Below are 115343 nucleotides of genomic sequence, written 5' to 3' on the forward strand. Positions count from 1 at the left end.
CCTCGGCGACGAGCCGGAACCCGTCGACTACTCGGCGATGCCGTTCGCGGTGTTCGCGTCGCCGGAAGTCGCCGGTGTCGGTGCGCGCGAGCAGGACCTCCGGGCGGCCGACGCGGAGTACGCCACCCGCACCTACGCGTACGACGAGACCGCCCGCGGGAGCGCGATGCACGCCGACGGCTTCGTGAAGGTCCTCATCGACCTCGACGGAAACATCGAGGGGTGTCACATCATCGGGCCCGAGGCGTCGAACCTGATCGAGGAGGTCGTCGTCGCGATGACCGCCGGCTCGGGGACCGTCGCGGACATCCGCGACGCGGTACACATCCACCCCGCGCTCTGCGAGGTCGTCGATCGGGCCTTCTCGGGCCAGTTCTCTCGCGGTGGTGGTCACGACCACGGGCATCATCATCACGGCTAGGCGTCACAGCTACTCCGCGGCCGAACACGGCGATTTCCGGGTCGGCCGAGCGGTTTTGTCGCTTCCCACCGAACTCCTCTTATGAACGACTGCGGTCACCTCTCTCGGCGTCGACTGTTAGTCGATCTCGGGAGCGGCGGCGTACTGGTGGCGCTGGCCGGCTGCGCCGAGAGCGACACCGGTACCGAAGCCGACACCGACGCCAACGGAACCGAATCGGAACCACCCGCTGCCGACGACCTCGACCTCCGAGAGGCGAACGTCGTCGACGTCGCGTTCGAGGCGACGGACGGCGGCTACGCGTTCGACGTGACGCTCCACCACGACGACGACGGCGAGGAGGGCTACGCGAACTGGTGGCAGGTCGAGCGACTCGACGGGACACGGCTCGGTCGGCGGGAGCTGCTCCACGCTCACTCCGAGCAGCCGTTCACGCGGTCAGAGACGGTCGCGATTCCCGACGACGTCATCCGGGTCGTCGTCCGCGGTCACGACCAGACGCACGGCTACGGCGGGGTGGCGGCCCTCGTTGCCATCGATGACGGGTCGGTACGGTTCGTCGACCAAGGACCCGAGCCGCGGTCGTTCGACGCCGAGGACTTCTCGTAATGCGCTCCGACGAACCTGACACGCTATCGCGTGCCGAGAAGGTATTCCGAACACACACCCGCGGACGGGTTTTGTACGTGTGTGTTTTATAAGCGAACACGATGGCAAAAGCAGCAATCGTGATTCTCGCCGGCAACGAATCGCACTCGGACTACGGTCGCCTCGCGAACGCGCTCGAAGCAGCGAAGGAGTTCGCCGAGAACGACGACGACGAGCTGGAACTGATCTTCGACGGCGCCGGGACCCAGTGGATCCCGGAGTTGGAGGACGAGGAGAGCGATTACCACGAACTCTACCAAGCGGTTCGTGACGACGCCGCGGTCTGTGACTTCTGTTCCGGCGCGTTCGGCGTCGAGGACGCCGTCTCCGACGCCGGCCTCGTCACGCTCGACGACCACGACGGTCACCCGAGCATCCGCTCGCTCGTCGACGACGACTACGAGATCATCACGTTCTAAGCCGCCGAAGGGGCCTCACCGCCTCGCGGACGATCACCGTTTTTTGACATCCGTTTCGAACAGCCACGCATGGACACGTCTACGTTCGTCGATCCGGACGGTCACCCCGTGACGGCGGTCACAGCCGCAGAGATGCGGGCGGTCGACCGCGTTGCAGTCGAGGAGGTCGGTCTTGATTTACCCCGGATGATGGAACACGCCGGTCGAGGGCTCGCTGAGGCCGTTCTTGAGGTCCGATCGAGCAGCCGGAGCGAACTCCCCGTCACGGTCCTCGCCGGCAACGGCGGGAACGGCGGCGGCGGGCTGGCATGTGCTCGCCATCTTGTGAATCGGGACCTCCCCGTCCGAGTTGTTCTCGACCGAGCCCGGGCCGAAGTCGACGGCGTCACCGCGGAACAGCTCTCGATACTGGAAGCGATGGATGTGTCGGTCGAATCGGTCGACGGCGACTCCGACCTCGACATCGACGCGGCGCTCGAGGGTGTCGTCATCGACGCGCTGATCGGCTACGGACTGACGGGCCAGCCCCGCGGCGACACGGCGAAATTGATCGAGGCCAGCGGCGGCGCGTCGGAAGCGACCGTGTCGCTTGATGTCCCCTCAGGCACGAACGCGACGACGGGAGAGAGGCCGGGAGTCGCGGTCGAACCGGACCTCACGGTTACGCTCGCGCTCCCAAAAACCGGGATCGCGACGGTCGGCGGCAAGCTTCGACTCGTCGATCTCTCGATTCCCTCGTCGGTGTACGACCGCCTCGACATCGAGTACAGCAACCCGTTCGGCGACGAGTTCACCGTCCCGCTGTCGACGAGGTGATGCGAGGAGCGTACGGTAGGGACCTATTCGTCCGCCATCTTGTACGCCAGTCGGTGCGGCATCAGCGCCCGCGTTCGGACGATGGCCGCGAGCGCGGCGAAGATCCTGACGAGGACGTGCGCGACGTCGCCGACCTCACCGGGGTCGAGTACGGGGGTGTGGGCGTGGCAGAACGTCGGCGGTGGCCGCGGACCCGACCGAGAGCGCCGGCTCGGCGAAGACCGGCGACTCAGTCGAGCGAGTCGGATCGGTGGAACGCGTCTGGACCGTGGTCGTCCAGCCAGGTGAACGCGTAGAGTCGTCGCGCCGCCACCCGGTCGAGCCGGCGTCCGTCCGCCGCGGCGCCCGTGTGAGGGTTCCACGTCGTCCCGTCGCCGACGACGCCGGCGTCGGTCGTCTCGAAGTCGTGACCGGGGTCCGCGTACGCGTGGATACCGCCGTCCGTCGCGAAGGCGACGACGTCCCGGTGGCCGACCGTCGCCCGCGCGACGCCGCCGGCCTCTCGGGCCCGGGAAAACGCGAAGCCGACCGCGTCCCCGTCGAACTCGACGCCGACAACGACGGTTTTTGGGTCGAGGTCCGCGGGTCCGTGCCACTCCCGAGTGTCGGCCGCGCCGCGGTGCGCCGCGAGACCGAACCCTTCGCTCGAGGCGTACGCCTCGTACGGTAACTCGGCGTAGTCGATCGGGGCGGGCTCGTCGCCGTCGCTCGCGGCCTCGCTCTCTCCTCCCGGCGGGTCGAGGACGACGCCGTCCGGGTACGACTCGCGGGACTCCCGGGCGGATAACACGGCCGCTGGGCGGACAGCGAGCGATTCGCCCTCGAACGCACCGGCGATGCACTCGCCGGTGGACTGCTTCCACTCGCTTCCGGTCTCTCGATCGTACATCACGAGATCGTCGTCCGCGAGCTTCCCGGACACGCCGAACTCGAGCGTCCGCCCCGCGTGGCTCCGGTCGTACACGACCGCGCTTCCGCAGAGCGGACACCACGTGACGGCGATCGGGTCGCCGCCGTCATCGTTGCCGAGGTTGTCGTTCACGATCTCGTGGAACTGGAGGTACCGCACCGGATACGCGCGCGGCGGATCGGCGGCTGTTACGGCCACGACCGCGTCTTCGGGGTCCCCGTCGTACGCGCCGCTAAACCGAGGCTCGTCGACGCTCGGGATCGCGTCTCGGGGTAGGACTCGTCGGACGTTCACGTCGGCGACTGGCGCTCGCCAGACATAACTCGGTCGTCCGCGGGTTGGGACCGCCGCCGCACAGCGCCGCGTCGCTTATTCGACTGGCCGCGCACTGCCGGGTATGAAACGCGTCCGCGTCGACGACGTGGAGAACTCGCTCCAACCGGCCGCGGTGATGCGACCGCTCACCGACGCGCTCGGGCTCACCGACATGGCTGTGAACTACTACGAGCTCGAACCGGGCGACAGCTTCGCGTTCGCCTACCACAGCCACGAGATCCAAGAGGAGGCGTTCTACGTCATCTCCGGCACCGCGACGTTCGAGACCGAGGAGGGGCCGGTCAAGGTGGGAGAAAACGAGATCGTGCGGTTCGGCCGCGACGAGTTCCAGCGCGGCTGGAACCGCGGCGAAGAGCCGGTCCGCGCGCTCACGCTCGGCGCCCCGCTGGAGTACGGGACCCAAGAGAAGCTCCGGTACTGCGCGGCGTGCGACGCCGAGACAGACACCGACCTGCGCACCGCGCCGGACGAGGACGACGCCGTCGTCGCCGAGTGCGTCGAATGCGGGGCCGAGACGGGGCGCTGGTATCGCGGCTCGATGGACGGAGAGGTGCCGTGAGGATCGGCGGCAACGCGCCCGCCCCCTCCCTCACGCCGTCGCGTGATACCGCTACTCTGACGGCCGGGAGACGCCGAGCGGCTTCCGACAGTTCTTACAGAGGAACAGGTCGTGGTTCTCGTAGAGCTGGAACGAACCATCGTCCTCCGGTTCGATCTCGGCGACTTCGCCCTCCGTTTCGAGGTCGTCGGTCGAGTCGATGCTCGCCCCGCACTCCGGACACTCTAGTGTGTCAGTCATACTCACGCATGCACCTCGTCAATACATAAACCTAGCCGGCTACTGCGGCGGTGACACACACGCGGTCCCGGCGCACCGCGCGGGGGCGCCCGAAACGGCGATTCGGTGAGGTCGCGCCGCCGCGAGCGGATCGCCTCTTCAGTCCCGGTACGCACAGTGGAACCCGGCGGCGTGCCGGTAGAACGCCGGGATCACCGTTCCGCGCAAATCGGCGCCGGGTTCGTCCACGAACTCGATACCGACCCAGGCGCGGGCGTCGTCGACGGCGGCCTCGACGTGCGGCGGGAGCTCGTACGCGTCGGTCGCGGTGAGATACGATCGCGTGAACGCGTCCGCGAGACGGTCGAGGAAGCGCTCGGCCGGCTCGAAGCTGTCCCAGCCGTCGGCGACCAGCCGGTAGTAGGTTCGCCGGATCAGTTCTGACCCATCGTCGATGCCGTGGTCGTCGAACGACGCCGTCGTCGTACAGTCGTCGGTTCCGTCGTCTCTATTCGTGTAGTCTGTGCTCTCGTCCATACGAATGAAGACGGGTAGTTACTATAAGTAACCACCATGCGCGTGCGCCTCAGTCGCACACCCGGACTGATCTCATTCCCGGCGCAAGCTGGTCGGTGCTCAAAGAATTGCTAACTTTCGTGTACGAGGCGGCCCTAGCCCGAACGATGAGTGTCCGTGGCCGTCCGATCTCGTTCTGGCTCCTACTTCTGCTGCTTGGACAGCTATCGGTTCGCGCGCTCGCCGGTGGCACAGCGCTACTCGTGGCCCCGTCCGGCGAACTCGTGGGACTGCCGACCGGGCCGCTCGACAACGCACCGATCGAGAACTTCCTCCTTCCCGGTTTCGCGTTGTTTCTGGTGTTCGGTCTGGTGTCATCGATCGTCTGTTACGGCCTCTACACGCGGCGAGCGTGGGCGCGGCCGGGAGCGATCGGTGTCGCGCTGGCGCTCCTCGTCTGGGTGGTCGTGGAGGTCGTCGTCGGGTTCTCCCGGCCGACGCTCTACCTGAACGTCGCGACTGCGATCGGTGTCGCGGGGACCGCTCTGTCCCCGGCGGTACGTACCGACCTACGGGACGAGAGCGCGTAAGCCTCCGGATCCCTTAATTGCCGTCCGGCAATGCCGGTCCGGTGTCTTCCGTGTCCGGCGCTCAGCAACTCAGATCCGAATGAAATGCGGCCGCTGGAACAGTTTACGGGCTAAGACGTTCGGCGGAGACGGAGTGAAACAGGAAGACGCGTCGACGGCCGCCGCGGTCCGGAGGCCGTCGGACCGTCTCAGCGCTCCCCGTCCTCACTCCAGCGCCGCCCGAATCTTGTCGGCGCCCGTGACGCCGACGAACCGCTCAACCTCCTCGCCGCCGCGGTAGATCGCGATCGTGGGGATCGACCGGACGCCCCCCTCGGCAGCGAGTCCGTTGTGCTCGTCGGTGTCGACGCCGAGCACCGGGGCATCGATCGTCCCGGACAACTCCTCGAGGATGGGCGTTTGCTGCTTGCAGGGGCCACACCAATCCGCGAAGTAGTCGACGACGACCTGGTCGTTCTCCGCGATCGTCTCCTCGAAGGACGCCGCGCTTTCTACGTGGATGATTCCGCCCGCCTGTGCGCCGTCGCCGGAAGCCGCGTCGGATGACATACGTGATTGGAGGATTCCCGACGGTATATCGGTTCCCGAACCGCGCGGTAAGCGGGTTACCGACAGGTCACCGACCGCGAGAACCCCCCTCTATCGTGTCGGTTGGTAACACAGATAAATTTCCGCCACGATCTTATCAACTAGATAATCGTTCACCGACCATGCCAGTCGAGTCGAACGCGCCGTCGGTACCGAGCGACAAGGACGCGATCCTCAGCGTGCCGCGCGACGACGGTGCGAACGTCCTCTTGACCGCGAACAGATACGACGATCCCGAGCGCGGCCGCCACGGGGCGATCATCGAGGAGACCGACGCGGGTACGCGGTCCACGCGGAGACGGAGGCCGGCGAGGCTCTGACCGTCGACGGTGACGAGGTCCTCGTGGCGCTGGGACGACGGCCGAACAGCGACGACCTCGGCCTCGACGCGGCGGGCGTCGCGGTCGACGGGAACGGGTTCGTCGAGACCGACGAACGCCTCCGTACGACCGCAGAGAACGTCTGGGCGCAGGGCGACGTCGCCGGCAACGCCCAATTCAAACACTCCGGCGACTACGAGACCGAGTATACAGTCGCGAACGTCGTCCGCGGCGAGGGGCGGTCGGTCGACCTCTCCGCGATGCCGCACGCGATATTCACCGAGCCGCAGGTCACCGGCGTCGGGGCCACCGAGGAGGTGCTCGCGGAGGCGGACGTCGAGTACGCGGTCGGCCGGGCAGCGTACGCCGATTCCGCGATGGGGCGCGCGAAGAAGCTCGACGACGGGTTCGTGAAGGTGCTCGCCGCGCCGGACGGCGAGATTCTCGGTGCGCACGCGCTCGGCTACGAGGCCTCGACGCTGCTCCACGAGGCGGTACTCGCGATGCGTTCGGGGCTCACCGTCGACGAAGTCGCCGGCGCGATCCACGCCCACCCGACGCTGAGCAAGATCGTCGAGGCGGCGTTCCAGAACATTGCGGAGTGAGCGGGACAACCCGCTGGGATTCGTCCGGGTGGGCGTTCGGGAGCGCGGCCCGATCGGTCGAGCGTCGGGCGATCCGGGCGACTGATGCGCATTTCAGCGATCGAGGAGAGGAAACGGTAGACGAGGCAAACGCGAGGGCCGCGTCGAACGGCCGGATTCGCTCCCGCGCGCCGAGAGGACACTAATCCATGTGTGAGGAACCGACGGAGGGACGGGAGGGCACCGCCGAGTCGAGAGTCGACAATCGCCGGTCGTCGGTCGGGGAGCGGTACCGGAAGTTCTTCGAGCACAACAACGATGCCGTCATGATCGTCGACTTCGAGACCAAATCGTTCGTCGACATCAATCCGCGGGCGTGCGAACTGTTGGGTTACTCCCGCGAAGAACTCCTTTCGATAGATCCCGAGGAGATCCATCCGGACGACATCGGCCGGGTTCGCGAGGAGTTTATTTCGCAGGTCAAAACGGAAGGAACCGGCTTCACCGACGACCTGACGTGCCTGACGAAAGACGGAGACGAGGTCCCGACGGAGGTATCCGGAGCGGCGCTGGAGCCGGCAGACGAAGCCGATGCCGCGGCGGACGCCGAACCGAAGCAGATGGTCGCGATGCTCCGGGACGTGTCCGAACGCGTCCGAAACCGCCGGCAGTTAGAGGAGAAGGTCGAACGGCTCGACCGGTTCGCCGCCATCGTCTCGCACGACCTCCGCAACCCTCTCTCAGTGATTCAGGGGCACGCGGAGCTCGCCAGACAGGCCGGTGATTCCAAGCATTTCGACGCGATCGAAGACGCCGCCGACCGCATGGAGGAGATGCTCTCGGAACTTCTTCAACTCACCCGCGAGGGCGAATTGGTTCACGAGCGAACCGAGATCGATTTGGTGGCTATCGCGCGGACCGTCTGGGGCGACTGTGACATGGCGCCGGCGACCCTTGAGGTCGAATCGTCGACGACGCTCCGGGCCGACCGAGACCGACTCCACGAACTGCTCGTGAACCTCTTCGAGAACGCCCGCGACCACGGCGGGTCGTCGGTGACCGTCCGGGTCGGAGCGCTCGACGGAGCGGACCGGAGAGGCTTCTACGTCGCGGACGACGGTGCGGGCATCCCCATGGACGACGGGGACGGCGTCTTCGAGTGGGGTCACACGACGACAGGAGACGGGACCGGGTTCGGGCTGGCCATCGTCGCCGAGATCGTAGAGGCCCACAGTTGGGAGATCGAGGTCGGTGAATCTACAAACGGCGGGGCTCGGTTCGAGGTCACCGGTATCGACCGCTGACGCGGGGCCGTATGTCCCGCTACGAACGGACGGAATACAATGTCGACCATAATAAATTCACGGCGAACGTGCCCGTCTCGTGACTACCCGCGGCATGTATATTGATCTTTAATGAGATACTACAGAATATGGCCACAGACACGACCCAGCCGAATCCGAACCGCGACACCGCTGTCCTCGACTCCTACGCGATCTACGTCGACGATCGAGGCGTCGACATCTGGCAGTATCGCGTCGGCCTCGAGGAACCGGGCGGCGCTTGGCAGTTCGTCGAGACGCACGACGCCGGGGACGACCTCCGAGTGTCGCTCGAACTCGCGGTGTTGACACCCCCGTCCGAGAGCGGATACTGGGTGTACAGCAGGACCTATGACTGCGAAACCGATTGTAAATAGAGCGCGACCGAATCGCTCACGGTTCCAGTTCGAGCGAGTAGATCCGCTTCCGGGCGTCGGCGAACGAGATTCGCGACGAGACCAACGCGGCCTCTTCGAGCTGATCGAGCGCGTAACGGACGGTCCGCGGGGGGAGGAGCGTCGACTCGGCGAGGGCCGACTGCGTGCTCTCGCCCTCATACTCGAGGGTCTTCGCGACCAGTTTGGCGCTGGGCGAGAGGTCGAGAAGTTCCGGGGGTGCCGACCGCGCCGAGATGGTGGTTTCGTCCGGCATTACACGTGGAAATAGCCAGACGAACGTCTTAATCTTCGAGCGTTCGTGTGATAGACACACACAGGCAAAAACCGCGACTGACGCTGGCAGTCTCGGCTAACCACACGGAGGCGAGTCCTCGCCGCCGCGTCGAGACGACGACGGACGCGCAGGTGATCACTCCGTCGACGCCGCCCACTCCAGAAGCGGTTCGAGCCGCGTCCGTAGCTCGTTACCGTCCTCGGTGAGCGCGTACTCCACGCGGGGCGGAACCTCATTATACTGTGTTCGAGAGACGAGTCCAGCCTCCTCGAATTCGTCGAGTCGTTTCGAGATGGTCGAGGTGCTCGCCGTCGGAAGGTGCGCTTCGATCTCCACGAATCGAAGCGAGTCGTGAGCCCCGATGATACTGACGAGCTGCATCGCGTATTTTTGACTCAGTGTGCCAATAACACCCGTGAGCGGACAGTAGCACGTGCCGTCAACATCACAGGCGGGAGCTTCTGAGGTGGTATCTGCCATAGCTTTGTAGCCTCCAACTTACTCCATAGCTTTGGACTTCGAAGTATAAACGCTTCCTGTTGTAAAGTAAGCGTACACGTGACTAGCGACTTCCAATACGACCTCGTGATTCTCGGCGGTGGGGCCGCAGCATTCGCTGCGATCACCGAAGCGAGTCGTCGAGACCTCTCGACGGCGATAGTGAACACCGGCCTGCCGATCGGCGGGACCTGTGTGAACGTCGGCTGTGTCCCGAGTAAGCATCTACTCGCCGTCGCCGAGAACGGTGCTTCGGTGTCGGAGAATCCCTTTGACGCCGTTCGATACCCCGAGGATCCGACCATCGACTGGGCCGACGCCCTCGACGGCACCAACGAGCTCGTCGAACGGTTCCGGCAGGAGAACTACATCGATGTTGCCGAGCACTTCGAGGCCGACGTCTACGAGGGGTACGGCCAGCTGGTCGACGACACGAGCATTGAGGTTGTCGACGGCGCCGACGAGGGCGCACGCATCACTGGAAAAAAGGCGCTCGTCGCGACCGGAAGCTCACCGTGGGCACCGCCCATCGATGGCCTCGACGACGTTGACGAGCTTCGCTCGTCAGCCCATCAGACGCAGTCTGATGACGTCGACTACTACACGAGCGAGACGATCCTCGAAGAGCGCGATCTCCCCGAGAGTATCGTAATGCTTGGCGGCGGGTACATCGCGCTGGAGTGGGGCCAAATCCTCCACCACGTCGGCGTCGACGTGACGATTCTCCAGCGCTCCGATCACGTCCTCTCCGGGATGGAAGGACAACTCGGGCGTGAGATGCAGCGCGCGTTCGAGGAGGAAGGCATCGAAGTAATTACTGGCAACGACTTCCAGCGCGTCCGTACGTCAGCAGCCGACGGTGGAGCCGAAGCGATACAGGCAGGCGTCGCCGTCGAAACGACCGTCGACAGCACCGAACGAACGATCACCGGCGACGCGCTGTTCGTCGCGACCGGCGTCCAGCCCAACAGCGACGGGATCGGTCTTGAATTAGTAGGGGTGGAAACGGACAACAATGGAACGATCCACGTCGACGAGCACTTCCAGACGACGAATTCTCACGTCTACGCGGCGGGCGACGTGATCGGCGAGCCCGAACTCGAGACAGTTGCTGCCAAGGAGGGCAATCACGCCGTCAGGAACGCGTTCAGTGACGAGGGTGTCAGTATCGACTATGACGCAGTCCCCGCAGTTGTTTTCACCAGCCCGGAGGTCGCCGCAGTCGGCACAACCGAGCTGGAGTACACGGATGAGCACGGGACTTGTTCGTGCCGGACTGTTCAGATGGAGGATGTACCACGGGCGAAAACCGTCAAAGACACGGATGGTCTCGTGCAAGTCGTCAAGCACCACAAGACCGACGAGATTGTCGGCGTCCACATGGTCGGCCCCCATGCCGCCGACATGATCATGGAAGCGGTGCTGGCGGTGAAGTTCGGCCTCACCGTCGACGACATCATCGATACCGTTCACCCGTTCCCGACGTTCAGTGAAGCGTTCAAACAGGCTTGTCAAGCGTTCCGTAGGGATACATCGAAGATGAGCTGTTGTATCGAGTAGTGGTCTCCAAAACAAATATCGAACACTCCCGTTCTGAGCTGTTTGTTCTAACAGCCCGAGCGTTCGTGCGAACTCGTTTCACATCCGCGAAGACTGTTTAAGATGACTGCGCTCAGTCTTTACCAAGACCTAATGTTGGAACTCTACCGGCTTCCCGGCTGCCCGTACTGTGCGAAGGTCGAAAACCAGCTCGATGAATTAGATCTGGAATACGAGGCGCATAACGTACTCCCCTTTCGGTTTCTCCGATTCGATGTGAAATCGGTGAGCGGTCAGTCCGGGGTGCCGGTGCTCGTCGACCCTGAACACGGAATCGAGGGGCTGGCAGAGAGCGACGACATCGTCGCCCATCTCGAGAACACGTACGCCTGAGGTGGTTTCAGAAGGCCGTCGGGAATGGTATTCCTCCACACGCCGTTCTTTGACACCACTACAATGAGCGGCTCAATCGTCGGATTCGCTCTGGCAGGTCTTTTGCTCGCCGCGATGGCTTGGGGTCTCCGTCGCCGCCACGTTACTGTGACTGCGTCGGAGATTGCGGCGACACTTCCGTGGTTCGCAGTCATCGGTGTCGCGGTCGCTATCGGACGGTCGGTACCCATGTCGGGCCTAGCCGCTGGATTCTTTCTGAGTCCGACGGTGTACCTCGTGGTCGGGGGGCTCGTCTCAGGGTTGTGGGTGATACTGGATGCCGCCGATATACACGAGATTTCGCAGTGGACGGCCGTCAGCGGTGTCCTCACGGCTAGCGTCGTCGGGGGAGTGAGTCTCTTCACAGCTGATGGGCTCCAGTTGGATGTTTTCGTCTGGAACGCGGCTGCAATCGTGATGGCAATCGGTATCACTAGACTCGTCCTGCGAGCGCTTCAGAATCGACAGCTATCCACTCATGGGTGGCTCGGTAGTGGGGTCCTCTTTGCGCACGTTCTCGACGCGACGACCACGGGAATCGGACTCGAGCGCCTCGGGACGATCGAATGGAACCCGATCTCCGCGGCAATCATTCAGTTTGGAGACGGCGTCGGTCCATCCGGCGCCGTGCTCTTTCTTTTCGTGAAAATAACGGCCGCCATACTCGTCTTAGCCGCTCTCGACACAAACAGCGACCAGCTAGGCCGAGAGTCAGTGAGCCTACATGTCATCGCCGCTGGTGCCGGTCTCGTTCCCGCTGTCCACAATCTCACCCTGTTCGCGCTCACGACCTCCTGAGCGATTCCCTCCACTCCGCGGCAATAGTCGAGACACAACCACGCGCTCCTTCAGCACGGCCGTTGTTGAATCGGAGGCTATCGCCGTTCCTGATGTTCGAACTCGAACTCCTCCGATTGGATCATTTCTACCGTCTCTTCGATAGACGGCCGGTCGCCCCAGAACGTCCCGTAATAGGCGAAGCGAACAGTCCCAGTCGGATCGAGAATAATCGTCGCAGGTCGATTGATATACTCGGCGTGGACGGCGTACGCCATCGGATCGACGCCGTATTTCGCGCCGACAGTCCCTGCTCGATCGAGGAGGTGTGGCCACCAAATCTCCTCGGCGTACGACTCGATGAACGACTCCTCAGCGAACCAGTACTCCGGCTCAAGTTCCCGACCGACCATCACGCGACCGCGATACTGGCCGTGACATTCGATCGTCGCCACGTTGATATCCGCCGCCTGCAGTTCCTCACGAAGCTCGATCAGTTCGTCGAACTCGCGGTGACAAACTGGACACCAGTCAGCGAACACCCAAATCAGGACCGTCCACTCGTCTCCAATCGAGTCCTCCAAGTCCCATGTCCGTCCGTCAGTATCCGGCAGTACGAATGACGGCGCAGCCTCATCGACTGCCAGCTGTTCGAACGTGTCCTCGTCGAGATTTCGATAAGCGGCCTCCAGCTCGGGTTCGGCGACGGCGCCCTTTTCGATGCGGTCGATCGAAAGTTCGGCTTGATGACGGACGTCTTTCGAGTCGTCGTTCGCGTGCCGGTCGCGGAGCAAGTCCAGTGACTGGGTGGCACCGATTTGCCCCAAGGCGACGATCGCCTGCGATCGTGCAAGTGGGTCAGGATCTTCGCGGACCACCCGGTCGAGCGACTCCACCTCGCTCTGGGCTCGCAGAATTCCCAGCGCCGTTGCACAGACGTAGCGTACCTGTACGTTGTCGTCCTCGAGTCCGCCGGCGATTTCAGACGTTTTGGCGTCTCCGAGCCGAACGAGGTCGCGGACGGCGAGCCCGAGACAGCCAGAGAGATGCCGGCGAAACGGGGTTGATCACTCAGTGCAATCAGACGCCGAGCGTCTCAGCCAACTCATAGAAGGTCTCGATGGTGAGATTGGAGTCGGGACCGAAGGGTTCCCAAATACAGGAGGCCGATGCTCCGATCGGTACGGTTCCTACTCTCAGACCTGTATAATACTTGATCTGATTTTTTCCACGGTCTCGTCGTCCAGTTCAAGTTCGGGGTGTGAACTTTTCGCGTGTTCTTCCGCTTGAGCCATGACCTCTTCTTCAGTCTCAGCTTCAATGGTGGCGCTACATCCGTCTACGAGGCACTCGAGTCTCTGCATAGTCCAACTGTAGGACGTGTGTTACCGCATTATTGGTATTAACCCTCTAATGGCATATACGCATGTGCTACCCGACCGACTTCACGACCCCAAGGAGAACGGGCGTGTTCGCCATAGGTCGGCACGTTCAACGAACGGATGGTTCATCCGATTCGGCGGGAAGTAAGCGAAGCCGTCGTGCTGACTTCAGCCGCTGTATCTCGCACGACGGTCTTGGGATAAGACGGGCAGATCCGTTGTTCTACGTCAGTGTGTGAGTCCTCTGTACTAACCCAACGCAATAGAAACGGTCACTTCTGAGGATTCCAACGGAACCAATCTAGTTCAAAAATCACGCCAGTGAGCAGCGCGTCTACCTGCCGCCGGCGTGACTTCGCGACCTGTTTTTCGTGCCCCCAGAGAGGGCGAGGGCTCCTTCGAGAACCCTCAGAGGTGACCTTCAATGAGTCAACAACAGAGTCCCAACAACGTCTCGATCGACGAGATCCCGGTCGATATCGACAACACGCAATCAGCGGAGGTCGATCCCGCCGACGTCCCCGACGAAATCGAATCCATCACCCGTGGGCTCGCCGGTGAGCAGCCGCCGACGAATCCCATAGTGGTTCTCAAGGCGGCCCGGTGGTGGTACATTCACGGCAAGGGCGGCACGGATCCCGCCTTCCAATGGGCCATCGAGTGGGCACGTCACCTTGCGACCGACACCCCCAGTGACGTCGAGCGGTTCGACGAGTTCCTCGAGTACCTCGTCACGGTCGGCTTTGCAGACGAACGCCACGAGCTCCGCTGACCGACAGAGCGGTTTTTTGAACGCCCCTGAGGGGTGCGGCGCGGTCTAAACAGACGCAGTCGCCGTGAACTTGATTCGGTGAACACAATGGCTACGACCAGTGATTCGTCGGTCTCCTTCGACCAGACCGACACGCGATCAGACGAGATGAACAGTACCATCGAACAGTGGATCGACGACCTCGTCGCCGGCGTCGACGACGCGCAGGCCAGCGAAGAGTTCCAGGAGTGGCTTGACGTCCAGAGTCGATTCCACGACTATTCCTACCGGAACACGCTCCTCATCAAGCGGCAGTGTCCCGAGGCGAGCCGGGTGGCGGGCTACCGGACGTGGCAGGAGGAGTTCGACCGCCACGTCACGGAGGGTGAGTCGGCCATCTGGATCTGGGCACCTATCATCTCCAAGCAGTGCCCGGAGTGTGAGAACTCGCCGAGCTATCACGAGGACAGCGACTGTGAGTACGACGAGACGCCGCCGAGGAGTGGTCCGAGGGGCTGGTCGGGTTCAAGCCCGCGCCGGTGTTCGACGTCTCCCAGACCGAAGGCGAGCCGCTTCCCGACCTGGACACGGAAGCGACCGGGCACGCCGGCGACCTCGTCGAACAGTTGACTGGCGCCGCTGACGACCTCGGCGTGACGGTGCGGATCGTTCCCGACGAAGACTGGACCCACGGCGAGGCGAAGGGCATCTGCGAACAGCTGAGCCTCGTCGACGTCCAGCCGCTCGTCGAGGTGCGTGATCGTGAGAACGAGGCCGACCTCGCGCGGACGCTGATTCACGAGTACGCCCACGCTCTGCTCCACTTCGACGTCGACGACACCGAGCGGGCGAAACGCGAAGTGGAGGCCGAAGCCGTCGCGTACGTTGTCGGGCGCTACTGTGGGTTGGACACCAGCGGGTCGGCGTTCCACCTCGCTGCGTGGGAGTCGGACGATCCCGAGGTCGTTCGCGAGCGCCTCGGCCGGATTAGTCGAACGGCAGAAGAACTCATCGACGTTCTCGAGAGCGAATCCTCGTCCTCACTCAGTTAACCAACAGACTGATGAATTCCTTCCGCTCTGTTGGTTAAGTTTTTGCGCTCGGCGGGTAGTGTTCAGATAAGCTGATTCCATGCGAATCTGAACGATCTGAGCCACTCGTAAGCAGTTTCTGATTCAGTGTTGCTGAAAAAATTTGACAAACTGGTAGTCCTATGTTTTATTTTATAAAAGACATGTTCGACGCTGTTCCGATTTCCATGTCGTTCGTATCTGAAATCGAGGCCATATTTGTCACAGGCTCGATGGAGTGGAACCGCACCATCAACGAGAAAGATCGCGTCATCCACGTCGTGTTTGTCGCGGAGTTTTGCGAAAAACTGATCTGCGATCACGTTCGTTCTTGTCGGTTCAAGCTTTGTGGGGAGTAAATCGTTTGAGTCGAGATCGACGGCGGCATACAGCCAATACTGTTCATCGTCCAGTTGAATCACAGTCTCATCAACCGCCACGTGATTGGGGCTTCGGTCAGTTTCCGGCTGTAGATCGGCTTTGTGAACCAGCTGTGAACGGTAGATCGAACCCGATCAACACCAAATACCTCAAGAAACGAAACAGTATTCGAAAGCGATAGTCCGAATAAATGAAGCTGAATACTGAACTTCATCAACAGCCGCGGTGTTGTTTCTCGCTCCACAAACTCTAAGTTGATCTCGTCTAAACAGCCGCTGAGGCAGTCGTTTTCGGGCATAGATCACTTTGAAAACGCACCGCCTCACCTTTCAATCCTTATCTGACCCCCGCCTGAAGTTGTGCGTGGTATCGACTGTTTGGCTCAGTTCCGCATCCTACAGTTCGTCTAGACCCACGGACGCTAACCGCTTGAAGCCGTCGAGGAGGTCAATTGGCTTGTGCGTCGAAGACATCGGCAGACGGGAAGATCGAGCGACAGTCTTCACAGACCATCTGACCCTGGAGCGCGTACTCCCAAAGCTTCCCGTCACACTGCAAGCAATCGAAGTGTGCTTTGACGAATGGGTCTTCATCAGCGTAGGGATTCTCGAACTCTGCCATAGGTGTAACTCACGTCGGAAACCCTAAAAACGTATTGTTCCCCATCTACAAAGCCGGAATCCAGACCGATACTGTCGACCTCATCTGGTTGCTCATCTCGTACTTCCCGAGTCGATGGCAAGCAAAGTTGAACAGTAGAGAACGTAGCGACCTTCGCTCTGCTAGTGTTCCGGGAAGTGCTCATCTATGAGGGCGCTCTGAACAATGGTCCCTGTATCGGTCCGTGGAAGCGGGTCGTTACGAATCGCGTACTCTCGAGGCCGCTTGAAATCCGCTAGTGAGCGAGCTTCCCGGCAGAACACGTCGAGATCATCCGGTGAGAGATCGGCATTCACGACTACGACAGCCGCTACGAGCTGCCCCCACTGGTCGTCGTCAAGGCCGAACACATATGCCTCGTCGACATCGGGATGGCGTTCGAGTGTACGCTCGACTTCGGCCGGATAGACGTTCTCACCGCCGGTGACGATCATGTTGTCGACGCGGTCGAGAATGTAAAGATACCCGTCCTCGTCGATGGTTGCCACGTCCCGAGTACGTAGCCACCCGTCGAAGTACGATTTCGCTTCGGCTGCCGGATTGTCGATGTACCCCTCAGACATTCCAGGACCATGCGCGATAATTTCACCACGATCACCGGCGTCGACGGTCGCTTCGGGATCGGGATCTTCGTCGAGGGGAGCAGTCTCGACGATGCGTACTTCCCACGAAAATGATTCTTTCCCGATAGTGCCTGAATGATCAGCCTGTGCGTTTGGATGCGCAAAGGTCAGATCTGGTCCGGCTTCCGTCATTCCGTAGCTGTTGTACAGGTGTTCGCACAGAACCGATGTCGTCTCTTCGACGACTTCTCCAGTGACTGTCGCACCGGCTGTCCGAATGTACGAGAGCGAGTCAACATTGAACTCGCTCTCCCGTTGAAGGCTATTGAGTTCCTCTAGCTGTGTCGGAACCGCCAATAATCCTGTAACGTCGTGAACTTCGATGAGGTTCAATGCCTCTGCGGGATCAAATGAAGAGTGCAGGACGATAGTTGCCCCGGAGATGAAGTGTGGATAGAGCCAGGCGTCGGTCGTCACCATATGATACCACGGAGTCGTACAGAGTGCGATGTCGGTCTCGTCGATTCCGTGTTCCATCACACCCTGAATCGCCCCGTACCAGAGTTGGTCCTGGTCGAATTTGACTGCTTTGGGCGTACTCGTCGTCCCGCTCGTATAGAAGACTCCAGACTCGTCACCAATAGCTTGTTCTGGCAAAGGGTCAGCCGCCGCTGACGCTAGGACGTCCTCGTAAGACACGACCTCGTCGCAATCGATCTCTCGTTCACCGGCATGGATAGCTACCTCGACCGCATCGCGGTCGAATAAACTCAAAGCTGTGTCGGCATTGGCATCGTCGAATATCAGCACCTGCGCTTCGGCTGTCTGGACCATCTGATCGAGCTCGTTGATGGTGGCACGGTAGGGAAGTTGCACGGTCCCAACGCCACGCTTGTCCCCAGCTATCATCGACTCGACGGCAGGGATCTCATTGAGCGAGAGTACCGCACATCGTTCCGCCCCAACGCGGTCCCGAAGAGCGTTTGCTAGCTGCGTACTTCTATCGTCGAACTCGGCATATGTGGCTGTTTGGCCGTCCTCAGTGATGAGTGCGGGTTTGTTGGGATAACAGCGGACTGTCCTAGCGAAGGACTCTCTCAGATTCATATACCTACCATCATCGGTCGTTACTCGAACTACAGTATTAATAGTTCTGGACGCACGGACGAAGGGTGTCAAGGTTAGTGCGTATCATTGTAAAGAGCAGCGCAGGCTGTAAACCACGATATAGTTGAGCTGGCGGTGCTATGGAAGGGAAATCGATGGTAGAATCGTCTGGTTATATTTGAAGATACCGAACCAGGTTTCGATGAGTGACCGATTCCCCCACGCTTCATGCTCATATTCGCAGTCTAGCAGTTTGAGTGGCCAGTCGTACCACGGGCCGCGATCGACCCGCACCAGCGGGCGATCGCGGCACCGTTCAAGAACCTCTTTCAAAATCAGGGGCGTATCGAGGCTTGTTCTGCCGTGAGAGACCTCAACAGCAATCACTTCGGGTGTGTCACAATCGACTGCCCCCCAGACGTAGTGCTCGTCGCCGTCGATTTCGACTTTTGTCTCATTGACGGCGACTTCTTGCCGATCCCGGTAGTCCGGCTCAAAGAGGTACTTGAGCCGATGAAACCAGTTTCTGATCGCCTCATAGGAGCGATCTACGAACGGTTCGATTCGCCGGTATGAGAGGCCAGCATGATACAAAAACGCCGCGAGGACACACCGACGGAGCGGCGTATCCTCACGGGAAAATACTTCCTGTTGGCGAGCCTTCTCAACCATGCGGTCGACCATTGCTGAAGCACCAATTCACCCTTGCTCGGCCGCTTCCTTCACGCTAAGGTTGAGACCTTGCACTGACAAAAAGACCTCTAACGGAGCCGTACTTGCTAGTCGAGGAGAGAGTGATCGATATCTTACCCGTCTTGCTGCCGTTTGACCATCGCCGTCCCGTCGTAGGAAATGACGAGTTCCCCGTCCTGATTGTGTCCCTCGTGGTATGTCGTCACGTATCCGCGGTTGTCTCGGCTCGTAGAGTCTCGTTTGTCGACGACCTGGGTACGCAGTTGGAGTTCGTCGCCGGGATACAGCGGTCGATGCCACCGGAGATTATCGACGCCGATCCCTGCCTGAGAGGCCATATCCCTGGAGATATCGACATTGAGTCGCATACAGATCGCACCGATCTGCCATCCGGATGCCACCAGCCCGCCGAAGATAGAATCCGCGGCCGCTTGCTCGTCGGTGTGGAACGGCTGTGGGTCGTACTTTTCTCCGAATTCGATGATTTCCTCTCGAGTGATCTCGTATGTGTCGGATTCGCGCACCTCACCGACTTCGATATTGTCGAAACAGCGCATATCGGATTCAGACCGGGTACAGTCAAAAGTCCATCCGTTCGTCAGATCTTTGATCCTGCTGTCCAGTATACTTATATTGGAGTGGTATTAATTCACATTAGACGATGTCCGACCAAGAGCCTCCGGAGCAAGAGCATCAGGACCCGGAAGAACTCCTTGAACTGAGTTCCGAGACACAGCGCATCCTCGATCAGAACAGTCTCCGCCCCCTGTGGGAAGTCGAGAAGGACTTCGGGAACACCATCGACGATCTCGAGGCAGACATCTGGAAGTGGGAGGATATCCAGACTGCCATCGACCGTATCGAGGACGACGTGCCCATCGCTGATCTCCCGCCGGGTTTCCAGCGTCGGGTAGCTGTCCCGATCAACGCCTCGTTCGGAAACGCCATCTCGAACACGATCTACGTCGGGGTCCAAACGGTATCTCCTGGGGAGACAGCGCCGGCACACAGACATGGTGCGAATGCCCTCCGGTTTAGTATCGACGGCCACGAGGACATGAAGACCGTCGTTGCAGGTGAGGAGTTCCCTATGGAGGACAACGACCTCATTACGACGCCGCAGTGGGAGTGGCACGATCACGTCAACGATTCTGACGAGACAGCGACGTGGCTCGACGTGCTCGACCTCCCCTTGGTGCTCGATACGATGAACGCCAGAAACACCTTCGAGAACCACGAGCTCGACCGCCAGCCGGTCACCAAAACGCAGGGGTACTGGGACTCGCAATACGGCCGGGGCCGCCCACAGGACGATTCGACGGCCAACAGTATCCCGGGGCCGTTTGAGGGTATCCACGAGGCGACACCGCCCTATCGCTTCAAGTGGTCGGAGATGGTCGAATCGCTTCGCCAACGCGCCGACAACGACGATCCCGACCCCTACGACGGGTACAGCCTCTCGTATGTCAATCCAGCGACCGGGTCCCCACCGTTGTTTCCGACGATGTCGTTCCGTGCCCAGTTGCTGCAGGAATCGACTGACTCCCACTTCCACAACGCAACCGAGGTGTACTTCGTCATCGAGGGGACGGGCGCGACGCACGTCGGCGACGAGGCACTGGAATGGAGCGAGCGGGACATCTTCGTCGTCCCACCGGACGCGATCCACCATCATGAACCCGACGACGAGGCCATCCTGCTGGGGATGACCGACCGCCCGGTGTACGAGGCGATGAACTTCTACGCCGAAGCCAGCCCATCGTAATACCCGTCGATATAGACTACTGTAGTCCCTTCTCGGATTGCTTCAGCAACGTCAGGCCATAGTAGAATCTGGAAGTCTTTGCAGAGTCTGTTGACGGAGACATGCGCTCTCTATCGCCTTCTTATGGTATGCCGAATGGGGTGAGCAGAAATTTCTGGGAGTTACTATAGTCACAGCCGAGTTTTGGGCTCAAGGCGCTGTTTGCACAAACTTGAACCCACAGAGCGATCCGGTGAGGGAGTAGTTTCATACTTTTCGAGACACCTACTTTTCGTATGGCAAATACCGAGGGCGGTGACAAGGGGCTGAACACGGTCCTAAACGCAATCGAGGTGATCGAAGCGATAGAGGATCTGAACGGAGCTTCATTGACGGAGCTCGCAACTACTCTGGACATGGCAACGAGCACCATTCATGATTATCTCAATACGCTGGAGAACGCAGACTACATAACGAAAAAGGATGGAGAGTATCAGATCGGACTAATATTCTATAAACACGGGATGCGTGCAAAACGGGCAACTGGACTGGTCGACATATCTGTGCCAATACTTGATAATGTAGCCGAGAAATCCGGAGAGAGAGTGTGGTTAGTCGTTGAGGAACACGGAAAATCAGTACTCCTCGAAGGAGCGACTGGGGAGAATGCTGTTCCGATGGAAGCCGATATCGGCGATAGAGTCGACATTCATTCGGTCGCAGGCGGAAAAGCTATACTGGCTCATCAGGACAGAGAATATGTCCAGCAAGTAATCGAACAGCAGGGGTTAACGCAGCGAACAAAGCATACGATTACAGATGAAGAGGAGTTCCTTGAGGAACTCGAAAATGTCCGGGAAAACGGGTTCGCGGTCAATCAAGAAGAGTCTGTCACTGGTCTTCAATCGGTATCCGTACCGATTCAAAGAGATGGCAAAGCGATAGCAGCGATCAGCATCGCAGGACCCGCAAACCGTCTCACCGATGAACGGATTAACAATCAGTATTCTACGTTATTACTGGAGGCAAGTAACGAAATCGAACTCAAGCTGGAGTACACGTGACTCACTTCCGGGCGACAGAAGTTACCGGTTATCGAGTGAGTATTCTTGGCTGCTAGTCAGTATTGAGATCGAACGTCCGGGCCGGGCTGATATCAGTCTGTTTCCGCCGAACAGTGAAGAGCAGGGTTCCAGTCACGACGAGGCCCAGATAGATGAGGAGGGCTGCTGGCGTCTGCTGTGAGACGTACACGAATGAGACGGCGTTGATTACGACTGCGCCGATCGACGCACGCCGGACGATAGTAGGAGTCAGATATCGGGTAGACTGCAACGGTTCCTCCTCAAACAGCTCCGGGAACTGATTCGGAAGCCGAATGCCGATCAGCGGACCGATACTGAACGTCGTTAGGAACGCGAGAACCAGACAGGTCGCGAGGACGTTGAGTGGCAAGTTCAGGAACGTCGTCGACACGGAGATAACGAACAGGATCGCGAGGAAATACTTCGGTTCACCGTGTTTGTTGGTAGTCCCGAGTATCGACGGGATCAGTCCGTCGGACGCCGTCGCCTCGACGTAGCGGTTCATGATCATGATGAACACGATATCGGACGTGACCCCTGCTAAAACTGCACCGAAGCCGACCACGAGCAGGAGCTGTGACGGCAGATACTGGCTGGCGACGAACGCCAGCGTCTTGTCGCCCAATTGTGTGTACGAGACGATCCCGACACTGATGAGTCCGATCAGGACTGCAGCGGATATGTTCGCGAACGCAGCGATCGTGATCGACTTCGAGACCTTCGCTTTGGCATCTTTCACGCCGCCCGAGAAGTCGACGGTATAGAAGGAGGCTGCCGAGATGGAGTAGAGCAAGGCGAACGCCGCAACCAGGCCACCGATTCCCGGAGTCGAGGCCGATGTCAGGTTAGCCGGATCGATCGTTCCGAAGCCGGGCAGAACGATAGCGGCAATCGACGCGAGTAACAGGGTGGACAGGATGATCTCGATCCATCCGACAATCCGGAGCCCGAACCAGACGACGACGAACGAGAACGTCATCATGGCGAGGATCATCTGATGGACGCTCACTATCGGAACGAATCCAGTGATGATCTGCGCACCAGGAATCAGGATGTACTGAATGATCGCAACCGCACCAAGGCTAGTCATAATCCAGACAGCTAACCAGCCGACAAGTTGGCTCGCGGGCTTGTTATCTGGAAACAGGAACCGAGTTGGGTAGAAATAATGGCCGGCCGAAGTCGGCCACGTTTTTAACAGACTGAAATACGATGGGAACGAGAGAAAAAGTGGAATCGCCGTCAGGATTCCGAGAGCCACGACGAATGGACCCGACATAGAGGCGGCTACGACGGGAGTAACCCAGACGCCCCCGCCGATACTGATGCCAATTGCTGCTGCGATGCTTGCGATGTAGCCGATCTTTGTTTCTTCTATTTGCGTCATGCGTACCTGTGTTCCATCTTTCGTGGTGCCTTCTCTTCACCCAGTACGATCAAGACTCTGTGGGACGCTACCTTGGCACTCTGAATCAAAGTTCACCCCTATATTATTTAAATCCTAGTATAACTATTATTATAAATGTCCGATACGGCAGCAGAACGGGCATTTAGGGTCGCCAGAATCGTTGACTAGCGCCGCTCCGCCGCAATAGGGTAGTTGCGACATGTGTCCTCCAATGGCCAAGTGGATCTCTATCGGGTCAGTGTGGCCATAGTTCCGAATATCCCGGAACTAGTAGGGCGTTGGTGAATGACAAATCGCGTTCAAACTCGACTGGGATTACAAGGCTACGAGTGTAATCCTCAAGCGTTCCACTACAATTGCAGATCTACGCATCCAGGATCTGATTCTGGGAAAATAGCATCGAGAACAGATCATACGAAAGTCCCCGAAATAATACAATAAAAGCCTCAGATGGTGTGTGGTCTTGTTCCGAATATTTCGGAATTTGCAAGGCGAGTCAACCCACCACAACCTATATCAGCAGGAGTTACAATACGTTATACCATGCCAGTGGAGTTGCCAGACTTGGCTGCAAACTGCCAGGACCTGTTCATCGACGGGGACTGGTGTCGCTCGGAGACCGGCGAACAGCTCGCGGTATTATCCCCGATAGATCGGTCTGAGATCGCACGCGTCCCGGCGGGTGTAGGCGACGACGTCGACAGCGCTTACCGCGCCGCTGCTGCCGCTCAGGAAGAGTGGAAAGACACGCCGCCAGCAGAACGGAAAGCAGTCCTCGAGCGCGTTTCAGAATGGTTCGCAGAACACAGAGATGCTATCGTCTCGACGCTTGCAGCCGAGGCAGGGAGTACCGAGATCAAGGGAAAAATCGAGGTTGAAAACACCAAGGAATTCGTCGATTACTCTACCACGCTTCCGCTGGAATTCCGCGATAAGACCGGACCATCGCCGGTCCCAGACAAAGAGAACCGAGTACGACGGACGCCGGCAGGCGTCGTCGGTGTGATCTCGCCGTGGAACTTCCCGCTCTCGCTGACGATGCGGGCCGTGGCACCGGCGATCGCACTGGGCAACAGCGTCGTGATCAAACCCTCGAGCGAGTCTCCGCTCACCGGCGGCTTGCTCATCGCCAGATTGTTCGAAATGGCGGGGCTTCCCGACGGCGTACTCAACGTCGTCACTGGACACGGCTCAGACGTTGGTGACGACATGGCCGCCCACCCAGCTGCCGACGTCATCGCGTTTACCGGGTCGACGGGCGTCGGTCGCCGTGTCTCGAAGTTTGCCGCGGAACAGTTGACGGAACAGGCGATGGAACTCGGTGGGAATAACCCCCACGTCGTCCTCGACGATGCGAACGTAGCGGACGCAGTCGACGCGGCGGTCTTCGGAACGTTCCTCCACCAAGGACAGGTCTGTATCTCGATCAACCGCCATCTGGTGCACGAGTCGGTCTACGACGAATACGTCGAAACGCTCACGGCGCGTGTCAATGACCTTCCGGTCGGGGATCCGCGCGACGACGAGACCGTGATCGGGCCGATCATCAACGAGGGTCAGCGGGACGAACTTGCTAACTACGTCTCGCGGACGGCCGACCAGGGTGGCGAGGTCGAAACGGGCGGGGAATTCGAGGATCTGTACTTCGAACCGACCGTCATATCCGGCGTAAGTAACGATATGGCCGCGGCTTGCAACGAGCACTTTGGACCGATCGCGCCCGTGATCCCGTTCGGTTCCGACGAGGAGGCAGTGCGGATCGCGAACGACACCGAACTCGGCTTGGCTGCCTCGGTTTACGGCGGCGACCGGACCAGAGCGGAGGCCGTCGGCGAACAGATCGAGGCCGGAATGGTCCACATCAACGACCAGCCGATCAACAGCAATCCGCGAATCCCGTTTGGTGGCAAGAAGGCCTCCGGAATGGGCCAGTTCAACGGGGACGCGATTGTACGGAAGTTCACCGACCCACAGTGGATCTCGGTGCAAAACGAACCACGGACCTATCCGTTCTGACGATGCGGTGCAAACCGATTCAGACGGCCGAACACGACCGAGCGGATACCAAGACCGACATCTTCCAGATCACGATACAAACCTGACCATGCACGAAATCAATGCGGCAGTCCTGCGCGAACCGGAAAAGCTCTCGTACGAGTCGGTCACTCTCGACGAACCAAAAGAGGAAGAGGTGCTGGTAGACATCCGGGCGACCGGAGTCTGCCACACCGACTACGGCGCATATACGAACGAAGACGCTCAGTGTCCGATAGTGCTCGGCCACGAAGGGGCCGGCGTCGTCGAGGCGGTCGGCGACCAGGTCAGCGGCGTCGAGCCCGGCGACCACGTCGTCCTCTGGGTGTTGCCGTCGTGTGGGGACTGTGAGTACTGTGCATCGGGGCGACCGCACCTCTGTTCTCTGCACGCGGATATTCGAGGCGGGATGCCGGACGGGACGAAGCGACTCCACGACGAAGACGGGCCGATCAATCACTTCTTCGGGCAGTCGTCGTTCGCGTCGAAGGCAGTAGTTCCGGAACGGACAGCGGTGCCGATCCGATCGGACGTTCCCTTCGAGATCGCCGCGCTCCTGGGCTGTGGAGTACCGACCGGTATCGGCGCCGTCCTGAATACAGCCGACGTGCGCCCTGGCGACGATGTCGCCGTCTTCGGCTGTGGTGGCGTCGGTGCCAGTGCGATTATGGGCGCCGATCTCGCCAGTGCGGGAACGATCATCGCCGTCGATATCAATGAACAGAAACTAAAGCAGATGGGCGAACTCGGTGCAACCGACGTCGTGGACGCGTCGTCGACGGATCCAGTCGAAGAAATCCAGCGACTCACCGGCGGAGTCGACTACAGCTTCGAGTGTATTGGGCGGCCCCAAACACTGGAACAGGCGTTCGAGTCGCTGGGTCGTGGTGGGACGGCGGTGGCGACAACGACGAAGGATACGGGGTCGTTTGAGATCGACGGCGGTGCGTTCCCGCGAGGTGTGGGTATCGTCGGGAACATGGTCGGTTCGACGCAACCTCAGGTCGATATCCCGAAACTGGCGGACCTCTACGTCGATGGCCGACTCGACCTTGACGCCCTGCTGACCGATTCGTATCCGCTGTCCGAACTCGACGAGGCGTTCGACGCGCTTCACGGCGGCGATGGGATCCGTAGCGTGATCCGATTTGAAGACTAGTTAGCCGAACTCCGACGAGACCAGTATCCGCTTGGACCTCAACTTATTTATTACTCGACTGGGTACCATTTGGTATGCGTGTAAGCCTCGTAGGGACAGGGAGTCCTATCCCAATCCTGGAGCGAGCTGGAACGTGCCTCGTCGTCGAAACTGGTGACGAGATGTTCATGATTGACTGCGGGCCGAATACAGTCCACCGCCTGATAGAACAGAACATCGACTACGGTGAAATCGAGGACCTGTTCATCACCCACCATCATCTCGACCACAACGCCTCCTTCTACAACTTCGTGTTCACGAGCTGGGCGCAGGGCAAGCGGGAATCGTTGACCGTCTACGGCCCGGACGGAACGGAGACACTCGTCGAGTCGATGTACGATATCTACGAAGACGACCTCCAGTATCGAAAGGACATCTACCCGACGGAGGGGATCACCGACATCGAGATCGAACAGATCACCGAGGGATTCTCGACGACGATCGACGACCACACGATCACGACGCTCCGAGTCAACCACTCCATCGAGACGTACGCGATCAAGGTGACCGATCCCATCAACGAACGAACGTTCGTCTTCTCCTCAGACACGAGCAAGATACCGGAACTCGAGGAATTCGCATGTGATGCCGACGTACTCGTCCAGGACGCCTGTATCGGGCCGTACGACGAGGAAAACGGTATTCCCGAGGAGGGACTCGTATGGGACCAGTACCGAAGCGATACGCCGTACTCCACTGATGCGGTCTACGATAACCACTGCACTGCCGAGGACGCCGGTGAGATAGCGAGTGCAGCCGGCGTCGAGACGCTCGTGATGACGCATCTGATGCCCTACCGCGACACCGACGAGATGCGAGAGCGCGCCGAACAATCGTTCGATGGGACCGTCATGGTGGCCGAGGACGGTCTCGAAATCGAGATATAGATTGTCGTGCAGACAGGTAGGCCACTCCTGGCAGAGTTATGAACGTCAAATACAGTTGGAGCGGCGATGAGTCGACCGTTCTCCTCTCGTGTACGCTCGCGTTCTTCGTCACGGCGTTCGGACGGCTCGCCTTGAGCCCCCTCGTGCCGCAGATCACGTCAACGTTCGGTCTCTCGAACGCAGCGATCGGACTCGCACTAACGGGGATGTGGGCCGCCTACTCGGCCACGCAGTTTCCCAGTGGGCTCCTTGCCGACCGATACGGAGAGCGGGTGATCGTCCTCGTCGCACTCGCTGGAACCGGAATTTCGAGTCTCGGCGTTGCGTTCGCACCGACGTACCCGGTCTTTGTTCTCGGAGCCGTGTTGCTCGGTGCGGTCGGCGGGTTGCATTACAGCGCCGCGACCACGCTGCTCTCCCGGACGTATGAGAATATCGGAATGGCGATCGGCGTCCACAACATCGGGATGCCGGCTGGCGGGGTCGTCGCGCCCGCCATCGCCTCCTGGGTCGGTATCCGATACGGCTGGCGACCGGCCGCTCTCCTGGTGTTCGGTATCGCCGTCCCCGTGCTGGGGCTGTTCGCCCTGACAGTTCATCCACGAGAGCCACCCGTCCCCGGGGAACCCATCCGCAACAGGATCAACGTCGAGCAAATTCGCCCGATCCTGTCGTCCCCGCCGGCCATCTTTACCGTCTGTCTGGGGGTTATCTCCATGTTCGTCGCTATCGGACTGTTCACCTTCATTCCGACCTTTCTCGTCAAGTACAGCGGCTACGGGCCGGGGCTCGCTGGCGGTATCTTCGCGGCCTTCTTCGTGCTGCTGGTCCCGTTACAGGCCGCGATCGGATACGTGTCGGACTGGATCGGCCGTGATCTGACGCTGGCCGGCTGTTTCGTCGCCTGCTGGGGCGGCATCTTGCTCCTGATATTCGAGAGCGGCTCCATCTCGTTGGCCGTGTCGCTGGGTTTCGTCGCGCTGGGGTCCAGCTCTGTCCCCGTCATCGACTCGAGACTCGTCGACCAGTTCTCCGGCAGCGACGTCGGAATGGAGTTCGGACTGCTACGAGCGATCTACGGTCTCGTAGGTGGGTTAGGAGCTGGCGTCGTGGGCGTACTCGCGGACCTGTTTTCCTGGGCAATCTCGTTCGGATTCCTCGCCGGGATCTCACTGCTCACTGCACTCGCTATCTGGTTCAACAGGCGCCTTTCTCTGGGTTACTGAACGAGCAGCGTAGAGAAAATGGTATTGGCGATCAGACTCGTTCAGTGATGATCTTCGGGCCCGTGGGGGTGCTCGAGGAACTCGGTAAAGAGCATGTGATTCTGACGGGCGAGTCCACCGAGCGCCGCGGCGTCGATCTGGATCTGCTCGCGCTTTTTCGGCGCGCGGATCTGGAGCGTGCTTCGTTCCGGAGACCGTAGTCGCCGGACGTGAACCTGTGCGTACTCGTTAGACACTTCGAATCCGGTGTCACTCGTGACGTCGTCAGATTCTTCATCGAGAGGGGCCATGTCGTGCCCGTCGGGGAGGAACCGTTCGAGGACCTCCGTGTCCTGCCACGACAGCGATTCCAGTCCGAGCGCGTCAACCCGAAGCATCTCGTCCCCCGACGGAGACTCGATTTCGACTCGTTCGCCCTTTCTTGTTTCGAGCTTCCGAACGGTCGCCGTCTGCTCGCCGGTCGACACGTCAAATTCGTTGACGAGAGTGACGTACGGTCCGTATGATCCTTCGTTGGTCATAGGAAGGTCGATAGTTTGCTGATACCCAGAACCGTGTGATCGGGGTAGATATTTCGCTCGGCGATCGCGAAGCCGTCCTCCGTTCGCCTGAGCGTGTCCTCACGCCGGACGGAGACCAGCGAGTAGTCCTCGGTATCGTCCTGACTGTAGTAGAGGAGAACGTTGCTTCGCACTGAAAGCTCGTCATCGCTCCACTCCTCGAGGACGACGTTCGTCACGTATCTGCGAGCACGGGCCGGCGGCCGTTCTGCCCAGGCGTAACTGGAGTCGAATCGTTCGACGCGCGCCTTGAGCGAGCCGTAGTCCTCGTTGAAGAAGTACGCCTCGTCGTCGAACTCCGAGGGCTCGTGCTCTTTCATCAGCCGGCGGGGCATCCAGTACCGGATGTCGTCGTCGATCAGTTCGAACCACTTTTCCAGTTCCCGGTTGTCGAGGAGGTCCGCCTCGTGGTTGTAGAAATCGCGAACGTTTCGCTCCAGAACGAGCGCCTGGAGTTCCTCCTCGCTGACGCCGTCGATGGTCTTGCTCATTGGTCGAACTCCTCGCCGTCGACGATCGATTCGTACCACTGTTCGTGGAACTGGCGCATGCCGCCTTCCTGAAGGTTCTCGGTGTAGGCTGTCCCTGGACCGGGCCACTCGTCGTCGATGTCGACATCAGTCATCCATTCCATCCCCATCTGGTAGTTCAGGGCGTAGTTCTCGCTCCCGGCGACCTGTGCCCCTGCCGAGTCCGTGATGCCTTCCCAGAGGTTAACGTCGTCCTGCTCGAAGTTCCCCGACGGGCCGAAACTCGCGGTGTACATCTTGTACATCCGCTCTTTGAACTCTTCGGGCGCCTCCTTCGGAACGAGCGCCCAGCTCCAGATCTGCATCTCGTCCGGCCCGACCGGCTGCCACTTGCGGATCGAAAAGAACGGACAGACTTCCTTGGCGCTATCGTCGGTCGTGTTCCCGAAGTGGATGAATCCGAAGTTCGGGTAGACGGCGCCGACAAACTGCAGTGCCCGCTTCCCGATGTCGTACTGCTCATCGGAGAGGCCGTCCCCGGTAAGCAGGGACCCGATGCTGTCGGGATACGTGAGATGGACCGGTTCGTCGAGCATCCGCGTGCTCAGGGTATGACCGTCGACGTAGACGTGTCGGTCGATGCTCTCCCCGGTTCCGGCGCCGCCGACGGTCTCCTCGCCGCCGAGTTCGAGGTCGAGAATCGAGCCGTGCGCCCACGCTGTGTGATAGCTGTCACCGTTGAAGTTCTCCGCGATCGTTTTCCAGTTTGCGTCGACGGTCCACCGGTGGGGCTCGCCTATGACCTCCATCCCACCGTCGACCAGGTCCAACTGGATATCGAGGTACCACTTGAAGCCGCCCAGATACTCCTCGAGAGATGGGCCGTCCTCGGAAAGTGAGCCGAATACCAGCCCGTTGTACGTTTCCAGCCGCGGAGCGTGGAAGAGTCCATGTTCGTCTCGGTCGAGGTTCTGGAATCCCGAAGACTTCTGCGGGACGCCGATCAGGTCGCCGTCGTTCTTGTACGTCCAGCCGTGATACGGACATCGGAAGTGTGTCGTATTGCCCTGTTCTGCCCGGCAGAGCTGTGCACCGTGGTGCCGGCAGGCATCGAACAGGAGGTTGATCTCTCCGTCTTCGTTCCGGACGAAAATGAACGGGTCGTTACCGAGGTATCGCCGCGCGTAGTCGCCCGGTTCGGGGATTTCGCTCTCGTGACCGACGAAGATCCACTTCTCACCGAAGATGCGATCCAGTTCGAGTTCGTGGACGTCGGGATCGTTGTAGAACTGCAGTGGGAACTTTCCCTGCTTGAGATTCTCTTCGACATCTCGTATGACCTTTTCAGTCACTTCTGACTCTTGGGATTGTGCCATACACTGACAAATTCGAGTCGATCATATATAATACTACTGGACCTGTGTTACCGCTTCTCACTAAAGTAATCTACCGAGGCCAGAGTGGGTGGTAGCTTTCATTCGCTATCGTTCACTGGTCTAGACCGGTGCCGAATGGTTTATAGTGTGTAACCTGTGAACATACACCTGAAGTGCTTAGCCACGATGACCGGGAGCCCTAACACTGTACTTGGTCAGGGGGAAAATTGCGAGGAGAACGTCGCCGACCAGCGGGCGGACTACGAGTTCGTCTCGGAAGACGTGGAGAGGCCAGCGCTCGTGGCCGATCTCCGCGAGCGTGTCGATGGCGACGTCCGGTTCGATTCCTACACGCGTCAGATGTACGCCACGGATGCGAGCGCGTACGAGATGACACCGATCGGTGTCGTTTTTCCCCAGTCGACCGAAGATGTCGCGTCGACAGTCACGTATTGTGCTGAACGAGAGATCCCGGTGTTGCCGCGGGGAGGTGGAACGAGCCTCGCGGGACAGGCGGTCAACGAAGCAGTCGTCCTCGATTTAACCCGCTACATGGACGTAGTCGTGTCCATCGATTCTAGCGAGCGACGAGCCCATGTCGAAGCCGGAGCGGTCCTCGGAGAACTCAACGAGGCGCTCGCACGGTACGATCTGAAGTTCGCTCCCGATCCGGCCGCCGGAGATCGGAGCACGATCGGCGGAGCGATCGGAAACAACTCGACGGGAGCGCATTCGCTCGTCTACGGCAAGACCGACGCCTACGTCGAGGAGTGCAAGGTAGTCCTAGCGGACGGAACAGTTACCACATTCGGAGAGATGTCCGTCGAACGACTCCGTGAACGGGCCAACCCCGACGGTACGCTTCTCGAACGCATATACGCTGAAACCATTCGGATCATAGACGAGGAGCACGAAGCTATCCGAGACAGGTTCCCGAATCTGAAACGCAATGTCTCGGGGTACAACTTCGACATACTCGTCGAAGAGGCCGAGACAGGAACGGTCAACCTCGCACGTTTGCTCGCGGGCAGTGAAGGGACCCTCGCGATTGTCACCGAAGCCAAGGTCTCGTTAGAACCGATTCCGGAGACAAAGGCTGTTTCGCTGCTGTTCTACGAAAGTGTCCTCGAGGCTGTGACCGACGTCCAGCACGTGCTTGAACACGACCCGGCAGCAGTCGAATTGATCGACAACGTGCTTCTCGAATTGGCTAGAGAGACGACCGAGTTCGAGGAGGCAGCGTCGCTCGTTCCACAAGAGGCCAACGCCGGACTGCTCGTCGAGTTCTACGCCGAAGACGACAAAGACGGTCGAAAGCAGACCGCGGCTCTCCTCGCGGACAGAGTTCCCGGAGCCGATACCAACGTGATCCCGCCCGCAGATGGCCCTGTAATCGACGAGTCACGCGCGTTCACGGGACTTGAGGCCCACGACGAGGACCAGCGTGAGATGTTCTGGACGCTCCGGAAGGCCGGACTCCCGATCCTCCTCTCCCGGACCTCAAACGAGAAGCACATCAGTTTCATCGAGGACTGCGCAATCCCACCCGAACACCTCCCTGAGTTCGTCGAGCGCTTCCAGTCGCTCCTCGTCGCAACCGATCGCGACGACGACGCAGCGTTCTACGCCCATGCCGGTCCGGGTGTCATCCACGTCCGCCCGCTCGTTGACACGAAGCGGGCACGGGACCGCGAAGAGATGGTCTCCATTACCGACAAAGTGACAGACATGGTTATCGAATTCGGCGGGAGCGTCTCCGGCGAGCACGGCGATGGTCGCGCCAGAACCCAGTGGAACCGCAAGCTGTACGGCGACGACCTCTGGCAAGCCTTCCGCGATCTGAAGACCGCGTTCGACCCTGACTGGCTGCTCAATCCCGGCAACGTCTGTGGCGACCACGACATGACCGAGCACCTCCGGTACGACGACGAGTACGAGTACGACTCCGAGTTCGAGCCGTCGTTGCGCTGGGACAACGAGAACGGTATGCAGGGAATGGTCGAACTGTGCCACGGGTGCGGTGGCTGCCGCGGATCACAGGACACCACAGGTGATGTCATGTGTCCGACCTACAGGGCTGCCCAAGAGGAGGTTACAGCGACCCGAGGACGTGCCAACCTCCTCCGGCAGTCGATGAGCGGCGACTTGCCGGACGATCCCACCGACGACGAGTTCGCCGAAGAGGTGCTCGACCTCTGTATCGGCTGCAAAGGTTGTAAGCGAGACTGTCCGAGCGGCGTCGACATGGCGAAGCTCAAGACCGAAGTCATGTACGAGCGCCACCAGAAACACGGAGCGAGCCTCCGAGACAAACTCTTCGCCAACTTCGATACGCTCGCCGCGGTCGGAAGTGCGCTGGCACCGGTATCGAATGTCGTGCAGTCGGTACCGGGCGCGGGGACGCTCGCCGAGAAGACGGTGGGTATCGCGAGCGAGCGATCGCTCCCGACGTTCCATCGAGAGACGGTCCAAGACTGGTTCGAGAAGCGAGGGCCCCGCGTATCGGCGGCAGACGCCGACCGGAAAGCCGTCTTCTTCGCAGACACGTATACAAACTATAGCCATCCGTCGGTTGGAAACGCGGCAGTACGCGTGCTCGAGAGCGCAAGTGTACACGTCGACGTCGCCGACCGGACTGACAGTGGCCGACCGGCACTGTCGAAGGGGTTCGTCGATGCCGCTCGTGAAACCGTCGCGGAGAACGTATCGGAACTCGAATCGTACGTCAAAGACGGCTGGGACGTCGTCGTCGCCGAACCATCTGACGCGGTGATGTTCCAGTCCGACGCCCTCGATCTGCTCGAAGGGAGAGCCGTCGAGTTGGTGGCCGAGAACACGTACGGCCTCTGTGAGTACCTCGATACGTTCCGGCTCGACGACAACGTCGAGTGGACAGCGTCCGACGATACGCTCGTCTACCACGGACACTGCCACCAGAAGGCCGAGAAGAAGGACCACCACGCCGTCGGCGTCCTCCGACGAGCCGGGTACGCAGTCGATCCGCTCGACTCGGGCTGTTGCGGTATGGCCGGGACCTTCGGATACGAGGCCGAACACTACTCCCTGAGTCGTTCGATCGGGGACATCCTGTTCGATCAGATCGAATCGAGTGAGGCCGACGTCGTCACTGCCCCGGGAACGTCCTGCCGTACCCAGCTCGGAGAGAGTCGGATCGACCCCGTACCCACGGACAGTTCTCTCGCCGACAGTCCCCTTGATGGCGACGAACCACCGACCCCGACGGAGTTGCTCGCCCACGCGCTCCAGAATTGACTCCGCATCGAGATTACCGACATAACGACCCAAAATTTATCAGAGAGGACTGAGATTTGATACGTATGGGTGTGTCAGACATATTTGAACCGGAGGGTATCGCTGTCATCGGCGCATCGGAGACCCAGGGAAAACTCGGCAACGACGCGATGTCCAATGTCGTGGCCCACGACTCCGAGATCTACCCTGTGAATCCCTCTGGTTCCGGTGAGGTGTTCGGCTACGAGTTCGTCGACTCAGTCCACGAAACCGACGCAGATCTGGCGCTGTGCTGTGTCCCGAATCACCTGCAGCCGGACGTGCTTGAGGAGTGCGGCGAGGCGGGCGTCGGTGCTGCCGTCATCTTCGCTGGCGGATTCACCGAGGCCGGCGAAGAGGGACGGGAACTACAGGAGACGATCGACGGCATCGCCGAGGAGTACGGGATAACCGTGCTCGGACCAAACACGGCCGGTTACGCGATCCCCCATCGGGACCTGTACGGATCGTTCGTACCCCGGATCCGCGATGTCGAGGCCGGGAACGTCGGGATCGTCACTCAGAGTGCTGGCGTCGGTATCACCATGTCCTTCCAGTTGTCGCGTGAGGGATACGGTATCTCGGCGATGTTCGGCCTCGGCAACCGGATGAACACGGAATTCTCCGACGTGATCCCGCTGCTCGACGACGACACACGTACGGACTCGATCGTCCTGCACGTTGAGGGGACCGAGGACGCCGAAGGACTCTTCGAGGCCTGTGAGGCAGCCGACACGCCTATCGCTGCGTTCAAAGTCGGCGAGCACGACCTCGCGGAGTTCAAAAGCGCACACACCGCGGCGCCGGACCAGCCGAACGCGCTCTACGAAGATCGGTTCGACCAACCGGGTCTAGCGACGGTTTCTTCGACGACCGAGCTGCTCGACGCCGGTAGAGTCTTCGCGGACGCCCCGGCGCCCGACGGGTCGAACGTTGGCATCGTGACGGCCCAGGCCGGCCCGGGGATCATCATCACAGACGACCTCCTGGACGCAGGTGCGAACTTCCCGGAGCTGACGGCCGAGACCCACAGCCGCCTCGACGACGTCATCCCCCCGATAACCTACACCGAAAATCCGGTCGACACCGGACGACCAATGCCCGAGTTCGGCGAGGCCGTCGACGCCGTCGCCCGGGACGAAAACGTGGACATCGTTCTCGTCTACGAAATCTACGAGGATTCGCTGGGCTATCCCGTCGACGAACTGGAAACGCTCTCTGAGGACCTCGACAAGCCGATCCTCTTCACGGTCGCTGGCCCGGACCACGCTCTGGACGACGAGCGTCGGCAGATGGAGGCGGTCGGTATCCCGACGTTCGATACGCCGGAACGCGGGGCACAGGCAGTCGCGGCGCTCATCGATTCGATTTCCGGGAACCGGTAAGAACGACGAGCTTCGACCCGTAGTGAGGCTACTGTACGCCGTCACGTGGCCGACCGAAGATCGGGAGGCTCACTTGTACGAGGACATTGATGATATCGTCTCGTCCCTGAACTGTCGAAGCCGTTCGTCGATTCCCTCAAAAGATCGAACGACTCGCAGGTAGGATGAGTCGTCTCGCTCGACCGGCCACAGTGCTCGCGACAACAGATTCAGAAATTGCCCCATTCGATACAGGATTATCGATAACGGGGGAACACACTCACGAGTGATGGTAGACGTAGGTGTGCTCGCCACGCTACTCGTAGCAGCAGCGGCAAGCCTGTTCATGGCGTGGACAGTCGGAGCGGGATCCTCCGGTTCAACGCCGTTCGCACCGGCAGTCGGAGCGAACGCGATCTCAGTGATGCGAGCGGGATTTCTGGTCGGACTCCTCGGATTTTCGGGCGCAGTGCTACAGGGGGCAAACGTCACGAACACGGTCGGGTCAGGATTAGTGGTGTTCAGTGAAGGTGGTGGGTTATCGGCCATCGCAGCTATCGTCGCGCTATTCACAGCGGCCGTGCTGGTCGCAATCGGGATATTCACCGGATATCCGATCGCGACGGCGTTTACTGTCACTGGAGCGATCGTCGGTGTCGGTCTCGCGATGGGCGGGCAACCGGCCGTCTCGAAGTACGTCGAGATCGTGACGCTCTGGGTAACAGTGCCGTTCGTAGGCGGCGGTATCGCCTTCGCCACGACGTGGGTGTTGCACCACGACGAGATGCCAGAAATTCGGTGTATCCTTGCCCTGGCTGGGATCGTCGGCGCGATACTTGCGAACATCGAATTCGTGCTGCTGGCACCGGGCGACGAGCAGGCCTCGGTCGCGTCCGCGATCGCCCAGAGTCTGAACACGCCGACGATGCCGACGGTGGTCGCCGTGACGGTCGTAGCCGGAGCCGTCGCGACGAAACTGGTCGAACGCGACGTTCGGGCCGACCCCGTCGCAGGACAGCGGCACTTCCTGCTCGTTCTCGGTGGACTCGTCGCGTTTTCTGCCGGTGGAAGCCAGGTTGGGCTGGCACTCGGACCGTTACTGCCGCTGCTCAACGAAGGGGGAACGACGGGAGTCTCGTTCACATGGGTCCTGATGTTCGGCGGTGTCGGTTTGCTCATCGGTTCGTGGACCGGTGCACCCCGTATGATCAAGGCGCTCGCGCAAGATTACTCCTCGCTGGGCCCACGCCGGTCGATCGCGGCACTCATTCCAAGTTTCGTACTCGCGCAGACGGCCGTCTTGTTCGGCATTCCCGTCTCGTTCAACGAGATCATCGTCTCGACGATAATCGGCTCTGGTGCGGCCGGTGACGGGAGCGTAAGCCAGGGGAAAATCGGAAAGACGGTCCTGGCCTGGGTCGGTTCGTTGGTCCTGGCGTTCGGTGTGAGCTTCGGCGTTTACAACGCGATCTCGCTCGTTCCGTAGCCGTCTCCGTCACAGACGCGAACTGTCGATCACCGCAGCGCGCAGTCGCTCGTGTCGTCGCCGGCGTTGCGGTCATAGTCGAGGTTCCTTGAGAGCAGACGACCCGCACCAGGAACCTGCGTACTGAGGTTTAGATGGTCGAGGATCTCGTAGGTCGTGGCCGTGGCGGCCGAGAAGACCGGGAGACCGTACCGGTCCCCGGCGGCCTGGATCGACGCCAGTGACGGCATCTGGTTCCAGGACGAGAGCACGAGTGCACCGGCGCTATCTATATCCAGACCATCAGCAATATCGATGAGGTTGCGCTGGTCCAGCTGCGCGACCTCAAGGTTGTCTGGACACTCGAGCGTGCGGTAGTCGACGACGTCGACACCGGTACTCTCGAAGTATTCGATCATCGTCTCGGTGAGTTCCCGCTTGTAGGGTGCGATCAGGGTGGTGTTCTCGGCGTCAAGTCGCTCGATGGCGCGCACGAGCGCACCCGCACTGGTCACGACCGGCGCTTCGGCGTCGTTCTCGATAGTCTGCTGGCGAAGCGTGGCCTCACTCTCTTCGTGATATCCGGGGCCCTGTGACATGATTCCGATGAGACAGGCGTACGCGAGAACGTCGCAATGGGTATCGGATAACAGCGTCGCACACTCCAGCGACTGCTCGTCTATCCGTTCTAACTCCTTCTGGGTGACACTCTACATCCGCATCCTGCTCGAATGGAACGTGAACTGCTCGGCGTAATGCTCCGGCTGGGCCCGGAGCATCGCCGGGACTTCGGTTTCCATCGTAACGATCGAACTAGGGGCTATCATTCCGATCCTGAAGCTATCAACTATGGCGCGGTCACGACTACTTATCGCTCGTAATTGAAATTAGTCATCTAAGTCGTGCGACCGTCGACAGAACTGAGTGCGACGCGAGTAGCTTCGGATCGAGAGGAGGATCAAGTCACCCGTGGGTAACTGCGCAGGCGAATAGCTGGGGCAGCCAAGAATCGTTAGACCAGTCGGCTGCTCGCCAGAACACAGCGACAGCGTCCGGCTCAGTAATTCCCCGTGGAGACGATTGGCGGGGACCCATGGGGACCGTAGGGCGCGTCGTCGAGATATTCGCCAGCAGGCTCGAAGTAGTCGGCCAGTGACGCGGCGGCTTCCTTGCGGAGAACGGTCGCCACGTTGTCGCCCTGCAGGTATTCGAGGGCCTGGCCCGCTGCATCAAGGTTGTACTCCGCCGCTTTCTCCCGGCGAGCGGCGTATAGTTCGACCTCGTCGTGAGCGACGGCGTCCGTCTGTGCGCGGTACGCGACGGCGATCGCGGACGCCGCCTCATCGGCGTCCGCGACACCAGAGTTCATTCCGCGAGCTCCGAACGGTGCCAGCAAGTGTGCTGCTTCCCCTGCGAGGAGAACACGCCGATGTTCGTCGACGAAGGTGTCGGCCATCACCTGCAGGAATTTGTAGGTTGAGACCCAGGAGACATTGTCGGCGTACTGCTCGCCCATCACCGCCGTCACGAACTCCCGCATCTTCTCGTCGGTGACCAGTTCCTCCGGGTCGTCATCCCCGAGACACTGGATGTCCAGCCGCCAGCCGCCAGTGAACGGGACGAGCATCACGTTCCGGCCGTCGGCTTCCGGGGCGTCGTAGTGGAAGAGGCGCTCGCAGGGCCACTGCTCGTTCTCGTCGTCAATCTCGTCCACGTCGGCGATGATGAAGGAGTTCTCCGACTGGTTGCCCTCGAAGTTCGCGCCGATCTCGTCGCGCACGGTCGAACCGCCGCCGTCCGCCCCGACGAGATAGGGCGTCTCCCACTCACGACCGTCCGTCGTCTCGACGCGGACGCCTTCTGGATCGGATTCGACGGTATCGACTTCGGCCTCCCAGTGGATATCGATACCCGCCTCGTCGAGCGCCTCGTGCATGTACGCCTCGGTGCGGACCTGCGGGATGCTGGTGAAATGCGGGAACTTACCCTTCCCACCGGGATTGTCGTAGGTCCGGTTGAACACCTCCTTGCCCCGCCAGCAGGTCCGTCGCGTGGGCCACACCAATCCTTCTTCGACCAGGTGCTCCCCGAGCCCCGGGTGAACGCGCTCGAGCGTGTGGATCGTCGTCCCGTGGACGTAGATCGCCCGACTACCGGCTCGATCACGATCTTTGGACTCCGCTTCGAGGATCGTGGCGGAGATACCACGTGCGTTCAACGCGAGTGCTGTGGTCATCCCGACCGGGCCCGCACCGGCGATGAGCACTGGCTGGGTCGTGCTATTGCTGCTCATGATACGTGTCTGGACAACGTAATCCGATTATAATAATTGTTTGGTTCGAGGCAGCAGAATAGGCGTCAGTCAACCGCTATCGGCCGATTGTGACCACAGCGTAGCAACTCGACTGGTAGTAGACGACGGGTCGTCTAGGCGGTCGTCGGTTATAGATCCAGTTGCGTGGCAACCCAGTGGTCTTGGACGGCGAAGACCATTTCTTCCTCGTCGTCGAAGCGAGTTGTCTCCGAGACGAATTCGTCCCAGGTGCCGTCCGGAACCAGATCAAGTTCGTCCGCGGAGTCTGCGTCTGACGGACTTGCCGCGACCATATCGTCGAACGACTTGAAGTCCGTATATTCCTGTACGAACGACTCGTCAAACAGGTCCCTGATCGGGATCTCCTCGTCTTTGCCGACGACATCTCCTGGGTGGGGCAGGTCGTCTGCCTCGGCAGCAGCTTCTGCCAGATTTGCTTTCTGGTCCATATTTGATGTGACAACCGATGTCAACTAAAGGTTTGTGGTGCCCCAACCATTCCCGTGATCGGTTCCCCGGCAACGGAACTGCGCTCAAGAAAGTCGATAGGCACTATTCGATGGTCCTGCACGGTCGCAGAGGCAGTTAGACTGGTCTCCGGTAATGGCGCCGCACCAAACGTTGATGATGTCTTCGCCGTATGGCCCAGTATGGCGCACGGAAGCCGACAGGCACAGCTGCATGGGAGCTGCGAGAGTACCGACGAGCACAGCCCCGTCGTGAAGACGGCGAAGAAACTGTTCTCGGCCCAGTCCGGTTCTTGGGGTGACTCACCGTGACGATGCTTGAGGGGACGGTCTGTATCGTGGCTGGCGGAGGGAACGGACTCGGGGAAGTGACAGCGCACGAACTCGCAGCTCACGGCGCACATGTCGTCGTGAACGACCTTGGTACGTCCGTTCGGGGTACGGAGAGCGACGCCACCGTACCCGAGCGAGTCGCCGCAGATATCCGCGAAGTGGGTGGCGAAGCGACAGCCCATCACGGCGACGTGAGCGACTTCGACGATGCCCAGCGACTGATCGAGGAGACGGCCACAGAGCACGGACGGATCGATTTCGTGGTCAATTTCGCTGGTATCCTGCGGGACGAATTGAGCTACAAACTCTCTCCCGAAGACTGGCGCGCAGTCATCGAGACCAACCTCACCGGTCAGTTCGCTCCGTTGCGGGCCGCCTGTGCGCACTGGCGCGAGGAGAGCGAGAACGGGTTCGACCGCCAGCGTTCGTATCTCGCAGTTAGCGGCGGAGCCGCACGCGGAGCGGTCGGTCAGGCCAACTACGCGTCTGCGAAGGCCGGCGTCCTTGGTCTTGTACGGTCTGTCTCTACGGAGATGCACCGCTGGGACGTTCAGGTCAATGCGCTGGTTCCGAACGGGTATACGCGGATGACAGAGACAGTACCCGAAGAACACCGTCCCTACACTCGCGAAGAGATGCCCCCGGAACGGGTAGCGCCCCTGGTCGCCTACCTTGCCAGCGACGCGGCGACCGGCCTGACGGGCTGTACGCTGTACGCGGGCGGCAACCGAGTCGGTCTCCTCTCGGACCCAGAAATAAACACTATCGGGGTCAACCCGGACGGATGGACGCTCGATTCGCTAATTGAGCACTTCGAGTCGGATGTGGCTGCGGACGCCGAGTTGACTCGAACGAACAGCTACCTCTGATACTGTCGGCTGTCTGTAAAGGGCATCATTTATTAGGGATTCTTTCGATATCACTACTATGCGATTCGTCCACTACGGCGATGAGCAGCTAGGACTGCTTACAGACGACGGGAGCGGTATCGTCAACCTCACCGGCCGTCTCGGGCTCGACAGCAACGAACCACTCGTGGAGTACATCGATGGAGACTACGACGCCAGCGAGTACACGGACGCTCCGACGGATCATGATGTCGACGACGTGACGATCAAGTCGCCGATAGGGCGGCCGGGAAAAGTCATCGCTGCTCCCTTGAACTACGAGAACCATATCGAGGAAGCGATCTCCGATCGCGACATCACGACCGACGAGTGGTTCTCGATCAAGGACAAGGGCTACTTCCTGAAGGCGCCTTCCAGTGTCGTCGGGCCCGACCACGGTGTGAAACTGCCGTTCATCGATCGAAGGACTGACCACGAGATCGAACTCGCCTTCGTGATGGAAGGCGACGTGAAAGACATCGACGCCGAGGACGCCTGGGACCACATCTTCGGGTACACGATCCTCCTCGACATCTCGCTGCGGGGCGACCAGGACCGCTCGAACCGGAAGTCCTACGATACATTCACCGTGATCGGCCCCTGTGTGACGACGGCAGACGAGATCGAGGACCCCCAGAACCTTCAGATGGAACTTCAGCTCAACGGCGAGCGCCGCCAGTACGAGAACACTGGCGATATGGTATACACCTGCGCCGATGTCGTCCAGTATGCCTCTCTCGGGGCGACACTCGAGACCGGCGACGTCATCACCACGGGTACACCGGAAGGCGTGAGCGAACTCAACGACGGCGACACCATCGACGCCGAGATAGAGTCGATCGGCTCGATGACCGTCGATGTGACGGGTCGCGACGCGAGTTATGCCGAGGCAGACGTGCAGAAAGGCGGCCAAGAGTAGCTCAATCCGCCCCTATCTGCGGTTGGTTCGTTTTTGTTGTTAGTGCCCTATATTGCTAGAGGCCTATGTTTCGATGATAGCCAAAAATGGACGTTCAATCTGGATTCCAAATTCCGATTATCTCGGAACGAGAGTTAGCGCCACGGCCAGGTGAATCCGCTTTGATGGAAAGTGGGATTACAATCGTACTACTGTAAAGCAAGCTTCGCAGTATCATTGTCTGCATCCGAGAAGGGAGTGGATAGGCTCTATGTACCATCGTCTGTTGGTTCCGAATATATCGGAGGCTTCGACCGCCTCTTTGAGCCTCGTGTTCAGATAAGCTGATTCCATGCGAAAGCGAACGATCTCAGCCACTCGTCAGCAGTTTCTGCTTTAGCGTTGCTGAAACAGTTTGAGAAGCTGGTAGTTCTGCGTTTTATCTCACGAAAGACACGTTCGACGCTGTTCCGATTTCCATGTCGTTCGCATCTGAAATCGAGGCCATGGTTCTCACATGCTCGGTGAAGTGGAACCGCACCATCAACGAGAAAGATCGCGTCATCCACGTCGTGTTTTTCGCGGAGTTCCGCGAAAAACTGATCTGCGATAACGTTCGTTCTTGTCGGTTCAAGCTGTGTGTGGAGTAAATCGTTTGAATCTGGATCGACAGCGGCGTACAGCCAATAGTGTTCATCGTCAAGTTGAATCACCGTTTCATCGACCGCAACGTGATTCGGACTCCGACCAGATTCCGACTGTAGATCGGCCTTGTGAACCCAGTTATGAACAGTGGATCGAACCCGATCAACACCGAATATATCAAGAAACGAAACAGTATTCGAAAGCGATAATCCAGCAAGGTGGAGCTGAATACTGAGCTTCATCAACAGCTTCGGTGTTGCCTCTCGCTCCACAAACTCTAATCGATACAACCTCTATCGCCGCAGAGCCGGCGAACGAGAGCATAGACCTCTCGATATTTTGACCGCCTCATCTTTCGACCCTATCTCAACACCGCCGTCATCCAACAAAACACAACATATAAATACGTTTTCGCTATCTGATTACAAATGGGGGGACACAGATCGGACGTTTGTAGGAAGCAGTCCGAACTGTCAGAGGCACACGTCCCCGTCTGTTATTCACTCGATGAGACACATAAACCGTAGGTAGGATTCAGTCACTGCGAAAAGGTCCAGTCAATCGCATCCTCGATCAGAGATAGTCGATACGCTATAAGTGCCGAATGAGCGTCGGAGTCCTCCTCAATCTCCGACTGCAACTCAATAGAATCATCCCGGTCGTTGTTCTCCAGCAGCTCTCGAATTCCCTGCATCCGCGTGTACAGCAGATCCGGCGAATATGTCGGTTTGCTCTCTTTCTCGGATTTCAGAAGCACAGTCACAAGCGTTCGTCTTCGCATGGAATCAGTTTATCTAAACACCGCCGGCCCGATCAGGTCTTTTTTTACTCTTCAATCTGTTCCGGTCGATTATGGATATTGTAGACGTAGCTGGGTATGCGTTATCATCACAAATCGATCCCCACCAAGACCGCTCGTTCCACGGCGGATTTCGTCGGTTACTGAAACGTGACGTCGTTCTTATTGTTATTGAGACTGCAGACGGCACTCGCGGTGTCTCTACGGCCGGTGCAAGCAGCTCGGCCATGACCGAGTATTTCGACGGAGAGTCTCAAGGAACGTTCGCCGATGTCGTCGATGACGCAGTGGCGAACGCGCTTGAGGGCGAGTCGATCGAGGATGTCGTCGATGCTCACACTCTGCTTAGAAACGGCGATATTCCGGAAAGGGACCTGACTGAGGCCGTCTCTGCAGTCGACGTGGCGCTCTATGATATTCAGGGCAGACAACACGGTGCACCTGTGTATCAACTACTCGCGGATCGGTACGAGACAGCTCCCTCAACGAATCTTCCGCTCTATGCCAGCGCGGGTATGTATATGGAACCGGGCGAATACGTCGACCAAGCCAAAGTCGTCGAAGATCTCGGCTTTTTCGGGTATAAATATCGACCCGGAGTTGGCCCAGCGGACGACCGTCGTACAGTCGAACGTCTCGCTGAAACGCTGGACGAGACCGAAATCATGCTGGACGCCCACACGTGGTGGAAACTCCAGGAAGGCTACGACCGAGAAACCGTCCGAGATCTCGTTGAACATGCCGGTGATCAAGACGTCTACTGGGTGGAAGAGCCCGTCAGTCCGGACGAATACGATGAATACACCAAACTCGCCGAAAAGGGAACCCCGCTGGCCGGAGGTGAGAGTGAAAACGGACCCGAAGATCTCCTCGCACTCGGTAAAACGGGAGCAGTCAAATTTTTACAAGGAGATGTCCGTCACCACGAGGGGTTCACCGGTTGTTGGAACGCCGTAGAATTCTGTGTGAACCGAGACGATATCATGTTCGTACCGCATAATTTTGGCACGTGGATCGGATTGGCCGCCAACGCTCACCTTGTTGCGGCCGCCCCAGAAGCTGATCTCGTGGAGTATCCTATTTTCGAGGACGATCCCTTATTCGATACGCCAGTCGATCCCGGCATGTATCCGTTTGATCTGGCGTTTGACCTCATTCAGGGTCAACCGACAATTAACGATGGCACTTTATCTGTCTCAGACGATCCTGGACTGGGTGTCGAAGTGAATCTAGATGTTATTGATGAGTATCCCTTCGTAGAGGGCCCATGGACGGAATTTCATTATGATAAGTAGTGGACCCGCTGAGCCAGATACAGGAAGGTAGTTCGGAACCGTTGAAATGCATTCCATATAGTTGAACGGTTTGAGATGTCTATAAAATTCGACGATCAAGATGGAAAGGTAGTCGAAGATTTGGAAGACGCAGTGCCCACCTACCGGGATATCGAATGAGCCATTCGAATCGGTTTCATCGTGCATAGAGATTTTTAAACGATCTGAGCCGCTGAAATCATCAGGGAGATATCCCTGTCGATAAGCCGTTCAAATGGGAGAGCAATATCAGAGGAGACAGTTCGTGGATTGGTGAGCATAGAGTTCAAAAAGTACGAGAGAGTCCATATTTGTTGAACGAGTGATTCAATATCGTAGTACGGACGATAGCTCACAGATCAAACCCCGAGTACCACACGATCTAGCTATACCAATCGCGTAGCACTAACCGGTAGAGATCTAATCTGGACGCGACTATCATTACAATCGTACGACTGTAACGAATACATGTGTTCTTATCATGCTGTTATTCAATAATATTGGAAAACCGATTTATAAATCGTAGCTGTCGAGCAACAGATTCTGCTGAATTCGACGTTTAAAACGATATTCATCATATCCGTTAGTAAGTAGTATTGGACGCAGGAAAGTTGAGTACCGCCGCGCCTTGGCGTCTGCGTCGTGTAACGGAAGAGTGTCCGTAGAGCAAATTTTATTTGCCAGAGCCGAGTTAGAGAAAACACATGGTTCAACTTTCGCTGATTCTACCGCCAGAGCCTGACGACCGTTGGCAGCTCGCACGGCAGATGGGCGTCACGAGTGCAGTCGTCCACCCGCTCGAAATTGGGGACGACAAAACGAACTGGACGTACGACGAACTCAAAGGGATGACCAACTGGTTCGAAGAGGTCGGTATCGATCTCTCAGTCATCGAAGGGTCGGTACCGCTTACAGACCGCGTCCGCCTCGGTTTAGAGGGTCGTGACGATGACATCGAGGAGTTCAAGCAGTTCCTGCGCGACTGTGGCGCGGTTGGGATTCCGGTGGTGTGTTACGACTGGATGGCTGGTGTCCGGTGGGCACGAACGGAAGTTCATGTCCAAACACGTGGCGGCGCCTACACGACCGGGTACACGGACGAACGCATGACTGGAGGACCAGACATTGATTACGCCAAGGTGACCCGAGACCAGCTCTGGGAGGCGCTTGAGCACTTCCTGGAGGAAGTCGTCCCCGTCGCCGAGGAAGCCGGAGTGAAACTCGGTCTCCACCCGTCTGATCCACCGATCGATTCAGTTCGTGGAATTCCACGACTCGCCAACAGCGTTGAGGGATACGACCGGATCCTCGACATCGTCGATAGCGAACACAACGGCGTGACATTTTGTCAGGGGAATTTCGCCGCGATGGGAGTCGACGTCCCAGACGCTATTCGTCACTTCGGCGACCGGATTAACTTCGTACACTTCCGTGACGTAGAGGGGGAGGCCGATAATTTCGTGGAAACGTGGCACGACGACGGGCCGACCGACATGCTTGCAGCGATGCAGGCTTTCGAAGATGTCGGCTTCGACGGCCCGATGCGTCCGGATCACGTTCCCACAATGGCGGGTGAAGATAATTCCAACCCCGGATACCACACGAAAGGACGTCTCTTCGCTGTCGGATATATGCGTGGGTTGTTGGAGCAGACGACTGCAACAGACGAAGGCGCCAGAGATTGCGAGGCGGCAATCGAGTCGGAAACGACCGCTGATTGATGTCTATCGGCAGCGGGCGATCACAAGCCGTGTCGATTCGGTCACGGTGAGTAACCTCGCCGGGAAAGTAGACGAAAAGATACATGCCGCCGTGCCACCGAGATACGTATGAATTCGACTATGAGTGTACCCAACGAGTTCGAAATCGATGACATGGTGTGCGTTATCACCGGCGGCTCTGGTGTGCTCGGTTCTGAGATGGCACACGCACTCGGTGAGAACGGTGCGACTGTGGTGCCGCTCGCGCGGGGTGAAGAGAAACTTCGTGAGGTCGGCGAGGAGTTGACCGAAGCTGGAATCGATCACCTCACAGTGTCAGCGTCGGTCCTAGACCGCGCGGAACTCGAGGCGGCCGCAGAAACCGTACTCAACGAATATGGCCGGATCGACGTTTTGATCAACGCCGCGGGTGGGAACAGTCCCGACGCGACCACGGGGCCGGACACTTCGTTCTTCGATCTTCCGGTAGAGGGGATCCAACAGGTCCTGAACGTTAACTTCACCGGGACTGTCCTCGCCTCACAAGTCTTCGGCGAATATCTGGTGGAGGAAGGATCCGGGTCTATTTTGAATGTCTCCTCGATGAACGCGTTCACGCCGCTGACTAAAATTCCGGCGTATTCCGGCGCAAAGGCTGCAGTGTCAAACTTCACGGAGTGGCTTGCGGTCCACATGTCGCACAACTATTCGACAGATATCCGTGTGAACGCCATTGCACCGGGCTTCTTCCTCACTGAGCAAAATCGCTACTTGCTTATCGACGAGGAGTCCGGAGAGTACACGGAACGGGGTCAGGCAATCATCGACCACACGCCACAAGACCGCTTTGGCCGTCCGGAAGACCTCTCGACGACCGTGTTATGGCTCATATCACCGGGTGCGGAGTTCGTTCACGGTACGTCGATACCAATCGACGGCGGATTCTCTGCGTTTAGCGGGGTCTGAGATTTCCCGTATTCCAGCCTGTTCAGTGGAGTGCTCACGAGAGTGTGGGATTAGAAGTTCCACAGCTCGGCCGGACGATCGTACGCGACCTGTCTCACGAGGTCTTCGGCCGTGGACATCGGCACCTGTCCGCGCTCGACCAAGTTACCGACCGTATTTGCCAGCGACCGCCGGAACATCTCGAACCGAGAGTCGAACGACAGTAGCTTCCGCGAGTCACTCACCATACCGCCGTAGTTCGCAAGGAGATCGACCGTGCCGACGTACTCCAACTGCGACTGCATCCCGTGAGGACTGTCGTTAAACCACCACGCAGCACCGACACTAACGTTGGGAAACGCGCGGGCAACAGTCGCGATGGTCGGATAGTGGGTCGGGTCGACGACGTACAGAACGATCTCTAGCTCTCCATCGAATCTGTTGAGGAAGTGGCGTAGATTGTCCGCGAGTTCGAGGTCACCCTTGGAGATATCACCCCCTGCGTCCGTTCCGATCTCGTCGTACAGAGAGTCACGGTAGTCACGGACTGGGCCGATATGGAACTGCGTCACCCAGTCAGTCTCGCGATTGAGCTCACCGATCTGGTCGAGAACGAACGACTTGAAATCGGCAACATCGTCGTCAGTCAGCGTCTCACCGGCGTACGCGCGTTCGTAAACGTTCGCAGCACGGCTCCGATCGACCGGCTTCGAGACGACCTCGCTCAGGCCGTGATCACTCGCGCCACACCCGTTGGCCGCAAAGTACTCGTGGCTCGTTCGGAGGGCTGCGAGGAACCCATCGAGGTCTGATGTGTCCGTGCTGGTAGCGGTGCCAAGACGCTCAACGTACTCCTGCCAGCTCGACGCCTCGATCCCCATTGCGGCGTCAGGTCGCCACGTCGGACGCACGGTAATACCGTCGAGTTCGGCGGACAGCGTCTGATGATGTTCCAGATCGGAGGTCGGATCGTCGGTACTGGAAACAACTTGGACATCCATCTCTCTGAGCAGTTGACGTTGGCGCATGTTCGGACCGTCGAGCGCCTCCTTCGTCTCCGCCCAGATCTCGTCGGCGGTGTCAGCCGAGATGGTTTTGTCGATCCCGAATCGACGCTTCAGATCGAGATGGACCCATTCGTAAGTCGGGTTCCCAGCGAGCGTCGGGAACACCGAAGCGAGGGAATCCCACTTCTCTCGGTTCGAGGCGTTGCCTGTTATTTTCCGCTCCGGAACGCCACGCTTCCGCATCAGCTGCCAGATATAGTGGTCCGTCTCCCCCTCAACCTCCCAGATATCATTCCATCCCTCGTTCCGCGCAAGTGCTGCCACGTCAACGTGGCTGTGCGGATCGAGGATCGGGAGGTCACGGATTTCGTCGTACAACTGATGTGCTGACGTCGATTCAAGCAGGTAATCCTCGTCGAGGAATCCCATACTGGTCGATCCGTCTGTAGCTATAATAAACCCATCGCGGTTCCAGTTCCGCTACAAACAGCGCCAAATCGAGATGTGTACATCTATCTGGGCCACCCAAAAGATTATTAAGGATTACTTTGCATCTGAAGATGCGATGCGAGAAAGCCAAGCAGGCGATACCGGAGAGGCATCAGTATCGAATCACGCCGACAGAAGCGGCACGAACCGAACGACGGCGTCACGGCGCGGAATCATGAAACTGATCGGATCCGCGTCGGCGGCCGTAGCTCTGGGTAGCGGCGTCGCAAGCGGGGATGCCGGTGAATCCGATGATCCAGACATCGAAGAGCTGGTCGAACAGATGACCCTCGAAGAGAAAGTCAGCCGAACCTACGCAGCCGATAGGTACATTCAGGGGATCGATCGATTGGGTGTGCCCGGTATTAGAAACGTCAACGGGCCGGCGGGCGCCTCGTTGGCGGACTTCATCGACGGTGCAGAAACCACGGAGTTCCCGCACACAATAGCCGCCGCCGCGACGTTCAATCCGGAACTCATCAGCGAACAGGGACGGGCAATCGCTCGCGAAGCGAAAGACGGTGGGGCGTCTGGACTGTTCGGCCAATCGATCGACATCACGCGAATCCCGTTACATAGCCGAAGCGGCGAGTCTTTCGGAGAGGATCCGTACCTCGCATCGGCTTTAACGAAGAGTATCACCGACGGACTCCAATCGGAAGGGGTGATCGCTACCCTGAAACACTACTGCGCGTACAATCAAACCCGAACCACCGGAGACGTCGAAGACTACTATTCGATCTCGGAACACAACGTCGTGGTGAGCGAACGGGCACTCCGAGAGATCTACCTTCCGCCGTTCAGAGCGGGGGTCGTTGAGGGAGGTGCGGGCGCGATAATGACCGCGTACAATCGGATCAACGGCACGTATGCCGCTGAACACGAGGATCTCCTCGACGACATCTTGAAAGGCGAATGGGGATTCGACGGATACGTGATCTCAGATTACGGCGGGACCCACAGCAGCGTGCGATCAGCGGTCAACGGGCTCGACGTCGAGCTCGTCGGAGACAAGCCTGAGTACCTGGGCCAGAATCTGCAGGAAGCGGTGGAGAACGATGAGTTAAGAGAGGGTGTCGTCGATGAGATGGTTGCGAGGACGCTTCACTCACAAAAAGAGATTGGAGCACTCTCGGGTGACCGGATTGGAAGTGAGCCGGCTCGAAACACGGATGACCACTTTGCCGTCGCGGAACAGATGGCCAGAGAGGGAACAGTACTCCTGAAGAATGATGGCCTGTTACCGGTCGATACCGACGAAATAGACGAGATCGTGCTCGTCGGACCAACTCCGACGGAATTCAAAGAAGACATCGGCGGGAGTGACGGGATTAACGAGAGTCGGCGGATCTCACCGATCGAGGGACTCGAAGCCGTCACAGACGACGGCACTTCGGTCACCACGGTATCGTCAGACCGCACCGAACCGATGATCGCTGATGATGGGTTCAGCTACCAGATCTACGACGAAGCCGACTTCGGCGGAGAGCCGACCGAGACAGGTACGGTCTCTGAAATCGATTACGAGGGAGATGCAACCTCGATTACATGGACGGGTGAGATCACGCCAGATACCACTGGAACGTACGGAATCTCACTCACAAGCGTAGGCTCCGGGCGTGTCTCCGTTGACGGAGAGCGCGTCGTCTACACGGAAGGGGGAGGATTTGCTGGTCCTGATACCGAGGTGGCCGCGGTGTCGTTGGCAGCCGGGGAATCATACGAAGTCACTGTCGAAGTGAGCGGTGGGGGTCCCGTCAGTCTGGAGTGGAATCCGCCCGTTGGGATCCGGGAGGCCGCCGACGCGGCGGCGAACGCCGACATCGCTCTCGTATTGGCCCGAACGTACACCGACTACGGTGACGACCGCAAACAGTTCGGGCTACCGGGCAACCAGGATGCGCTCATCAAAAGCGTCATCGAGGCGAACAAGGACACTGCAGTCTTAGTGAATGCGACCTCCGCCGTGGCAATGCCGTGGGTCGATGACGTCCCGGCGATCATGCAGTTGTGGTTCCCCGGACAGGAGGGGGGTCGCGCTCTCGGAGATCTCCTCGTCGGAAACGCGAATCCGTCGGGGAAAGCGCCTGTGACATTCGCCGAATCGATCGAGGACTACCTCCCGCAGGAGGTCGAGACGCTCCCCGACAGCGCCCGTGGCTATCCGGGTGTGGAGGGCAACGTGTACTACGACGAAGACGTCTTCGTCGGCTACCGTCACTTCGACGAGGCAGGTATCGAGCCGGTGTTCCCGTTCGGACACGGGGAGTCATACACCACCTTCGAATACGGCCGCGTCAAGCTCTCGAAGGCTTCGACGACACCCGATGAGAGTGTGACGGTGAGTGTTGAGGTGACGAATACAGGCGAGATGGACGGTTCGGAAGCCGTGCAGGTGTACCTCAGTGACGTTGACCCAGCAATTGAACGGCCGCCCAAGGAGCTAGCAGGCGTCGAAAAGCTCGATATACCCGCAGGTGAGACGAAGACTGCTACGATCGACCTCGGAGAAGAGAGCTTCAGATACTGGAGTCCCGACGAGAGAGACTGGGCCGTGACGGGCGGTGAATACGTCGTGCAGGTGGGGAGTTCTTCCCGTGACATTCGAGGAAAACGGACGCTTCGGCTGCGGGAAGAGCCGCCGCGTGGTAACCGAAGCGGATCCGACAGAGCCTGATACGGCGACGCGAGACCGGGTATCAGCCCTAGCTGAATATTTTTTCTGCACCGATCGAGGCAGAGCAGTTCCGTCTCTCACACACTGCCACCCGTTTGCAAGGAAAGTGCTGTCGAGAGGTTCAGTCCCTCATGAAATAACCCGCACTAAAATATGTTATATTAAAATTTATAATGGGGGAGGATCACTTCCATGATGGATCATGACGTCCGACAAGAGCTCCGTCCCAAGACGGAGGTATATCCAACTGATCGGTGGCACCGGAGCTGCTACTGCCCTCGCCGGTTGTAGCAGTAGTAGTGACAGCAATAGCGGAGACGGCGGCGACGGAAGCGACGGTAGCGACGGAGAAGACGGCGGCAGCTCGAACGGAGACGGATACAACACCCTGGAACTTCAGCACTGGTGGACAGCCGGTGGCGACGGCGAAGCGATGCAGGCACTTCTCGATATCTTCCAAGAGGAGCATCCGGACATCACAATCCAAGAGAATCCCGTTTCTGGAGCCGGTGGGGGGAACCTCCACGCAGTCGTTCAGAATCGAATTCTCAACAACGATCCGCCGAGCACGTGGCAGGACTGGCCCGGGGCGAACCTTGAACCGTACGTCGAGGCCGACAAGCTGAACGATATCGGTGACGAAGTGTGGACGGATGACCTCCGAGAAGCGTATCTCGACGGACCGAAGCTGCAGGCCCGCGCGGGCGATTCAGACAATCCGTTCGTCTCAGTTCCTCTCAACATCCACCGCATTAACAACCTCTTCTATAACGTCGAGGTCGTTGAGGAGGCCGGTGTGGATCCGGCATCGTTGAGTAGTCCGCAAGAGCTCATCGACGCGATGGAAACGATCGAGTCGGAGACCGATGCCGTGGGGATGGGTCAGGAGACGAGTTCTGCACAGGGAACAGTTCAGCTGTGGGCAGTCACGTTCCTCGCCGAGGCCGGCGCCGATGCCTACATGGACTTCATCAACGGAAACACCGACGGACACGAGGAAGCCGTCCGCGGCGCGCTGGAAACGGTCGCGGAGTATGCCAACCACTACACCAGCGACGCGGGGTCGATCAATCAGGACGAGGCCGGATACAAAGTCGCTAACGGCGAAGCCGCCTTTATGAACCAGGGTGACTGGCAGGCCGGGAACTTCCAAACCATCGAGGGCGTTGATTACGAGTCCGGCTGGGATCACGTCCCATGGCCGGGAACGGAAGGCTACTACCAGCTCAACATGGACGGGTTCGCCTTCCCGAAAAACAATCCGTCACCCGATGCGACGCTAGAGTTCCTGAAATTCCTCGGAACCGTTGAGGCTCAGGAAACGTTTAATCCGCTCAAAGGGTCGATCCCGCCACGTTCAGACGTTCCGACCGACGAGTTCCCGCCGTTCCAGCAGAAGGAGATGGAACAGTTCGCGAACTCCGAAGCCCAACCGCCGTCCATCGCCCACGGACTGGCAGTGTCGCCCGAGGTCCTCAACTCCATTACCGAGGTGATAGCAAACTTCATCTCCGGGTACGACGTCGACAGTGCCCAGCAGGGCCTCTTGGACGCGGTCAGCAACTAACCCGGTAGCAAAGTAATGAACCGTATCGCTCCCAATTTTTGTGCGTTCTGTACGCCACGATGGGTAGTGAGACGTAATCACAGGTCACAACCACGGGTGATCTGTGGCTCTAGCATGTCGATACTGCACGTGTCTATCCATTCGTCCACGGACGGTCTAACTGACCGAGGGTGGTTTGGCGCTACTATTGTCCAGAACCAGATGCTAAAAAGAAAATATTTGTCCGAACTCCGTTCGAGTACCAACCACGGAATCCGACCGACAGATGTAGCCCGTAGAGATCTGCGCGGGGGGATCTGCTCACCATCCAGGAGGTGTATGTATGGAGGATAACGCGGCAGTCCTCACTCGGATCCGCCGAAGCGATTTCCTTCGATCGTTGCCGTTCTGGGGTATCCCCACGGTTCTGTTAGGGCTGTTCGTGTACGGGGGAATTTTCTGGAATTTCATCTTATCCCTGACGGATTTCAGTGGGTTCACTCTACCCACGTACGAGGTCGCCAATTTCGACTTCGAGATGTACACCGAGCTGCTGTCAGATCCCACGTTCTGGACGGCCACTCGAAACACCGTCGTCCTACTGGTCGTCTTCACCGCTGTCACGTTGTTCGTAGGGTTACTCCTAGCAATACTATTGGATCAAAAAATCCGTTTCAGAGGCGTTTTCCGGACGATCTACTTGCTGCCGTTCAGCCTCTCGTTCGTCGTGACGGGCGTCCTATGGCTGTGGATGTTCAACTTCAACACCGGAGTCATCAACTCGGTAGTTCGCGGTGTCGGCTTAGGAATTCTGGCCCAACATTGGCTGTCGAATCCGAATCTACAGCTCGCCTCCGTTATCGTCGCACTCGTGTGGCAGTACAGTGGGTATGCGATGGTGATCTATTTGGCGAACCTGCAGCGGATCCCGACTGAACACTACGAGGCGGCCAAGATCGATGGGGCGTCGTGGTTCAGTACCTATCGCGAGGTTATCGTTCCGCAGCTCAGCTCAGCGGCCGTGAGCATCGCCGTTGTGGTGATGGTGTTCGCGCTCAAAGCGTTCAGCTGGTTATACGTCGTCTTCGGAGATAATCCCGGTCCAGCCGCGGATATCCTCGCGACGATGATGTACCGTGAAGCCTTCGTTGCGAATCAGTGGGCATACGGTGCCGCGATCGGGACCCTGTTGTTTGTCATCTCGATCGCAATCGTCGGGCCCTACCTGTACTGGCAGTATCGGAGAGGTGAGCTTTGACGATGCCCGAACCGAGAACCGAGCCTGACAAAGAGAGGACCGTCCAGCAAGCGATCTATCCGTGAGGTAACCAAAATGCAACTAATAGCGACAATACAAGAAACAACACACGAAGTGAGACAGTCGATCCAGGGGACAGCGAGGGAGATACAGAGCCGTGAGGGGGGTTTCACGGTTGTCGTTCAGATACTCGCCGTGCTGGGAGCACTCGTGTTCCTCCTCCCACTTCACGCCGGGCTGATGACGTCTATCAAGACCATCTCTGCGTTTGCCCAGTCACTCCCGATGGCTCCACCGGAGCCGGGGGGATTCACGCTCAGTCCGTGGCTGGCGGCGATAGACATACTTGGTCCCTCGATGATCAACAGCTTCGCATTCACAATTCCCGCGATGGTTTTTTCGGCAGTTCTGGGAAGCTTGGCCGCGTACGGTCTGACGATGGTCGATTGGCGGGGACAGGTCGGACTCATGGCTATTTTTGTCGCCGCCACGTTCCTCCCGAAGCAGGCGATCGTCGTTCCGCTCTCTCGATTTTGGAGCATCGTCGATATTCACGCGATCCTGGCAAACCTCGGACCGGTCAATCTCTGGGCGCTCCCGTTCATACAGGATTACCACGCGACAATCATCGAGTTGATAATCACCCATAGCGCGTACGGGATCAGCATCTGTACGCTCCTCTTCAGAGGATACTATCTGACGATCGATCAGGAACTGATGGAGGCCGCTCGGCTCGATGGCGCGAGTATCTTCCAAATATACCGGGAGATCATCGTCCCGCTCTCGTATCCGATGTTCGCAGTCGTGCTCATCTTCCAGTTCACGACGATTTGGAACGAGTTCTTTTACGGGCTCATCATTTCGGCCGGGAGCCAGGCGGCTCCCGTGACGGTCGCACTAAACGATCTTAATAGCGGATACGCACAGCTGTACAACCGACAGACGGCAGGCGCGTTTATCGTCGCGCTGCCGACGCTCATCGTGTATCTCCTGTTCGGCGATAAGTTCGCTGAGGGAGTCAAGTAACCCGATTCACAACAATGTCCGACCTATCATTCAATAACGTGACGAAACGGTACGGAGACGTGGTCGCAGTACAGGACCTCGATATCGACGTCGATGATGGCGAGTTTATCGTCATCGTCGGACCGTCCGGCTGTGGGAAAACCACGACCCTCCGGATGGTCGCCGGATTCGAAGAGATATCTGAAGGAGAGATCTCTATCAAAAACGAGGTCATCAACGACCAGCGTCCGCAGGAACGGGATATCGCGATGGTGTTCCAGTCGTACGCGCTGTACCCGCACATGACCGTCAAGGAGAACATCGGTTTCGGTCTCAAGCATTCAACAGACCTCTCTGGGGACGCAATTGAAACGAAAGTCGAGGAGACTGCGGAGATGCTCGGAATCGGTGAGCTCCTCGACCGTAAGCCGGAAGATCTCTCTGGTGGACAGCAACAACGCGTCGCTCTCGGACGAGCAATTGTCCGGGATCCGGACGTGTTCCTGATGGACGAGCCGTTATCAAACCTCGACGCGAAGCTCCGGGCACAGATGCGGACGGAACTACAACACATCCAAGGACAGCTGGATGTCACGACGCTGTACGTCACCCATAACCAGACCGAAGCGATGACTATGGGTGACCGGATCATCATCCTCGACGGGGGTGAACTTCAGCAGTTCGGGACGCCGATGGAGTGCTATCACAAACCGAACAACCAGTTCGTCGCTGGATTCATCGGTGAACCATCGATGAATTTCGTCGCGCTCAGTCAGGAAAGCGGAGCGCTTGCGCGCGAGAATTTCAGGTACGAACCGACGAATGAGATGGGTGAGAGCATCAGTGCGACACCGGAGGTAACGCTGGGTATTCGTCCCGAAAATGTCGATGTGCTTCCTGAGCCGGATGAACAGAACGACTTCCTCGCGACGATCGATGTCGTCGAGCCGTTCGGGAAGGAGCATAACCTCTATTTGGATCCTGTTGATGCCGACTTCAGCCAATCGATCATCGCGACGATTACCGGTCGCCAGCGGTTCGAAGAGGGCGACCGCGTCGGCGTCCGGTTCCCAACTGACGACGTCCACCTGTTCGACGGCCAGACCGGAAACGCGGTCTGGAATCCCTCTGATAACGAAGAATCAGTCCCGTCGTCGAAGGTATAGCGCCTGAGACGACGTCCGCGGTAGACCCTTCGTTTCAATTTTCCCATCCGAAGATCAGAGTGTGATTATTAGGCCGTCCGCTCCGGGGACGCGGTCGAGACGGTGGTGATAGTATCCGATGGTTCGACAACGTGCAAAATGCTTTTACACGCAGTGCGCCTCCGTTTTACTGATGCACCTGTTAGCCCACCCTAGAGAGACGAGGTCGCTCAACGGGACGTGGCAGGCGATCCCTGACCAGTACGAGAACTTCGAGGGATACTTCGAGGACTTCTTCGACGACGAGGACGACAACCCCGCCGGATTCGAGGTGAAGTCCATCTACGAACCCGGGGCGTCGGAGGAGAACGACCCGTGCGACTTCAACATACACGACGGTCGCTCAGTGACGATCCCTTCGAGTTTGGGCGAAGAGATCCCCGAGTTCCGCCACTACGAGGGATGGGTCTGGTACGCGCGCACCTTCGACTGGGACGCCGAGACCGACCGAGACCGAGCCTTCCTCCGGTTCGGGGCGGTCAACTACAAGACGAAGGTCTGGCTGAACGGCGAGCTTCTGGGCTCTCACGAAGGCGGGTACACCCCCTTCAGCTTCGAAGCGACCGACGCCCTCGAGGACGGTGAAAACGTGCTCGTCGTCCAGGTTGACAACCAGCGGTACGAGGACGGCATCCCCAACGAGGGAACCGACTGGTTCAACTTCGGCGGGATCAATCGCTCCGTCGATCTCGTCGAGGTTCCGGACACCTACGTGCGCAACTTCAAGCTCGAATCCACGCTCGCCGACGGGACCGTCGACGTTAGCGTCGCCGCGTGGATCGACGGCGCGGGCGGCCACGACCCCGGAGTCTCGGTCGCATTTCCTGAGCTGGACCGCGATGCGACGCTCGAACCCGCCGGCGACGGGGAGTTTACCGCATCCCTACAGTTCTCGGAGGAGGAGGTGTCGCTGTGGAGCACCGAGGACCCTCACCTCTACACGGTCCGGGTCGAGGCGGGCCATGACACCATCGAGGACCGCGTCGGACTCCGAGACCTCCGCGTCCGCGACGGCGACGTCCTGCTCAACGACGAACCCCTCTGGCTACGCGGTATCGCGCTGCACGAGGAATCGGCGGGGAAGGGTCGCGCGCTCGGGTCCGAAGATATCGAAGAGCGGTTCCAGTGGATCAACGAGCTCGGGTGTAACTACGCCCGACTGGCCCACTACCCACACACGGAAGAGATGGCTCGGAAGGCCGACGAAGAGGGCGTTCTCCTGTGGGAGGAAGTCCCCGCGTACTGGGACATCAACTTCGGTGACGAGGAAGTCCAAGAGCTGTACCGGCAGCAGCTTCGCGAACTGGTTCAACGCGACTGGAACCGCGCGTCCGTCGCGATGTGGTCGATCGCGAACGAGACGGACCACACCGACGACACCAGAAACAAGGTCCTCCCAGAGATGGCCGACTACGTCCGCAGCCTCGACGACACGCGGCTGGTGACCGCGGCCTGCTTCGTCGACGAGACCGACGACGGCCTCGAGATCCGTGACCCGCTGAAAGATCACTTAGACGTCATCGGTATCAACGAATACCACGGGTGGTACTACGGAGACGCCGACGACATGCAGCAGTTCCAGGAAGATCCAGAGGGGACACCCGTCGTCATTTCGGAGACCGGCGGTGGCGCCAAATGGGGCCACCACGGGGATGCAGACGATCGGTGGACCGAGGAGTTCCAAGCGGAGATCTACCGGGGACAGTCGGAAGCGGCCGCAGAGAATGACCAGATCGTCGGGTTCTCACCGTGGATCCTCTTCGACTTCCGGGCGCCGATGCGGCAAAACGAGTTCCAGCGAGGATACAACCGGAAAGGCGTCGTCGACCAGCATGGTCGAAAGAAGCAGGCATTCCATGTGCTGCGGGAGTTCTACCAGACGCACCGCTGATCCCACGATCGATCTCACCGAAGTCGGTGTAGCCCGGACACCTGCCGTCGACGCGTAAGTAGAAAGCGACGGCGCGTTTCTTTTCGTCTCGGCACTTGACGAGCGTCAGGACCGCTCCGGCTGCCACTGCAGACAGACGGGCTCCGAGATCGACAGCGAATCGCCCGCCGGACAGAGGCCGCCAGTGTCGGTATTGACGGCAAACGCGACGATGTCGTCAGTGTGGCGGTTCTCTACGAACAGATGTTCCCCATCCGGAGCGATCGCGAAGTGACGCGGCCACTCGCCGGCGGTCGGCGTCTGGTCAACCCGTTCGATCCCCTCTCCGTCGACAGCGAACGTGACGATCGTGTCTAGGCCACGGTTCGATCCGTACACAAACGCTCCCGACGGATGGACGGCGATCTCGGCCGTCTTGTTGTCTCCGTCGAACTCCGGGGGGAGCGTGGAGACGGTCTCGCACTCGGTCAGCATCCCGTCTGACTCCCGGTCGAGGACGGTTACGGTCGAGTCAAGCTCGTTGATCAGGTACGTCCGCTTGCCGTTCGGGGCAAACGAGAGGTGCCGTGGACCTGAGCCGGGAGCGAGGTCGACGACGTCGACATGCGACAGCGAGGCTTCGTCACGGTCTACCACATACACATGCACCTGGTCGGTACCGAGGTCAGGGATGTACGCGAACTGGTCCTCCGGCCCGAGCGTGATCGAGTGAGGATGTGGCGCACGCTGGCGCTCCGGGTCGACGCTCGAACCGTGATGCTCGATCACGTCAGCCGGCGGGTCGATTCCCCCGTCAGGAGCGAGCGGAAGCATCGAAACGGCGCCGCCGGTGTAATGGGCTACAAGCAGGAACGCTCCCGTCTCATCGACAGTGCAGTAACAGGGTGCCGCGGCCCCGCTCCGGGCGCTGTCCCTTTCGGTCAGTTCGCCGGTGGTGCGGTCGACCGCGTACGACCGGATGACCCCCTCTCCGTCCTCGCGAACTGCGGCGTAGAGGTACTCGCCCGACGGACCGAACGTCACAAACGTCGGGTCCGGTCCAGCCGCTACCGCATCGAGTCGCCGCATCGAACCCGTTTCGAGGTCGACCGCGATCGTGTGAACGCTCTCGTCTGTCGCCGCGCTGTACGTTCCGACGGCCGCGATATGTTCTGCTGTGGTCATGGTAGATCGGTACTCGTGGAAATACTGTGTTCTATGAGTCGTGCGTTCATGTTCTCACGCGGAGTCATCAACCTCGACTGGCGGTCCGTCCCACTCCTCGCCGTTGTCGTCTGGATCGTATCCGAGGCGTTCTCGCGCCTTCCGGATTGAGAACCAACGCCGGTCGTTATCACTGACGCCGTTGAAGATGTCGAACGTCACGCTTCGGTCGGCGAGACAGCACTCGATCAAGTGAGCGAAGTCGCGACGCGAGTGCCACGTCGCCTTCGTCCGGGCGACCGATCGCTCGTAGGCCTCGCTACCGTGCTCGATCTCTCCGTGTTCGACGCGGCGCTCGGCCCGGCCGTACGGGTGATCGATCCCGTGGGGGAGAACCGAGCAGATCCTGAGCCCGTAGAACCGTTGAGGGTACGTGTATCGTTCCGTGCAGTATCGGCCTAGATCCTCGCCGAATGACTTCGTCGTCCCGTACCACGAATCCGGGCGGACGGGATCGGTCGTATCGAGCTGTAGGTCATAACCCGGATCGTACAGATCCGGAGCGTGTTCCTTCTCATACATTCCCATCACGTGGTTCGTCGAGGCGAACACGAACGAATCCACCTCGGCGTCCCTTGCAGCCTCAAGCGCGTTGTAGGTTCCGACGATGTTGGGCTCGAACACGTCTTCCCACGTCCCGTCGGTGTACGGGTAGGCCGCGAGGTGAACGACGGCGTCCTGACCCTCAAACGCGGGCCGGATCGCCTCGTAGTCCGTGATATCCGCAACGTGTGTGTCGAATCCGCCGTAGCGATGATCGGACGGACGGTCGGACCGGTTCAGGTAGGTGAAATCGTATCTGGGATCGTCGTCGAGGTGATCGATGATCGCAGTCCCGCACCTGCCGTATGACCCGGTTACGAGGACGTTCATACAGATTGGTTAGCGGGTCCGTGAACGACCCGACAGGTGTTTGGGCTCACTGTCCCTCGCCGTCAGTGGATGACAGCATGCCGTTCAAGTAGGCGACCGCGTGAGCACGGGACCGGTGGCCCCACTCCGTGTCTCCGACGACGTCGGGGACGTGGTCCGGGACGACGACGCCGCTGAATCCCACCTCGCGGAGCCGTTCGATGGCCACCACCGGATCGTAGTTACTCTGGTCGTCATCGAGGAACGTCTCGGTGAAACGCGGCCAGGTGCCCACGACGTCGCGGAAATGGACGAACACGATGTCGTCGTCCTCGCCGAAGTGCATGATTACCTCCTCGACGTCGGCGTCTGGCATCTCCGAGAAGCAACCCAGACAGAGCTTCAGTCCGTGGTTGTCGCTCGGCACCGTCTCCATCGCCCGCCGGAACGCTTCGAAGTTCCGGAAGAGGCGCGGGATTCCGCCGAGCTGCTCGACAGTCGGCGGATCCGCCGGGTGGAGAGCCAGCTGCACACCCGCTTCCTCCGCGACGGGAAGCACCTCCTCAAGGAAGGCCTCGTAGTTGTCCCACAGCTCTTCTTCGGTGTACTCCCGCTCCAGGTCGTCGACGGGCTCGTACGGAGCCTCGAGGTCGTCGATGTCGAATTCCCGGCCCCGCGCCCCGCCGCGCAGTCGCACCGTCTGGGAGGTCCGCATCGGAACGACCCCACGGGGATTCCACTGGTAGCCGAGGATCGGAATACCCGCGCTCCCGAGGTTCCGGATGAGCCGTTTGATTGTGTCGAGCTGGCTCTCCTTTCCCTCCTTGCCGAGCATTATCTTCCCGTAGACGTTGTAGCTCAGCGATTGGATCCCCATCAGTCGGAGCCCGGCGTCCTCCGCGCGCCGGCGCGCCTGAACCAGTTCCGAAACGCTCGGAACGACCCCGTCGTCGATTACTATCGTCTCGTCGTCCTGGCTCCCCTCGTCCTCGAAGACGTCGCCGCGCGGGGACCGGTGGTCGAGGAAGACGTCCTCGACGCCGATCTGGCGACAGAACGCGAGGCGGTCGTCCGAGAGGGTCCGCGTGCGAAGACCGGCTCGAAGCGGCAATTGGCCTGCGTCGGTGGTCGGTCGGTTCTCGTTCATGATATCGTGATCTTGTGGCATAGTTTCGCGTAGGTTCGGTTTGTGTCCGTTCTCGTTGGTTTCGGTATGTCCTTCGGCGGTTCAACGGCGAGACGTCCGTACTCCTGCGGTCAGTCGTCCCGTCGAAGCAGTGTCGGCGCGGTGGGGCCGATCGCTCATTCGATAAGCCGATCAATACCGTCGTCCAGTTCGCCGTAAACCGCTTCGACCCGGTCGGCCTCATCAGGCGTGAGCGGGCGGATCGGTTCCCGGACGTTGCCGCCGTGGAGCCCGGCAAGTTCAAGCCCCTTCTTGACGACTGGGACGCTGATCGCTCCCGCGAGCGCATTGTTCTGGCCCGTCTCATCCCTGAGCCGCTGGTACGGGAGACAGACGTCCCTGAGCGCGCGGGCACGCTCCCAGTCACCCTCCGAGAGCGCGTTGAACAGCTCCCGACCGACCTCCGGTCGGAAGTTGCTCACGCCGGCGGTGAATCCCTCAACGCCTTCCGCCCAGTACGACACCGCGTACGGCTCCGCGAGCCCGTTGACCCAGACGACGTCGTCGTCGCCGGCGCGGATCGCCTCCCCCAGTTTCACCGGATCCTTCAGTGCGTACTTGACTCCGACGACGCCGTCGATACGGGTGAGGTCGGCGAGGTACTCCGCCGACGGATCGAACCCTCGAACGTACGGGACGAGTGGGGTCTCGGTAACCGCCGACAGCTCGCGATAGTACTCCAGTAACCCCCGCTCGTGGAGGTAGGTGTGATCCGGCGGCATGATCATCATCGCGTCAGCGCCGGCATCGTCATACGCCTGGATCAAGGCCGACGCGTCGGCAGTACTCCCGCCGACGCCGGCGAGGACGCATGCGTCCGAGGGGAGCGCCTCAACGACCGTTCTGACACTCTCGATCCGCTCTTGCTGTGAGAGTGCGTGGTACTCGCTGATATTCGCAGCCGCCAAGAAGGTCCGCATTCCCTCATCGTAAAGCGACTGCGCGTTCTCCTCGATCTTGCGGTACTCGATCTCCCGCTGCTCGTCGAAAGGTGTGAGCAGTCCGACAGCAACGTCTCGCAGCTGCTGTTTAACCTGCGCTGCCGTTATTGGCATCATCTACCACGATACGGCCGTGGACCGTAAATCCATCGTTGCTGGGTCACAACTGCCGCATTCCCTTTCCGGCGAGTGACGCGCAGGCGAACAGCCACACGACCGATCGAATGGGAGACAGCGTCACAGCATGGCACGCCACGGCCTCCAAACGCGCTTGGCCAGCGAGATCAGTAGTTCCGGTACACCGTCTTCGTCGACGTGAAGAAGTCGAGACCGGCATCGCCCTGCTCACGGTACGTATTCGTCGACGAGTTCTTGTACCCGCCGAACGGGACGTGGAGTTCGAGACCGGTCGTCTTCTCGTTGACCTTCGCGACGCCCGCCTCAATTCGGTCGACGAACTCGTCGGCCTCGGTGAGGTCCTGCGTGACGATGCTCGCCGATAATCCGTACTCCACGTCGTTGGCGACCTCCAACGCCTCCTCGAAATCGGTTACTTCGATGACCGACAGAACCGGCCCGAAGATCTCCTCCTGGGCGATCCGCATGTCGTTGCGGACGTCCGAGAACACCACCGGGTCGACGTAGTAGCCGTCGCCGTACTCGCCACCGGAGAGACGATCGCCGCCGGTTTCGAGCGTCGCCCCTTCCTCTTGGCCGATTTCAACGTAGTCGAGCGTCGACTCGAGTTCGCTCTCCGAGACGTGCGGGCCCATATCGGGATCGTCGAGCCCGGGCCCGATCGCGATGTCGGCGGCGTACTCGATCATGGCGTCGACGAACTCGTCGTACACGTCTTCGTGGACGATCGCGCGGGAGGCCGCCGTACACGACTGTCCCGTCGTCCCAAAGGACCCAACGCCGAGAATCTCCACGGCTTCCTCGACGTCGGCACTCGGCATCACGACGGTCGGATTCTTGCCGCCCATCTCGCACTGGACGCGCTTGAGGTCGTCCGCGGCACTCTGAGCGACGCTCGTCCCCACAGCGGTGCTCCCGGTGAACGATACGCCGTCGACATCGTCGTGTTCGGCGAGGGGTGTTCCAACGTCACTGCCGGAGCCGGTCACCATGTTCGCGACACCGTTTGGTAGCCCGGCCTCGTCGAGACACTCGAAGAGAACCGCCGTCATGCCCGGCGCGGCGGAAGCGGGCTTGATGACGGCCGTGTTCCCGGCAGCCAACGCCGGGGCGAGCTTCCACGCGGGAATGGCGATCGGGTAGTTCCACGGCGTGATCAGCGCGACGGTTCCGAGCGGTTCGCGTTTGGTGTACAGCTCCGTGTTTCTCCCGCTCGCCGACTTGCTAATCCCGCCGAGGTCGAGGCACTTCTGGGCGTAGTAGGCGAAGATGTCGATCGAACGCTGGACTTCGCCGGCCGCTTCGGAGCGCGTCTTCCCCTCCTCGCGAACGAGGGTCTCGGTCACCGACTCCTTTCGCTCCTCGAGGAGTTCGCTTGCCCGTTTGAGAACGTCGCCACGGTCCGGACCTGGCGTGTTGGCCCAGGCGTCTTGGGCGGCGACAGCGGACTCGATCGCGGATTCGACGTCACCGACCGTAGAGGCCTGAAACCGACCGGCGATCGAAGACGGCTCGGCCGGATTCCGGACATCGAACGTCTCACCCGTCTCAGAGACGGTCCACTCTCCATCGACGTAGTTCTCGTATACTGTTGGCATTCGGCTTGGAATCGCCGCTGCTGATACAAAGGCCTTGAGATTGCGGTCAGTCCGATCACATTCGCGACCTGATCGCATTCGTCTATGGCAACTCCGGAATCAGCCTCGGATCTCCCACGCCGAAAATCGCTTGCGGAAACGTACGTCCCCTTCTGAGACCTTAGTCAGTTTTCGCTCGAGACGACCGACGAAGCGCGGAGCGGCGACGCCGCATGCGTGCGATGCGACCTGTCATTCCGCGGGCGACCAACCAGAGAGTTCACCGCTCGCGCTCGGCGTCGCGCAGTCAGTGGTGTCACCGTCGTCAATCGCCGTGGACGAAGGTTACTGGACAGGGCGCCTCGATGAGCAGCGTCTGTGACAGGCTCCCAAACACGGCCTTGTCGGTCGGGGTCCGACGGCTGCCCCCGATAACGAGTCGGTCGGCGCCGACGTCTCCGGCGAGTTCGAGAATTGCCTCGCTCGGGTCGCCGACCGCGCCCCGTACTTCGTACTCGAGGCCGGCGTCGCCGAGGCGGTCCGTCACCGACTGGACCGTCTCGTGTTCGGCGACGATGTCGTCGACGGAGTGTTCGTTATCGGAATACCGATCGAGCAGATCGTCGTACTCGGGCCGGGAGAGCACCTGTGGGTAGTTACCCCCGCTTAGCGCCGGTATCGTGGTCATGAAGCCGTCGTCGCTTTCCGGAATAGCGTGAGCCACTACGACGGTTGCACCGGTCGGAGCAGCGATATCCAAGGCCGCATCGACGAGTCGATTGAGCCGGTTTTCGTCCGAGTCGCTGACTGGCAGCAACACTGTCTCGATGGTCACGTGAGCATCTAAAATCACCAGATATAAGTAAATTTGTATTTTCATATCTCGTAATCTGTAACAAATGGGCACCTGCGGAGAGTCCTTCCGCCTGAACGGTAGGCGACGACGTGGGTGACCGGTTAGCGCCGGTCACGTAGACGGTCGTGACCGCAGATCAGTCGTCAGAGATCGACCTGCCCGGCGTCGGCGATGTACGGGATCGACTGACGAACCAGGACGTCATGAGTGCTCCCGCAACGATGAGCAGTAGAAAGCCGACGGTTCGAAGCATCCCGACGCGCCCGAATGCGTCGACCAGCGGCATCGGAGCAAACGGTGAGAGGGCGAACCCACCGTACATCATCATGGTCACGCCGCTGAGTGCCCGTCCTCGAACCTCCTCCTGAACGATCGACGCGATCCAGTCGTTCACCGTTGGCAAGAGGAGCCCGAACCCCATCCCGCCGGCGACGATGATACCGAAGAGCACTATCGGGAATATCTCCACGGAGGTAAACAGCAGGAAGCCCGCTGCTGAGAAGGTGAACCCGGCCGTGAGGAGCGTGACGTGCCGGAAGTGCTGTTTGATGCGACCGTACATCGAGGCTATGACCACGCCCACGATCATGACGCTTGAAATAATCAGACCGATCTGGGAGTCGCTCACGCCGAGCGATCCCTGGAGGTAGTACGGAACCTCGATCATGATGAGGTTGTTCGTCAGCATGCCGAACAACACGAGGAAGTAGATCCCGGCGATGACCTTCGCGGGCGACTCCCGCACGATCTTCGCCACGGCCTCGAGCCGACCGATCTCGTCGTCTCGCTGGGATTCCTTGACGTCTGGCTCGGGCAGCAGCCGAAGGATCGGTGGGACGAACAGTAACGCCCCGCCGAAAACGAGGAAGATGTACCGCCAGCCGAGGGTTCCTGCGATGTAGCCGCCGAGGATAGCCGCGACCGCGCCACCGCCCGCCTGTACGGCACCGTAGTACCCCATAACTGACTCGCGGCGGCCGCCCGAGTAGTAGTCGGCGATGAGCGTCGGGACAGTCACCATGAGCGCGCCGACGGCGATACCGTCGAGAATGCGGGTCGCGAGGATCAGGTATATCGAATCGAGAAAGAACGCGATGCTCGTGCCGACCCCGTAAATGATGACTGCGGCGATCAGAATCGGCTTGCGGGCGTACTTGTCAAGCAGATATCCAGTAAGGGGCGCGACGACGATTACGATCCACGCCGACGTCGTGCTGACCAGCTGTGCCAGCGTCTCGGAGTTTGGCACGTGCGAGAAGGTCTGCTGAATCGCGGGGATGGTCGGGTTGATCAATGCCCCGGAGAACGAGGGAATGATCCCGATCAACACCAGCGTCAGGAGCTGCGACCATTTGAAGGACTCAGAGTAGCTTTCAGACATGATCACTCACCACGATTTGTCTCGATCCATAGATTGGGTGTAGTCTGTAGTCTACCGCCTATGGCAGGGTGTTGCATACACAGTCAAATGTATACAAACATTATAAATATCTTTCTAAGTGTGGAATGTAGACCCTTCGAACAACTGCCGGTCCTGCACCTCCATCGGACGGAGTCAAGCGACATCTCCGAACGGTCGCTTCCCACCGCCCCTTGCTGTCCGCCGCAACTCGGGCGAGTACATCGCTCGGGGCTCTCGGGGTGGGAATTCCGTCCTATAATATTGAACGCTAGGTGTTCGAAAGAATAAAGAATTGTTAATTGTTAGCATACGCAAACGAAGGCTATGGACAAAAGCACAAATCAATCGGACGGACACAACCGCATTAGCTCTGTGGACAACGTGTTCAACATCATCGAGACAGTTCAAGAGCTGGAACAGTGCGGGGTATCCGAACTCGCAGACCGAATTGATGTCCCCAAAAGCACTGCTCATGTCTATCTCAAAACACTCGAAGATCTGGGATACGTGATCAACGAAGATGGACAGTATCGACTGAGCCTGCGGTTTCTTCAGCTCGGGGGGCTTGTCCGGCACAACCGCACCGGCTATCAGACGGCGAGATCAGAGATCGGGACAGTCTCCCAAGAGACGGGCGAAGTCGGGACGATCGGCTACGAGGAAAATGGACTTCGTGTACTCGTCTATCGGTCGGAACCCGGCGAAGGGGTTTCAGATAACGCCCCGACTGGGGAGTTCACTAAAATGCATTGGACGGCCGTTGGCAAGGCGCTTCTTGCCCAACACACGGACGACGAGATCCGGGACATCGTGGAGAAACACGAGCTTCCCGCCGCCACAGAGAACACGATCACCGACCTCAACGCTCTCCTCGATGAGATCAACGAAATCCGCGAACGCGGGTATTCAATCGAAGACGAAGAGCGCGTTAGCGGTGTCAAGTCGATCGCTGTCCCGATAACTAGTGAAAACCCGAACTCAGAGAATATCGCGATCTCGATCGCTGGCCCGAAACACCGATTCAATACCGAACGCATCGAAAACGAGTTACTTCCCAAACTTCAGAATGCCGCAAACGTGATCGAACTCCAGTCCCGGCACTACTAGTTCGAAATACCCATTACATCTGTACTGTTGTAATTGTAAACTTACTGAATTCAATATGAATGGACGGAGTACAACACGCTCTAGTTGGGTTCGGCCGCAACCTAACCGTCGTTCATGCACAGATCAACAGCATACTGAATTAAATGACACACAGTCAAAAATGGGGAGCCGCATCGATAGCAAAAATTTGCGCAATCAGATCACCATCGAGTACATCCTGGAAGGCGATACGATCTCTCGGTAACCATCTTATAATGAGACTTGGAGCCAGTTGGCCTCACGCTGATCTTGTCCACAGAATCAGTGGCCGCCGGAAACAAGATGAAGTCCAACGATTCCGAAGACGATCACCGAAATGAATATTAGGCGAGACGTCGTCGCTGGCTCGTCGAACAAGACGATTCCGAGCGACGCGGTTCCAACAGCTCCGATTCCCGTCCACACGGCGTAGGCAGTACCAATTGGGAGGTCTTGTACAGCTTTCCCGAGCAACACCAGACTTATGACGAGAGCAATAACGGTGCCTGCCGTCGGTATGGGCTCCGAGAAACCGTCAGAATATTCGAGTCCAAGCGCCCAAACAATCTCAAACAAGCCAGCAATTGCGAGGACGAACCAAGACATTATCTCGGGTTGATTCTACTTTTAGACATGAGTTTCGATGTGTCCACCGCCACCGCACAACAAGTAAAACCAAATATATGATAAGGTGAAAAAATGTTAGAACGGTACACTCAATAATCTGGCGGTTATAGCGAGACATAATGAGTCAAGGCTTGGTTACGGTGTTGTTCGGCGATCCGTTTGCCGTTATGAACACGATTGGACTCGTCGCATTCGCGCTCGTCGGATCGTCAAAGGCAATCCGGGAGGAGTTTGATCTATTCGGGATCGTTATTGTTGGACTTGCGATGGCGTTTGTTGGCGGTGTAACTCGTGATCTCCTTGTAGCTCGTGTCCCGTTAGCCCTCCAGTCCCCGATCGAAATCGGACTCGGACTCTTCGGTGTCTGTTTGGCGGTTTCACTTAATTTTGTGTTGTCGTCTCCGGAGACACATCCAGTCACAATCGTATCGGACGCAATCGGACTCGCAGCCTTCGCGACAGCCGGTGCAATCGTCGCAACCGAGGTGGACGTGTCGGTGTTTGGTGTCGTTGCAATCGCGACGATCAACGCGGTCGGTGGTGGCGCATTTGCTGACATTCTCCTTGATCGGGCCCCATTTATCCTCTTTGAGGATTTCTACGCGAGTTGTACGGTCCTCGGCGGGAGCGCATACTGGGTTGCGGGAACTGTAGGCGCAACTGGAGGGACTGCCGCCGCGGTGTGTGCGGCCGTAACCGTAGGCAGCCGGTTGGCCGCAGTCACGTACGGCTGGCGTCTTCCGACGGTACAGAACTGGAAAATGCAACAAGAATAACTCACTCAAAGACGGATTTTACCCGTTCAGACGGGAGACTGTCAGTATACACGACGCCACACACTAATTGCTAGTTGGACGGTAGTTTGCAGATAAACTGATTCCATGCGAAAGCGGACGATCTCAGCCGTTCGTCAGCAGTATCTGCTTCGGCGTTGCTAAAACAGTTTGAGAAATAGGTAGTTCCGTGTTTTGTTTGGCAAAATATACGTTCTGGCAGTTCCGATTTCCATGTCGTTCGTATCTAAAATCGAGGTCCTGCTTACGACATGCTCGCTGAAGTGGAGCTGCGCCATCAACGAGAAAGATCGCGACATCCACATCGTGTTTTTCGCGGAGATTTGCAAAAATAGTCAATTATTACGGTTAATCTTGTCGGATCAAGCATTGTATGGAGTAAATGGTTTGAGTCAGGAACAGTGGAGTACAGCCAATATTGCTCATCATTAAGTTGAATCACGATTTCAGCTATCGTAATGTGATTCGGGGTCCGACCAAAGTCCGGCTTTAGATCGGTCTTGCAAACCTAGTTATGAACGGTGGATCTAACCCGATCAACACAGAATATCTCAAGAAATAAAACAGTGTTCGAAAGAGATAATTCAGACAAATTGGGCTGAATACTGAGCATCATCAACAGCTGTGTGTTGCCTCTCGCTCCACAAAGTCTAAGCTGATATCGTCTAAACAGCTGCTGAGGCGGTCATTATAGGGTAGGAATCACTTTGAAAACGCACCACCTATCCTTTCAATCCTTATCTGAACACTGCCGGATATTCACGGAATGTGCCGAAAAGGGCGAGTCAACGCGATCCAAAGCACTTGACGGGTCTGGTCAGTCGATCTGCTCGATGTACGCGTACTCGTCGGAGAGCGCGGCGGCGTCTTCGGGAAGTAGGGCGGCGACGAGGAAGTCGGCGTGGTCGCGGAAGTAGTCGACTACGCGCGCGATGCGGTCCGAGTCGATGGCCTCCAGCGAGTCGAGGATGATGAACGGCACCGTCTCGTAGACATCGTGCACGAGGTACCCCGCGAGCGCGAACACGAGTCCGGTCACTTCCCGCTCGCTCTCCGAGAGGTGGTCGACCGTGTCCTCGTAGGCCGTCCCGTCGGGCGACGAGCGGACGATGTGCAGGTCGAACCGGGTCCGGGTGACCTTGCGGCGCCCCTCGCGGACCTCGGTCTCACGGCGCTCGATCCAGATCCGGTCCAGGTTCTCGTACTCTAAGATGTCGAGGACCGTCTCCATGTGCTCGTTGAACTTCTCAACAGCAGTCTCCTCAATACGGTCAACGCGCGTTCGCAGCTCGGTCAGTCGTTCGGTGAGTTCCTCGCGTTCTGTTATCAAATCCTCGCGCCGCGCAATGGCTTCTTCTCGCTCGCTGATCTCCTCGTCTATTTCGGAGATCTCATCTTCGAGCCGCTCGATTCGGAGCTCGATCCCGTTCGCCTCGCGGTGGAGCTCTAACGCCTCGTCGTACCCGCCTGCGTCGATCGATTCTGTCTCTTCTTCTAGTTCCTCGATCTTTTCTTGCTTCGACTCTTTTCGCTTCTCGAGGTCGGCGATCCGTGACCCGACTGTCGGTATCTTCGACTCGACCGTCTCAAGTCGCTCCTCGGCGCGCTCAACCTCGCGCTGCGCCTCGCGGAGCGTAGACTGTTTGTCAGTGAGTTCCCGAATCTCGGTGCGAAGATCGTTTCGCTCGTCAAGCTTGTCCGACCGGAGCTCACGGAGCCGGTCAAGCGTCGCCTCGATCTGGTCAGTTTCGACTTCAGAACCGCACGTCCAGCAAACAGTCTGGTCACTCCCAGTCAGTGCGTCGGTGGGGTCACCGATCTCTTCACCGTCTATATTTGGCGCCGATCCTTCCAGCATATCCTCGTTGAAGCTGATGACGCTCCCGAGCTCGTTGATTGTGTCATCGAGCGCACGCTGTCGACTACGCAGCTCATCGATACGGCCGGCGAGCCGGTCTGGGCTCTCATCTAGTTCATCTGCTGATTCGATTGTCTCTTGCAGGTCTTGTCGTTCTGCCTCAAGCTCAGCAATCGTCGACCGTTCAGTTTCGAGATCGAACTCAAGATCATCGAGATCAGATCGGGCCTCACGAACCTGCTGGAACGCTTCCTCTATCTTTTGTTTTTGGGTACGGCTCTCTTGTACTCCAGCGTCGAGTTCGTCTAGCTGCTCCTGAACTTCCTCCAACTCTTTTTTAGCCTCTTCGAGCTCATCTTGCTTCTTTCGCCGCTTGGTCTCAAGGCCAGGTAGCTCTTCTTCGAGATTGTCGAGTTGGTTGATTTCGGACTCTAGATCGGTCCGCTCTTGTTTGCACTTCTGTATCTCAGCATCGATCGAATCGGTGTCGATCGGCCGCATGATGATTTCCCGGAGGTCATCATCACGAGCAACCGCTCGCCGAGCCTCATTATTCTCTAATAAGAAGGCAAACAGATCAGCAAGTTCCGGATCGTCAAGATAGGGGTCGCCACCAAACGCAATCGAGTCGCCACGTCTCGTTAACGTTCGGGAATAGCTTTCATTACCAATTTCAAGCGCCACTGATCCCTCTTGAGCATCCCCTTTTAGCGAACTTCGCCGACTACCGAGACCGGCCATCAACGCCTGAAGAAACGACGTCCGGTTTGTCGCGTTCCGTCCAGCCAGAATCGACACGCCTTTAGAAAGAGTAACAGATGCTTCGTCGATTCCACCGATGTTTCGAACATCAATATGAACGGCTGATTGAGAGGTTTGGTGCATGAATTACCCTAAGACAGGGGGTCAAGACATTAAAACTGTCTTTCTACCGACCAAAGCAGTCAAAATTCAAAAATATATTCAACATAGTTACGATCACGCTGGTCCGGAGTATTGACAAGTCACTATTAACCAACAAAACTATTGACTTACGTCTGTTGTTGGTTAATATAGGTAATCGATGTCCAACAAGCCACCAACCCCACCTGCAAGCCTCCCAACGGAGATTGTCAACACGTTAAACGAATTGACTCCGAAGCGGCTCCGGGACGTTGCCACATACGCCGAAGCGCTAGCTGAGCACAAGAACCGTGAGGCTCGTCTCGAGAAGGAGGGGGACGACGACATCGAGGGACGACCCGAAGATACTCCGGAAGATGTCCCTACAAAAGCGACGATCACGATCAAGGAGATTAACGACAATCGCTACTACTACTGGCAGTGGCGGGAAGGTGAATCGGTGAAGTCTAAATATAAAGGGCCGGTCAACCCGGACGAATAACCCCGGACATTCATCAGTGATGACGATCGCTATTTGTCGGCGAAAAGCCGATTATGCCCGTCGAAGTTGAGTGTGATTTCTATCGTGGGACAGTTTCAAGACCGCCATCGGTAGTCGAGCGTGCGGAGCACCACTTCAGTGATAAGACGATACACTCGTGATCAGGGGTCTAGTAAGCAGACGAGCCGGAAGCTGGCACTACCAAACGGGCGTACACTTCGATAGAGGGGTCTACCTAGTCGATTCCCTCCAAACACTTCGATAGAGGGGTGTCTATTAGAGAGGTGCCTCGGTGCAGATGAAATCAGAGTCGAGGATAGCCAGCTGTCCCCATCAACAGGCTATCCACACAATTCAGGCTCTCAAACCTCCAAACAAGATATTACACATCGATAGAGGTGTGTCCGGAACGATGGATTGAAGCAGACAGATACAGCGAATAACCTTAGATCAGCATCAATTGTGATTTGCTACCAGGCAGTGTGTACACATCGATAGAGGGGTGTCTCCAACGACGGTGACATACAGATACCCGGGAGCTCCCTACGTTTGATTCCGAATTTGTGCTTTGACGACAGAATCCACTTCGCTCTCAGAAACCATCTCGATACGCGAGTCCTCACGCAGTGTCTCAAGAATTGTTTCCGGCCGTTCGCCGAATTGGAATTCGAGAAACATTCCTGAGCTCGGTCCGTGACTCCGCCGTTCGAAGTCGACAAGCGAGTACGTTGTGAGTTCTTTCATTTTGTTCACATATGTTTCTTGATGGTACTGATCAGCGTCGATCGCCTCAGTCAGATACTGGTACACGCGGTATCCTGTCGTGCTCCGTGCCGTCCCATCAGCTGATTGTGACGCCACAGCGGCCGTCGCATACAGACAGAGTTTCTTTTGAGTACTGATTCCACGGACAACCTCCAGCACACGGTTCTTTTCGACCTTTGCCTGAGCGGCACGAACGTGTTCTTCACGAACACGCCCATCACCCTCCCGTTCGGCGAGCTCGCCGGCGACGCGCATCAAATCAATCGCTTTGCGCGCGTCGCCGTGCGTTTGCGCCGCAAAGGCAGCTGCGAGTGGAATCACGTCGTCGTCGACAACATCATCGTGAAACGCATCTTGACGTCGTCGCAGAATTGCCTTGAGCTGGTCCGCGTCGTAATCGTCGAAATGGACGTCTTCTGGGGTGAACGAACTGACTGCCCGACTCCCCACAGCTTCCATCATTTTCGTATCGTTTGAGATGGCAACAACCGAGATGTACGCGTCGAGGTCATCGTTCGCACCGGCTCGGGAGAGCTGATACAGCAGCCTTGAGAACGCAGGATCCTGTTTATCACGTCGACCGACGAGCATATCCAGTTCGTCGAGAACGAACACCACTGAGTCGAAGTTCTCATTGACGATCCGATACAGCTCGTCCCATTTTTCTTTCGTCGCCACGCCATGTTTCGGGACTCGGACCTCGACGCCCGCCTCGTCCGCGGCCTGTTGGGCGAGTTCGTACACAGCGACCCCAAGTGTATCCAGATCTTGGCAGTTTACCTCGATTGTTCCAAATCGGATGTTTCGAGACTCACAGATGCGGCTGATGTTATTACAGACGGCTTTTGTGATGAGCGACTTCCCTGTCCCCGATGGACCATACAGAAACAAGTTCGGTGGACGGTTGTCGCCGAGTGCGACCCGGAGCATCTTCGTAACCTCTTGGAGCTGTTCGTCACGGCCGACGATACGGTCCTCCTCGACAACGAAATTGGGGTCGAGTAGTGATCGGTCGCGGATGAGACCCTGCTGTTCGTCGAACTCCAGCAGCATGTCCTCGATCGATTGTTGCGACGCTTCCGCTGATTCGGTTGACGACTGGTCGGTGTCGGTCCGAGCAGAGGACTGTGATGTCGACTCCGCCCCTGCAGCACCCGCTAAATCGGTTTGTGCCGGAGTCTCGTCCTCTAGTGATCCCGAATCCTCGGAGGGATCATCAGAGTCGTCAATGTCCATAGCCGGGATGACACCGGCCCGTATCAAAAAGGTTCGCACCTCTATCGAAGTGTGATTAGCCGTTTTAGATTATACTCAGGTCTAATCCCGTCGGTAGAGCCAATCTAACGCCAGTTATTTCTAAGCCAGTGACGATGTGTTTGAGAGAGATCCTGTGGGGACACACACCCCTCTATCGATGTGTTCGAGGTCTTCATGGGGCGGGGGTAAGATGGGAAACTCGAGTTGAGTGTTTGCCGTTTGCTGACGTTCCGCCGATGAATATACAGGATATCTCATATTAGCCGCCCTCTCTCCGTGAGTGAAAATCGTCTGTCTCTTCTTTTCTTTTCTTTCTATAAACAAACAACACACACACCCCTCTATCGATGTGTTCGATGTGTTTTGTGTTTAGAGATCTCTGGTTCTACAGACGACACTATACGTCTCTCCATCCAGTCTAAACCCATTCAAACAGTCGTTTACTGCCTGAATTCGAGAAATAATCGCTATATTCATCTCACGTGGTGAGGAAATCACTTCGGAGTTTCACGCAGAAACACATCGATAGAGGGGTGTGTGTCTCTCAGCGAACAACAAGCGGCCAGTCACGTTCGTGAGGTAGGACCGATATCACCAGGTACGTTTTGGGAGCAACGTGGAACGGTTGACACTTCCTGCTGATCTCGCGGCTACCTCAACTGATTGTGAACACATCGATAGAGGGGTGTCTCCTCGTCCACAAATTCAACACAAGCGGAACAAAGTGTGTCAATTCGTGCTTGCTAGCGGTTGCATTTAACCAACAAGACTCTTTCAGATATCGTTATGTTGGTTAGGAACGAGTCGCGTTCGTGAACGCCGTCAACTCTGGAATCCGTGTCTCGGCGAGCTCTTGACGGATCTTTGAGCGATCCCAGCCCATCGGGGCAGCAGACTTTCGACAGCTCTGACGAGTTCCGTTTCATAGTACGACGGATCGTACGACTCGATCGCCTCGTGAACCAACGCGACCCGTTCTCGCGAGGTCTTCTCGTCGTCGACGACTACATATTCGATGTCCTGTCCCGGGTGGATAGCGAGGTCCTGTTCTCGAGCCCGCTTCAGCGCCGCCACGTTCTGAGTGGTCTGCGTGTACCCTTCCAGCGGCTTGGAGACACGATTCCGCTCGACGAGCTGCTCGACTGGCACCGTTCCAGCGTGGAGGCGTTTGATCGCATCCTGAAGACAGTCGAGTACGGCGTCCGGTGACCGCGTGGCATCGAGCCGGTCGAGACAGTCCCGCTGGACGTCCTCGATGAACGACGGGGTTGAGCGCTGCCGGGCTTCGATACCGCGTATCTTGAAGTCGTCGTCGCCGGCGACCTTCCCGAAGTACTTGGTCAACGCGCCGGCGTCGCTCTCGCGCTGCGGCACGAACGCCACCCAGTCGTAATGGGCCTCGTGTTCGAGCCGGATTTCGACGCGTTCCGTGATCTCCGTCGCGAGCGTCTCGAGGTCCTCGCGGTCCTCGTCGTTGACGTCGGGGTCCGGCGTCACCCAGATGGAGTCGACGATGCCGTGGACGACCCGCCAGCCGCCCGCTTCCAGCCGCTGTTTCGCCGTCAGCAGAATCTCGCGAGCGAACGCGTTAATCGCCTCGTGGCACTCGATGCGGCCGAACTTCGCGTTGCTGAACCCCTGATAGCCGAAGCAGGCGACGAGTATCCACTTCAGTGCTCCGGACCGTCCATCGAGCTCCGCCAGGCGGTCCTCGTCGGGGTCGTCCCGTTCCTTCTCGCGACGGATGGCTGCCTTGATCTCGTCGCGAGCGTCGATGATCGGCTGCAGCACGTCGACGAGGTAGCCCCGATCGTCGCAGATCGAGTACCCGAGACCGGGGACGTCGTCGCGGTCGCTGTGGCAGTCACACCGGATGACGTCCGGTGAGACGTTCCGGGTACAGATGATGTTCGGATACAGGCTCGAGAAGTCGAGTTCGTGGACGTTCTCGTGGAGGCCGACCTCGGGCGCGAAGATGAAGCCGCCACGGTCGGCGTCGTGGAGCGTCCCCATCGGCTTGTAGAACTCGTGGCGCCAGGAGTTCCACGGGACGAGGACGCCGCGGTCCTGGGCCTCACAGATCTGAATCGCCGTGAGGACGTTCCCGATCGATGCCCACGCGAGCTCCTGGACGGGCTTGTTCGAGCGCGACACGAGGTCGAGGACGCCGTCGAGGTTCGTCTTCCCGTAGAAGAACGTGTTCGACTCGTCGATAATCGCCCGGCCGGGGACGTTGTACCGGGCCGGGGAGTGGCCGACGCGGCCGTAGCTCGAGTACGTCGACCGGCTCGCGAGCTGCTGGTAGTCGACGTCCGGCCACCGACTCAGCGAGGAGTCGTCGACGCCGGCAGCCGTCGCCATCTCGTACAGCGTCGGGACGATCTCGCTGGTTGAGCAGACCAGGACGTCCGGATCGTGTGCTTCGAGCGCCCCCTGGACGGCGGTCAGGATATCCGTCGGCGAGCCGGTGACGGTGTCGCCGGCGATGGACAGTTTCCCATAGACGTCGTTGCTCGTTTCGGTCACCGGAACGCTAAGGCGGAGCGTCGACAGGTCGCTCGTCGGGGTCGGATCGGCGCCGGTCTCCAGACAGTACCGGAACTCTCGCGAGAAGTCGACGTTGAAACAGGCGAGATCCCCGACTGGATACTCCGACAGCTGGCGTGCCTGCCGGGCGAGTGGGGTGACGCGGTCGATCTGGGCGACGTCGACCGCGAGAACGGTATCCTCGTCCCGTCGAAAGCCGGGGCGTCGCGCAACCGTCTCGGTCGCGACGACGTCCGGGTGCTGGTCGTACACCGACTGGAGTGTCGTGAGGTCGAGGTCGGCACCAGGGTCGCGAGCGGCGACGTAGAAGCGTGGGGTGTAGTCATTGCGCTCGGTCGCGACGGCGCCGTCGGCGGTTGCCTCCCACTCCAGGACCCGACCGTCGTCGAAAAAGTCGATACTGAACGGCATCGTCACGGGTTCGAGTCCGGTGGAGCGGCCTCTTGGTCATCGTTCGCTGTGACTGCGGCTTCGAGCTCCTCGAGGCGTTCCTCCTGGTCGTCGAGGCGGGCCTCCTGTTCGAGATCGATGCTGAGCAGCGCCGGCAGCAGCGGGTTCTGGTGGTTCAACAGCCCGCTTGCGTCGGCGTGCTCGCGGGCGTACTCGAACAGCCGGTCGAAGCGCGGCTGGTCGCGACGCCGCAGTGCCCGCCGGAACTCCGCCCAGCGCTCTTCGATGGCCCGCAGCGCATCACGGTAGGTTGGGTTCGTCCGCCCCATCGCTATCGCCCTCCTGTACCGCTCGCCGTCCACGCATCGAGCAGGGGATCCGCGGTGGCCGCGACCGTCTCACCGTTAGCTGTGACACCCGTCCCGACACGCTCCGGGGTCGGCGTCGACGGCGCCGGCGACGCCGGATCCACGCCGACCTGCATGGCGCGTGCCGCGAGCAGCTGCCGCCAGTATGCGAACGTCGTCTGGTAGTACGCACCGTCGTCGACGGGATAGACGAGTGTCTCGAAGTCCTCACCGACGACCCGTGGCCCCATCCGAGTTTGCTCGCACTCGAGATGGTGGTCCGCGACCGTCGCGATTGACTCGGTGAATTCGTTTCGTTCGTTTCGCGTAACGAGCACCGGGATGTCGTACCCCTCGGCGTAGGTCGCCAACCGGGCGAGAGTTCGAGCCTGAAGGGTTCCCGCGTGGCTTTCGCCGAGGGTATCGTCGGCGCGGTACTGGGCGTCGACGGCCGGCGCAACGATGAGGGCGGGGGTGTGGGGCGACGTGTCTTCGTCACGACCTGGCGCCCCTCGACTGGCCGCCCCAGCGTCGGTGGTGGACATCTGGATCGACTTGTTCACCGCTGACGGGAGATCACAGACGGCGCCGTAGTGCTGGTAGGCGGTGAATCCGCGTGCCACGTGGATTCAGTTGAGCAACCGTTGACTGGGGGCTATCCTCGTCAGCGTGGCCGTCGTCGCATGGCCGTTTGCGTCAATCCAGAAAGCGGGCCCGTCGTGCAAGAGGAGATGATCGAGTACCAATGACTGAAGGATCGGAACACCCCGATCACCTTCGACATCGAGGAGCGTAATACCGTCCTTAAGGGAGGGAAGCAGCATTCCGTCCGTCGCGGGATCGGCTTGATTAGCCAGATTCTGGTTGCGGTCAGCGCTCCGTGTTGGCTGGTCTACCGCCAATCGGTTCGACGTTGAGTTTTCTCCCATACTCGACTAGAGGTCTACGTTCCCGATAAGCCGCGGCGTGTCGCTTCCACGTTTCAGGGACTCGACTTGACCCCCTCCAATCCCGGTACAGTCCCGAGTAGTCTCCATTTGGATCTGTTTCCGAGAATAGTTCCTGAATCCAGCGTTCTCCGTGTTAACCAACATCTGCCCGTATTGACGCCGGTGTGTTGGTTAAACCTTCACAGCTGCAGTCTCGAGCCTGACTGCTCGGAATGTTAATGCTCAACGCCACGTAGGTCGGCATCGACAGCGCGCCGTCGACTGTCGCCACTCGCCTGTCGGTTGACCCGTCACCCGGCAACGTCCCGGGCGTCCGAACCGTCACTCTAGTAGCGTCTCGAGCGTCCGAGTGAGTGCGCCGGTGGCCGCCTCGACATCGCTCACCGGCACGTACTCTCGTTCTGAGTGGGCGATGGGTTCGTCGCCGTCGCTGATGCGGCCCGGCCCGAAGACGACGACGGGGGCGTGGGGCGCGAAGAACGCAGCCTCGGTCGCGGCGTCGAACGGGCGGACTGTCGGCGTTCGACCAGTCACCTCGCGAACCGACTCACCGAGTATTCTGACGACCGTCGCGTCTTCGTCGGTCCGGAACGACTCGAGCGCGGAACCGCCCACGTAGCGCGTGATTTCGAACTCGCAGTCGATTCCCTCCAGCGCCCGTTCAAGTGTCGCGACTGCGTCTTTCCGCGACTCGTCGGGGAGCGTCCGGTAGTCGACGACCAGCGAGACGTGTTCAGGCACCTGATTCGGTCTGTTCCCGCCGCGTATCATCGTCGGCGTCTGGCTGTTCGACCCGAGGCGGTCATCGTGGCGTTGTTCGATGGCCTCGATGCGCTGGACGGCCGCCGCGGCACACAAAGTGGCGTTGAGCCCGCTCTCCGGGGTCGCGCCGTGGGCCGACCTGCCGTGAAAGCAGATCTCGAAGTCATAGTGTCCCCGCGCGGCGGGACAAAGGTCGAGACCGGTGGGCTCCCCGACAATGGCGACGTCCGCGTCTACGCCGTCCGAGAGGTACTCCTTCAGCCCCTGTTGGGTCGTCTCCTCGTCCGGCGAAACGAGCAGGGACACCGAGCCGGCGGACGGCATCACCTTCGTGAAGGCTGCCGCCATCGCCGCGAGACTGCCCTTCGCGTCACAGGCGCCGCGCCCCCGGATTACGTCGCCGTCCCGCTCGAACGGAAGGTACGGTGAAACGACGTCCATATGGGTGTTCAGGACGATGGCCGGACCGTCGTCAGCACCGTCTTTTCGCGTGTGAACGCAACCAGTTGCGTCGTCCACTTGTGCGCCCGGGAGCGTGTCTAGGAGGAACGAACGTATCTCGTCGACGGACTCGTGGCTCTCGATTCGCATTAAGTCCTCCAGGTACGCCACCGGTTCCATACTCCGCGTGTTGTTATCTGTCATACTTATCTGTTCGCCCGGCGACGCCGGGGTGGACGGCTAGAGTCCGAGAACGCATCTGACCCGCGTCTCGGCCGTTCTGTCGCCCGGGGGTACGTTTATTAAAGATAGTTGAAAACACTCTCGCTGGGTTGTGATAACGTATGTCAGGAGATTCGCCGGACGAGTCACCGAACCGTTCCCCGGGAGATCCCCCGGAGGACGATGGGGTACTGGAAGAAGAACCGCCAGTTGAAGAACCCGAAGAGGGGGACCGGTGGGAACCCATTCGGACGTCGGGTCGATGGCTGCTCCACGCCAAGGCCCACCTTACGGTCCTAGCCATCGTCGCTGTGACGGAACTCGTCGGCACCCAGACGTTCCCGCTGGGACCGGGGCAGGTCGTCCTGCTACCGATGCTGTTCGCAGTCGTCATCGGGATTCTCATCAGCTACAGCATGCTCGGACAGTACTTCGAGCCGCTCAGGAACGTCGTCTCAAAGGGCGTCAGCGAGATCAGTTCGCCGCTGCTAATCATCTCGCTGATGCCCCTAGCAGTGAAGTACGGCACCCTCGTCGGCCCCGGGTTCGAACAGCTCATCGACGCGGGGCCGGCGTTCCTCCTACAGGAACTCGGCAACCTCGGCACCATCTTCCTGTCGCTACCCATCGCGCTCCTCCTCGGCCTCAAGCGCGAGGCTGTCGGTGGCGCCGTGAGCATCGCCCGAGAGCCAACGCTCGGCATCATCACCGACAAATACGGCATCGACTCCCCAGAGGGACGTGGCGTACTCGGCACCTACCTCACCGGGACTGTGCTCGGGACCATCTTCTTCGGCCTGCTCGGCGGATTTGCCCCTGCCACCGGCCTGCACCCACTCTCGCTCTCGATGGCCTGCGGGATGGGAAGCGCGAGCATGATGACCGCGTGCTCGGGGGCGCTCGCCGAAGTCGTCACGACCGTTCCGGAGGACCGCGTCCTCTCGTTCGCCGCGACGAGTAACCTCCTCACCGGCGTGACCGGGCTCTACGTCGTGCTGTTCGTCGGGCTCCCGCTCATCAACAAACTGTACGCGGTCCTAGAACCGGCCATCGGCCGGGGAGGTGACTGACCATGGCGCTCGACGACGTCACGTTCACGCGGAACGCCCTGCTGATGCTGCTGATCGTCGCAGCCATCACGCTCGTCGGGAATTTCCTCGGATACGGCCAGAACATCGTCGCCGCCTTTCCCGGGATACTCCTCATGGTCGCCATCGGCCTCGTCTCGCTACTGCTCGGCCGGTTCCTCCCGCTAGAACTCCCGTCGTTCGCGTACGCGATGGTCATCGCGTTCCTCCTAGCGCTCCCGTACTCGCCGGTCCAAGAGACGTTCCTCGGCTACACCGAGCAGATCAACTTCCTGGCAACGACGACGCCCATCCTCGCGTACGCCGGGCTCTCCATCGGCCTCCAAACCACTCGGATGAAGGAAGTGAGCTGGAAGCTCGTTCTGGTCGCGGTGTTCGTCTTCTTCGGGACGTTCTTCGGTTCCGCCATCGTCGCACAGATCATCCTGTCAATACAGGGAATCATCTAACGATGCCTGACACAACTGCACTGAAATCCGACGTTCGCGACGCAGTCGAAGCGCACAGTGAGGACATCGTCGCGCTGGCGAAAGACATCCAGTCGGAACCCGAACTGGGGTACAAAGAAACCCAGACCACGAGGAAAGTCGTCGACGTCTTCGAGGACCTCGGCCTGGACGTCGAGACGGAACTCGCCATCACGGGCGCTCGTGCCCGCATCGGGTCCGGCGACCCAGTCGTCGCCGTGCTTGGGGAACTCGACGCGCTAGTGAACCCGAAGCACCCGAAGGCGGACCCGGAGACGGGGGCCTGCCACGCCTGCGGACACAACGCCCAGATCGCCAATCTCGTGGGCTCGGCGTACGCGTTCGCCACCACCGGCGTCGTCGACGAACTGGCCGGGTCCGTCGAACTCATCGCCGTGCCCGCCGAGGAGTACCTCGACCTCGAGTACCGCAAGACGCTCCTTGACGCGGGCGACATCGAGTTCTTCGGCGGGAAACAGGAGCTAATTCGCCGCGGCTACTTCGAGGACGTGGACATGGCGATGATGATGCACGCGGCCGACGACACGCCCGAACGCGAAATCACGTCCGCGTTCTCGACGAACGGCTTCGTCGGGAAATTCGTCACCTTCCACGGAGAGGAATCCCACGCGGGCGCGGCACCGGAGGAGGGCGTCAACGCGCTCAACGCCGCGACGCTGGCGATGAACGGTATCCACGCCGCCAGAGAGCGGTTCGCCGACGAGGACGCTATCCGCGTCCACCCGATACTCACGTCCGGCGGGTCCGGCGTCAACGTCGTTCCGAGCGAAGCGACGATGGAGTCCTACACGCGGGGGAAGACGGTGGACGCGATCACAGACGCGAACGACGATGTCAACCGGGCGCTAGAGGCAGGCGCGATGTCCGTCGGCGCGAGCATCGAAATCGAGGACTACCCCGGGTATATGCCACTCCGATCCGACGAGACGATGGTCGACGCCTACGACGCGAACGTGGTCGACGAACTCGATGCGGACGTCCTCGCCGGGGGACACCCGCACCTCGCCGGCTCAACGGACATGGGCGACGTCACCCGGATCGTCCCCGGCATCCACCCGTGGATCGGCGGCTTCGAGGGGAACATCCACTCCCGAGAGTTCCAAGTCGTCGACGAGGAAATGGCGTACGTCATCCCCGCGAAACTAACTGCCACGACCATCGTCGACCTGCTCGCCGACCCAGAAAAAGTCGCCGCCATCAAGGAAGCGAAGTCCACGAAGCAGTCCAGAGAGGCGTACCTCTCGGACGTCCGCCGGATGCGCGAAACCGTCATCAGCGACTACCTCGACCACGACTAACCCCTCCACCCCTGCAACTAGCCCTCCCGCCCTGCGGCTGACCTACTCAATTTCTGCAGCTGCCCCACCCAACCCCTGTAACTCCCGCATTCAGGCCCAGTAACCGACCCACCCAGGATCAACGGTCGGCCCCCTCACGGGCGCTCTCGGAGCCCGATGTCGGCACACAGCGCTTCGACATCGGCGCGAATCGCGGTCAGTTCGCCCTCGCCACCCGCGGCGTCGAGTGCCGAGGCCACGAAGTCGCCGACCGACTCCATCTCCGCCGCCTCAAACCCGCGAGACGTAAGCGGTGGCGTTCCGAGCCGGACACCACTCGATCCCTCCGGGTACCGTTCATCTCCGGGAACCGACGCCGCAGTGACAATAACACCGGCACGCTCAAGTGCCGCTTCGGCCTCGCCGCCGGTAAGCCCCGGATGCGAGTCGCGAAGGTCAACAAGAACAATGTGCGTGTCCGTCCCACCGGAAACGACATCGAGGCCATGGCTCTCAAGTCGGGACGCAAGACGCCGGGCGTTCGTGACAAGCTGGGCGGCGTAGGTGTCGAACTCAGGTGCGAGCGCCTCCCGGAACCCCACAGCCTTCCCTGCGATATTCGGCATCGACGCGCCACCCTGAAGCCCAGGGAAGTTCGCAGCGTCGACGGCGTCGGCGTACTCCCCATCGCACATGATGATGCCGCCGCGACCCGCACGGATGGTCTTGTACGTCGACGCGGTCGCGAAGTCCGCCACGCCGACCGGCGATGTGAGTTCGCCGGCCGCGACGAGACCGGAGAGGTGGGCGATATCCGCAAGGTGATACGCGTCGACAGCGTCGGCGGCCGCCTGTACCCGCTCCCAATCGACCGAACGGGGGTACGCGGAGAATCCCGAAACCACGAGGTCTGGGTCGAACTCGACAGCTCGCTCGTGGATGTCCTCGTAATCCAGCCGACCAGTCTCCGGGTCGACCCGGTAATGCGCTACCTCGTAGAGATCGCCGCTGACGTGCGCGTCGGCGCCGTGCGTGACGTGCCCACCGTCCCGAGGGTCCAGCGAGAGGATACGGTCTCCGGGGTCGAGCACTGCGAGGTAGACCGCGAGGTTCGCGAGCGACCCGCTATGTGGCTGGACGTTCACGTGGTCGGCACCCCACAGTTCCTCCGCGGCCTCCACGGCGACTTCCTCCACATCGTCAATGTTCTCCGAGCCCGGATAGAGCCTGTCGTCCGGATAGCCGAGTGCGTTCCGATTTGTCAGGACACTCCCCTGGGCCGCCATCGTCGCCCCGCTCGCAAAGTTCTCGGAGGCAATCATCAACAGCTGGTTTCGCTGGAGTTGTGCCTCAGCCTCGATAGCTTCGGCAACCCGCGGCGAGACCTCTCGAATCGAATCTACGCTGTCCATATCCACACAGCGTCGGGCGGCGAGAAAAGCATTAGGTGGGGAGCGCTGCCGCTGTGGCTTCGCGATTGCTTCCTTCCCGTACCGCTCACAGCCATTGCTAGAACTCACACCGTTGCAGGCCGCCACCCCTCGTTGATGGCTTCGCTCGCGATGTTCCGACCGCGGGTCTTCATCCACACCTCTCCGCGCTTGCGAACCTCCTCAAGGACGTCGACCTCGAAGAGGCGTTCGAGGATGGTCTCGACTTTGCCGACGTCCATCCCCAGAAAGTCGGATATCTCGAACGACAACACACCCGAATACAGCGCCATCAGCACGTGCTTGTCCTTCTCCGAGAGGTCCACGGACCCCCCGGGTCCTTCCGCGCCTCCCCGCGGCCTGCTGCCCACTGACAAGCAGGAGAACTGGGACAGCCTCGTTGAGCGCGCCAAACAACGCCCGTACGCCGGCCACGCCCGGCTCGCCAGCGTCGATGACCCGAAGTGCCAATCGTCTTCACCATGCTCGTCAGTCAGCAGGCCGAAATTGGCTGCCTCCGCGAGGAACTCCACGATCTCCGATCTGAGCAAGCAGAACAGTAGATTGGTATAGCCGTGTTCGTCCTCGATTCGGTCAACGATTCTTCTCGATTTTCGTCCTCAACGGGACACACAGGTTTGCTAAGTACAGACGTTGTACTTGCGGATAATCCCCAAATCAACCGTCAAACGAGGGAGCAACAGAACCAGCTTTCACATTTCCAGATACGTTGAAGACTCTCCCGGTCGGACCCGGATGTATGTGTGGCCGAAACTCGCTCTTCATCGACCAGGCTGACCTCGAAACTCGCTTCGACGCCGAGGTCGTGAGGACTGGGAAAGTATAACTGACCCCTGTCCAGAGTGTGGTGGGTGTGAATTTAACCACGTCACCACATCCGGTGGACATTATGGATCAAGTGATTCTGCTGTTATACTACGCTCTGACTTTTGGGATGTTGACCAACCGCTATTCACACGTTGCCGGGACTGCCGAGAGATCCTCTACAAGCATCCAGCATTCGATCTTCTCTTCAGCTTAAATGATGATGCCGAAACCTCCCTAAACTTCTAATCCTCACTCTCGACCGCCTTCGACATCGCTGTACATCCAGCCGAACATCGCCAGCCCCGACTGGAACTGGGCGTAGTTCTCGCGTATGTACTCGATCGTCTCGGTTCTCGGGATGACCGGGTACCTCGACGTGCTCGATGTCGAGTGACGAGCGTGGCTCAAGGACGATCTGCAGGGGTCTGTCCAGCTCGTCTTGAGGCTGTCGCTCGAATGCGGTGGGGAGATCGAACGACTCGAAAAATGTCTCCCAAGCGTCGACGTCCTGCTCACGAACCGCGAGGAACAGTGGATAGTCGTCGGGTTCCCGACCGACCTGGTAGCCGCCCTGTGTCCACACGTAGACGGCGTCTATCCGCGTGAACGCGAACGGCTAGTCACCGAACTGTGGGATGACGTAGGCCTCTTCGATGGAGGGCGGACTGACGCCGGCGCTGGCAGCGACGAACTCGCGATCTGCGTCGCGTACGCGCTCGTCGACGACAGTGAGGCCGTCGTCATAGGTAACGTAGCCTGCGTCTTCCAGCCGATTGACGGCCTGTTTCACTGTCTTGTAAGGCGTGTGGAGGTGTTTGGCGGTACGGCGGATGGAGTCACCACTCTCGATGGCGAGGATAGTCTTTGCCGCCGTGTCGTCGAGCACCTCATACATCTGGTGGTTACCAATAATCCGGTAACAGTTGGAAGTCTTACCCGACTGCCCATGAAGTGCGATCTCTCTTCATCTCGAAGGTAGTCCAGATTCTCGCTGAAAACACGCGGAACGACTATAACGAATTCAACGAGCAAAACGAATAGAACGAGAAAAATGAATGGATTGAACGCATTCTGGAGAACGAACTGGTTGGGGATGGGCTGGCTGCCCTGTACTCGATGAACAAAACGAAAGAAACGAACGTAACGAATAGAACGAATACGTTGATGGCAACGAGTGTGTTTGCTTCAACGAGCGTAACGAACACTTGGTTTTAACATCGTAGTATTCCTCTCACCGAGTGAAACACCCTCACCGAATCAAACGAGAAGAACGAGCAAAACGAACGAAACGAATACAACGAGGGAAACGAAAAAAATGACCGACACCAACACCGCACGAATCACCGTGGCGAATCAGAAGGGAGGCGCCGGGAAGACGACTGACGTCATTCACACAGGCGGGGCGCTAGCTGCCCGGGGCTACGACGTCCTCCTAGTCGACATCGACTATCACGGGGGACTCACATGCTCGCTTGGCTACAACGATCTGTACTACGACACCGACCGCACAACGCTGTTCGACGTCCTCGACTTCGACCAGATGGAGTCGGTGAACAACATCATCGTCGAGCACGAGGAATTCGACATCCTCCCCGCCAGCGAGAAGCTCGCGAACAACAAGAACATCCAGACGTTGCTTGAGGCGCCGAAGAGTCGAGAACGACTGGAGATGACTCTCGATGAACTCGATAGGGACTACGACTACATCATCGTCGACACGCCCCCATCCCTGAACGTTCTCACCGACAACGCCCTCGTCGCAACCGGCAACGTCGTCATCCCCGTCATTCCCGAGAAGCTCAACGCCAACAGCCTCCAGATTTTCGCAAAGCAGCTGAGTTCCCTCGAACAGGCGTACGGAGACATCAATCGGCTCGCGATTGTCTGTAACCGTGTCGAGCAGAACAGCGAGCACCGCGATACGATCGAGGAGATCAAATCGGCGTACTCGCTCCCCCTCTTCGAAATTCCAAAGCGAACCGACCTCTCCCAGTCGATTGGCGAGGGGGTGTCCGTCTTCGGCTTCGGTAAGGAGAACCAGCGCGTCGAGGATGCACGCAACCTGTTCAACGAGATCGCCGACCTGTTCGACGAGACGTTCGAGAAGACCGCGCCTGAGGAGGTGAAAGCATGAGTGACGGCTGGGGGGATGCTTCCGGCATCGAAGGCAATTACGACGAGGACGATGAGGTCGATTCCGGCGAAACGAGTGAGGTGAGTGAAACGGTAGAAACCAGTTCATCGACCGAAACGACCGAATCGACTTCAACGAGTGAAACGAACGAAACGAGCAAAACGAAGACGAACATCAAAGACGAGTGGAACGGGCGGACGATCTACATTCCCGACGATGTCCTCGACGAGATGGAGGATACCTACCTCGAGTCCCAGCTAAAGCTCCGCAAGGCGGGCCAGGACGAGTTCAAGAAGAACCGCCACTTCTACCCCCTACTCGTTCAGTTCGGTGCTGAGGCCCTCTCTGAGGCGGATGCCGAGGAAATCCAGGCTCGGCTTTCGGAACTCGCTGACGGGTGACCTCGACGAAACGTGGCTTGAAATCCCGTATAGCGATATGCAGTATATAATTTCCTATAGTGGGAAATTCAGGTTCTAGGAGACTCCAGACCCACGAATTCTACCGATGAGCCGAATATAGAGAGTGGTCGTGATTATGCCCGTTAATCACGACCACTTTGAAGTACCCCGCCGCCGTCGGTGAAGCACGAATGCTGCAACCGCCTCACGACGGCGTTTCCCCCTGGGTAGAGGCACTGAAACCGGGCCCGCAGGACGGTGGAGGGCCGATGGATGCCTGACCGCAAGGTTTCGACGCCGCTCGACGACAGCTTCGAGCGCTACCTCCAGGACAAGGGCAAAGGCCGCGGCGGCGACGGAGGGAACTACCGACGTAACGCTGCACGCGAGCTCGAGCGGTTCGCCGAGTGGGCCGCCGGCGACCGCGGCGCCGACGACTGGACCGGGATCGTCCCCGACGACGTCGACCGGGAGCCGACCTTCGACGATCTCGACGAACGCGTGTTCCGGGAGTACGCCCGACATCTCGGTGGAGATCGGGGACTCAAGCAGAACACGGTACAAACCTATTACCGCTATATCTCTGCGTGGTGTGGCTGGTGCGTCAACGAGGGATATCTCGAGGCGCATTATGCGCAGCGGGCCAGTGCGATGGCGCCGCTGCCCGAGGACGACGGCCGCAAGCCCGGTGACCAACAGGCCTGGACGTCCGAACAGCGCCACGCCCTCACCCGCCACGCCGACGAACGGGCCCGCGACGCCGTCGAGGCATTCACGACACTCCCGGAGGATACTGACTCTCTCGACAAGCAGCGAGCACGCTACGCGGCGCTGAAGGCGGCTCGTGACCGGGCACTGGTGTTCGTCCTCGCGTACACTGCCGTTCGGGTCGGGGAGCTACTCCGGGATCCCAACGACCCACGCCGGCGCGGCGTCCGCTGGGAGGATCTCTCCCTCGACGACGGGAGTATGGACGTCTACCGGAAGAAACAGCAGTGGGACGCCGCCAGTCTCCCCGATCCGGTGATCTCGCCGCTGCGGAGCTATCGCCAGCTGATGGACCCACCCACGGAGCGCTGGCCGGTGTTTCCGACGTTCGATCAACGGACGCTCGCGGAGCTCGTTCGGGAAGAGCTAGCCGAACGAGGGGAACGCCCAGAAGCAATTACTGAACACCGTGAAGAATATACTCGCGACCTGCTGCTGGCGCTTGATGAGAATATTCAGCCGCCGTCGATCACGACTGACGGCGCTAGGTCGATTCTCCAGCGGCTCTCGGAAGCTGCAGAAATTGACATCGACCATCCGAAACACGACTATCTCGCTCCGCACGGTGGTCGACGCGGGATGGGTGAGGTCCTCGTCCGTGCGTTCGGGTACACGGTGGCGGCCCGGTATCTCGATAACTCCGAAGAGATGGTACGAGAGCGCTACTCACACATCGAAGCAGGCGAACTCGGTGACGCTGCAACCGAAGCTCTGAATCAGATCGACGGATAAGCGGCCGTCCAACGCCTGAGAATGCCATCTCAGGAGTATCTGGTGGGAACGAGGGATGAAACATATTGTTGCGGTCTCTCCTTGGTTTGGCTTTGCAGAAATGGATTCGATACCATCGAAACCACTCGCCGAACTGAGGGTGTTCATCGTCAAAACGCGTCAAACGGTCGTCGACTTCGAAACCGATCGCGGGAAGGTTGCGAAATTCGGCGATTAAGAGCGTAGACATCTTTTCTATCAAGAATGGGCCTACGAGTGCGAATACCGTTGTACGTCCGGAACTATCTGGTTAAGAATCCAACATTCGAAAATCTATCAGCGCGATGTCACCACGGCAGGATGATGATGGTCTCGGAGGGGACGTACATTGATGCGTCGCTGAGGTGTCAAACTAGGATGGGTAGATTTCATAGCGGGACGCACGACTGCATCGTATAATTGTGAGATAAACTATGTTGGAATTAAAATAGTTGCCGTCTAGATATCGGTGACACGCTGGTAGTGGTCCTCGAGCACCGCTGCGTCCTCGGGGAGGAGGGCGACAAGGAGGTACTCACAGTAGTCGTCTAGGTAGTCGATGAGCATCGCGATACGGTTTGAATCGATGGCTTCTAAAGAGTCCAAGAGCATAAAAGGAACCACTTCGTAAACCTCGTGCACGAGATAGCCTGTGAGTGCAAACACCAGTCCCGTCACATTTCGCTCGCTCTCACTGAGGTGATCGATAGTGTCCTCATAAGTAGTCCCGGAACTCGTAGATCGGATCACGTGTAGGTCAAACACCGATCTCGTCGTCTTCTGCCGTCCCTCTCGAACGTTCCGTTCGGTACGTTCGAGCCAAATCCGATCAATGTTCTCGTATCCTAGTCGGTCCAGCACACCATCCATGTGCGTGTTGAACGCATCGACGGCGTCCCGCTCCAGCTGGGAAATTTTCGTGCGTTCCTCCTTCAGGTCTGCCCGCACCGCTTCGAGACGATCTTTTATTTTGTCCTCATCGGCGAGACGATCCTCAATATCCTTAATTTTCTCTTCTATGCGTTCAATCTCACTTTCTTTTCGACCAATATCGTGCTCCAGCTGGTTAGCCTCCTTGTGCAGGTCGAGTACCTCACTGTACGCCTCGTCGTCCTGGGCTTCGACCTCGTCCTCCAGTGCTTCGATCTCCGCTATCACCGTCTGCCGGCGGTTGGTCAACTCTTCGATAGTGTCCGTCGTCCGTTCGAGTTCGTCGATCGTCTCGTTGAGGTTTCGTTCGAGCGACTTCCGTCGCTGCTGTTTGCGCTTCTCCTCCCGCTTTTCCGCTTTCACGTCTTCAAGTTTGCTCTCTAACTCTCGAACGTCTGAGAGCTTCTCCTGCATCAACTCCCGCAGTCGCTCGACCGTCGCTTCGATCTGATCCGTCTCAACCATACTCCCACACGTCCAGCACTCGATCTCCCGGTCAGCGGCGAGTTGGTCCGTTACAGACTCGCTGTCGTTCAGCGCGGTGAACTCATTGTCCGTGGCGGCGTCGAGCTGATCTTCGTTGAACGAGACGATACTCTGCAGTTCGTCCACGTCGGCCTCGAGTGACTGCTTCCGGGAGCGGAAACGTTCGATGGTCTCCTCGAGTTTCTGCGGATCGGCCGCTGACGTTTCCGTGAAGTCTTTGAGTTCTTCTTCTATTTCCTGTTTCTCGGTACGCAGATCCTCGTGGCTCTCCTTCTCAGTCTCAATTTCGTATCGGATCTCTTCGAGCGCTTTCCGCTTCTCTCGGAGGTCACTCAGCCGATCCTCAAATTCTTGTTTTTCGGCGCGTTGCGCTTTAATATCCGCGTCCTGAACTTCAAGTTCGGTCTCGACACGTTCTAGTTCTGTGCGCTTCTCCTCGATTTCGTTCGCGAGTCGCGTTCGGTCCTCTTCGAGTTCGGGGAGATCGGCCTTCAGCGAGTCGAGTTCGTCGAGATCGTCTTGTAGTTGTTTCCGGTTGCTGGTGAGGCGTTCGATTTCTTCTTCGATTTCGTTGGTATCGACGGGAGACATGATAAGATCGCGGAGTTCGTCCCTGCGCGCGACCGCCTGGCGCGCGTCGTTCGATTCGAGGAGGAACGCGAAAAGGTCGGCGACCGTCGGATCGTGGAGGTAGGAATTGCCGCTTGTGATAACTTGTCCGTTCTTTCGGGTGAGCTCGCGTGTGTACGTCTCGTCGTCTATGGTGAGTTCGACCCGCCCCTCATCCGCGTCACCTTTTAATGACGCGTCCTCGCTGCCGAGTGCGGCCTGAATTGCGCGGAGGAACGATGTACGGTTCGTTGCGTTCCGTCCTGCAAGAACCGTGACGCCAGGGGTGAGCGTTATGGATGTCTCGGCTATTCCACCGATATTTTCGACCGTCACAGCTGCTGTCCCCGGGACTTGGTTCGAATTCATATGTAGTAACGTATCTTCACCGCTAGGTACAATAAACTATGCCGTTCGAACCCAAGAAAATAACAACGGTACTATTGTTATTCACAATCGCAACTGCCGCGGTCGAGGAGTTCGCCAACCTCAAACCGTGCACCGCAGTCTTCGCACACGACCCGCACGGTAACTAGCGTGCGGAACTCCCCGAGAGTAACCTCCCCATCTGCTAGGCCGTCGAGCTTGCTCTCCGTCACCGACTGCAAACGCCCTTGAAGCTGCTGAATCGTGCGGCGTCGGTCCGCGACTGAGGGGGCCGTTGGCGAGTACTGCACGCCGCGTTCGGTCGTCAGGTACGAACGTATTGCCTGATATGTTACAAACGACGACTTCAGTTCGTCCACGTCCACGTCCTCGCGTTCGAGCTGGCGGCGCGCCCGCGTCCTGCTCGCGCTGCGAACGTCGTCGTCGGTCAGTATTCGATACGTGTTCTCAACCTCACCGTCAAGGATCTGTGCGTCCGTGTCCGCGAGCACCGCTGCCAACAGCTCCCGGTTGAAATAGTCTGCAAGGTCCCGCAAGCTCATCCGTCGGTCGTTCCCCCCTGTCCATCTGCTCTCCAGTTCGGGGCCTATTCCCGTCATGTCATGCTCATTGATGAGGCGTGCGACTTTCCCTGGTGATCGGCTCCTGTCGTCCATATCAGTCATATATATCTCTTGCTCCTCCCTCCGTATTACACTTGCCTCAGTGACTCCTGTGTGTTCCGTGATACCGAACGATTATGAGTGGGCGATATTGAGTTCGAGCTCGTTCGCAGCCCCTAACAGGAGCGTCGGGAGCTCGTGCTCAAAGAGCTCGCCAGTGAACCGATGGCTTGGACCTGAAACACTCAGACCACCGATAACGCCGCTATTGGGGTCCTTAACGGGTACGCCGACCGCGTGTAGACCATCAAGATTCTCCTCCCGATTGAACGCGTATCCACGTTCTCGAATTTCGGCAAGCTCTTGCTGCAGTTCCTCCACATCTGTAATGGTCTCATCTGTCACCTCCACGAAATTCGTCTGTTCGATAATACGGGATACTCTTTCCGTAGGCATTGCCGCCAGCATCGCCTTCCCGGACGCTGTCGCGTGCAGCGGGATGCGTTTCCCGATCCCTGGGTCGGTCCGCACAGCGCGACTCCCCAACGCGCGGTGAATGTACACTGCCTCCGCGTGCTCCTCCACGAGGAACTGCGCACGCTCCGCTGTCTCATGTGCGAGTTCTTCGACCTTTTCTTTCGCGAGTTGGTACCCGCGACGCCGGTTTCGCGCATCCTCGCCGAGTTCGAGAAAGCGAAGCCCGACGTAGTAGCCGTCGTCGTTCACGATATACCCCTGCTGTTCGAGGGTCACAAGGTGTCTATGTACCGTACTCTTCGCATAGTCCAGCTCGGCTGCGATAGCGGAGATCGTGTCACCATCCGCTTGGTGGATGTGTTCTATAATATCGAACAGTGTCTCGACAGACCCGACTGAATCCATTCGATTTAATGCGTCGTTTTCAACCATACTTGCTAGTTCATCATCCAGATACTTAATGTTCGGTATGATCGAACACATCCGTGTGGTGAATATTTATTATGTTTAGCGCTCGACTCACACTCATGCCAACTCCCGAGAGGACGCTTAGCGAGTTCGTCACCGGCCTTAATTACGACGACATCCCGGCCAGCGCCCGCGAAACCGTCGAACGTGCTTTCCTTGACACTGTCGGCGTTACGCTTGCCGGCGCGTACGCTGACGCCGGCGAGACCATTTTCCGAACCGACGACATCACCCCCGACGACGCCCCCACTATACTCGGTCTCGACAATGATCGACCAGCAACGCAGCGCGCCCTCCACACCGGCACCGCAAGCCACGCGCTTGACTACGATGATCTCGCGTGGGCGATGGACGGTCACCCCAGCGCTACACTGGTCCCCCCAATTCTCGCGCTCGCCGCTGAAGCCGACGCGACAGGACGCGATCTCGTTACCGCCTTCACTGCCGGCTTCGAACTCGAATGCACGTTAGCCGCACCTATCAGCCCTGACCACTACGAGGACGGCTGGCACCCAACCGCCACGTTCGGCACGTTCGGCGCGACCGCCGCCGCCGCCTCTCTCCTCGATCTCACACCAAAAGAAACTGTGCACGCGCTCAACATTGCCGCGTCGATGCCTGCTGGCCTCAAACGCAACTTTGGATCGATGACGAAACCCCTCCACGCCGGTCTCTGCTCGCGTTCAGGGGTCACCGCCGCTCGCCTCGCCTATGAGGGTTTCACCGCCGACTCGACCGCTGTCAGCGGCGATCGTGGGTTCTGGGACCTCTACGGCCCCGAAGTCCGCCACGATTTCACGTTCGATCTCGAGGTCTGGGCACTCCAAGAGCACGGTATTCACGTTAAGTTCTATCCTTGTTGTTACTTTACGCACACTAGCATCGCCGGTACCGCCGCGCTTGTCGACGAGCACGACGTCGACCCCCAAGACATCGAGCGAATTCAGGTCCAAGTCGCCCAGGGTGCGGCCGACGCACTTCACCACGCCGACCCAGAAACCGGCCTCGAAGCGAAGTTCTCCATGGAGTACACGGTCGCGAGCGCCGCCGTCCGCGACCGCGTCGGCCTTACCGCCTTTGACGACGACGCCATCGACGATCCCGTCGTCCAACAGGTTCGTAAACGCGTCACGTTTGAAGTCGACGATGAGCTCCACTATGACTCACATGAAGCCTACGTCCACATCGACACGGCCACCGATAGTTACGAGCGCCTGCAAGAGAACCCGCCCGGAACTCACGACAATCCTCTTACGGACGCCCAGCTTCGTGCGAAGTTCGACGAGTGCGCGCGCCGTGCCGTCACGGAGGAGACTGCGGACGCGCTCGCAGCGATCTTCACTGATCTCTCGGACTGCGACGATATCGCCACGGCAGTCCGTGATGTGGCTCATCCATAGGTTTAAGCAGGTTCCATAATTAGCGGCACACATTCAATGGTAAACAGAGACACGGTCCAGCTGACCGACCAGCAACGACTAGTCCGTGACTCCATCCGCGACATCTGCGGGGATTACGACCAATCCTACTGGCGCCAGCGGGATAAACAGGGCGAGTACCCTCATGAGTTCGTGAACGAACTTGCCGACGGCGGATGGTTTGGTGCGCTCCTCCCCGAGGAGTACGGTGGCGCTGGGATGGGGACTGAGGAGGTCGTGGTGATGATGGAGGAAATAGCTGCGTCCGGCGGCGGGTTCAGCGCAGCCCAAGCGGTCCACGGCGCCATCTACAACTCCGTTCCACTTGTGAAATACGGGAGCGAGGAAATAAAAGACGACCTCCTCCCGCGCGTCGCAACCGGCGAAACGTCAATTCAGGCGTTCGGGCTCACGGAACCGAACGCCGGCTCCGACTCCACGTCCATCGAAACCCGTGCCGTGCGCGAGGGTGACGAGTACGTCATCAACGGTCAGAAGATCTGGATCTCCCGTGTCGACCAGAGCGACTACCTCGTCCTCATGGCCCGCACCACCCCGAAATCCGAGGTGGAGAAGCGGACGCAGGGACTGACGATGTTCCTCGTGCCCTTGGAAGAGGCGTACGAACAGGGAGGTCTCGAAATCGAACAGATTGACAAGACGGCGAGCAACTTCGTGCATTCCTATGAGCTGTTCTTTGAGGACCTCCGCCTCCCCGCCAAGAACGTTATCGGTCAGGAAGGAAATGGTTTTTACCACATGCTCGACGGCTTGAACGAGGAACGCCTCGCCATCGCCGCTGAATGTATCGGATTGGGTGAGGCTGCTATTGAGGCAGGCGTCTCATACGCGAACGAGCGTGAGGTGTTCGGAGCCCCTATCGGCTCGAACCAGGCGATCCAGCACCCGCTCGCTGAGGCACACTCGCGTGTCCAGGCCGCGAAGGGAATGGTGTACCGCGCCGCGAGCGAAGTCAAAGATGGCAGTCAGAAGGATGTCGGTGCGCGGGCGAATATGTCGAAGTTCCTCGCCGCAGATGCCGCGTTCGATGCCGCGGATGCCGCCGTTCAGACTCATGGCGGGTTCGGAATCGCCCGAGAGTACGACGTAGAGCGGTACTATCGCGAGGCACGGCTGACCCGCCTTGTTCCCATCACCCAGCAGCTCGCGTTGAACTACATTGGCGAGAACGTTCTCGGCCTCCCCCGCTCCTACTAATGTCCGATACACACATCAAATCCGGCTGGCAGGGACGGTTTTACGAAGACTTCACGGTGGGCGACGTGTACAAACATCCGTACGGCCGTACAGTCACCGAGACCGACAACGTGTGGTTCACGAACGTGACAATGAACGCGAATCCGATGCACTTCAACGAGGCGTACGCTGCCGAGACCGAATTCGGCGAACGCCTCGTCAACGGCACGTTCGTCATCGCGCTGGCGGTCGGAATGAGCGTTATGGACGTGTCGATGAACGCCACCGCGAACCTCGGCTACGACGACATCCGGCATCACGGCCCGGTTTTCCACGGGGACACCATCTTTGCCGAATCCGAAGTCGTCTCGAAACGCGAGTCGGAGAGTCGCGATCACGTCGGCATGGTCACCACGGAGCTCCGCGCGTACAACCAGAACGACGATCTCGTGCTCTCGTTGGAGCGCACGCCGATGGTACTCAAGCGTGAGCACGCGGACGTCTCGTCGGAACGACCGCCGGGATGGCCAGAGGGCGTCGGCACGCAGCCAGAGGACGCCGATGGCTGACCGCTTGGTTGGCGACCTGCCTATCCGAGACGCCGAATCGGTCGCCGCAGACGTTCCGGCGGACGCTGAGATCGTCGTGAGCGGATTCGGAAGTGTCGGCTACCCGAAAGCTGTCCCGTTGGCGCTCGCCGACTCAGAGCGCGATCTCGAGCTCACCGTAGTGAGCGGGGGGAGCGTCGGCGCGGAAATCGACGTGGACCTCGTTGAGGCGAGCGCTATCGCCCGCCGGTTCCCCTACCAGGCTCGCCCACCGGCCCGAAAAGCCGTTAACGACGGTGATATCGAATTTCACGACCGTAACATCAGTACGCTCGGCGACGAAGTCGAGTTCGGCCACCTCGTTGACGCGGATATCGCCATCGTCGAAGCGCTCTCCGTCGGCCCGAACTGGCTGATTCCCACGTCGAGCATCGGCCAGACACCGGCGTTCGTCGCTGGCGCGGACGAAATCGTCGTCGAACTCAACCGCTCCGTCCCCGAATCGGTGCGGGAGTTCCACGATGTCTATCGCGTGGGGCTACCGCCGGACCGAGAGCCTATCCCGCTCACTGACCCCGGCGGCCGCATCGGCGACAATCGTATCACGTTCGGCCCGGAGAAACTTACCGCGGTCGTCGAGACGGAACGTCGCGACCAACCCTATGAATTTCGCGATCCGACACCGGAGGACCGTGACATCGCGGCGAATCTCGGCGACTTTCTTGAAACCGAAGTTGAGTACTCCCTGCTGTTCGAAGACTCTCTCCGCATCCAGTTCGGCGTTGGCAGTCTCGGGAACGCCCTCATGAGCGCGCTCGGCGACGCCGACTTCGGCGACCGCGACCTCATTTATTTCGGCGAAGTCATTCAAGACGGCCTGCTCGACCTGCTCGACGACGGTGAGCTCGACTCCGCGAGCGCCACCTCGCTCGCACTCTCCCGCGACGGCCAGGACCGCCTCTACGAGCACGCGGACCGCTACGCCGAGGACATCGTTCTCCGGCCCGCCGACGTGTCGAACAACCCCGCACTCATCGATCGATTCGGCGTCGTCGGTGTGAACAGCGCTCTTGAAGTTGACCTGTTTGGGCACGTGAACTCTACTCACGTTAACGGCAACCACGCCATGAACGGCATCGGCGGGAGCGGGGATTTCAACCGGAACTCCGCCATCGCCGTACTTGCACTGCCCTCCACGGCCGCAAGCGGCGATATCTCACGTGTTGTCCCGATGGTCCCTCACGTCGACCACACCGAACACGACATCGATATCGTCGTCACCGAGCAAGGCGTCGCCGATCTCCGCGGGAACTCACCCCGCGAGACCGCTAAATCGCTCATCCAGAACTGCGCCCATCCCGACTTCCGGGACGGCCTTCGCGAGTATCTCGATCACGGCCTAGACCGCGGCGGTCACATCCCTCACCATCTTGAAACCGCGTTCGACTGGCACATCGGTCGATAAAAACACCCGGAGACGGCCCCTCGTCACTCGGGCGGGGCGTCCCACTCCGCCCCGTTGTCCCGCGGTTCGTACCCCAGAACATCACGAGTGTGTGAGTGGTCGACCCAGGTCCCGTCGTTACCGCTGACGCCCCAGAAGACGTCGAACCCCGGCTTGTCGTGTCCGAGCAGCCGATCGACGAGCTGACCGAGGTCACGGTGCGAGAGCCACGTACACTTCAGCCGGTCCGCCATGTAGTCGTACTCCTCGCTGTCGCGCTCCCACCACCCCTCGTCGACGCCCATCTCTCCGAGCCCGTAAGGGTGGTCGTACTCCTCGCCGAGGACGGTCTTGATGCGGAGCGCGTAGAAACTCGTCGGGTACTCTCGCGTGTTCGTCACGTACGTCGGGTGGAAGTCGCCGAGCGGGTTCTCCTGACTCTCGACGAACAGCCGTCCAACGCCCTCTCCGAACACTTTCGAAAGGCCGTAGAAGGAGTCGGGACGTACCGGATCCTCGTGCGTGACGGCGAGGTCGTAGTCGGGGTCGTATATTTCCGGCGAGAGTTCGATCTCGTACATCCCCACCGTATGGATAGATGACGCGAAGACGAACTTTTCCACCTCGGCTTCCGCGGCCGCCTGCAGGACATTATACGTTCCGACGATGTTGTTCTGGAGAATTTTCTCCCACGATCCGCTGAGGTCGACGACGGCAGCGAGGTGGATGACGGCGTCGACATCATCAAAGTGGCCGCGGAGTTCGTCCAGGTTCGTGATGTCCGCGACGACCGTCTCTCGATCGGGATGATCCTCAACGTCGAGGCACGTGAACTCGTATTCATCCGTATCCCCGAGTTGGTCGATGATCGCACTCCCGACCGTGCCGTTCGCTCCCGTAATGAGGACGTGCATACGGGAAAAGGAGGGAAAACCAGCATTAAATACCTTTGGGCGTTGGTAACATCCTCCTTTCGGCTAATCGCGTGTCGGCGTTCCCACCGCCGGCGAGACGACTCGCTCTGGACGGATATGCATGAGTACTCGCTCTGCGTCCCGCGCGTGCGGATACTCGTCAACGCTCCAGACCGCTGAGCCTGCCGGTCACTGAACGCGAGGGCTCCATCTGTCGGCATCTTCTTCAGGTCCCCCCGCACCTCCACGTACCGATATATGTCGCCCGGGTCGATAATCGTCACCGTCACCCGAGGGTCGTGTTCGACGTTTTTGTACTTCCGCGTCTCCGTCCGCGTGACGACGAGCACGTGCGTACCGTCGTAGTCGACCCACACGGGCGTGACGTGCGGACGCCCGCTGGGGGGCGTGGACGCGAATATGGCTATCGCGGGCTTCTCGAAGAGATTGTGTTTGTCGCCTGGAATCGTTTTCATACGGCAAAAACGGCCGACAGCGGAGTAAAACTACGCCTTCGAGAGAACGCTTCTCAGACTAGACACCGAGGGATCGTTGCTGAAACCCTCGTCTTAACTGTCGTACGGTACCGCGACGACTGATTCAATGGGTCACGTCGTTCGAGTGCGTCCCGCCGTACCCCGCTGTCGGTTCTGCCCTGCGGAAACGAACTGCTCAGCACGTCGCGGGCCACGGCGGTCACGTGATCGATGCGAAGGACCGTCTAGTTATTTTTTCTGGTGGCAAAGGCGCACGAGCATCGACGACGCCGGACAAAAGCGGTCCGCGTTAGCCGAGCGTGAACGGGTCCTCCACCTCGCCGGCGAGGTCGACCCAGACGCTCTTCGTCTGCATGTATTCCTCCAATCCCTCGTGTCCGTTCTCGCGGCCGAGACCGCTGTCCTTGTACCCGCCGAACGGGGAGTTGTAGGTGAGTGTCCGGTACTCGTTGATCCAGATGGTTCCCGCTTCGAGGGCATCGGCGATGCGTTGGGCTTTCCGGAAGTCCTCGGTCCAGATGCCCGCGGCAAGCCCGAAGTCGGTGTCGTTCGCGCGTTCGAGGAGGTCGCCCTCGTCGCTGAACGTGAGAATACTCGCGACGGGGCCGAATATTTCTTCTTGAGCGACTGTCATATCGTTCTCCACGTCGGTGAGGATGGTCGGTTCGAGGAAGCACTCGCCAGGGAGGTCGTCGGGCTGATCACCGCCGAACCGGAGAGTCGCGCCCTCTTCAAGCGCGGTCTTGATGTACTCCCGATCGGTCTCCCACTGTCCGCGAAACGCGACCGGTCCCATCTCTGTCTCGGGATCACGTGGATCGCCGAGGCCGATATCGGCGGCGCGCTCAGCGATCCTGTCGACGAACTCGTCGGCGATGTCCTCGTGGAGGAACACGCGCGAACCCGCGAGGCAGGTCTGCCCCGTCGCAGCGAAGATACCCTTGATCACGCCGTTGATCGCGTTGTCGAGGTCGGCGTCGTCGAAGACGATGTTCGGGCTCTTCCCGCCGAGCTCGAGGGAGGCCGGGATGAGATTCTCGCCCGCAGTTTTTCCGATGTGGCGGCCGACGCTTGTGCTCCCGGTGAAAGATACCTTGTCTACGTCATCGTGATCGACGAGCGTGTCGCCGACGGTGCTGCCGCTACCGGTGACAACGTTGTAGACGCCAGCAGGGAGGCCGGCTTCTTCGTAGAGGAGTTCGGCGAGACGGAGCGCGCTCACGGGCGTCTGCGTGCTGGGTTTGTGCACGAATGTGCAGCCGGCAGCGAGTGCGGGCGCTAATTTGAACGTCGTGAGGAGAAGCGGGGAATTCCAAGGAGTGATGGCGCCAACGACGCCGTAGGGTTCCCTAACAACGTAATTAAACATCTCGCCGTCCTTGCTTTCGACGGGAATGGTGTCTCCCTCACGGGTCTCACATTGACTGGCATAGTAGCGGAACCAGTCGCCGAGCGAGTTCATTTGTCCGCTCATCTCGCGGATGAGTTTTCCGTTCTGTCGGGTTTCGAGTTCTGCAAGTTCGTCCGCGTACTCGTCGATAACCGCGGCGACCTCACGGAGCAGGCTGGCGCGTTCGCTCGGCTGGAGGCCGGCCCAGTCGTCGCGTTCGAAGGCATCCCTAGCGGCGGCGACAGCGTGGTCGACATCCCCTGGGGTTCCAAGGGGTACGGTCGCCCAGGGCTCGCCGTCGTACGGGAATTCGACTTCGGCGCGGTCGTCGCTCTCTGAGGAGACGAACTCGCCGTCGATGAACTGGTCGTAGCTCTTGATGTCGGCCATACTGATGTGTGAAAACAGGTCACAATAACTCTTTCTGCGACGGGACTGCGCGTGAACTTCATCGACGGCGGGCGAGCGAACGGCTTCGAATCACCGACCACAAATATCTAGGTATAGGTACAACACCTCTTCCTGAATTCCCGTGTGCGAATGACCTCGTACCGGGAGACGGCATCCTAATCAACGACCCGTATAAGCGAATCGGCACCTTCCGGACGTGAGGGGATAATACTGATGTTCCGTGAACGCTACCTATGCAGTCTTTAGCGAACCGCTGCTACGTGAGAATATCTCCAAAAGTGACGTGTTTAGAGGCTCTAATTTCTGCGGTTTAGGAGCTTAGCGTGGCTTCGCTGTTTCTGATGGCGGCTTTGAACGTGAGTTCTCGGAACTGTCCAAATCTGGTTTGCGCTCGGAGCTGATGGCTAGTGATGGGGAGTTGGAGTCGCTGTTTTTGAGTATGTTCGACAAGGAAGGGGTGTGAGCGGGTGGGTTTATTTGGCAACGGGGCGTTCGCCAGCATATCATGGATCTGGTCTGTCACAACTGTGAGAGCCGCTTTACATCCACTAACCGCAAGCGATGTGCATGCGGCGAGCCCTTGTGGTTCGACATCGATTCGACGCAGTTCGACTGGGCGGAACTCCCGCGAACCAGCGGTATCTGGCGGTACGCGGATGTCCTCCCAGCCGATCCAGCAGAAGACGTTACCGCGGGCGCGGGCGGGACACCGCTCGTACGCGCTGAACGACTCGACGAGTACGCCGGCTGCAGGCTCTACGTGAAAGACGAGGGACAGAATCCGACTGGCTCGTTCAAAGACCGTGGAAGCAGCGTTGGCGTGACCTATGCAGACGATGCCGGACGCGATTGGGTCGGAACCGTCTCGCATGGAAACATGGCGATGAGTATGGCTGCTGTAGCGACGAGCAAGGGAGTCAATTGTGCGGTGCTCGTCCCGGCGCGGATTCCCGAGACACGCCTCGGTCTCATCGCTCAGTACGACCCCGAAATTCTCACGGTCACCGGAGACTACGGTCAGCTGTACTACGACACGCTCGATGCTGACGGCGCGATCAAGTTCGTCAATTCCGACACCCCGCTCCGAGTTGCCGGGCAAAAGACCGTCGCCTACGAGATACTTGAGTCGTTTGCGCCGGAGACACCGGACGCTATCGTACTCCCCGTCAGCAGCGGCGGACACGCCAGTGCGGTCTGGAAGGCGCTGCGCGAACTACGAGATGCTGCACTGATCGAGAAACTACCATGCCTTCACCTAGTCCAAGCCGCTGCTGTCGATCCGATAGCGCAAGCGTTTCGAACGGGTGCCGATAGTGTCGAGTTCATCACGCCGAACGATACGGTTGCGTTTTCTATCTCTAACGGATCTCCGCCGAGCGGCAACCGCGCACTACGGGCCGCTCGCGGGACGAACGGCACGGTGACATCTGTCTCGGAAGCAGCGATCAAAGAAGCGACCCGGCGTCTCGCTTCGGATGTCGGAATCAGTGCCGAACCGTCGAGCGCGGTGACGCTTGCCGGGCTTAACAAGCTCTCTGAAGCAGGTGAGATCACCCACAACGACGAGGTCGTCGCGATCGTCACCGGTACCGGATTCAAGGAATCCGAGGTCGATATCGACGTGTCAACGACCGATATTGACCTTGCAGATCTCAATAAAAGTCTTGAGGAGATTGCTGTCTGAGACCGGTTACTACAACGTTTACTCCGCGATTCTGTGTGTACTCACAAATGTCCCAGCGACCGCACCGATTACACATACAATCGCGATCAGTCCGAACGCGCTCGCGTAACTCCCAGTCGTGTCACGGATGGCTCCCGTTATGGTCGGGAACACGAGACCGGCGAAGTTACCCATTGCGATGACAATCGCAAGCGCAGCCCCGCTCTTTTCGTCCGCAGCGATATCGGACGTCACATTGAACACTGCACCAAACGGACTGGATATCGCCACCATCGCTACCAACGGGAGAACAATAAGCGCCGGTCCAGAAAGAATCGCGAGACCGACGAACGCTACGCTTGCAGTTCCCATCGAGACGACGATCATTCTTTCGTCAGTTGTACTGAACGCCTCCGCAACAATACCTCCACCGACACGGCCAACACTCGCCATAAACAGTACGACAGCGTCAAGATTCCCGGTGATACCGAGGTCGGCAAAGAGCGACGAAATAAACGTTGACAGTGAAATGTAACCCCCGATAATAGCGACGTAACAGACACCGGCGAGCCAGATCGCAGGCTCTGGTATCGGTGGACGAGAAAATAGTTCCCGGACTGGACGCCGTTCGCCGTGCCCCGCCGCGAGTTCTCGAGCGTATTCATTTCGGCTTCCGTGAAGGGTAAGCAGGATCGCTGCACCAGCAATCAACGCCCCAATTGCGTGCAGTCCGACCCATCCCGTTATCGCGACTACCTCCGGGACAACGAGCAGCGCGATCGTGCCACCTGCCGTGAGCATCCCGCCGAAGATTCCCTGTTGTCTGGTAGCCGCTCGACCATCGTAGAGCCGCGCTAAGTGCGTCGCACCGGTGAGGAGAATGAGCCCGCTGGCCAGACCCCACAGCATACGGAGAGCGATGAGCACGGCAAACGATGGTGCGAAATCGAGCGTTATCGCAAGAATTCCGTGAACGGCGGACACCCACACCAGCCCCTCGATCGTCGAGATCCGATCGAGCAATCGTCCGCCGGGAATCTGGATGAGTCCAATACCTAGGAGTACGACGCTCATGAGCAGGCCGATAGCCACGAATGAGACCCCGTACCGCTCCTGAACGACAGTCGGGACGGAGGTGTACGCGAACGTTACGTAACCGACGCTCAGCGTCGCAACGTGTGGTGCGACGGCGAGCGATCGTGGGATATCGGACATCAGTGTCGTGAAACGGCAGTGTCAGGCCGGAATCAAAATCCAGCCAAGTGTCGATCGAGTTCGAACAACCCTTCGATTGTATCGACGCCCCATGGGAGAATCCGACCCCAGAGAGCCGCGAGGGCTAGTATTCGACGTCCTCTTTGAGATACGCCTCGCGGATTTCGGGACGGTCGAGGATCGTGTCCGCCGGTCCGTTGAATTTCGTTTGACCGTCCTCCAGTAGGTAAGCGTGGTCGGAGTACTTGATCCCTGTTTTGATGTTCTGTTCGATCATCAGAATAGTCACGCCAAGGTCATTGATTTCCTGAACCTTTTCGAACACGTCGTCAATGATCTTCGGAGCGAGTCCGGCCGTTGGCTCGTCAAGCAGGAGGATGTCCGGCTCCAGCATTAGTCCCCGCGCGAACTCTACCATCTGCTGTTGGCCTCCGGAAAGCTCGCCAGCGTCTTGGCCGATCTTCTCCTCGATTATCGGGAAGATCTCACACATCTCGTCGATTTTCGCATCGACGTCGAAGTCATTCGGCGCGGTGAATGCCCCCATCTCGAGGTTCTCCCGGACGGTCATGTCTGGGAAGACGGCGTGTCGCTGGAGAATGTAGGCCATCCCGTGTTTGAGTAACTCCCGCTGGGGAAGTCCGACGATGTTTTCGCCTTTGAATCGGATGTCTCCTTGAGACGGGTTCAGAAGACCAAAAATCGACTTGAACAACGTCGATTTTCCCGCCCCGTTGGGGCCGATAATACAGACGATCTGTCCCTCTTCGATGGCGACGTCAACGCCTTTCAAGACGAGGAAATCGCCATATCCTGCGTGTAAGTCGTTTACTTCGAGTATCGTCATATCAGTTCACTCTCCAAAGTATGCTTTTAGCACACGTTCGTCTTGCAGCACTTCTGTGGGTTTGCCGTCGACGAGGTTTGTTCCGTTCGCGAATACGTACGAGTAGTCCGCGATCTTCCGCACGACGTCCATGTCGTGCTCGACCACGAAGAACGTACTCCCTCGTTCGTTCAGATCCAGGATCGCGTCTGTGATATCGTTGATGAGACCGGGGTTGACACCGGCAGTCGGTTCGTCGAGGAGCACCACGTCCGGGTCGCGAAGCAAGGTGCTCGCGATATTGAGCAGCTTCTTTTGCCCGGTCGAGAGGTTCCCCGCTGGCTCGTCGATGAGGTGATCGATGTCGAGGAACTCCACGAGCTCTTCCATTCGAGCCATCGTCTCGTCGTCGGTCGAGGACACGACCGTCTTGACGAGACTTTCGTCGTGGTGAGCTTGGTTCGCGACCATGTTCTCCCGAACTGTAAGCTGTGGGAACGTCCGAGCCTGTTGGAACGTACGTGAGAGTCCGCTCTGGACGATCGCGGAGGTGTACTTGTCGGTAAGCTCCTCGTCACGAAGCGTCACTGAGCCCGATGTGACGGGGTAGAGACCCATGATACAGTTGAACAGCGTTGACTTCCCGGCCCCGTTGGGACCGATGAGGGTCACGATCTCACCATCGAGGACGTCGACTGTCGCACCATCGAGCGCCACGACGCCGCCGAAGCGCTTCTCGAGGTCACGGACTGAGAGCAGTCCCTCGACGCCACGTGGTTCGGCTAATGTATTGTTGCCCGTACTGGGCGGACTACGTTGTTCCGTCATTAGTCTCCCCCCCGTCCGGTAAACTTATTCAGGAGTCCGCCCGGACGATATAGCGAGATGAGCAGGAGTACTAGCCCGAACACAACCCATCCTAGTCCGGTGGCCGTCCCCGAGAGGTACGTCCGCGTGATCTCGCGAACCGGAATAAAAATCAACGCCCCGGCCACCGGGCCTAAAACGGTTCCGACGCCGCCGATGATTGCGACCATGATGATGTCAATATTTCTCAATACACGGAGCGTCGAGAGCGGGTCGATGTACAGAATGTATTGGGCGTACATCGCTCCGGCAAGTCCTGTAATGAAGGAGCTGATGCCCATCGCGTACATCTTGTACCACCAGGCCTTCAGACCGGCGTTTTCAGCGAGCTCTTGATCCATGTTGACCGCTTTTAGGTACGTTCCCAACTTGGAGCGATCCAGTTGGTAAATGAACAGCGTCGTGCCCAACGCGAGCAGGCCAGTCAGGTAGAAGTACGGTGCTTTGTCGGCGAACGTCAACGACCAGAATGACCCGATTTCGGCAAGCGGATATTCAATCCCGCTCGCACCGTTCACATAGTCCCAGCGGGTGACGACGGTCTTGGCTATCAGTGCTGCCGCCAGCGTCGCCATCGCGAAGTAGTGATACCGGAGACTGAACGTGACTGCCCCGAGACCGAGACCAACGGCTGTCGCGACGATCGCAGCGATGACTATACCGACGAACGGCGTGACTCCGTAAAAGGCAAAGAGTACAGCCGTTGTGTACGCACCGGTCCCGAACATTACTGCGTGGCCGAGCGAAATCTGACCGGCGTACCCGCCGACCACGTTCCACCCGTGTCCCATCATCATGAACAGGAACACGTAGATGAAAGTGTTCATTACGAACAGCGAATTGCTTGGAATGAACACCGACACGAACATCGGTATCAACGCTACCGCCACAACGACTGCAGTCCACAGCAGCCACTTCTGCGTGGTTTTTAGTCCTGCGTAACGGTTTTTAACCGATTCCAGTGCGCCAGTTTCCGTTTCGGCTTCACTCATGTTAATCACCTCCCAGATATCCTTCACTCCGCAGTAGCAACGCGACGATGAACACGACGAACACGTACAGTTCCTTGTACGACGGGTTCAGCAGAACCGTCCCGAGCTTTTCAACAAGAGCGATTCCGATCCCGCCGAACGCTGCACCGAGTACGCTACCGAATCCGCCGAGTGCGACGGAGGCGAACGCAATTAGGGTCCACGTGACCGGTGTCAATTCTGCTTGAACCGGGAAAAACGTAGATACCATCGTGCCGGCGATTCCGGTCATGGCGAGGCCAACCCCCCAGGTGATAGCGTTCACGCGATCGGGATCGATTCCCATCACGCGGGCTGCCTCCCAGTCTTGGGAGGTTGCGCGAATGGCCTTCCCCGTTTTTGTCCGGTTCATAAATACAAACAGCACCCCAAGTGAGAGGACGGAGATAACTGCCGTCGCCAATGCTGAGTGTCCAATGATGAGACTGAGCGCTCCGAAGGTATCCCCGGCGAAGAGGACCGAGCTGCCGCTGAACATGAATTGCTCAACGGTCTTGGTCTCTGATCCCATCAAGAACAGCATCCCATATCGTATGATCAATACCAGACCGAACGTGGCGAAGATCTGGGCTAGCATTGGTGCGTCCATCACCTTCGCGATAATGAACTTGTACGTTAGATAGCCGAGAACGAACAGGAACACAATGTTAACCGGGAGGGCAAACAGGGGGTCGAATCCGAGCGTGTTTGTCATGTAGATTGTGACAAACATCGCGATCATCATGTACTCCCCGTGAGCGAAATTGACGATGTCAACGACGCCCCAAATTAGGGCCAGACCGGCCGCGACGAGCGCATAGGACATCCCGGTCAGTAGGGCCTCAACAACCGCTTGAGGCACCAATGGCAGTCTGTCAATAACTAACGGTAATGTCAAAAATACTTCTTGAGGCATGGTGGCTTCTGTTAAATATTATTTTTTATATTTGATTTGTAGACGACTATCGGTCTCCCCACTGGGGGGCCGGGAACTCGAGAGTGTCGTCCTGAGCGAGATTGAACGGCCAGACCATCAGAGCTTCTCCGTCGTGGTATTGATTCAGCACGCCGGTTGCGAGCGAGTTCTGTCCGTTGTCTGCAAATTCGATCCCGAACGGCAGCCCGGTCTTCAGCTGTTCGACCTCCATATTGTTCAGTCCCGATCGAATGTCTTCCGGGTTCGTACTACCGCCGTTGTTGATTCCGGCCAACAGCGTGATGAGGCCCCCGAAAGATCGAATGTACACGCCGTTCATCGAGACGTCGGACACGTCCTGCATCCAATCGGCGTAATTTCCGACTTCCGGGACCGACTCAGTCAAGTCGTCGGCGAAGGTCGACCGAGAACAGAAGTAATTCGATAGCTCCGTCTGTGACACGAAGCTCGACTCAGAGTGGCCCGAGTCCTGTGCCATTACCATCGGAGGCATGTAGTCGAGAGACTGCATATCCTCTGTCATCAGGATTGCGTCACTCACGTAGGACGTCGGGAGGAGAACGTCTGGGTCAGCCTGCTGGATTCGCTGGAGTTGACTAGTAAACGATGTGACCGACTCGGCGGTGTATGAGATAGGGCCGGCCACGATATCGTACCCGTGCTCCTCTGCGAGATTCTCCTGAACCTCTGCAGACGTGGAACCGTACTCCGTGTCCTCGTGAATGATTGCGACCGACTCGATCGGGGTCCCGTCCTGACGTTCATTGAACCCGTCGAAGAACTGGAACATGTTCTCGGTAAACGTCTGGTCGTGGGGACCGCTCCGCCAGAACCAGTTCAGTCCACGTTCTGTCAGCTCCGGACTGGACGATTCCCCGGTAAGCATGGGAATCCCTTCGCGCTCACACACGGCAGACACAGTCTTGGTCACCGAGGAGTTGTAACATCCGTAGATGGCGTGAACGCCCTCGGATTGAATCAGGCGCTCGGCCTCCGAACGACCTTGCCCCGGGTCGGCACGGTGGTCGGCAAAGATGAGTTCTACCTCTCGATTGTTGAGGTTCGGAAGACCTTCTTCTCCGGAGAGAAGGAGGTTGTCGAGACCGCTATCGGTTCCGTTTATGATCTGCTCCACGGCCGGTTCGAGGAATGCCTGAATGTTCTGTCCAACCTCACCGAGATTCCCTGTGAGCGGGTAGATAACGCCGATTTTGACGGTGTTTTCTCCACTCCCGCCGTCGCTGCCGTCGCCGCCGTCGCCGCCGTCGTCGCTGCCGTCGCTGCCGTCGCTGCCGTCGCCGCCGTCGCCGCTGTTCCCTGAACAGCCGGCCAGTCCGACTGCGCCCGCAGAACCCGCCACTTTCAGGAACCGGCGTCGATTGGCATTACTTGACCTATCGTTCTCCTCTAATGTGTCATTCGGACTCATACTACAATCCACCCAACCGACCCACATCATTTAAATCCTTTGGGGATTCAGAAGTGAATTTCCTTACACAAGTTTTACTCCCAAAGATCCAATCATATCAATGATTGCAGATATAATGACTATAGATTGTTATATTGGTCTGGATGGCTATAAAATTAACAATATCGGTGTCTTAGTGTCTACGTTGTTAATAATCTAACCATGTGACTTCTCGGATCGTTTTCTTTGTTCACCCCGATGACAGCATCGGGGTCACTGTTTGAGCGCTTATTCGAGGATGTAGGCTTCGGCGGTCACCACGAGTTCGCGGAATTCGCGGTACCATGCGTGAGGATGGACAGCGAGGCCGAACCGATTGATTGTCGAAAATGCGATCTCGGTCATCCAGCGCTGACCGTATAACTCGCTATCCAACCGTAGTTTTGTGCGTGATCGTAGGCAGCAAACAGCCGGAGACGCAGCAAGGGCCGGACGCCCGCTGAACTGAGGGCGTCCCGGAGTGATTGATCGTCATAGCCTTTCTCGCTGGCGAGAATCTCGATTTTTCGGTGTTTCGTACAGTGCATTGACGGCCAGTTTGCGTCTCGTGTGGCCAGTGTGCCGAGCATTGAATAGCGAGACGGCATACGAGTCTGTATCGACGAGCGCCGTCTTTTTGAGGACGTATGTGGCGATCCGAGCGGTGTTGGTTGTGCCTCGATGCCGTTTCGTGGTCGAAGAACGTGGCATTGATGACAGCATACGAGCCCGGATCGCAGATCGTCGCAGGCCCTCGAAGGAAGTCGATCACACCGACATGGGAACCCTCCCGAAAAACTGCTACAGCGTTGAGAATCGCCGTGGATCCAGAGATCCGCACACGAGATGCGTGTATCAAGCTGCCTCGTGTCAAACAGTTTGTATCGAGATAGCCATTGATTTAGCTACGATCAATCATATTCTGCGACGAGGACAGACGAATGTGTCGCAGTCGAACCCATTGGCTGTTCAAGACTTTATCCAGCGCTCCAGTCGATCGAAAGCCTCGTTGAGTCGGTCAGTCGAGTTGGAGTATGCGATCCTGACACGTCCACGACCCGTGTCACCGAAGACCCGACCCGGAACGGTCGCGACACCGACCTCTCGCAGCAATGACCAGGAGAATGACTGGTCGTCTTCGAAGCCATGGGGGATCGTTGGGAACGCGTAGAACGCACCACCCGGTTCGGGCATCGTCATCCCTGGAATGTCGTCAACCCGATCGACGACGAGCTCTTGCCGTTCGGCGAACGCATCTACCATCGGCTTGTGGAGGCTACTTCCGATCGCGCGAACTGCGGCGTGCTGCGAGATTGAGGGGGCACATGCAGTGGTGTACTGCCGCAGGCGAATGATCGGATCAATTAGTGACGCCGGCGCTCCCAGATAGCCGAGTCGCCAGCCAGTCATCGAATACGCTTTCGAACATCCGTTGATAGTCACGGTCCGTTCGTGCATCCCATCCAATGCTGCCAAACTGTGGTGTTCCCCACTGTAGAGGATCTTCTCATAAATCTCGTCGGAGATGACTGTGAGATCGTTCTCGATCGCTATTTCGGCGATTCCCTCCGCGTGCGCTCGATCTAAGACGCTACCGGTCGGGTTATGTGGACTGTTGACAACCAGAAGTGACGTTGCGTCGGTTACTGAGTCCCGAATCGAATCGAGGTCCGGCTGGAAGCCGTCCTGCGGATCGAGGGTGTAACTGACTGGGGTCGATCCGGCCGCCCGCACACTAGGGGGGTACGTCCAGCAGGGATCCGGGAGTAACACCTCGTCTCCCGCATCAGCAAGCGCCAGGATCGACACGAATACCGCTTCGCTCGCACCTGCCGTTACGATGACCTCTTCGTCGGGATCGTAATCGAGGTCGTTCTCCTCCGAGAATTTCGTCGAGAGCGCTTCCCGAAGCGGTTCGATACCGTAATTGGATGTGTAGTGGACATGGCCTGCCTCGATGGCGTCAATTCCCGCCTCCTTGATTGGTCGTGGGGTGTCGAAATCCGGTCTCCCAATCTCTAGATGGACGACATCGGTACCTTGCTGTTCGAGTCTGCCACACTCCTCGAAAATATCTCGAATGCCCGAAAACGGAATGTGTTCCATGCGGTCAGCTGGCATACCTCTTTTGAGTGATTCACCTCGTATAAAGATAGGCCTCTTCGGTTTCAGACACTCCCAACGAACGATCGAATTTTCGCCGTGGCTGTAGGGGTATACCAGTAACGATCGGCTGCGAGCCGAAAGGTGACATCATTAGGGCATGATTCTCGTCGAGTGTGGCCCTCACTGCTATTACTCGACAAACGCGTAACAGTAACAAAAACTCTTGGGTCCGCGGACGAATCCGGGTAAGACGACTCACAGCCAGCTTCCCAGAGAGTCGATCCGCAATCGCACGACGTGAGCGGACGACCGCCCGAAGTACTTACTCTACGGCCGGAGCGTCGAGGTCGACGGACAGCGTCCGCGCCAGTGCGTCCAGGTCCGGTTCGACGTGTGGTATCTCGCCGACAGCCTCGGTCAGCGCCTCCGGCCACTTCACGCCAGCTCCCGTCGCCATGCAGACCACCGTGTCACCGGGAGTTACGACCCCGTCGTCGACCGCCAGTTCGATAGCGGCGACGGTGAGGGCGCTCGCGGGTTCAAGGACGATCCCCTCTCGGCCGGCAGCGCGCATCCCCCCACGCACGTCCTCTCGCTCGACGCTGAAGGCGGCGCCGTCGGATTCGCGGACCGCCCGGAGTGCGTGGTCGCCGGCCGTGTCGCCGCTCGTCGAAGTTGTGATGGGAATCGGGCCAGAGGCGGTGCCAACCGAGTCACTGCCGTTGTCGACCGCCTGGGCGAGCGACGGGCGTTCTGCTGGCTGGACTCCTACCATCCGCGGGGTTCGGTCTATTACTCCGAGTTCCCGGAGTTCCCGGAATCCCTTCCAAATACCGTAGAGACCGTCTCCCGCGCCGACTGCGGCGAGGACGATGTCCGGAGGGGTCGCTAGCTGCTCCACGAGTTCAAACGCGACGGTCTTGTACCCCTCGTAGCCGTACGGTTGACTGACATACTCTTTGGAGACGCTGACCGTGGGGAACCACCCACGTTCCGTCAGCGATGCCAGCAGCGCTCGACGGGCCTCATAGTCGGTCACGGCCACCTTCGCCCCGTACGCACGGATCTGTGCTCGGAGGGGATGCTCCGTCTCGGGCGGGACGAGGACGACCACTTCGTCGGCTCCCGCCCGTCGGGCATACGCCGCGGTGCTGGCGCCGTGGTTTCCGGTGCTCGACGTCGCGATGTGCTTCTCGCCCAGGCTCGCCACCGCGTTCGAGAGTAGAAGACTGTTCAGTCGGTCCTTGAACGACCAGGTGGGGTTGACCGTCTCATTCTTGAGGTAGACGTCCGCAGTCGCCGATATGTCGCTTGTCTCGTGCAACGGCGTCCATCCCTCTCCCATCGTTACCGGGTCGTCCGGCAACAGCGGGAGGAGTTCCCGGTAGCGCCACATATTCATCCGGCGTTCATCGTCGTCTTCAAACGGTAACGCAGACAAATCGACGCTCCCGAAGTCGGGGACCACCTCGAGGCGGCCCGCTGCCCCCAATTCGAGACAATCCTGGCAACCCATGGGATAGGTTCCCGGTTCGTATGTTTTCCCACATCGCTGGCATTCGAGTCGGTGCTCCATACCGGATACAGTACCCCTAGTGACATATGTTTGCAGGTAACACTCGACGATAGCGATGGTGATCTTTCCATGATGTGTGAGGGTCCTCCGTATCACCGAGTCGGTTGCTGATCATCTGGTATATTCCAGAAAATCTGCAGCCGATCCGGCTACTCGGTAGCAGCTTCCACTTCAGCGGCTAAATTGACGCTGTGATATCGGTCGAGATGGGAAGAGAGGGGATACTACAGCGAGATGATGACGGAGCCGTAGTCCGAGATTTCTGCAGTCGTTTCGGGCGGGATGATCGAGGTGGATCCGTTCTCTTCGAGGATCGCAGGACCGGCGACGGTCTCGCCCGGACCCAACGCGTTCCGGTTGTAGATCGCGGTTTCAAGATATCCCTTGTCACCGAAGTAGACCTCACGTTCCCCGCGTTCGGCGTCCAAATTGGAGGTTGCGAGTTTGTCCTCGAGTTTCGTGGTCGTGACCGTCCCGTCGGTACGGAGCGTGACCGCTTCGAGCGGCTCGTCACGCATTGCGTGGCCGTAGAGGCGGGCATGCTCCTCGTGGAACCGATTGGCCGCAGTTTCCACGGCGGCTTCGTCGAACTCGCCGTTAGGGACGTTGACTGTGATCTCGTACGCCTGTCCCTTATACCGCATGTCGATCGATCGGCTGATTTCAGGCTCCTCAGCGTTGAATCCCATGGCGCCGAAGCGCTTCCGCAAGTTCTCTCCGAGTTCGTTGAACTGTGCGTCGATCTCGTCGGCATCGATCTCCTCACTCCGGTAGGCGTGGGACTCGTCGACCCGGACGTCGGCGATCAGTAGCCCGCGTGCGGAGAAGACGCCGGGGTTCCGCGGGATGATGACAGTTTCCATGTCCATCTCTGCGGCGGCCGCGGGTGCCTGGAGCGGGCCGGCACCGCCGAAAGCGGTGAGCGCGAAGTTAGCCGGATCGTTGCCCCGCTCGACAGTCACACGTCGGATCTCGCGGGCGAGGCTGGCGTTCGCCACTTCAACCACGGCGAGGGCCGCCTCCTCAAGCGAGAGATCGAGGGGTTCCGCGATCTTGTCGCGGAAGATCTCCTCAGTTCGTTGGACCGCCAGTTCCATCTCTCCGTCGAGGAAGTTGTCGGGATCGAGCCGTCCGAGTATGAGGTTCGCGTCGGTCAGGGTAGGTTCTTCGCCACCGTGGCCGTAACAGATCGGCCCAGGGTCAGCCCCTGACGACTTGGGACCGACGCGGAGCGCACCCCCCTCGTCGATCCACGCGATTGATCCCCCGCCTGCACCAACCGTGTTGATGTCGATCATCGGCGTGTTGACGGGTAAATTGTTGATTTCACCCTCCGTAGAGCGGACGAGTTCTCCGTCTCGGATAAGTGAGACGTCAGCGCTCGTGCCGCCCATATCCATCCCGATCGCGTTTTTGTGTCCTTCCTGGTCGGCCACGTTTTGTGTGGCGACTGCGCCCGCGGCCGGTCCGGAGAGTACCGTCCGGATGGCGCGGTCGGTCGCCTGCCCGGTCGAAAAGATGCCACCGCCTGAGTGCATCACGTTGAGCGGGACGCCGATATTACGAGTTTCGACGCCCTCGTCCAGTCGGGAGAAGTAGTCCTGGACGGTGGTCTTGATTGCCTCGTTGAGCACCGTAGTGATTGTTCGGTCGTACTCCCGGATCTCCGGGTGAATCTCGGAGGAAAGCGCGTAGTTCATCTCCGGATCGACCGCTTCGATGATGTCCCCGATCGCCTGCTCGTGTGAATCGTTCAGATAGGAGAATAACATCGAAACGACGATTGCATCGACATTCTCGTCCACCAGCTCTTCGGTGACTTCACGTGCGACGGCTTCGTCGAGTTCGTCGATGACGTTGCCTCGCGAGTCAAGCCGCGCCGGGACCTCCTTTCGGAGCCGCCTCGGGATGAGGTGGGGCGGCTTGTCCGTCTGGAGGTTATACAGTTCGGGGCGGGTCTGATCGCCGATTTCGAGTACATCGCGCAGACCCTGATTAGTGATGAGCCCGAGATCAGGGATCTCGTTCTCCAAGACCGCATTCGTCCCGACTGTGGTCCCGTGGCTGAGGAACTCGATCGACTCTCCCGTCGCGTCGGTTTGTTCAAGGATCTTGTCGATTCCGTTGAGGACACCCCGGTCGAAGTCCGGGGGCGTCGACGGGGTTTTGGTAATGCGGATCTCACCTGATTCGTCGTCGTAGATAACTACGTCCGTGAACGTCCCGCCGGTGTCGACGCCGATACGGTGGTCTGTCATCGGTCGTCACCTCCATCGGTCGAGACAGTGTCCGGACGTTCCGCGGTCGCCTCCTGATCGAGTTCTCCGTCCTCGATAACGACGCCGTACTCCTTGCGGGCCGATTCGACGGACACCTTCTCGTTTTTGACGTCCTCGAGCACCTTCTCAGCCGATCGTTCGGACGGATCTCCGTATCCGCCGCCGCCCGGTGTTTGAACGCTTGCAACGTCGTTCTCTTCGAGCTCCGTCGTGGATTTCGAACTCACTCTGGTCGGATTCTCTGAATCTGGATTGATCATATAGTGGGCTTTTCGACCGCTCTTCCCCCCGAATAGTCCCCAGGGTTCGGACTTCGCGCGTTCGGTGAGCAGAGAGAACGAGGCCTCGTGGTCGTAGAACTCCATGTCGCGACGAACGCCGAGTCCGCCACGGGTCCGCCCCGCACCGGCAGAGTCCTGAATCAGCTCGTACTTGCGCACGTACAGCGGGATCTCGGACTCCAACTCCTCGATCGGACTGTTCGCCGTATTCTGGAAGTGCGTCTGAACTGCTTCCATCCCGTCTTTCGTGGCCCTGCCACCGTAGCCACCTGCCACCGTCTCGTAGTAGACGTACTTGTCGTCGTCACGC

99 protein-coding genes and 9 pseudogenes (1 of these 108 cut by a window edge) are annotated in these 115343 nt (G+C 59.1%); 51 read left to right on the plus strand and 57 right to left on the minus strand.

Going from position 1 to position 115343, the window contains the following annotated elements; translation table 11 throughout:
* From B4V04_RS18720 to B4V04_RS18735, 4 genes are all read left to right on the plus strand, one after another.
* Nucleotides 1–421 (plus strand): oxidoreductase dimerization domain-containing protein (locus B4V04_RS18720; protein WP_498233152.1); only part of this gene is annotated, 421 nt, incomplete at its 5' end.
* An 81-nt stretch (nt 422–502) separates the two neighbouring features.
* Nucleotides 503–1030, plus strand: a complete 528-nt coding sequence (locus B4V04_RS18725) for a hypothetical protein (protein WP_498233153.1) — start codon at nt 503–505, stop codon at nt 1028–1030.
* 101 nt (nt 1031–1131) lie between these two features.
* Nucleotides 1132–1488 (plus strand): DsrE family protein, encoded by a 357-nt coding sequence (locus B4V04_RS18730; protein WP_498233154.1) that lies wholly within the window; start codon nt 1132–1134, stop codon nt 1486–1488.
* 69 nt (nt 1489–1557) lie between these two features.
* Nucleotides 1558–2304, plus strand: a complete 747-nt coding sequence (locus B4V04_RS18735; RefSeq protein ID WP_498233155.1) for an NAD(P)H-hydrate epimerase — start codon at nt 1558–1560, stop codon at nt 2302–2304.
* A gap of 229 nt (nt 2305–2533) precedes the next feature.
* Here B4V04_RS18735 and B4V04_RS18740 read toward each other — a convergent pair whose 3' ends face one another.
* Complete coding sequence (locus B4V04_RS18740) at nt 2534–3508, minus strand: DUF3179 domain-containing protein (protein ID WP_498233156.1); 975 nt, start codon at nt 3506–3508, stop codon at nt 2534–2536.
* Between the two features lie 103 nt (nt 3509–3611).
* Here B4V04_RS18740 and B4V04_RS18745 point away from each other — a divergent pair, with 103 nt between their 5' ends.
* Nucleotides 3612–4109 (plus strand): cupin domain-containing protein, encoded by a 498-nt coding sequence (locus B4V04_RS18745; RefSeq protein ID WP_498233157.1) that lies wholly within the window; start codon nt 3612–3614, stop codon nt 4107–4109.
* A 51-nt stretch (nt 4110–4160) separates the two neighbouring features.
* Here the strand turns inward: B4V04_RS18745 and B4V04_RS18750 are convergent, their stop codons facing one another.
* Nucleotides 4161–4349 (minus strand): hypothetical protein, encoded by a 189-nt coding sequence (locus tag B4V04_RS18750; RefSeq protein WP_498233158.1) that lies wholly within the window; start codon nt 4347–4349, stop codon nt 4161–4163.
* Between the two features lie 138 nt (nt 4350–4487).
* Nucleotides 4488–4865 carry a hypothetical protein gene (locus tag B4V04_RS18755; protein ID WP_498233159.1) on the minus strand — a complete coding sequence of 126 codons (378 nt, stop codon included), beginning with the start codon at nt 4863–4865 and terminating at the stop codon, nt 4488–4490.
* 119 nt (nt 4866–4984) lie between these two features.
* Between B4V04_RS18755 and B4V04_RS18760 the strand changes: the two genes are divergently transcribed.
* A complete protein-coding gene (locus tag B4V04_RS18760; RefSeq protein WP_498233160.1) occupies nt 4985–5434 on the plus strand; it encodes a DUF2127 domain-containing protein in 450 nt (149 codons plus the stop codon).
* Between the two features lie 204 nt (nt 5435–5638).
* On the opposite strand, the gene B4V04_RS18765 is transcribed toward B4V04_RS18760, so the two are convergent.
* Entirely contained in the window at nt 5639–5983 is a 345-nt protein-coding gene (locus B4V04_RS18765; protein WP_498233161.1) for a thioredoxin family protein, read from the minus strand.
* A gap of 161 nt (nt 5984–6144) precedes the next feature.
* On the opposite strand from B4V04_RS18765, the gene B4V04_RS18770 reads away from it, so the two are divergent.
* The 4 genes from B4V04_RS18770 to B4V04_RS18785 all read left to right on the plus strand — a co-directional run bounded on the left by B4V04_RS18770 (nt 6145) and on the right by B4V04_RS18785 (nt 8625).
* Nucleotides 6145–6342, plus strand: coding sequence for a hypothetical protein (locus tag B4V04_RS18770; RefSeq protein WP_498233162.1), 198 nt, complete (start codon nt 6145–6147; stop codon nt 6340–6342).
* Nucleotides 6343–6365: 23 nt separating this feature from the next.
* The gene (locus B4V04_RS18775) at nt 6366–6947 is read left to right on the plus strand and encodes an oxidoreductase dimerization domain-containing protein (protein WP_498233163.1); all 582 of its coding nucleotides are present in this window, start codon (nt 6366–6368) and stop codon (nt 6945–6947) included.
* A gap of 188 nt (nt 6948–7135) precedes the next feature.
* On the plus strand, nt 7136–8230 hold the full coding sequence (locus tag B4V04_RS18780) for an ATP-binding protein (protein ID WP_498233164.1): 1095 nt from the start codon (nt 7136–7138) through the stop codon (nt 8228–8230).
* Nucleotides 8231–8358: 128 nt separating this feature from the next.
* Nucleotides 8359–8625: a hypothetical protein gene (locus B4V04_RS18785; RefSeq protein WP_498233165.1), complete on the plus strand. Its 267-nt coding sequence runs from the start codon at nt 8359–8361 to the stop codon at nt 8623–8625.
* Between the two features lie 16 nt (nt 8626–8641).
* Here B4V04_RS18785 and B4V04_RS18790 read toward each other — a convergent pair whose 3' ends face one another.
* Complete coding sequence (locus B4V04_RS18790; RefSeq protein WP_498233166.1) at nt 8642–8899, minus strand: winged helix DNA-binding protein; 258 nt, start codon at nt 8897–8899, stop codon at nt 8642–8644.
* A gap of 156 nt (nt 8900–9055) precedes the next feature.
* Nucleotides 9056–9400, minus strand: a complete 345-nt coding sequence (locus B4V04_RS18795) for a winged helix-turn-helix transcriptional regulator (protein WP_498233167.1) — start codon at nt 9398–9400, stop codon at nt 9056–9058.
* A 78-nt stretch (nt 9401–9478) separates the two neighbouring features.
* On the opposite strand from B4V04_RS18795, the gene merA reads away from it, so the two are divergent.
* From merA to B4V04_RS18810, 3 genes are all read left to right on the plus strand, one after another.
* Entirely contained in the window at nt 9479–10978 is a 1500-nt protein-coding gene (gene merA / locus B4V04_RS18800; protein WP_498233168.1) for a mercury(II) reductase, read from the plus strand.
* Between the two features lie 132 nt (nt 10979–11110).
* Complete coding sequence (locus tag B4V04_RS18805) at nt 11111–11350, plus strand: glutathione S-transferase N-terminal domain-containing protein (protein ID WP_498233376.1); 240 nt, start codon at nt 11111–11113, stop codon at nt 11348–11350.
* Between the two features lie 24 nt (nt 11351–11374).
* Nucleotides 11375–12187 (plus strand): DUF63 family protein, encoded by an 813-nt coding sequence (locus B4V04_RS18810; RefSeq protein ID WP_498233169.1) that lies wholly within the window; start codon nt 11375–11377, stop codon nt 12185–12187.
* A 77-nt stretch (nt 12188–12264) separates the two neighbouring features.
* Here B4V04_RS18810 and B4V04_RS18815 read toward each other — a convergent pair whose 3' ends face one another.
* A complete protein-coding gene (locus B4V04_RS18815) occupies nt 12265–13146 on the minus strand; it encodes a redoxin domain-containing protein (protein WP_498233377.1) in 882 nt (293 codons plus the stop codon).
* Nucleotides 13147–13362: 216 nt separating this feature from the next.
* Nucleotides 13363–13530, minus strand: a complete 168-nt coding sequence (locus B4V04_RS18820) for a DUF1059 domain-containing protein (RefSeq protein ID WP_008006094.1) — start codon at nt 13528–13530, stop codon at nt 13363–13365.
* 442 nt (nt 13531–13972) lie between these two features.
* On the opposite strand from B4V04_RS18820, the gene B4V04_RS18825 reads away from it, so the two are divergent.
* Complete coding sequence (locus B4V04_RS18825) at nt 13973–14320, plus strand: DUF8013 domain-containing protein (RefSeq protein WP_498233170.1); 348 nt, start codon at nt 13973–13975, stop codon at nt 14318–14320.
* A gap of 87 nt (nt 14321–14407) precedes the next feature.
* A pseudogene (locus B4V04_RS18830) lies at nt 14408–15351 on the plus strand (ArdC-like ssDNA-binding domain-containing protein).
* A gap of 62 nt (nt 15352–15413) precedes the next feature.
* On the opposite strand, the pseudogene B4V04_RS18835 reads toward B4V04_RS18830, so the two are convergent.
* From B4V04_RS18835 to B4V04_RS18855, 5 genes and pseudogenes are all read right to left on the minus strand, one after another.
* Nucleotides 15414–16048 (minus strand): annotated as a pseudogene (locus tag B4V04_RS18835) (IS6 family transposase).
* A 149-nt stretch (nt 16049–16197) separates the two neighbouring features.
* The gene (locus tag B4V04_RS18840) at nt 16198–16371 is read right to left on the minus strand and encodes a hypothetical protein (RefSeq protein ID WP_498233171.1); all 174 of its coding nucleotides are present in this window, start codon (nt 16369–16371) and stop codon (nt 16198–16200) included.
* Nucleotides 16372–16532: 161 nt separating this feature from the next.
* Nucleotides 16533–18080, minus strand: coding sequence for a class I adenylate-forming enzyme family protein (locus B4V04_RS18845; RefSeq protein WP_498233172.1), 1548 nt, complete (start codon nt 18078–18080; stop codon nt 16533–16535).
* A 138-nt stretch (nt 18081–18218) separates the two neighbouring features.
* A complete protein-coding gene (locus tag B4V04_RS18850) occupies nt 18219–18764 on the minus strand; it encodes a transposase family protein (protein WP_498233173.1) in 546 nt (181 codons plus the stop codon).
* A gap of 122 nt (nt 18765–18886) precedes the next feature.
* Nucleotides 18887–19330 carry a MaoC family dehydratase gene (locus B4V04_RS18855; protein WP_498233174.1) on the minus strand — a complete coding sequence of 148 codons (444 nt, stop codon included), beginning with the start codon at nt 19328–19330 and terminating at the stop codon, nt 18887–18889.
* 104 nt (nt 19331–19434) lie between these two features.
* On the opposite strand from B4V04_RS18855, the gene B4V04_RS18860 reads away from it, so the two are divergent.
* Nucleotides 19435–20538, plus strand: coding sequence for a cupin domain-containing protein (locus B4V04_RS18860; RefSeq protein ID WP_498233175.1), 1104 nt, complete (start codon nt 19435–19437; stop codon nt 20536–20538).
* A 275-nt stretch (nt 20539–20813) separates the two neighbouring features.
* On the plus strand, nt 20814–21581 hold the full coding sequence (locus tag B4V04_RS18865; RefSeq protein ID WP_498233176.1) for an IclR family transcriptional regulator: 768 nt from the start codon (nt 20814–20816) through the stop codon (nt 21579–21581).
* 52 nt (nt 21582–21633) lie between these two features.
* Here the strand turns inward: B4V04_RS18865 and B4V04_RS18870 are convergent, their stop codons facing one another.
* Entirely contained in the window at nt 21634–22989 is a 1356-nt protein-coding gene (locus B4V04_RS18870) for an APC family permease (RefSeq protein ID WP_498233177.1), read from the minus strand.
* A 564-nt stretch (nt 22990–23553) separates the two neighbouring features.
* On the opposite strand from B4V04_RS18870, the gene B4V04_RS18875 reads away from it, so the two are divergent.
* From B4V04_RS18875 to B4V04_RS18890, 4 genes are all read left to right on the plus strand, one after another.
* Nucleotides 23554–25026 (plus strand): aldehyde dehydrogenase family protein, encoded by a 1473-nt coding sequence (locus tag B4V04_RS18875; RefSeq protein ID WP_498233178.1) that lies wholly within the window; start codon nt 23554–23556, stop codon nt 25024–25026.
* On the plus strand, nt 24959–26203 hold the full coding sequence (locus B4V04_RS18880; protein ID WP_498233179.1) for an alcohol dehydrogenase catalytic domain-containing protein: 1245 nt from the start codon (nt 24959–24961) through the stop codon (nt 26201–26203). The genes B4V04_RS18875 and B4V04_RS18880 overlap by 68 nt, the downstream gene beginning before the upstream one ends.
* Nucleotides 26204–26277: 74 nt before the next feature.
* On the plus strand, nt 26278–27129 hold the full coding sequence (locus tag B4V04_RS18885) for an MBL fold metallo-hydrolase (protein ID WP_498233180.1): 852 nt from the start codon (nt 26278–26280) through the stop codon (nt 27127–27129).
* Between the two features lie 38 nt (nt 27130–27167).
* Nucleotides 27168–28355, plus strand: a complete 1188-nt coding sequence (locus B4V04_RS18890) for an MFS transporter (RefSeq protein WP_498233181.1) — start codon at nt 27168–27170, stop codon at nt 28353–28355.
* A 41-nt stretch (nt 28356–28396) separates the two neighbouring features.
* Here B4V04_RS18890 and B4V04_RS18895 read toward each other — a convergent pair whose 3' ends face one another.
* Genes B4V04_RS18895 through B4V04_RS18905 form a run of 3 tightly spaced genes read right to left on the minus strand, consistent with a single transcriptional unit; the run spans nt 28397 to nt 30761 of the window.
* Nucleotides 28397–28876 (minus strand): hypothetical protein, encoded by a 480-nt coding sequence (locus B4V04_RS18895; protein WP_498233182.1) that lies wholly within the window; start codon nt 28874–28876, stop codon nt 28397–28399.
* Nucleotides 28873–29406: an aromatic-ring-hydroxylating dioxygenase subunit beta gene (locus B4V04_RS18900; protein ID WP_498233183.1), complete on the minus strand. Its 534-nt coding sequence runs from the start codon at nt 29404–29406 to the stop codon at nt 28873–28875. The genes B4V04_RS18895 and B4V04_RS18900 overlap by 4 nt, the downstream gene beginning before the upstream one ends.
* Complete coding sequence (locus B4V04_RS18905) at nt 29403–30761, minus strand: aromatic ring-hydroxylating oxygenase subunit alpha (RefSeq protein ID WP_498233184.1); 1359 nt, start codon at nt 30759–30761, stop codon at nt 29403–29405. Before B4V04_RS18905 ends, B4V04_RS18900 begins: the two co-directional genes overlap by 4 nt.
* A 186-nt stretch (nt 30762–30947) precedes the next feature.
* On the opposite strand from B4V04_RS18905, the gene B4V04_RS18910 reads away from it, so the two are divergent.
* From B4V04_RS18910 to B4V04_RS18920, 3 genes are all read left to right on the plus strand, one after another.
* Entirely contained in the window at nt 30948–34034 is a 3087-nt protein-coding gene (locus B4V04_RS18910) for an FAD-binding and (Fe-S)-binding domain-containing protein (protein WP_498233378.1), read from the plus strand.
* Between the two features lie 65 nt (nt 34035–34099).
* On the plus strand, nt 34100–35437 hold the full coding sequence (locus tag B4V04_RS18915; RefSeq protein WP_498233185.1) for a CoA-binding protein: 1338 nt from the start codon (nt 34100–34102) through the stop codon (nt 35435–35437).
* Between the two features lie 268 nt (nt 35438–35705).
* The gene (locus B4V04_RS18920) at nt 35706–36902 is read left to right on the plus strand and encodes an inorganic phosphate transporter (RefSeq protein WP_498233186.1); all 1197 of its coding nucleotides are present in this window, start codon (nt 35706–35708) and stop codon (nt 36900–36902) included.
* Between the two features lie 29 nt (nt 36903–36931).
* Here the strand turns inward: B4V04_RS18920 and B4V04_RS18925 are convergent, their stop codons facing one another.
* The 3 genes from B4V04_RS18925 to B4V04_RS18935 all read right to left on the minus strand — a co-directional run bounded on the left by B4V04_RS18925 (nt 36932) and on the right by B4V04_RS18935 (nt 39644).
* Nucleotides 36932–37480, minus strand: coding sequence for a maleate cis-trans isomerase family protein (locus B4V04_RS18925; protein ID WP_498233188.1), 549 nt, complete (start codon nt 37478–37480; stop codon nt 36932–36934).
* Nucleotides 37481–37938: 458 nt separating this feature from the next.
* On the minus strand, nt 37939–39174 hold the full coding sequence (locus tag B4V04_RS18930) for an FAD-dependent monooxygenase (protein WP_498233189.1): 1236 nt from the start codon (nt 39172–39174) through the stop codon (nt 37939–37941).
* Between the two features lie 149 nt (nt 39175–39323).
* Nucleotides 39324–39644, minus strand: coding sequence for a hypothetical protein (locus B4V04_RS18935; RefSeq protein WP_498233190.1), 321 nt, complete (start codon nt 39642–39644; stop codon nt 39324–39326).
* A gap of 201 nt (nt 39645–39845) precedes the next feature.
* Between B4V04_RS18935 and B4V04_RS18940 the strand changes: the two genes are divergently transcribed.
* Genes B4V04_RS18940 through B4V04_RS18950 form a run of 3 tightly spaced genes read left to right on the plus strand, consistent with a single transcriptional unit; the run spans nt 39846 to nt 41801 of the window.
* Nucleotides 39846–39974, plus strand: coding sequence for a hypothetical protein (locus B4V04_RS18940; protein WP_498233192.1), 129 nt, complete (start codon nt 39846–39848; stop codon nt 39972–39974).
* Between the two features lie 2 nt (nt 39975–39976).
* Nucleotides 39977–40864 carry an SDR family oxidoreductase gene (locus tag B4V04_RS18945; RefSeq protein ID WP_498233379.1) on the plus strand — a complete coding sequence of 296 codons (888 nt, stop codon included), beginning with the start codon at nt 39977–39979 and terminating at the stop codon, nt 40862–40864.
* A 58-nt stretch (nt 40865–40922) separates the two neighbouring features.
* Nucleotides 40923–41801 (plus strand): fumarylacetoacetate hydrolase family protein, encoded by an 879-nt coding sequence (locus tag B4V04_RS18950; protein ID WP_498233193.1) that lies wholly within the window; start codon nt 40923–40925, stop codon nt 41799–41801.
* Nucleotides 41802–42115: 314 nt separating this feature from the next.
* Here the strand turns inward: B4V04_RS18950 and B4V04_RS18955 are convergent, their stop codons facing one another.
* Together B4V04_RS18955 and B4V04_RS18960 are read right to left on the minus strand one after the other, a co-directional pair.
* Entirely contained in the window at nt 42116–42715 is a 600-nt protein-coding gene (locus B4V04_RS18955; protein WP_498233194.1) for an IS6 family transposase, read from the minus strand.
* Between the two features lie 248 nt (nt 42716–42963).
* A complete protein-coding gene (locus tag B4V04_RS18960; RefSeq protein WP_498233195.1) occupies nt 42964–43182 on the minus strand; it encodes a hypothetical protein in 219 nt (72 codons plus the stop codon).
* A 95-nt stretch (nt 43183–43277) separates the two neighbouring features.
* On the opposite strand from B4V04_RS18960, the gene B4V04_RS18965 reads away from it, so the two are divergent.
* From B4V04_RS18965 to B4V04_RS18975, 3 genes are all read left to right on the plus strand, one after another.
* Nucleotides 43278–44519: a mandelate racemase/muconate lactonizing enzyme family protein gene (locus tag B4V04_RS18965; protein WP_498233196.1), complete on the plus strand. Its 1242-nt coding sequence runs from the start codon at nt 43278–43280 to the stop codon at nt 44517–44519.
* Between the two features lie 722 nt (nt 44520–45241).
* A complete protein-coding gene (locus B4V04_RS18970) occupies nt 45242–46258 on the plus strand; it encodes a mannonate dehydratase (RefSeq protein WP_498233197.1) in 1017 nt (338 codons plus the stop codon).
* A 120-nt stretch (nt 46259–46378) separates the two neighbouring features.
* Nucleotides 46379–47203 carry an SDR family oxidoreductase gene (locus B4V04_RS18975; RefSeq protein WP_498233381.1) on the plus strand — a complete coding sequence of 275 codons (825 nt, stop codon included), beginning with the start codon at nt 46379–46381 and terminating at the stop codon, nt 47201–47203.
* A 50-nt stretch (nt 47204–47253) separates the two neighbouring features.
* On the opposite strand, the gene uxaC is transcribed toward B4V04_RS18975, so the two are convergent.
* A complete protein-coding gene (gene uxaC / locus B4V04_RS18980) occupies nt 47254–48618 on the minus strand; it encodes a glucuronate isomerase (RefSeq protein WP_498233198.1) in 1365 nt (454 codons plus the stop codon).
* A gap of 235 nt (nt 48619–48853) precedes the next feature.
* On the opposite strand from uxaC, the gene B4V04_RS18985 reads away from it, so the two are divergent.
* The 6 genes from B4V04_RS18985 (at nt 48854) to B4V04_RS19010 (ending at nt 58260) form a co-directional block, all read left to right on the plus strand.
* Complete coding sequence (locus B4V04_RS18985) at nt 48854–51355, plus strand: glycoside hydrolase family 3 protein (RefSeq protein ID WP_498233199.1); 2502 nt, start codon at nt 48854–48856, stop codon at nt 51353–51355.
* A gap of 202 nt (nt 51356–51557) precedes the next feature.
* Nucleotides 51558–52922, plus strand: a complete 1365-nt coding sequence (locus tag B4V04_RS18990; protein ID WP_498233200.1) for an ABC transporter substrate-binding protein — start codon at nt 51558–51560, stop codon at nt 52920–52922.
* Nucleotides 52923–53244: 322 nt separating this feature from the next.
* Complete coding sequence (locus B4V04_RS18995; protein WP_498233202.1) at nt 53245–54159, plus strand: carbohydrate ABC transporter permease; 915 nt, start codon at nt 53245–53247, stop codon at nt 54157–54159.
* Nucleotides 54160–54234: 75 nt separating this feature from the next.
* The gene (locus B4V04_RS19000; RefSeq protein ID WP_498233203.1) at nt 54235–55185 is read left to right on the plus strand and encodes a carbohydrate ABC transporter permease; all 951 of its coding nucleotides are present in this window, start codon (nt 54235–54237) and stop codon (nt 55183–55185) included.
* Between the two features lie 14 nt (nt 55186–55199).
* Nucleotides 55200–56330 (plus strand): ABC transporter ATP-binding protein, encoded by a 1131-nt coding sequence (locus B4V04_RS19005; protein ID WP_498233204.1) that lies wholly within the window; start codon nt 55200–55202, stop codon nt 56328–56330.
* A gap of 172 nt (nt 56331–56502) precedes the next feature.
* Nucleotides 56503–58260, plus strand: a complete 1758-nt coding sequence (locus B4V04_RS19010; RefSeq protein ID WP_498233205.1) for a glycoside hydrolase family 2 protein — start codon at nt 56503–56505, stop codon at nt 58258–58260.
* Between the two features lie 105 nt (nt 58261–58365).
* Here the strand turns inward: B4V04_RS19010 and B4V04_RS19015 are convergent, their stop codons facing one another.
* The 7 genes from B4V04_RS19015 to B4V04_RS19045 all read right to left on the minus strand — a co-directional run bounded on the left by B4V04_RS19015 (nt 58366) and on the right by B4V04_RS19045 (nt 66394).
* Nucleotides 58366–59424, minus strand: a complete 1059-nt coding sequence (locus tag B4V04_RS19015) for a lactonase family protein (protein WP_498233206.1) — start codon at nt 59422–59424, stop codon at nt 58366–58368.
* 54 nt (nt 59425–59478) lie between these two features.
* Entirely contained in the window at nt 59479–60336 is an 858-nt protein-coding gene (locus B4V04_RS19020; RefSeq protein ID WP_498233207.1) for an NAD-dependent epimerase/dehydratase family protein, read from the minus strand.
* A 46-nt stretch (nt 60337–60382) separates the two neighbouring features.
* Nucleotides 60383–61462, minus strand: a complete 1080-nt coding sequence (locus B4V04_RS19025) for a mannonate dehydratase (RefSeq protein WP_498233208.1) — start codon at nt 61460–61462, stop codon at nt 60383–60385.
* Between the two features lie 155 nt (nt 61463–61617).
* Nucleotides 61618–62556, minus strand: coding sequence for a dihydrodipicolinate synthase family protein (locus tag B4V04_RS19030; protein WP_498233382.1), 939 nt, complete (start codon nt 62554–62556; stop codon nt 61618–61620).
* Nucleotides 62557–62726: 170 nt separating this feature from the next.
* Nucleotides 62727–64178, minus strand: a complete 1452-nt coding sequence (xacF, locus tag B4V04_RS19035; RefSeq protein WP_498233209.1) for a 2,5-dioxovalerate dehydrogenase — start codon at nt 64176–64178, stop codon at nt 62727–62729.
* A 304-nt stretch (nt 64179–64482) separates the two neighbouring features.
* Nucleotides 64483–64992 carry a universal stress protein gene (locus B4V04_RS19040; protein WP_498233210.1) on the minus strand — a complete coding sequence of 170 codons (510 nt, stop codon included), beginning with the start codon at nt 64990–64992 and terminating at the stop codon, nt 64483–64485.
* Between the two features lie 157 nt (nt 64993–65149).
* Complete coding sequence (locus tag B4V04_RS19045; protein WP_498233211.1) at nt 65150–66394, minus strand: MFS transporter; 1245 nt, start codon at nt 66392–66394, stop codon at nt 65150–65152.
* A gap of 345 nt (nt 66395–66739) precedes the next feature.
* On the opposite strand from B4V04_RS19045, the gene B4V04_RS19050 reads away from it, so the two are divergent.
* Nucleotides 66740–67522, plus strand: coding sequence for an IclR family transcriptional regulator (locus tag B4V04_RS19050; RefSeq protein WP_498233212.1), 783 nt, complete (start codon nt 66740–66742; stop codon nt 67520–67522).
* A 300-nt stretch (nt 67523–67822) separates the two neighbouring features.
* Here the strand turns inward: B4V04_RS19050 and sugE are convergent, their stop codons facing one another.
* A complete protein-coding gene (gene sugE / locus B4V04_RS19055; RefSeq protein ID WP_498233214.1) occupies nt 67823–68146 on the minus strand; it encodes a quaternary ammonium compound efflux SMR transporter SugE in 324 nt (107 codons plus the stop codon).
* A gap of 140 nt (nt 68147–68286) precedes the next feature.
* Between sugE and B4V04_RS19060 the strand changes: the two genes are divergently transcribed.
* Nucleotides 68287–68943, plus strand: coding sequence for a trimeric intracellular cation channel family protein (locus B4V04_RS19060; protein WP_498233215.1), 657 nt, complete (start codon nt 68287–68289; stop codon nt 68941–68943).
* Between the two features lie 70 nt (nt 68944–69013).
* On the opposite strand, the pseudogene B4V04_RS19065 reads toward B4V04_RS19060, so the two are convergent.
* A pseudogene (locus tag B4V04_RS19065) lies at nt 69014–69621 on the minus strand (transposase domain-containing protein).
* Nucleotides 69622–69778: 157 nt separating this feature from the next.
* The gene (locus B4V04_RS19070; protein WP_498233216.1) at nt 69779–71704 is read right to left on the minus strand and encodes an archaea-specific SMC-related protein; all 1926 of its coding nucleotides are present in this window, start codon (nt 71702–71704) and stop codon (nt 69779–69781) included.
* Nucleotides 71705–71882: 178 nt separating this feature from the next.
* Here B4V04_RS19070 and B4V04_RS19075 point away from each other — a divergent pair, with 178 nt between their 5' ends.
* Entirely contained in the window at nt 71883–72203 is a 321-nt protein-coding gene (locus B4V04_RS19075; protein ID WP_498233217.1) for a DUF6788 family protein, read from the plus strand.
* A gap of 543 nt (nt 72204–72746) precedes the next feature.
* Here B4V04_RS19075 and B4V04_RS19080 read toward each other — a convergent pair.
* The 5 genes and pseudogenes from B4V04_RS19080 to B4V04_RS19100 all read right to left on the minus strand — a co-directional run bounded on the left by B4V04_RS19080 (nt 72747) and on the right by B4V04_RS19100 (nt 79842).
* Nucleotides 72747–74204 (minus strand): orc1/cdc6 family replication initiation protein, encoded by a 1458-nt coding sequence (locus B4V04_RS19080; RefSeq protein ID WP_498233218.1) that lies wholly within the window; start codon nt 74202–74204, stop codon nt 72747–72749.
* 814 nt (nt 74205–75018) lie between these two features.
* Nucleotides 75019–77183: pseudogene (locus B4V04_RS19085) on the minus strand (type B DNA-directed DNA polymerase).
* A gap of 2 nt (nt 77184–77185) precedes the next feature.
* Nucleotides 77186–77491: a DUF8156 family protein gene (locus tag B4V04_RS19090; protein ID WP_498233219.1), complete on the minus strand. Its 306-nt coding sequence runs from the start codon at nt 77489–77491 to the stop codon at nt 77186–77188.
* A 2-nt stretch (nt 77492–77493) separates the two neighbouring features.
* Nucleotides 77494–78333, minus strand: a pseudogene (locus B4V04_RS19095) (hypothetical protein).
* Nucleotides 78334–78780: 447 nt separating this feature from the next.
* Nucleotides 78781–79842, minus strand: a complete 1062-nt coding sequence (locus B4V04_RS19100) for a M20 family metallopeptidase (RefSeq protein ID WP_498233220.1) — start codon at nt 79840–79842, stop codon at nt 78781–78783.
* Between the two features lie 164 nt (nt 79843–80006).
* Here B4V04_RS19100 and B4V04_RS19105 point away from each other — a divergent pair, with 164 nt between their 5' ends.
* The 3 genes from B4V04_RS19105 to B4V04_RS19115 are packed head-to-tail and all read left to right on the plus strand — an operon-like array spanning nt 80007 to nt 82758.
* Nucleotides 80007–80954, plus strand: coding sequence for a DUF3100 domain-containing protein (locus tag B4V04_RS19105; protein ID WP_498233221.1), 948 nt, complete (start codon nt 80007–80009; stop codon nt 80952–80954).
* 2 nt (nt 80955–80956) lie between these two features.
* Nucleotides 80957–81421: a hypothetical protein gene (locus tag B4V04_RS19110; RefSeq protein ID WP_498233222.1), complete on the plus strand. Its 465-nt coding sequence runs from the start codon at nt 80957–80959 to the stop codon at nt 81419–81421.
* 2 nt (nt 81422–81423) lie between these two features.
* Nucleotides 81424–82758, plus strand: coding sequence for an amidohydrolase (locus tag B4V04_RS19115; protein ID WP_498233223.1), 1335 nt, complete (start codon nt 81424–81426; stop codon nt 82756–82758).
* A gap of 134 nt (nt 82759–82892) precedes the next feature.
* Here the strand turns inward: B4V04_RS19115 and glyA are convergent, their stop codons facing one another.
* Entirely contained in the window at nt 82893–84149 is a 1257-nt protein-coding gene (gene glyA / locus B4V04_RS19120; protein ID WP_498233225.1) for a serine hydroxymethyltransferase, read from the minus strand.
* A gap of 104 nt (nt 84150–84253) precedes the next feature.
* A pseudogene (locus tag B4V04_RS19125) lies at nt 84254–84523 on the minus strand (DUF8579 domain-containing protein); the annotation flags it as partial.
* Between the two features lie 404 nt (nt 84524–84927).
* Between B4V04_RS19125 and B4V04_RS19130 the strand changes: the two are divergent.
* A pseudogene (locus B4V04_RS19130) lies at nt 84928–85005 on the plus strand (SOS response-associated peptidase); the annotation flags it as partial.
* A 239-nt stretch (nt 85006–85244) separates the two neighbouring features.
* Here the strand turns inward: B4V04_RS19130 and B4V04_RS19135 are convergent.
* Nucleotides 85245–85890: pseudogene (locus tag B4V04_RS19135) on the minus strand (RNA polymerase subunit sigma-70).
* Between the two features lie 420 nt (nt 85891–86310).
* Here B4V04_RS19135 and B4V04_RS19140 point away from each other — a divergent pair.
* The 3 genes from B4V04_RS19140 (at nt 86311) to B4V04_RS19150 (ending at nt 89030) form a co-directional block, all read left to right on the plus strand.
* A complete protein-coding gene (locus B4V04_RS19140) occupies nt 86311–87129 on the plus strand; it encodes a ParA family protein (RefSeq protein WP_498233226.1) in 819 nt (272 codons plus the stop codon).
* Complete coding sequence (locus B4V04_RS19145; protein ID WP_498233228.1) at nt 87126–87530, plus strand: DUF8160 family protein; 405 nt, start codon at nt 87126–87128, stop codon at nt 87528–87530. The genes B4V04_RS19140 and B4V04_RS19145 overlap by 4 nt, the downstream gene beginning before the upstream one ends.
* A gap of 273 nt (nt 87531–87803) precedes the next feature.
* Nucleotides 87804–89030, plus strand: a complete 1227-nt coding sequence (locus B4V04_RS19150; protein WP_498233229.1) for a site-specific integrase — start codon at nt 87804–87806, stop codon at nt 89028–89030.
* 477 nt (nt 89031–89507) lie between these two features.
* Here the strand turns inward: B4V04_RS19150 and B4V04_RS19155 are convergent, their stop codons facing one another.
* The 3 genes from B4V04_RS19155 to B4V04_RS19165 all read right to left on the minus strand — a co-directional run bounded on the left by B4V04_RS19155 (nt 89508) and on the right by B4V04_RS19165 (nt 92971).
* Nucleotides 89508–91442 carry an archaea-specific SMC-related protein gene (locus tag B4V04_RS19155; protein ID WP_498233231.1) on the minus strand — a complete coding sequence of 645 codons (1935 nt, stop codon included), beginning with the start codon at nt 91440–91442 and terminating at the stop codon, nt 89508–89510.
* A gap of 77 nt (nt 91443–91519) precedes the next feature.
* Entirely contained in the window at nt 91520–92125 is a 606-nt protein-coding gene (rdfA, locus tag B4V04_RS19160; protein ID WP_498233232.1) for a rod-determining factor RdfA, read from the minus strand.
* Nucleotides 92126–92197: 72 nt separating this feature from the next.
* The gene (locus tag B4V04_RS19165) at nt 92198–92971 is read right to left on the minus strand and encodes an IclR family transcriptional regulator (protein WP_498233233.1); all 774 of its coding nucleotides are present in this window, start codon (nt 92969–92971) and stop codon (nt 92198–92200) included.
* Nucleotides 92972–93066: 95 nt separating this feature from the next.
* Between B4V04_RS19165 and B4V04_RS19170 the strand changes: the two genes are divergently transcribed.
* The 4 genes from B4V04_RS19170 to scpC are packed head-to-tail and all read left to right on the plus strand — an operon-like array spanning nt 93067 to nt 97635.
* Nucleotides 93067–94407 (plus strand): MmgE/PrpD family protein, encoded by a 1341-nt coding sequence (locus B4V04_RS19170; RefSeq protein ID WP_498233235.1) that lies wholly within the window; start codon nt 93067–93069, stop codon nt 94405–94407.
* Nucleotides 94408–94443: 36 nt separating this feature from the next.
* The gene (locus B4V04_RS19175) at nt 94444–95643 is read left to right on the plus strand and encodes an acyl-CoA dehydrogenase family protein (RefSeq protein WP_498233236.1); all 1200 of its coding nucleotides are present in this window, start codon (nt 94444–94446) and stop codon (nt 95641–95643) included.
* A complete protein-coding gene (locus B4V04_RS19180) occupies nt 95643–96191 on the plus strand; it encodes a MaoC family dehydratase (RefSeq protein WP_498233238.1) in 549 nt (182 codons plus the stop codon). The genes B4V04_RS19175 and B4V04_RS19180 overlap by 1 nt, the downstream gene beginning before the upstream one ends.
* The gene (scpC, locus tag B4V04_RS19185; RefSeq protein ID WP_498233384.1) at nt 96184–97635 is read left to right on the plus strand and encodes a succinyl-CoA:acetate CoA-transferase ScpC; all 1452 of its coding nucleotides are present in this window, start codon (nt 96184–96186) and stop codon (nt 97633–97635) included. The genes B4V04_RS19180 and scpC overlap by 8 nt, the downstream gene beginning before the upstream one ends.
* Before the next feature lie 23 nt (nt 97636–97658).
* On the opposite strand, the gene B4V04_RS19190 is transcribed toward scpC, so the two are convergent.
* From B4V04_RS19190 to B4V04_RS19200, 3 genes and pseudogenes are all read right to left on the minus strand, one after another.
* Nucleotides 97659–98528, minus strand: coding sequence for an NAD-dependent epimerase/dehydratase family protein (locus B4V04_RS19190; protein ID WP_498233239.1), 870 nt, complete (start codon nt 98526–98528; stop codon nt 97659–97661).
* A 245-nt stretch (nt 98529–98773) separates the two neighbouring features.
* Nucleotides 98774–99004 (minus strand): annotated as a pseudogene (locus B4V04_RS19195) (pyridoxamine 5'-phosphate oxidase family protein); the annotation flags it as partial.
* A 310-nt stretch (nt 99005–99314) separates the two neighbouring features.
* Nucleotides 99315–100805: an aldehyde dehydrogenase gene (locus B4V04_RS19200; protein ID WP_498233241.1), complete on the minus strand. Its 1491-nt coding sequence runs from the start codon at nt 100803–100805 to the stop codon at nt 99315–99317.
* 526 nt (nt 100806–101331) lie between these two features.
* Between B4V04_RS19200 and thrC the strand changes: the two genes are divergently transcribed.
* Nucleotides 101332–102510 carry a threonine synthase gene (gene thrC / locus B4V04_RS19205; RefSeq protein WP_498233243.1) on the plus strand — a complete coding sequence of 393 codons (1179 nt, stop codon included), beginning with the start codon at nt 101332–101334 and terminating at the stop codon, nt 102508–102510.
* An 18-nt stretch (nt 102511–102528) separates the two neighbouring features.
* On the opposite strand, the gene B4V04_RS19210 is transcribed toward thrC, so the two are convergent.
* The 10 genes from B4V04_RS19210 to B4V04_RS19255 form a co-directional block, all read right to left on the minus strand.
* Nucleotides 102529–103704, minus strand: a complete 1176-nt coding sequence (locus B4V04_RS19210) for an MFS transporter (protein ID WP_498233245.1) — start codon at nt 103702–103704, stop codon at nt 102529–102531.
* A 124-nt stretch (nt 103705–103828) separates the two neighbouring features.
* Complete coding sequence (locus B4V04_RS19215) at nt 103829–104551, minus strand: ABC transporter ATP-binding protein (RefSeq protein WP_498233247.1); 723 nt, start codon at nt 104549–104551, stop codon at nt 103829–103831.
* A gap of 6 nt (nt 104552–104557) precedes the next feature.
* Nucleotides 104558–105358, minus strand: coding sequence for an ABC transporter ATP-binding protein (locus tag B4V04_RS19220; RefSeq protein ID WP_498233249.1), 801 nt, complete (start codon nt 105356–105358; stop codon nt 104558–104560).
* Nucleotides 105358–106389 carry a branched-chain amino acid ABC transporter permease gene (locus B4V04_RS19225; protein WP_498233250.1) on the minus strand — a complete coding sequence of 344 codons (1032 nt, stop codon included), beginning with the start codon at nt 106387–106389 and terminating at the stop codon, nt 105358–105360. Before B4V04_RS19225 ends, B4V04_RS19220 begins: the two co-directional genes overlap by 1 nt.
* 1 nt (nt 106390) lies before the next feature.
* Entirely contained in the window at nt 106391–107323 is a 933-nt protein-coding gene (locus B4V04_RS19230; RefSeq protein WP_498233251.1) for a branched-chain amino acid ABC transporter permease, read from the minus strand.
* Between the two features lie 46 nt (nt 107324–107369).
* A complete protein-coding gene (locus B4V04_RS19235; RefSeq protein WP_498233252.1) occupies nt 107370–108773 on the minus strand; it encodes an ABC transporter substrate-binding protein in 1404 nt (467 codons plus the stop codon).
* A gap of 987 nt (nt 108774–109760) precedes the next feature.
* Nucleotides 109761–110912: a pyridoxal phosphate-dependent aminotransferase gene (locus B4V04_RS19240; RefSeq protein WP_498233253.1), complete on the minus strand. Its 1152-nt coding sequence runs from the start codon at nt 110910–110912 to the stop codon at nt 109761–109763.
* Between the two features lie 307 nt (nt 110913–111219).
* Nucleotides 111220–112473, minus strand: coding sequence for a threonine synthase (locus B4V04_RS19245; protein ID WP_498233255.1), 1254 nt, complete (start codon nt 112471–112473; stop codon nt 111220–111222).
* Between the two features lie 224 nt (nt 112474–112697).
* Nucleotides 112698–114731 (minus strand): hydantoinase/oxoprolinase family protein, encoded by a 2034-nt coding sequence (locus B4V04_RS19250; protein ID WP_498233257.1) that lies wholly within the window; start codon nt 114729–114731, stop codon nt 112698–112700.
* Nucleotides 114728–115343, minus strand: partial view of a hydantoinase B/oxoprolinase family protein gene (locus B4V04_RS19255; RefSeq protein ID WP_498233258.1) — the final stretch only. 1118 nt of this gene lie beyond the right edge of the window; only the last 616 of its 1734 coding nucleotides appear in the window; its start codon lies off the right edge, out of view; the stop codon is at nt 114728–114730. The genes B4V04_RS19250 and B4V04_RS19255 overlap by 4 nt, the downstream gene beginning before the upstream one ends.

The organism is Halorubrum sp. B52, assembly GCF_059752555.1.

Excerpts from the sequence above, each read along its gene's own strand:
- B4V04_RS18725 (WP_498233153.1), top strand. The coding sequence starts at position 503 with ATGAACGACTGCGGTCACCTCTCTCGGCGTCGACTGTTAGTCGATCTC.
- B4V04_RS18730 (WP_498233154.1), top strand. The coding sequence starts at position 1,132 with ATGGCAAAAGCAGCAATCGTGATTCTCGCCGGCAACGAATCGCACTCG.
- B4V04_RS18735 (WP_498233155.1), top strand. The coding sequence starts at position 1,558 with ATGGACACGTCTACGTTCGTCGATCCGGACGGTCACCCCGTGACGGCG.
- B4V04_RS18745 (WP_498233157.1), top strand. The coding sequence starts at position 3,612 with ATGAAACGCGTCCGCGTCGACGACGTGGAGAACTCGCTCCAACCGGCC.
- B4V04_RS18750 (WP_498233158.1), bottom strand. The coding sequence starts at position 4,349 with ATGACTGACACACTAGAGTGTCCGGAGTGCGGGGCGAGCATCGACTCG.
- B4V04_RS18755 (WP_498233159.1), bottom strand. The coding sequence starts at position 4,865 with ATGGACGAGAGCACAGACTACACGAATAGAGACGACGGAACCGACGAC.
- B4V04_RS18765 (WP_498233161.1), bottom strand. The coding sequence starts at position 5,983 with ATGTCATCCGACGCGGCTTCCGGCGACGGCGCACAGGCGGGCGGAATC.
- B4V04_RS18770 (WP_498233162.1), top strand. The coding sequence starts at position 6,145 with ATGCCAGTCGAGTCGAACGCGCCGTCGGTACCGAGCGACAAGGACGCG.
- B4V04_RS18780 (WP_498233164.1), top strand. The coding sequence starts at position 7,136 with ATGTGTGAGGAACCGACGGAGGGACGGGAGGGCACCGCCGAGTCGAGA.
- B4V04_RS18785 (WP_498233165.1), top strand. The coding sequence starts at position 8,359 with ATGGCCACAGACACGACCCAGCCGAATCCGAACCGCGACACCGCTGTC.
- B4V04_RS18790 (WP_498233166.1), bottom strand. The coding sequence starts at position 8,899 with ATGCCGGACGAAACCACCATCTCGGCGCGGTCGGCACCCCCGGAACTT.
- B4V04_RS18795 (WP_498233167.1), bottom strand. The coding sequence starts at position 9,400 with ATGGCAGATACCACCTCAGAAGCTCCCGCCTGTGATGTTGACGGCACG.
- B4V04_RS18805 (WP_498233376.1), top strand. The coding sequence starts at position 11,111 with ATGTTGGAACTCTACCGGCTTCCCGGCTGCCCGTACTGTGCGAAGGTC.
- B4V04_RS18810 (WP_498233169.1), top strand. The coding sequence starts at position 11,375 with ATGGTATTCCTCCACACGCCGTTCTTTGACACCACTACAATGAGCGGC.
- B4V04_RS18820 (WP_008006094.1), bottom strand. The coding sequence starts at position 13,530 with ATGCAGAGACTCGAGTGCCTCGTAGACGGATGTAGCGCCACCATTGAA.
- B4V04_RS18825 (WP_498233170.1), top strand. The coding sequence starts at position 13,973 with ATGAGTCAACAACAGAGTCCCAACAACGTCTCGATCGACGAGATCCCG.
- B4V04_RS18840 (WP_498233171.1), bottom strand. The coding sequence starts at position 16,371 with ATGGCAGAGTTCGAGAATCCCTACGCTGATGAAGACCCATTCGTCAAA.
- B4V04_RS18845 (WP_498233172.1), bottom strand. The coding sequence starts at position 18,080 with ATGAATCTGAGAGAGTCCTTCGCTAGGACAGTCCGCTGTTATCCCAAC.
- B4V04_RS18850 (WP_498233173.1), bottom strand. The coding sequence starts at position 18,764 with ATGGTCGACCGCATGGTTGAGAAGGCTCGCCAACAGGAAGTATTTTCC.
- B4V04_RS18855 (WP_498233174.1), bottom strand. The coding sequence starts at position 19,330 with ATGCGCTGTTTCGACAATATCGAAGTCGGTGAGGTGCGCGAATCCGAC.
- B4V04_RS18860 (WP_498233175.1), top strand. The coding sequence starts at position 19,435 with ATGTCCGACCAAGAGCCTCCGGAGCAAGAGCATCAGGACCCGGAAGAA.
- B4V04_RS18865 (WP_498233176.1), top strand. The coding sequence starts at position 20,814 with ATGGCAAATACCGAGGGCGGTGACAAGGGGCTGAACACGGTCCTAAAC.
- B4V04_RS18870 (WP_498233177.1), bottom strand. The coding sequence starts at position 22,989 with ATGACGCAAATAGAAGAAACAAAGATCGGCTACATCGCAAGCATCGCA.
- B4V04_RS18875 (WP_498233178.1), top strand. The coding sequence starts at position 23,554 with ATGCCAGTGGAGTTGCCAGACTTGGCTGCAAACTGCCAGGACCTGTTC.
- B4V04_RS18885 (WP_498233180.1), top strand. The coding sequence starts at position 26,278 with ATGCGTGTAAGCCTCGTAGGGACAGGGAGTCCTATCCCAATCCTGGAG.
- B4V04_RS18890 (WP_498233181.1), top strand. The coding sequence starts at position 27,168 with ATGAACGTCAAATACAGTTGGAGCGGCGATGAGTCGACCGTTCTCCTC.
- B4V04_RS18895 (WP_498233182.1), bottom strand. The coding sequence starts at position 28,876 with ATGACCAACGAAGGATCATACGGACCGTACGTCACTCTCGTCAACGAA.
- B4V04_RS18900 (WP_498233183.1), bottom strand. The coding sequence starts at position 29,406 with ATGAGCAAGACCATCGACGGCGTCAGCGAGGAGGAACTCCAGGCGCTC.
- B4V04_RS18905 (WP_498233184.1), bottom strand. The coding sequence starts at position 30,761 with ATGGCACAATCCCAAGAGTCAGAAGTGACTGAAAAGGTCATACGAGAT.
- B4V04_RS18910 (WP_498233378.1), top strand. The coding sequence starts at position 30,948 with ATGACCGGGAGCCCTAACACTGTACTTGGTCAGGGGGAAAATTGCGAG.
- B4V04_RS18915 (WP_498233185.1), top strand. The coding sequence starts at position 34,100 with ATGGGTGTGTCAGACATATTTGAACCGGAGGGTATCGCTGTCATCGGC.
- B4V04_RS18920 (WP_498233186.1), top strand. The coding sequence starts at position 35,706 with ATGGTAGACGTAGGTGTGCTCGCCACGCTACTCGTAGCAGCAGCGGCA.
- B4V04_RS18925 (WP_498233188.1), bottom strand. The coding sequence starts at position 37,480 with ATGTCACAGGGCCCCGGATATCACGAAGAGAGTGAGGCCACGCTTCGC.
- B4V04_RS18930 (WP_498233189.1), bottom strand. The coding sequence starts at position 39,174 with ATGAGCAGCAATAGCACGACCCAGCCAGTGCTCATCGCCGGTGCGGGC.
- B4V04_RS18935 (WP_498233190.1), bottom strand. The coding sequence starts at position 39,644 with ATGGACCAGAAAGCAAATCTGGCAGAAGCTGCTGCCGAGGCAGACGAC.
- B4V04_RS18940 (WP_498233192.1), top strand. The coding sequence starts at position 39,846 with ATGGCGCACGGAAGCCGACAGGCACAGCTGCATGGGAGCTGCGAGAGT.
- B4V04_RS18945 (WP_498233379.1), top strand. The coding sequence starts at position 39,977 with ATGCTTGAGGGGACGGTCTGTATCGTGGCTGGCGGAGGGAACGGACTC.
- B4V04_RS18950 (WP_498233193.1), top strand. The coding sequence starts at position 40,923 with ATGCGATTCGTCCACTACGGCGATGAGCAGCTAGGACTGCTTACAGAC.
- B4V04_RS18965 (WP_498233196.1), top strand. The coding sequence starts at position 43,278 with ATGGATATTGTAGACGTAGCTGGGTATGCGTTATCATCACAAATCGAT.
- B4V04_RS18970 (WP_498233197.1), top strand. The coding sequence starts at position 45,242 with ATGGTTCAACTTTCGCTGATTCTACCGCCAGAGCCTGACGACCGTTGG.
- B4V04_RS18975 (WP_498233381.1), top strand. The coding sequence starts at position 46,379 with ATGAGTGTACCCAACGAGTTCGAAATCGATGACATGGTGTGCGTTATC.
- uxaC (WP_498233198.1), bottom strand. The coding sequence starts at position 48,618 with ATGGGATTCCTCGACGAGGATTACCTGCTTGAATCGACGTCAGCACAT.
- B4V04_RS18985 (WP_498233199.1), top strand. The coding sequence starts at position 48,854 with ATGAAACTGATCGGATCCGCGTCGGCGGCCGTAGCTCTGGGTAGCGGC.
- B4V04_RS18990 (WP_498233200.1), top strand. The coding sequence starts at position 51,558 with ATGACGTCCGACAAGAGCTCCGTCCCAAGACGGAGGTATATCCAACTG.
- B4V04_RS18995 (WP_498233202.1), top strand. The coding sequence starts at position 53,245 with ATGGAGGATAACGCGGCAGTCCTCACTCGGATCCGCCGAAGCGATTTC.
- B4V04_RS19000 (WP_498233203.1), top strand. The coding sequence starts at position 54,235 with ATGCAACTAATAGCGACAATACAAGAAACAACACACGAAGTGAGACAG.
- B4V04_RS19005 (WP_498233204.1), top strand. The coding sequence starts at position 55,200 with ATGTCCGACCTATCATTCAATAACGTGACGAAACGGTACGGAGACGTG.
- B4V04_RS19010 (WP_498233205.1), top strand. The coding sequence starts at position 56,503 with ATGCACCTGTTAGCCCACCCTAGAGAGACGAGGTCGCTCAACGGGACG.
- B4V04_RS19015 (WP_498233206.1), bottom strand. The coding sequence starts at position 59,424 with ATGACCACAGCAGAACATATCGCGGCCGTCGGAACGTACAGCGCGGCG.
- B4V04_RS19020 (WP_498233207.1), bottom strand. The coding sequence starts at position 60,336 with ATGAACGTCCTCGTAACCGGGTCATACGGCAGGTGCGGGACTGCGATC.
- B4V04_RS19025 (WP_498233208.1), bottom strand. The coding sequence starts at position 61,462 with ATGAACGAGAACCGACCGACCACCGACGCAGGCCAATTGCCGCTTCGA.
- B4V04_RS19030 (WP_498233382.1), bottom strand. The coding sequence starts at position 62,556 with ATGCCAATAACGGCAGCGCAGGTTAAACAGCAGCTGCGAGACGTTGCT.
- xacF (WP_498233209.1), bottom strand. The coding sequence starts at position 64,178 with ATGCCAACAGTATACGAGAACTACGTCGATGGAGAGTGGACCGTCTCT.
- B4V04_RS19045 (WP_498233211.1), bottom strand. The coding sequence starts at position 66,394 with ATGTCTGAAAGCTACTCTGAGTCCTTCAAATGGTCGCAGCTCCTGACG.
- B4V04_RS19050 (WP_498233212.1), top strand. The coding sequence starts at position 66,740 with ATGGACAAAAGCACAAATCAATCGGACGGACACAACCGCATTAGCTCT.
- sugE (WP_498233214.1), bottom strand. The coding sequence starts at position 68,146 with ATGTCTTGGTTCGTCCTCGCAATTGCTGGCTTGTTTGAGATTGTTTGG.
- B4V04_RS19060 (WP_498233215.1), top strand. The coding sequence starts at position 68,287 with ATGAGTCAAGGCTTGGTTACGGTGTTGTTCGGCGATCCGTTTGCCGTT.
- B4V04_RS19070 (WP_498233216.1), bottom strand. The coding sequence starts at position 71,704 with ATGCACCAAACCTCTCAATCAGCCGTTCATATTGATGTTCGAAACATC.
- B4V04_RS19075 (WP_498233217.1), top strand. The coding sequence starts at position 71,883 with ATGTCCAACAAGCCACCAACCCCACCTGCAAGCCTCCCAACGGAGATT.
- B4V04_RS19080 (WP_498233218.1), bottom strand. The coding sequence starts at position 74,204 with ATGGACATTGACGACTCTGATGATCCCTCCGAGGATTCGGGATCACTA.
- B4V04_RS19090 (WP_498233219.1), bottom strand. The coding sequence starts at position 77,491 with ATGGGGCGGACGAACCCAACCTACCGTGATGCGCTGCGGGCCATCGAA.
- B4V04_RS19100 (WP_498233220.1), bottom strand. The coding sequence starts at position 79,842 with ATGGAACCGGTGGCGTACCTGGAGGACTTAATGCGAATCGAGAGCCAC.
- B4V04_RS19105 (WP_498233221.1), top strand. The coding sequence starts at position 80,007 with ATGTCAGGAGATTCGCCGGACGAGTCACCGAACCGTTCCCCGGGAGAT.
- B4V04_RS19110 (WP_498233222.1), top strand. The coding sequence starts at position 80,957 with ATGGCGCTCGACGACGTCACGTTCACGCGGAACGCCCTGCTGATGCTG.
- B4V04_RS19115 (WP_498233223.1), top strand. The coding sequence starts at position 81,424 with ATGCCTGACACAACTGCACTGAAATCCGACGTTCGCGACGCAGTCGAA.
- glyA (WP_498233225.1), bottom strand. The coding sequence starts at position 84,149 with ATGGACAGCGTAGATTCGATTCGAGAGGTCTCGCCGCGGGTTGCCGAA.
- B4V04_RS19140 (WP_498233226.1), top strand. The coding sequence starts at position 86,311 with ATGACCGACACCAACACCGCACGAATCACCGTGGCGAATCAGAAGGGA.
- B4V04_RS19145 (WP_498233228.1), top strand. The coding sequence starts at position 87,126 with ATGAGTGACGGCTGGGGGGATGCTTCCGGCATCGAAGGCAATTACGAC.
- B4V04_RS19150 (WP_498233229.1), top strand. The coding sequence starts at position 87,804 with ATGCCTGACCGCAAGGTTTCGACGCCGCTCGACGACAGCTTCGAGCGC.
- B4V04_RS19155 (WP_498233231.1), bottom strand. The coding sequence starts at position 91,442 with ATGAATTCGAACCAAGTCCCGGGGACAGCAGCTGTGACGGTCGAAAAT.
- rdfA (WP_498233232.1), bottom strand. The coding sequence starts at position 92,125 with ATGACTGATATGGACGACAGGAGCCGATCACCAGGGAAAGTCGCACGC.
- B4V04_RS19165 (WP_498233233.1), bottom strand. The coding sequence starts at position 92,971 with ATGGTTGAAAACGACGCATTAAATCGAATGGATTCAGTCGGGTCTGTC.
- B4V04_RS19170 (WP_498233235.1), top strand. The coding sequence starts at position 93,067 with ATGCCAACTCCCGAGAGGACGCTTAGCGAGTTCGTCACCGGCCTTAAT.
- B4V04_RS19175 (WP_498233236.1), top strand. The coding sequence starts at position 94,444 with ATGGTAAACAGAGACACGGTCCAGCTGACCGACCAGCAACGACTAGTC.
- B4V04_RS19180 (WP_498233238.1), top strand. The coding sequence starts at position 95,643 with ATGTCCGATACACACATCAAATCCGGCTGGCAGGGACGGTTTTACGAA.
- scpC (WP_498233384.1), top strand. The coding sequence starts at position 96,184 with ATGGCTGACCGCTTGGTTGGCGACCTGCCTATCCGAGACGCCGAATCG.
- B4V04_RS19190 (WP_498233239.1), bottom strand. The coding sequence starts at position 98,528 with ATGCACGTCCTCATTACGGGAGCGAACGGCACGGTCGGGAGTGCGATC.
- B4V04_RS19200 (WP_498233241.1), bottom strand. The coding sequence starts at position 100,805 with ATGGCCGACATCAAGAGCTACGACCAGTTCATCGACGGCGAGTTCGTC.
- thrC (WP_498233243.1), top strand. The coding sequence starts at position 101,332 with ATGGATCTGGTCTGTCACAACTGTGAGAGCCGCTTTACATCCACTAAC.
- B4V04_RS19210 (WP_498233245.1), bottom strand. The coding sequence starts at position 103,704 with ATGTCCGATATCCCACGATCGCTCGCCGTCGCACCACACGTTGCGACG.
- B4V04_RS19215 (WP_498233247.1), bottom strand. The coding sequence starts at position 104,551 with ATGACGATACTCGAAGTAAACGACTTACACGCAGGATATGGCGATTTC.
- B4V04_RS19220 (WP_498233249.1), bottom strand. The coding sequence starts at position 105,358 with ATGACGGAACAACGTAGTCCGCCCAGTACGGGCAACAATACATTAGCC.
- B4V04_RS19225 (WP_498233250.1), bottom strand. The coding sequence starts at position 106,389 with ATGAGTGAAGCCGAAACGGAAACTGGCGCACTGGAATCGGTTAAAAAC.
- B4V04_RS19230 (WP_498233251.1), bottom strand. The coding sequence starts at position 107,323 with ATGCCTCAAGAAGTATTTTTGACATTACCGTTAGTTATTGACAGACTG.
- B4V04_RS19235 (WP_498233252.1), bottom strand. The coding sequence starts at position 108,773 with ATGAGTCCGAATGACACATTAGAGGAGAACGATAGGTCAAGTAATGCC.
- B4V04_RS19240 (WP_498233253.1), bottom strand. The coding sequence starts at position 110,912 with ATGCCAGCTGACCGCATGGAACACATTCCGTTTTCGGGCATTCGAGAT.
- B4V04_RS19245 (WP_498233255.1), bottom strand. The coding sequence starts at position 112,473 with ATGGAGCACCGACTCGAATGCCAGCGATGTGGGAAAACATACGAACCG.
- B4V04_RS19250 (WP_498233257.1), bottom strand. The coding sequence starts at position 114,731 with ATGACAGACCACCGTATCGGCGTCGACACCGGCGGGACGTTCACGGAC.